This is a genomic window from Mesorhizobium sp. M0011 (assembly GCF_040324155.1).
In the GTDB taxonomy this organism is placed as follows: Bacteria; Pseudomonadota; Alphaproteobacteria; order Rhizobiales; family Rhizobiaceae; genus Mesorhizobium.
The window spans coordinates 1-95133 of sequence record NZ_JAMYVQ010000025.1 but is presented as its reverse complement, the minus strand read 5'-3'; the positions used below and the strand labels follow the sequence as shown (position 1 = coordinate 95133).

Annotated in this window: 88 protein-coding genes, 1 pseudogene and 1 riboswitch; of the genes and pseudogenes, 40 read left to right on the top strand and 49 right to left on the bottom strand. The window is 63.2% G+C overall.

Annotated elements, in window-relative coordinates:
- Window positions 1–374: IS630 family transposase (locus tag NKK51_RS24235; protein WP_352554831.1), on the top strand; the 374-nt coding region annotated here is incomplete at its 5' end.
- A gap of 160 nt (window positions 375–534) precedes the next feature.
- Here the strand turns inward: NKK51_RS24235 and NKK51_RS24230 are convergent.
- Complete coding sequence (locus tag NKK51_RS24230) at window positions 535–2187, bottom strand: acyl-CoA synthetase (protein ID WP_352554830.1); 1653 nt, start codon at window positions 2185–2187, stop codon at window positions 535–537.
- A 191-nt stretch (window positions 2188–2378) separates the two neighbouring features.
- On the opposite strand from NKK51_RS24230, the gene NKK51_RS24225 reads away from it, so the two are divergent.
- The 6 genes from NKK51_RS24225 (at window position 2379) to NKK51_RS24200 (ending at window position 8330) form a co-directional block, all read left to right on the top strand.
- On the top strand, window positions 2379–3344 hold the full coding sequence (locus NKK51_RS24225; RefSeq protein WP_023808751.1) for a sugar-binding transcriptional regulator: 966 nt from the start codon (window positions 2379–2381) through the stop codon (window positions 3342–3344).
- Window positions 3345–3434: 90 nt separating this feature from the next.
- Window positions 3435–5489, top strand: a complete 2055-nt coding sequence (locus NKK51_RS24220) for a bifunctional aldolase/short-chain dehydrogenase (RefSeq protein ID WP_352554829.1) — start codon at window positions 3435–3437, stop codon at window positions 5487–5489.
- A 114-nt stretch (window positions 5490–5603) separates the two neighbouring features.
- Window positions 5604–5864, top strand: a complete 261-nt coding sequence (locus NKK51_RS24215) for a type II toxin-antitoxin system ParD family antitoxin (RefSeq protein WP_502902485.1) — start codon at window positions 5604–5606, stop codon at window positions 5862–5864.
- 458 nt (window positions 5865–6322) lie between these two features.
- The gene (locus NKK51_RS24210; RefSeq protein ID WP_352554827.1) at window positions 6323–7273 is read left to right on the top strand and encodes a hypothetical protein; all 951 of its coding nucleotides are present in this window, start codon (window positions 6323–6325) and stop codon (window positions 7271–7273) included.
- Between the two features lie 85 nt (window positions 7274–7358).
- Window positions 7359–7913, top strand: coding sequence for a hypothetical protein (locus tag NKK51_RS24205; RefSeq protein WP_352554826.1), 555 nt, complete (start codon window positions 7359–7361; stop codon window positions 7911–7913).
- 78 nt (window positions 7914–7991) lie between these two features.
- Entirely contained in the window at window positions 7992–8330 is a 339-nt protein-coding gene (locus tag NKK51_RS24200) for a hypothetical protein (protein ID WP_352554825.1), read from the top strand.
- A 162-nt stretch (window positions 8331–8492) separates the two neighbouring features.
- Here the strand turns inward: NKK51_RS24200 and NKK51_RS24195 are convergent, their stop codons facing one another.
- From NKK51_RS24195 to NKK51_RS24185, 3 genes are all read right to left on the bottom strand, one after another.
- Complete coding sequence (locus NKK51_RS24195; protein ID WP_352554824.1) at window positions 8493–9545, bottom strand: substrate-binding domain-containing protein; 1053 nt, start codon at window positions 9543–9545, stop codon at window positions 8493–8495.
- A 51-nt stretch (window positions 9546–9596) separates the two neighbouring features.
- Window positions 9597–10592, bottom strand: a complete 996-nt coding sequence (locus tag NKK51_RS24190; protein WP_023808756.1) for an ABC transporter permease — start codon at window positions 10590–10592, stop codon at window positions 9597–9599.
- An 82-nt stretch (window positions 10593–10674) separates the two neighbouring features.
- Window positions 10675–12186, bottom strand: a complete 1512-nt coding sequence (locus NKK51_RS24185; RefSeq protein ID WP_352554823.1) for a sugar ABC transporter ATP-binding protein — start codon at window positions 12184–12186, stop codon at window positions 10675–10677.
- A gap of 135 nt (window positions 12187–12321) precedes the next feature.
- Between NKK51_RS24185 and mtnK the strand changes: the two genes are divergently transcribed.
- Together mtnK and mtnA are read left to right on the top strand one after the other, a co-directional pair.
- The gene (gene mtnK / locus NKK51_RS24180; RefSeq protein ID WP_023808758.1) at window positions 12322–13596 is read left to right on the top strand and encodes an S-methyl-5-thioribose kinase; all 1275 of its coding nucleotides are present in this window, start codon (window positions 12322–12324) and stop codon (window positions 13594–13596) included.
- Entirely contained in the window at window positions 13593–14687 is a 1095-nt protein-coding gene (gene mtnA / locus NKK51_RS24175) for an S-methyl-5-thioribose-1-phosphate isomerase (protein ID WP_352554822.1), read from the top strand. Before mtnK ends, mtnA begins: the two co-directional genes overlap by 4 nt.
- Before the next feature lie 8 nt (window positions 14688–14695).
- On the opposite strand, the gene NKK51_RS24170 is transcribed toward mtnA, so the two are convergent.
- A complete protein-coding gene (locus tag NKK51_RS24170) occupies window positions 14696–15235 on the bottom strand; it encodes an Lrp/AsnC family transcriptional regulator (protein WP_023808760.1) in 540 nt (179 codons plus the stop codon).
- Between the two features lie 49 nt (window positions 15236–15284).
- On the opposite strand from NKK51_RS24170, the gene NKK51_RS24165 reads away from it, so the two are divergent.
- The 3 genes from NKK51_RS24165 to fba all read left to right on the top strand — a co-directional run bounded on the left by NKK51_RS24165 (window position 15285) and on the right by fba (window position 18443).
- Window positions 15285–16454: an MFS transporter gene (locus tag NKK51_RS24165; RefSeq protein WP_128302414.1), complete on the top strand. Its 1170-nt coding sequence runs from the start codon at window positions 15285–15287 to the stop codon at window positions 16452–16454.
- Between the two features lie 66 nt (window positions 16455–16520).
- Window positions 16521–16665, top strand: a riboswitch (FMN riboswitch).
- A gap of 77 nt (window positions 16666–16742) precedes the next feature.
- Complete coding sequence (locus NKK51_RS24160; protein ID WP_352554821.1) at window positions 16743–17216, top strand: 6,7-dimethyl-8-ribityllumazine synthase; 474 nt, start codon at window positions 16743–16745, stop codon at window positions 17214–17216.
- Between the two features lie 162 nt (window positions 17217–17378).
- Window positions 17379–18443, top strand: coding sequence for a class II fructose-bisphosphate aldolase (fba, locus tag NKK51_RS24155; RefSeq protein WP_352554820.1), 1065 nt, complete (start codon window positions 17379–17381; stop codon window positions 18441–18443).
- Between the two features lie 60 nt (window positions 18444–18503).
- Here the strand turns inward: fba and NKK51_RS24150 are convergent, their stop codons facing one another.
- From NKK51_RS24150 to ftsZ, 6 genes are all read right to left on the bottom strand, one after another.
- A complete protein-coding gene (locus NKK51_RS24150; protein WP_352554819.1) occupies window positions 18504–19730 on the bottom strand; it encodes a VWA domain-containing protein in 1227 nt (408 codons plus the stop codon).
- Window positions 19723–21972, bottom strand: a complete 2250-nt coding sequence (locus tag NKK51_RS24145) for a DUF5682 family protein (RefSeq protein WP_352554818.1) — start codon at window positions 21970–21972, stop codon at window positions 19723–19725. The genes NKK51_RS24150 and NKK51_RS24145 overlap by 8 nt, the downstream gene beginning before the upstream one ends.
- A 4-nt stretch (window positions 21973–21976) precedes the next feature.
- Window positions 21977–23056 carry an ATP-binding protein gene (locus NKK51_RS24140; protein WP_352554817.1) on the bottom strand — a complete coding sequence of 360 codons (1080 nt, stop codon included), beginning with the start codon at window positions 23054–23056 and terminating at the stop codon, window positions 21977–21979.
- Window positions 23053–24513, bottom strand: a complete 1461-nt coding sequence (locus NKK51_RS24135; protein WP_352554816.1) for a DUF5691 domain-containing protein — start codon at window positions 24511–24513, stop codon at window positions 23053–23055. The genes NKK51_RS24140 and NKK51_RS24135 overlap by 4 nt, the downstream gene beginning before the upstream one ends.
- A complete protein-coding gene (locus tag NKK51_RS24130; RefSeq protein ID WP_352554815.1) occupies window positions 24510–25895 on the bottom strand; it encodes an SWIM zinc finger family protein in 1386 nt (461 codons plus the stop codon). The genes NKK51_RS24135 and NKK51_RS24130 overlap by 4 nt, the downstream gene beginning before the upstream one ends.
- A 219-nt stretch (window positions 25896–26114) precedes the next feature.
- Complete coding sequence (ftsZ, locus tag NKK51_RS24125; RefSeq protein ID WP_023808769.1) at window positions 26115–27149, bottom strand: cell division protein FtsZ; 1035 nt, start codon at window positions 27147–27149, stop codon at window positions 26115–26117.
- 386 nt (window positions 27150–27535) lie between these two features.
- Here ftsZ and NKK51_RS24120 point away from each other — a divergent pair, with 386 nt between their 5' ends.
- The 6 genes from NKK51_RS24120 to fhuB all read left to right on the top strand — a co-directional run bounded on the left by NKK51_RS24120 (window position 27536) and on the right by fhuB (window position 36060).
- On the top strand, window positions 27536–28234 hold the full coding sequence (locus NKK51_RS24120) for a GntR family transcriptional regulator (protein WP_023808770.1): 699 nt from the start codon (window positions 27536–27538) through the stop codon (window positions 28232–28234).
- Between the two features lie 247 nt (window positions 28235–28481).
- On the top strand, window positions 28482–29837 hold the full coding sequence (locus NKK51_RS24115; RefSeq protein ID WP_127268594.1) for a glutamine synthetase family protein: 1356 nt from the start codon (window positions 28482–28484) through the stop codon (window positions 29835–29837).
- 128 nt (window positions 29838–29965) lie between these two features.
- Window positions 29966–30850 (top strand): helix-turn-helix domain-containing protein, encoded by an 885-nt coding sequence (locus NKK51_RS24110; RefSeq protein ID WP_023808772.1) that lies wholly within the window; start codon window positions 29966–29968, stop codon window positions 30848–30850.
- Window positions 30851–30985: 135 nt separating this feature from the next.
- Complete coding sequence (locus NKK51_RS24105; protein WP_352554814.1) at window positions 30986–33163, top strand: TonB-dependent siderophore receptor; 2178 nt, start codon at window positions 30986–30988, stop codon at window positions 33161–33163.
- Between the two features lie 22 nt (window positions 33164–33185).
- Window positions 33186–34061, top strand: a complete 876-nt coding sequence (locus NKK51_RS24100) for an ABC transporter substrate-binding protein (protein WP_352554832.1) — start codon at window positions 33186–33188, stop codon at window positions 34059–34061.
- On the top strand, window positions 34054–36060 hold the full coding sequence (gene fhuB / locus NKK51_RS24095; RefSeq protein WP_352554813.1) for a Fe(3+)-hydroxamate ABC transporter permease FhuB: 2007 nt from the start codon (window positions 34054–34056) through the stop codon (window positions 36058–36060). The genes NKK51_RS24100 and fhuB overlap by 8 nt, the downstream gene beginning before the upstream one ends.
- A gap of 36 nt (window positions 36061–36096) precedes the next feature.
- On the opposite strand, the gene cuyB is transcribed toward fhuB, so the two are convergent.
- The 4 genes from cuyB to NKK51_RS24075 form a co-directional block, all read right to left on the bottom strand.
- Window positions 36097–36894, bottom strand: a complete 798-nt coding sequence (gene cuyB / locus NKK51_RS24090; RefSeq protein WP_352554812.1) for a cysteate racemase — start codon at window positions 36892–36894, stop codon at window positions 36097–36099.
- Window positions 36891–38252, bottom strand: a complete 1362-nt coding sequence (locus tag NKK51_RS24085; protein ID WP_352554811.1) for a dicarboxylate/amino acid:cation symporter — start codon at window positions 38250–38252, stop codon at window positions 36891–36893. Before NKK51_RS24085 ends, cuyB begins: the two co-directional genes overlap by 4 nt.
- Window position 38253: 1 nt before the next feature.
- Entirely contained in the window at window positions 38254–39093 is an 840-nt protein-coding gene (locus tag NKK51_RS24080; protein ID WP_352554810.1) for a substrate-binding periplasmic protein, read from the bottom strand.
- 204 nt (window positions 39094–39297) lie between these two features.
- Window positions 39298–39987: an SDR family NAD(P)-dependent oxidoreductase gene (locus NKK51_RS24075; RefSeq protein WP_352554809.1), complete on the bottom strand. Its 690-nt coding sequence runs from the start codon at window positions 39985–39987 to the stop codon at window positions 39298–39300.
- Between the two features lie 371 nt (window positions 39988–40358).
- Between NKK51_RS24075 and NKK51_RS24070 the strand changes: the two genes are divergently transcribed.
- Window positions 40359–41474: an anhydro-N-acetylmuramic acid kinase gene (locus tag NKK51_RS24070; RefSeq protein ID WP_352554808.1), complete on the top strand. Its 1116-nt coding sequence runs from the start codon at window positions 40359–40361 to the stop codon at window positions 41472–41474.
- Between the two features lie 58 nt (window positions 41475–41532).
- Here the strand turns inward: NKK51_RS24070 and NKK51_RS24065 are convergent, their stop codons facing one another.
- From NKK51_RS24065 to NKK51_RS24055, 3 genes are read right to left on the bottom strand one after another with little or no spacing between them, the layout of a single operon-like run.
- Window positions 41533–41961, bottom strand: coding sequence for a GNAT family N-acetyltransferase (locus NKK51_RS24065; protein ID WP_352554807.1), 429 nt, complete (start codon window positions 41959–41961; stop codon window positions 41533–41535).
- The gene (locus tag NKK51_RS24060; protein WP_352554806.1) at window positions 41958–43349 is read right to left on the bottom strand and encodes a sigma-54-dependent transcriptional regulator; all 1392 of its coding nucleotides are present in this window, start codon (window positions 43347–43349) and stop codon (window positions 41958–41960) included. The genes NKK51_RS24065 and NKK51_RS24060 overlap by 4 nt, the downstream gene beginning before the upstream one ends.
- Entirely contained in the window at window positions 43346–45166 is a 1821-nt protein-coding gene (locus tag NKK51_RS24055) for a sensor histidine kinase (RefSeq protein WP_352554805.1), read from the bottom strand. Before NKK51_RS24055 ends, NKK51_RS24060 begins: the two co-directional genes overlap by 4 nt.
- A 304-nt stretch (window positions 45167–45470) precedes the next feature.
- Between NKK51_RS24055 and NKK51_RS24050 the strand changes: the two genes are divergently transcribed.
- Window positions 45471–46799, top strand: coding sequence for a dicarboxylate/amino acid:cation symporter (locus NKK51_RS24050; protein WP_023808783.1), 1329 nt, complete (start codon window positions 45471–45473; stop codon window positions 46797–46799).
- Between the two features lie 52 nt (window positions 46800–46851).
- On the opposite strand, the gene NKK51_RS24045 is transcribed toward NKK51_RS24050, so the two are convergent.
- The 12 genes from NKK51_RS24045 to NKK51_RS23990 form a co-directional block, all read right to left on the bottom strand.
- The gene (locus NKK51_RS24045) at window positions 46852–47895 is read right to left on the bottom strand and encodes an ROK family protein (RefSeq protein ID WP_352554804.1); all 1044 of its coding nucleotides are present in this window, start codon (window positions 47893–47895) and stop codon (window positions 46852–46854) included.
- Window positions 47892–48614, bottom strand: coding sequence for a ribulose-phosphate 3-epimerase (locus tag NKK51_RS24040; protein WP_352554803.1), 723 nt, complete (start codon window positions 48612–48614; stop codon window positions 47892–47894). The genes NKK51_RS24045 and NKK51_RS24040 overlap by 4 nt, the downstream gene beginning before the upstream one ends.
- Window positions 48611–49444 (bottom strand): alpha/beta fold hydrolase, encoded by an 834-nt coding sequence (locus NKK51_RS24035; RefSeq protein ID WP_352554802.1) that lies wholly within the window; start codon window positions 49442–49444, stop codon window positions 48611–48613. Before NKK51_RS24035 ends, NKK51_RS24040 begins: the two co-directional genes overlap by 4 nt.
- Window positions 49444–50262 carry a sugar phosphate isomerase/epimerase family protein gene (locus NKK51_RS24030; RefSeq protein WP_352554801.1) on the bottom strand — a complete coding sequence of 273 codons (819 nt, stop codon included), beginning with the start codon at window positions 50260–50262 and terminating at the stop codon, window positions 49444–49446. Before NKK51_RS24030 ends, NKK51_RS24035 begins: the two co-directional genes overlap by 1 nt.
- Window positions 50262–51338 (bottom strand): Gfo/Idh/MocA family protein, encoded by a 1077-nt coding sequence (locus NKK51_RS24025; RefSeq protein ID WP_352554800.1) that lies wholly within the window; start codon window positions 51336–51338, stop codon window positions 50262–50264. Before NKK51_RS24025 ends, NKK51_RS24030 begins: the two co-directional genes overlap by 1 nt.
- An 11-nt stretch (window positions 51339–51349) precedes the next feature.
- Window positions 51350–52171, bottom strand: coding sequence for a sugar phosphate isomerase/epimerase family protein (locus tag NKK51_RS24020; RefSeq protein ID WP_352554799.1), 822 nt, complete (start codon window positions 52169–52171; stop codon window positions 51350–51352).
- A 63-nt stretch (window positions 52172–52234) separates the two neighbouring features.
- Window positions 52235–53077 carry a carbohydrate ABC transporter permease gene (locus NKK51_RS24015; protein WP_352554798.1) on the bottom strand — a complete coding sequence of 281 codons (843 nt, stop codon included), beginning with the start codon at window positions 53075–53077 and terminating at the stop codon, window positions 52235–52237.
- Between the two features lie 5 nt (window positions 53078–53082).
- Entirely contained in the window at window positions 53083–53979 is an 897-nt protein-coding gene (locus tag NKK51_RS24010; RefSeq protein ID WP_127291130.1) for a carbohydrate ABC transporter permease, read from the bottom strand.
- Window positions 53980–54116: 137 nt separating this feature from the next.
- Window positions 54117–55364 carry an ABC transporter substrate-binding protein gene (locus NKK51_RS24005; RefSeq protein ID WP_127811094.1) on the bottom strand — a complete coding sequence of 416 codons (1248 nt, stop codon included), beginning with the start codon at window positions 55362–55364 and terminating at the stop codon, window positions 54117–54119.
- A 110-nt stretch (window positions 55365–55474) separates the two neighbouring features.
- Window positions 55475–56620: an ABC transporter ATP-binding protein gene (locus NKK51_RS24000; protein WP_352554797.1), complete on the bottom strand. Its 1146-nt coding sequence runs from the start codon at window positions 56618–56620 to the stop codon at window positions 55475–55477.
- An 87-nt stretch (window positions 56621–56707) separates the two neighbouring features.
- On the bottom strand, window positions 56708–57658 hold the full coding sequence (locus tag NKK51_RS23995) for a PfkB family carbohydrate kinase (RefSeq protein ID WP_352554796.1): 951 nt from the start codon (window positions 57656–57658) through the stop codon (window positions 56708–56710).
- Between the two features lie 3 nt (window positions 57659–57661).
- Window positions 57662–58462 (bottom strand): beta/alpha barrel domain-containing protein, encoded by an 801-nt coding sequence (locus tag NKK51_RS23990; RefSeq protein WP_127255183.1) that lies wholly within the window; start codon window positions 58460–58462, stop codon window positions 57662–57664.
- 163 nt (window positions 58463–58625) lie between these two features.
- Between NKK51_RS23990 and NKK51_RS23985 the strand changes: the two genes are divergently transcribed.
- From NKK51_RS23985 to NKK51_RS23975, 3 genes are all read left to right on the top strand, one after another.
- Window positions 58626–59387, top strand: a complete 762-nt coding sequence (locus NKK51_RS23985; protein ID WP_023808795.1) for a DeoR/GlpR family DNA-binding transcription regulator — start codon at window positions 58626–58628, stop codon at window positions 59385–59387.
- A gap of 269 nt (window positions 59388–59656) precedes the next feature.
- On the top strand, window positions 59657–60805 hold the full coding sequence (locus NKK51_RS23980) for a Gfo/Idh/MocA family protein (protein ID WP_352554795.1): 1149 nt from the start codon (window positions 59657–59659) through the stop codon (window positions 60803–60805).
- 10 nt (window positions 60806–60815) lie between these two features.
- Entirely contained in the window at window positions 60816–61757 is a 942-nt protein-coding gene (locus NKK51_RS23975) for an alpha/beta hydrolase (protein ID WP_128302395.1), read from the top strand.
- Window positions 61758–61767: 10 nt separating this feature from the next.
- On the opposite strand, the gene NKK51_RS23970 is transcribed toward NKK51_RS23975, so the two are convergent.
- Window positions 61768–62802 (bottom strand): LacI family DNA-binding transcriptional regulator, encoded by a 1035-nt coding sequence (locus NKK51_RS23970; protein WP_127291142.1) that lies wholly within the window; start codon window positions 62800–62802, stop codon window positions 61768–61770.
- A gap of 412 nt (window positions 62803–63214) precedes the next feature.
- On the opposite strand from NKK51_RS23970, the gene rsgA reads away from it, so the two are divergent.
- Window positions 63215–64225 carry a ribosome small subunit-dependent GTPase A gene (gene rsgA, locus NKK51_RS23965; protein ID WP_352554794.1) on the top strand — a complete coding sequence of 337 codons (1011 nt, stop codon included), beginning with the start codon at window positions 63215–63217 and terminating at the stop codon, window positions 64223–64225.
- Window positions 64226–64251: 26 nt separating this feature from the next.
- Here rsgA and NKK51_RS23960 read toward each other — a convergent pair whose 3' ends face one another.
- Window positions 64252–64785, bottom strand: coding sequence for a sterol desaturase family protein (locus NKK51_RS23960; RefSeq protein WP_023808800.1), 534 nt, complete (start codon window positions 64783–64785; stop codon window positions 64252–64254).
- A 172-nt stretch (window positions 64786–64957) separates the two neighbouring features.
- On the opposite strand from NKK51_RS23960, the gene NKK51_RS23955 reads away from it, so the two are divergent.
- Window positions 64958–65428 carry an NUDIX hydrolase gene (locus NKK51_RS23955; protein ID WP_352554793.1) on the top strand — a complete coding sequence of 157 codons (471 nt, stop codon included), beginning with the start codon at window positions 64958–64960 and terminating at the stop codon, window positions 65426–65428.
- 10 nt (window positions 65429–65438) lie between these two features.
- Here the strand turns inward: NKK51_RS23955 and pobA are convergent, their stop codons facing one another.
- The 6 genes from pobA to pcaD are packed head-to-tail and all read right to left on the bottom strand — an operon-like array spanning window position 65439 to window position 70251.
- Complete coding sequence (gene pobA, locus NKK51_RS23950) at window positions 65439–66611, bottom strand: 4-hydroxybenzoate 3-monooxygenase (RefSeq protein ID WP_352554792.1); 1173 nt, start codon at window positions 66609–66611, stop codon at window positions 65439–65441.
- Window positions 66611–67663, bottom strand: coding sequence for a 3-carboxy-cis,cis-muconate cycloisomerase (locus NKK51_RS23945; RefSeq protein WP_352554791.1), 1053 nt, complete (start codon window positions 67661–67663; stop codon window positions 66611–66613). The genes pobA and NKK51_RS23945 overlap by 1 nt, the downstream gene beginning before the upstream one ends.
- 19 nt (window positions 67664–67682) lie before the next feature.
- Window positions 67683–68297: a protocatechuate 3,4-dioxygenase subunit alpha gene (gene pcaG, locus NKK51_RS23940; protein ID WP_352554790.1), complete on the bottom strand. Its 615-nt coding sequence runs from the start codon at window positions 68295–68297 to the stop codon at window positions 67683–67685.
- The gene (gene pcaH, locus NKK51_RS23935; RefSeq protein ID WP_352554789.1) at window positions 68297–69052 is read right to left on the bottom strand and encodes a protocatechuate 3,4-dioxygenase subunit beta; all 756 of its coding nucleotides are present in this window, start codon (window positions 69050–69052) and stop codon (window positions 68297–68299) included. Before pcaH ends, pcaG begins: the two co-directional genes overlap by 1 nt.
- Window positions 69042–69449, bottom strand: coding sequence for a 4-carboxymuconolactone decarboxylase (pcaC, locus tag NKK51_RS23930; RefSeq protein WP_352554788.1), 408 nt, complete (start codon window positions 69447–69449; stop codon window positions 69042–69044). Before pcaC ends, pcaH begins: the two co-directional genes overlap by 11 nt.
- A complete protein-coding gene (gene pcaD, locus NKK51_RS23925) occupies window positions 69442–70251 on the bottom strand; it encodes a 3-oxoadipate enol-lactonase (RefSeq protein ID WP_027036130.1) in 810 nt (269 codons plus the stop codon). Before pcaD ends, pcaC begins: the two co-directional genes overlap by 8 nt.
- 93 nt (window positions 70252–70344) lie before the next feature.
- Between pcaD and pcaQ the strand changes: the two genes are divergently transcribed.
- Window positions 70345–71262, top strand: a complete 918-nt coding sequence (gene pcaQ, locus NKK51_RS23920; RefSeq protein WP_352554787.1) for a pca operon transcription factor PcaQ — start codon at window positions 70345–70347, stop codon at window positions 71260–71262.
- 18 nt (window positions 71263–71280) lie between these two features.
- Here the strand turns inward: pcaQ and NKK51_RS23915 are convergent, their stop codons facing one another.
- Window positions 71281–72204 (bottom strand): aldose 1-epimerase, encoded by a 924-nt coding sequence (locus tag NKK51_RS23915; protein ID WP_352554786.1) that lies wholly within the window; start codon window positions 72202–72204, stop codon window positions 71281–71283.
- 85 nt (window positions 72205–72289) lie between these two features.
- Here NKK51_RS23915 and NKK51_RS23910 point away from each other — a divergent pair, with 85 nt between their 5' ends.
- The 8 genes from NKK51_RS23910 to NKK51_RS23875 all read left to right on the top strand — a co-directional run bounded on the left by NKK51_RS23910 (window position 72290) and on the right by NKK51_RS23875 (window position 80525).
- Window positions 72290–73057: a FadR/GntR family transcriptional regulator gene (locus NKK51_RS23910; protein WP_352554785.1), complete on the top strand. Its 768-nt coding sequence runs from the start codon at window positions 72290–72292 to the stop codon at window positions 73055–73057.
- Entirely contained in the window at window positions 73054–74781 is a 1728-nt protein-coding gene (locus NKK51_RS23905; RefSeq protein WP_352554784.1) for an IlvD/Edd family dehydratase, read from the top strand. Before NKK51_RS23910 ends, NKK51_RS23905 begins: the two co-directional genes overlap by 4 nt.
- Window positions 74782–74792: 11 nt before the next feature.
- Window positions 74793–75569, top strand: coding sequence for an SDR family NAD(P)-dependent oxidoreductase (locus NKK51_RS23900; RefSeq protein ID WP_027036135.1), 777 nt, complete (start codon window positions 74793–74795; stop codon window positions 75567–75569).
- 32 nt (window positions 75570–75601) lie between these two features.
- Window positions 75602–76600: an AraD1 family protein gene (gene araD1 / locus NKK51_RS23895; RefSeq protein WP_352554783.1), complete on the top strand. Its 999-nt coding sequence runs from the start codon at window positions 75602–75604 to the stop codon at window positions 76598–76600.
- Window positions 76601–76652: 52 nt separating this feature from the next.
- Window positions 76653–77678: an ABC transporter substrate-binding protein gene (locus tag NKK51_RS23890; RefSeq protein WP_352554782.1), complete on the top strand. Its 1026-nt coding sequence runs from the start codon at window positions 76653–76655 to the stop codon at window positions 77676–77678.
- A gap of 77 nt (window positions 77679–77755) precedes the next feature.
- Entirely contained in the window at window positions 77756–78859 is a 1104-nt protein-coding gene (locus tag NKK51_RS23885) for an ABC transporter ATP-binding protein (RefSeq protein ID WP_352554781.1), read from the top strand.
- Complete coding sequence (locus tag NKK51_RS23880; RefSeq protein WP_352554780.1) at window positions 78856–79728, top strand: ABC transporter permease; 873 nt, start codon at window positions 78856–78858, stop codon at window positions 79726–79728. The genes NKK51_RS23885 and NKK51_RS23880 overlap by 4 nt, the downstream gene beginning before the upstream one ends.
- Window positions 79725–80525: an ABC transporter permease gene (locus tag NKK51_RS23875; RefSeq protein ID WP_063171580.1), complete on the top strand. Its 801-nt coding sequence runs from the start codon at window positions 79725–79727 to the stop codon at window positions 80523–80525. Before NKK51_RS23880 ends, NKK51_RS23875 begins: the two co-directional genes overlap by 4 nt.
- A gap of 91 nt (window positions 80526–80616) precedes the next feature.
- On the opposite strand, the gene NKK51_RS23870 is transcribed toward NKK51_RS23875, so the two are convergent.
- The 6 genes from NKK51_RS23870 to NKK51_RS23845 are packed head-to-tail and all read right to left on the bottom strand — an operon-like array spanning window position 80617 to window position 84970.
- On the bottom strand, window positions 80617–81876 hold the full coding sequence (locus NKK51_RS23870) for an ABC transporter substrate-binding protein (protein WP_352554779.1): 1260 nt from the start codon (window positions 81874–81876) through the stop codon (window positions 80617–80619).
- Window positions 81877–81924: 48 nt separating this feature from the next.
- Window positions 81925–82353 (bottom strand): DUF4440 domain-containing protein, encoded by a 429-nt coding sequence (locus NKK51_RS23865; RefSeq protein WP_023808818.1) that lies wholly within the window; start codon window positions 82351–82353, stop codon window positions 81925–81927.
- A complete protein-coding gene (locus NKK51_RS23860) occupies window positions 82350–83405 on the bottom strand; it encodes an aldo/keto reductase (protein WP_352554778.1) in 1056 nt (351 codons plus the stop codon). The genes NKK51_RS23865 and NKK51_RS23860 overlap by 4 nt, the downstream gene beginning before the upstream one ends.
- Window positions 83402–83755 (bottom strand): TIGR04076 family protein, encoded by a 354-nt coding sequence (locus NKK51_RS23855; RefSeq protein WP_352554777.1) that lies wholly within the window; start codon window positions 83753–83755, stop codon window positions 83402–83404. Before NKK51_RS23855 ends, NKK51_RS23860 begins: the two co-directional genes overlap by 4 nt.
- Window position 83756: 1 nt before the next feature.
- The gene (locus NKK51_RS23850; protein WP_352554776.1) at window positions 83757–84239 is read right to left on the bottom strand and encodes a DUF3830 family protein; all 483 of its coding nucleotides are present in this window, start codon (window positions 84237–84239) and stop codon (window positions 83757–83759) included.
- Window positions 84236–84970, bottom strand: a complete 735-nt coding sequence (locus NKK51_RS23845) for a GntR family transcriptional regulator (RefSeq protein ID WP_352554775.1) — start codon at window positions 84968–84970, stop codon at window positions 84236–84238. Before NKK51_RS23845 ends, NKK51_RS23850 begins: the two co-directional genes overlap by 4 nt.
- A 126-nt stretch (window positions 84971–85096) precedes the next feature.
- Between NKK51_RS23845 and NKK51_RS23840 the strand changes: the two genes are divergently transcribed.
- From NKK51_RS23840 to NKK51_RS23820, 5 genes and pseudogenes are all read left to right on the top strand, one after another.
- A complete protein-coding gene (locus NKK51_RS23840; protein ID WP_352554774.1) occupies window positions 85097–85894 on the top strand; it encodes an ABC transporter ATP-binding protein in 798 nt (265 codons plus the stop codon).
- Entirely contained in the window at window positions 85891–86640 is a 750-nt protein-coding gene (locus NKK51_RS23835) for a branched-chain amino acid ABC transporter ATP-binding protein (protein ID WP_128302371.1), read from the top strand. Before NKK51_RS23840 ends, NKK51_RS23835 begins: the two co-directional genes overlap by 4 nt.
- Window positions 86637–87545 carry a branched-chain amino acid ABC transporter permease gene (locus tag NKK51_RS23830; RefSeq protein ID WP_352554773.1) on the top strand — a complete coding sequence of 303 codons (909 nt, stop codon included), beginning with the start codon at window positions 86637–86639 and terminating at the stop codon, window positions 87543–87545. The genes NKK51_RS23835 and NKK51_RS23830 overlap by 4 nt, the downstream gene beginning before the upstream one ends.
- Window positions 87542–88524 (top strand): annotated as a pseudogene (locus tag NKK51_RS23825) (branched-chain amino acid ABC transporter permease). The gene NKK51_RS23830 and the pseudogene NKK51_RS23825 overlap by 4 nt, the downstream one beginning before the upstream one ends.
- The gene (locus tag NKK51_RS23820; protein ID WP_352554772.1) at window positions 88521–89825 is read left to right on the top strand and encodes an NAD(P)/FAD-dependent oxidoreductase; all 1305 of its coding nucleotides are present in this window, start codon (window positions 88521–88523) and stop codon (window positions 89823–89825) included. Before NKK51_RS23825 ends, NKK51_RS23820 begins: the two are co-directional and overlap by 4 nt.
- Here the strand turns inward: NKK51_RS23820 and NKK51_RS23815 are convergent.
- The 4 genes from NKK51_RS23815 to NKK51_RS23800 are packed head-to-tail and all read right to left on the bottom strand — an operon-like array spanning window position 89822 to window position 94168.
- Window positions 89822–90490: a GntR family transcriptional regulator gene (locus NKK51_RS23815; protein WP_352554771.1), complete on the bottom strand. Its 669-nt coding sequence runs from the start codon at window positions 90488–90490 to the stop codon at window positions 89822–89824. The genes NKK51_RS23820 and NKK51_RS23815 overlap by 4 nt on opposite strands.
- Window positions 90491–90506: 16 nt before the next feature.
- On the bottom strand, window positions 90507–91817 hold the full coding sequence (locus NKK51_RS23810; RefSeq protein WP_352554770.1) for an aspartate aminotransferase family protein: 1311 nt from the start codon (window positions 91815–91817) through the stop codon (window positions 90507–90509).
- Window positions 91818–92876: a phosphotransferase gene (locus NKK51_RS23805; protein ID WP_352554769.1), complete on the bottom strand. Its 1059-nt coding sequence runs from the start codon at window positions 92874–92876 to the stop codon at window positions 91818–91820.
- The gene (locus NKK51_RS23800) at window positions 92873–94168 is read right to left on the bottom strand and encodes an ArgE/DapE family deacylase (RefSeq protein WP_352554768.1); all 1296 of its coding nucleotides are present in this window, start codon (window positions 94166–94168) and stop codon (window positions 92873–92875) included. The genes NKK51_RS23805 and NKK51_RS23800 overlap by 4 nt, the downstream gene beginning before the upstream one ends.
- 168 nt (window positions 94169–94336) lie before the next feature.
- Between NKK51_RS23800 and NKK51_RS23795 the strand changes: the two genes are divergently transcribed.
- Window positions 94337–95062: a GNAT family N-acetyltransferase gene (locus tag NKK51_RS23795; RefSeq protein ID WP_352554767.1), complete on the top strand. Its 726-nt coding sequence runs from the start codon at window positions 94337–94339 to the stop codon at window positions 95060–95062.
- Window positions 95063–95133: the final 71 nt, after the last annotated feature.

Here is a 95133-nt window from a genome sequence, read left to right as displayed (position 1 = left end):
GGCTCGCAGCACCTTGCGTCTTCGACGGACCGATCAACGGCCAATGCTTCCGTGCTTATGTCGAGCAGCAGCTCATCACCGTGCTGAAGCCCGGCGACATCGTCGTCATGGATAATCTGGGAAGTCATAAGTCGGCAGCCATCAGGCAGATGATCAAGGCTGCCGGCGCCAGGCTTTGGTATCTGCCGCCCTACTCTCCAGACCTCAATCCGATCGAGCAGGCCTTCGCCAAGATCAAACACTGGATGCGCCAGGCTCAGAAACGAACCGTCGAGGATACGTGGCGCCACATCGGCCACCTCGTCGAAACAATCGAGGCAGCCGAATGCAAGAACTACTTCGAAAACGCCGGATACGCTTCCGTCAAAACGTGAAAGGCTCTAGGATCCATGCCGCGACGTCTGCTGAAGAGTGTGGCGGATCAAGAAGTTACGCTGGTAAGCGCGCCCTGTCATCCTCGACGTTGGAGCATGGCTGAGAGGTCACGGCATGGATCCTAGGGTTTCCGCGACGTCGCTTCGCGACTGCTCCACCCTAGGATGACGAAGTCAGGTCCTTTGCCATCTCGCGCAACCGGAATTTCTGGATCTTGCCGGTCGAGGTCTTCGGGATTTCGGCGAAGATGACCGCCTTCGGCACCTTGAACCGGGCAAGCAGCGCGCGGCAGTGATCGATGATCTCGGCTTCGGTCGCGACCTTGCCGGGCTTCAGCTCGACATAGGCAACAGGCACCTCGCCCCATTTGTCGTCGGGCCTGGCGACGACGCCGCAAGAGGCAACCGACGGGTGCTTGTAGAGCGCGTCCTCGACCTCGATAGAGGAAATGTTCTCACCACCGGAGATGATGATGTCCTTGGAGCGGTCCTTGAGCTGGATGTAGCCATCGGGGTGCATGACGCCGAGATCGCCGGAATGGAACCAGCCGCCGGCGAAGGCTTCGTCGCTCGCCTTGCGGTTTTTCAGGTAGCCCTTCATGACGATGTTGCCGCGGAACATGACCTCGCCGATGGTCTCACCATCGGCCGGTGTCGTCCGCATCGTCTCGGGGTCCATGACCGTCAGGCCTTCAAGCGCTGCATAGCGCACGCCCTGCCGCGCCTTCCTGGCGCTGCGCTCACCCTTTTCGAGATCGTCCCAGGCGCCATGCCATTCGTTGACCACCGCCGGGCCATAGGTCTCGGTCAGGCCGTAGAGATGGGTGACGGCAAAGCCGGCATCCGCCATGCCGGACAGCACGGCTTCCGGTGGCGGAGCTGCCGCGGTGTTGAAGGTGACCGTTTGCGGGAATTCGCGCTTGTCCTCGTCTCTGGCATTGATCAGCACCGACATGACGACCGGGGCGCCGCAGAGATGGGTGACGCCGCGATCGGCAATCGCATCGTAGATCGGCTTCGGCCGCACCCAGCGCAGGCAGACATGGGTGCCGGCCTGGACTGCGAGCGTCCACGGAAAGCACCAGCCATTGCAGTGGAACATCGGCAGCGTCCAGAGATAGACGGCGTGCTTGGCCATGCCGGCATGAATGGTGTTGGTGTAGGCCATCAGGGCAGCACCGCGATGGTGGTAGACGACGCCCTTCGGATTGCCTGTAGTGCCGGAGGTATAGTTCAGCGAGATTGCGTCCCACTCATCGTCGGGCATCGACCAGGCGAAGTCCGCGTCGCCCCCGGCGATGAAGTCCTCATAGTCGAGCGAACCGATGCGCTCACCCTTCGGATACGGCGCGTCGGCGGCGTATTCGGGATCGTCATAGTCGATGACCAGCGGCTTGACCTTGGCCAGTTCCAGGGCCTGTCTGACGACGCCGGAGAATTCGCGGTCGACGATCAGCACCTTGGTCTCGGCATGATCGAGCTGGAAGGCGACGACCGCGGCATCGAGGCGGGTGTTGAGCGAATGCAGCACCGCCTTGGTCATCGGCACACCGAAATGCGCCTCCAGCATCGGCGGCGTGTTTGACAGCATGACGGTGACGGTGTCGCCCTTGCCGATGCCGCGCCTGTCGAGCGCCGAGGCAAGCTTCAGCGACCGCTGCCAGAAGGTGCGATAGTCGATGCGCTGGCGGCCATGGATGATGGCGATATTGTCGGGATAGGTCTTGGCCGCGCGCTCCAGATAGGTGAGCGGCGTCAACGGCTGATGGTTGGCCGCGTTCTTGTCGAGATCCTGTTCGTAAGGACTGCCCATCCCATGCTCCCCCGCGGTTTTCTTTCAGACGTTCTAATCACAGGCTCGGGCCGCGTCACCACAAACGATGCCACGACAGAGCGCATTCGGCGCAATGATGAACCAGATTCGGCGTAAGCGGGAGCATCGCATACCTCTGCCCAGTTTGACTTTTGTCGAGAGCCGTGAATAATGTCAGCCGAGGAGACGGCATGGCGATCCGACCGGCAGAACAACTCATCCACAAGGCCGCCTGGCTCTACTATGCCCATGGCCTGCGGCAGGACCAGGTGGCGAGCCAGCTTAACATTTCCCGTGCCTCAGTCGCCATGTACCTGCGCAAGGCACGCGAGACCGGCATCGTCAACATCTCGACTTCGACCCAGCTTTTCACCGACGACGTGCTGGCGCGCAAGCTCGAGGATGTGTTGAGCCTCGACGCCGTCTGGATCGCACCGGAGAATGATCATATTGCCGACCCGTCGACGGAAATCGCCGTGCTGGCGGCGAGCGTCTTCCTCGAACTGGTCAAGAAGGGCGACCGCATCGGCGTAGCCTGGGGCCGCACCGTCTATATGATCGCCGACGTCATGTCCTATGCCGATCTGCAGGATGTCACGGTGGTGCAGCTCTGCGGCAATCTCGGCGCGCCCTATTCCTATCGGCCCGACCAATGCACCATGGAAATCGCGCGGCGGCTGAATGCCAAGGGCCTCAACTTCTACGCGCCCCTGGTGCTGTCGACGGAAGAGCTGGCGCGGGCGCTGCGTGCCGAGCCGGTGATCCGGGAACAATTGTCGGGTGTCAGCGAATGCGACCTGGCATTATACTCGGTCGGCGCGGTCGACGCCGACAGCCATCTGGTCAAATGCGGCGCGCTGACGCCCAGTGAAATGGCGGATCTGCGCAGCCAAGGCGCTGCCGGCGTGATTGCCGGGCAGATCATAGACGCCGAGGGCAAGGTGCTCGACTGCAGTTATAACAGGCGGGTGATCTCCGCCGAGCTTGCCTCGCTGCGCGCCATCGCCAGGCGGTTGGTGGTGGTGCAGGAGGACAGCAAGTTCGAACCGCTGCTCGCGGCGATCGCGGGCGGCCTTTGCACGCATCTGGTGGTCGGCGCGCACATGGCGCAGCGGCTCCTGGACCATGCGGCTGCCACCATAGAAAAGGCCTCCTAGAAATCCTCCTCTCCGCTGCCGGCGCATTGTCATCAAAGCGTCGCGGCAATCCTGTTTCACCAACAAAGACAGCAACCGGACGAAGCGAACATGAAGAATTTGTGGAATGACGAAGCAGCCGAAAAACTCGTCGCCGACTACGCGAAAAAGGGTGTCGGTCGCGACCTGGCGCTGCGCGTCTACACGACCCGGCTGCTCGGCGGCGAACCACGGCTGGTCCTGCATGGCGGCGGCAACACTTCCTGCAAGACGACGGCAACCGATCTTGTCGGCGACCAGTGGGACGTGCTGTGCGTCAAGGGCAGCGGCTGGGACATGGGCGTCATCGAGCCGCAGGGCCTGCCGGCGGTCAAGCTCAAGCCGCTGCTCAAGGCGCGCGCGCTGAACAGGCTGGCCGACGAGGACATGGTTGCCCTGCAACGCGTCAACCTCATCGATCCGTCCTCGCCCAACCCGTCGGTCGAGACGCTGCTGCATGCCTTCCTGCCGCACAAATTCGTCGACCACACGCACTCGACCGCCATCCTCGCCATCGTCGACCAGGAGGACTCCAAGCCGCTGGTGAAGACAGTTTTCGGCAGCAAAATGGGTTACGTGCCTTATATCATGCCCGGCTTCGACCTCGCCAAGGCGGCCGCAGACATCTTCGATGCCGACCCTGATGTCGAGGGCCTGATCCTCGACAAGCACGGCATCTTCACCTTCGGGGACGACGCCAAACAGGCCTACGACCGGATGATCCACTATGTGAATGTCGCCGAGGACTTCATTGCCGCAAGCGGCAAGCCGAAGGCGGCAAAGGCAGTCTTGCCGGCAAAGCTCGCGACACCGGCGTCCATTGCGCCGATGCTGCGCGGAGCGGTGGCGGTAGCGCGCGGCGAAGGCCGCTTCGACCGCATGATCTCTGACTTCCGCACTTCGTCGGCAATCGTCGATTTCATCAATTCATCCGAGATTGCCGATTATGCCGGACGCGGGGTGTCGACACCCGATCTGTCGATCCGCATCAAGACCGGCCCAATGGCGCTGCCGGCGCCCGATGCCGACAAGGCCGGCGACTACAAGGCGGTGATCAAGAGCCATGTCGACGCGTTCGCCAACGATTATCGCGCCTATTTCGAAACCAATGATGCGCTCGACGACGTCAAGCGCACCATGCTCGACCAGATGCCGCGGCTGACGCTGGTGCCGGGTCTCGGCATGTTCGGCCACGGCCGCACGCTGAAGGACGCGAAGATCGCCTCGGATGTCGGCGAGATGTGGATCGAGGCGGTGCGCGGCGCCGAGGCGGTCGGCCGTTTCCACCCGCTCTCCAAGGCCGATCTGTTCCCGCTGGAATACTGGTCGCTGGAACAGGCCAAGCTCGCCTCCAACAAGCCGAAGCCACTGACTGGCCAGGTGGTGCTGATCACCGGCGGCGCCGGCGCGATCGGCGCAGCGACAGCCAAATTGTTCGCCGACAATGGCGCCCATGCCGTCGTCGTCGATCTCGACGCCGAAAAGGCAGCCGAGACGGCGAAGAAGGCCGGCAACAATTCGATCGGTGTCGCCGCCGACATCACCGACCCGGCACAGGTGCGCGCCGCCTTCGACAGGGCGGTCGCCGTGTTCGGCGGTGTCGACATCCTGGTTTCCAATGCCGGCGCGGCCTGGGAAGGCCGCATCGGTGAGCTCGATGACGCACTCCTGCGCAAGAGTTTCGAGCTCAATTTCTTCGCCCACCAATCGGTGGCGCAGAATGCCGTGCGCATCATGCTCGAGCAGGGCACAGGCGGCGTGCTTTTGTTCAACACCTCCAAGCAGGCGGTCAATCCGGGTCCGAAGTTCGGCGCCTATGGCGTGCCGAAAGCAGCGACGCTGTTCCTGTCCCGGCAATACGCGCTCGACTATGGCGCGCATGGCATCCGCTCCAACGCCGTCAACGCCGACCGCATCCGCTCGGGGCTTCTGACCGACGCCATGATCGCCAGCCGTTCGGGCGCGCGCGGCGTGTCGGAGAAGGAATACATGTCCGGCAACCTGCTCGGCCAGGAAGTGACGGCGCAAGACGTGGCGCAGGCCTTCCTGCATCACGCGCTGGCCGATCGCACCACCGCCGATGTGACGACGGTCGATGGCGGCAACATCGCGGCGGCGTTGCGGTAGGGAATCTTGTCTTAATCACCCTGCTGCCTCGAGGCAGCGGGGTGAGCCGGAATCCTAACAAATATTGTTAGTTCTTGTTAGATGTGCTACAGGTTTGGAATGAAAACCGAACCGATGCGTACCCTTACCATTTCCCTCACCCCTCGGCAGGTCGCCCGCCTGCAAAGCGCCGTCGAAGGCGGAGGATATGCCTCCAACAGCGAGATTGTTCGTGACGCCCTTCGTCTGTGGGAGCAGCGCGAAGAATTGCGGGCCTTGGAGCTCGAACAATTGAAAAGGGCCTATGCTGAGGGCATGGCCAGCGGCAAGCCGGTGGAAGTCGAACCCGCTGAGTTCATACGCAGCCTGAAGGCAGAACGCCGCGCCCGTGGCTAATATCGGCTCGCACCACGCGCCTCGCAGGATTTGCGAGATATCTGGCACACCATAGCAGTCGACAATGAAAAAGCGGCGTGCTGCAATCGCAGGGATATGTTCGATTGCAAGGTGGTTAAGAGGGCCTGTTGCAAGAATCAGAAAAAAGGAATATATTCCTGTCTTCTGATTTTTGGCGAGACGCATTTGCCGATAACTAAGCGGAGGAGCTAGGCCCGACACCTGTCCGTAGACATTTGACGCTGCTTCAAAATCGCTGAAGCCTCGGCTTAATCCCTGAGAGCGAGGCTTCCACCTCTCCATCATCAGGGCATCAAAATAGACTCGAGCTAGTGTTTTAGAAACTGGTGGATAACTGGCCTGCCTTCTTTGCAACACTTCGCCTCAAGTACTTGCCCCCTAGACTCTTCGACACCCTCACCCTCTTATGAGATGCGGAGTTGAAGGGAGGGCATTCGTTGTTCTTGGAAAAGCATTCTAGATTCTTTCGGCGTTTTGAATTCTCATTTACGGCGAGACATGCGGGGGCGCCGAATCTACCGATTTTTGGCGACGCCAACGACTACAGCGTCTTTGACGCTCTCGGTACCAGAGCCGAAGAGGACAAAGCCTTAGAGGTCCAGCCAAACGGCGACGTCGTCGAACTCATGGAGGTTTCATATGACCCTAGGAGCCAGGCTCTGAATTTGCTTTTCCATCGAGCGTCCCCTGATGCGGCTGAGCCGACCTATCGAAAAAAGGCTCGTCAGAAGGCCGGTAAGAAGGTCACGATCCGGAAGGCTGAGAAGCAGGAGGGCGAAGAACAATCGGTATCTGCCCATCTAGTCATATATGATCTGCCCGTTCGCCCAGGAACTTATCGGGCTGCCTTGGAGGAGATACCAGGCATCAGCATGGCGGTGGTTCGGCGCATCATCGGACAATGCCTCCATGAATATCAGTACGATTTTCAGCGAAAGAAAAAACAGGTCAACACATATAGCGTGTTCAAACCGGTCGGCGTTCCATCAGAAACGCTCACCGGAGCGCTTAAAGGCGGAACGCTCAGTTATGTCACCCTAGTGAGGCCTGCGAAGGCGGATTTCGTAGACGCGGACGGCCTGTTTCGCCCTCAGACCGAAACCATGAGGATTAAAGTCGAAGGGCAGATCAGCAACGGCAATTGGCGAGACTATCTTCCAGCTATGATCCGAAAGGCAAAAGCAGCGGGTTGGACCGATTTTAGCGTTGATCTTGAGTTAGACGACGAACGCCGCCGAACGGTCAAACTTGATAGGCAGGATGAGGCCAAAGAGGTTCTTTTTATTCGGTCTGATGAATTGCACTTCCAAACGGAACTGGATGTTTGCTCCGTCGACATCGTTGACGAAGTCGTTACCAAGGCTTTGAAACTCTTGAAAGAAGGCTAAAGTGCGCGGCGGTGTTCTGACATACCCCCTTAGTTACCTGACTCTGAAGGACGAGAGTGGCAGAAAACTGTTCCGAAGAAATTTGGTGACTGTTCTTGCCCTGGCCATCGTTATCAGCGTGCCTTTCGTAACGCTGGACGCCAACTACTTCGGTGACAAGGGCTTTCTCGATCGCTTTGGAAACTTCTCTGCGGTGTTGACAGGTTTCTATATCGCAGCGCTCGTAGGCGTCGCCAGTTTCGCCTCATCTTTCGGAGAGTTGGACGATGAGATTGAAGTTGGCCGGATTAGCAGGCCAGTTCCAGATCCAGCCGAGGGAGAAGACCCCGAGGAATTTCTGACCCGGCGTCAGTATGTTTGTTCGATGTTCGGCTATCTGGCCTTTGTGTCCCTAGTGCTGTCGGTAGGCGCCATTTTGTTCATCGTCGCAGCTGATCAAATGCAGCCGGTGGTGCAGCACGTGAAAGCATGGCTAGAGCCAAGCACGGCGGACTGCACTCTGGCTGCAATCAGAGGAGCTATTATTATTGGCTTCGACGTGGTGGTGGCGCACATGCTTATCACCACATGCCACGGCCTCTATTACCTGATCGACCGGCTTTATGCCCAAAAGCCAAAAATTTCACAAAAGCGGAAGTAGAGATAGTTCACTGATGAGCGAGCAGATGGACCCAACCCGTTCGTTGTGTGGACGACTTCGCAACGCTATTGATTAGTGATGAGCTACTCCGATGTATCGCTACGGACCCCCTCAATCGAGGCGGCCAACCGCGCAGAGGTGACGGCGCTATTGATCCGCAGCGGATACCGCGTCTATCGATCTGAAGCCGACATAGACGGCGAGGATCTTGTTGTCAGGACGCCAGGCGGCGAGCTGATAGCAGTTCAGCTTAAGGGAAGGCCTCTCGTCGACTGGAAGCGGTATGGGGACAGAGGCATATGGATGCTCTTCCCTTCGCAGAAATACGAGGCCGGCAAAGCCCGAGATTGGTACCTCGTGCCCCATGATCAATTCTTCGCCTGGGTAAAGAATCGTCACGGGCACGCTCCGAAATGAAACGACCTTTGGCACTATCCATCGATGTCGAAGGACATGAGCGAATATCTCATACAGCGGAAGCTGTCGGCGACCATGCAGTAGCCGCCAGCTAAGAGCCGCCTGCAACAAGCTGCTGCAGGCGGCTCCCTAATCGTTTGGAGGTCGGTGACCTGTCCGAAGCTACTTGGCGTTCGGGTTCGGCATCCAGGCCGGCATCGCGACATCGGCATGGGCGAACTGCGGCAGCTTGGCCGACAGGTCTTCCATGTTCTTGATGTCCTTGTCGATGAGGTCCTTCTGGGTGATCAGCGTCGGCGGCACGACGACGTTGTGACCGGGATCTTCACCGGCCAGCAGCTGTGCCAGCGCGCGCACCGAGACCTGGCCGACGACGGCCGGGTTGGTGGCGGCGGTGGCGGCCCAGGCGCTGTCGGGCTCGCGCATTGCTGATATATCGGATGTCGAGATGTCAGCCGAATAGATCTTGATGCCCTTGTTGAGGCCGGCTTCGTCGACAGCGATCTTCACGCCCTTGGCGAATTCGTCATAGGGAGCGAACATCACCTTGATGTCGGGGTGGGCCGACAGCACCGAGCGCGCCTGGTTGGCGACGGAGTTGGCGATCGGATTGTCGAGCGTGCCGAACATCGCGACTTCCTTGATGCCGGCATACTTCTTCTTCACGTCGACCCAGGTCTCGTTGCGGCGGTCGAGCGGCGCGATGCCGGCGACGTAGACATAGCCGGCATTCCAGCTCTCGCCATTGTCCTTGACTGCCTGTTCGAGCGCGAGGCGGGCCAAATCGCGGTCGGACTGTTCGACCTGCGGGATCTTAGGGTTTTCGACATTGACGTCGAAAGCCACAACCTTGATGCCGGCGTCGACCGCACGCTGCGCGGCGTCCTTCATCGATTCCGTCAGGCCGTGCTGGATGATGATGCCCTGCACGCCGAGCGCGATGGCCTGATCGACCATGTCGGACTGAAGGGCGGCATCCTGGCGGCTGTCGAGGACGCGCAGGTCGATGCCGAGCGCCTTCGACTGTGCCTCGACGCCCGAGAGATAGGCCTGGAAGAAGTCACCGGTCGAGAGATAACGCACCAGCGCGATCTTGACGCCGGGCTTGTCGAAAGGCGCCGGCTTGTCCGCGGCAAAAGCCGGGACCTGCATCAGCATGGTTGCGCCGGCCAATCCGAGCGCCACCTTTCCCAGAAGTCTTCTTGTAATGCTCACTTTGTTTTCCTCCACTCTTGTTGAACTCGAAAATCCTGTTCCGGTCGAAAGCTACCTCCTGCCCCTGCCCGAAAGCGCAAAGGTGAAGACAAGGGCGACGACCAGAACCACGCCCTTGACGAAATCCTGCGTGTAGTAAGGCGCGTTCATCATCGTCAGGCCTTGCAGCAAGATGCCGACGAACAGCGCACCGATGGCAGTGCCGAAGGCGTTCGGCTTGGCGGCACCTAGCACCGCGTAGCCGATCAGTGCCGCGGCGACCGCATCGAGTAGCAGATTATTACCCGAGGCGATGTCGCCGCGTCCAAGCCGGGCAGCGAGCAAAATACCGCCGATCGAGGCAAAAACTCCTGAAATAACGTAGGCCCAGATCTTGTATGCCTTGACAGGCGCACCGGCGAGTTCGGCGGCGCGCTCATTGCTGCCTACGGCATACATCATGCGCCCGAAGCGGGTGTATTCGAGAAAGAACCAGATCAGCACGGCGAGCACGAGCAGCACGACTACCGACACCGGAATGAGGTTGGGGATGAAGAAGTCGAAGCGGTGGCGGCCGAGCGCCAGGAAGGCGTCGGAGAATTTGCCGTTGGCGACCGAACCGTCCGGCATGGTCATGCCGGTGGCGATCGAGCGGCCTTCTGTCGGAATGCGCTGCAGGCCGACCAGCAGGAACATCATGCCGAGCGTCGCCAGCAGATCGGGCACGCGCATGTAGACGATCAGCCAGCCATTGATCAGGCCGACAATGGCGCCGATGAGCAGGCAGACGACGACCGCGACAAGGGCGTTCTGCTCCAGCACCACCATGACATAGGCGGCCGCCATCATGGCTGACGTGGCGACCGAGCCGATCGACAGATCAAAGCCGCCGACGACCAGCGTGGCGGTGACGCCGAGCGCCAGCACGCCGGTGATGGCGACCGACTGAAAGATGAAAACGGCACTTTGCGGCGAAACGAAACCGTCGGCGGCGATCGAGAAATAGGCGACGAGCCCGAACAAGAGCACGATGAAGCCGTAGCGGATGGCGTGGTCGCGCAATGTCATTCGGCGCTCCCGCGCGCTGCTGCCGTCTTTACCCAATCCGAACCCATGCTCTCTCCATTCCAATTCCTATCGCCCGCGCTCCTCAGGCGGCACTGTGCAGCGGTCCGCCGGCGACCTCGGCCAACAGACGGTCGAGATCGACATCGGCATTGCGGTGCTCGCCGACGATGGTCTGCTCCGACATCACCAAGATGCGATCGGCGGTCTCCAGCGCCTCATCGAGCTCGGTGACGAACAGCAGCGTGGCGCGGCCGTTTGCACTGGCCCTGAGCTTGGCGGCAATGTCGCGCCGGGCCGAGATATCGACGCCCTGAAACGGCTCATCCAGAATGAACAGTCTTGCCTCCTGCGCCATCCAGCGGGCGACCATCACCTTCTGCTGGTTGCCGCCGGACAGCTCCGACATTTCGTCCTTCTCGGAACGGCAGACGATGCTCAGCTCCTCGATCTGCCGGCGTGCCGTGGTGCGTTCGAGGCGGCGCCTCAGGATGCCGAAGCGCGACATGCGCTTGTGAAACGGCAGGCTGATATTTTCCTGGATGTTGAAGCTTTGGACGATGCCGTTCTCGCCGCGGTCCTTGGCGACGAGGAACACGCCGGCGGCGATCGCCTCGCCGGCTGTTTCAGGCGCATAAGGCCTGCCGTTCAGCGTCATTGTACCGGCGAGCGGCTGGCGCACGCCAAACAGCGTCTCGGCAAGCGCCGTCTTGCCGACGCCGACGAGGCCGGTGATGGCAACGACCTCGCCGTCGCCGAGCGTCAGCGAAATCGGCCGAGCGCCGTGTGCAATGCGCAGACCTTCTATCTTGAGGACGGCCTTGGCCGAATTCCTGACGACGATCTGGTCGAGATGGATCTTGCGGCCGAGCATGGCATTGACCGCGCCCTCATAGTCGAGCGGTTTCTTGTCGAAAATGCCCGAGATGATCCCGTCTCGCATCGAGATGATGCGATCAGCCAACCGCCTGATGTCCGACATGCGATGCGAGATGTAGAGGATCGCCACGCCCTGCTCGCGCAGCCTGTCGATCAGCGCAAACAGCCGATCAGCCTCGGCGCTGGAGAGCGATGAGGTCGGCTCATCGAGGATCAGCACTTTCGGCTGGTGCGCCAGGGCGCGGGCAATCGCCACCATCTGACGATCGGCCAGCGAAAGATCGCTCACCCGCGCCTTCAAATCGATGGTCAGCCCCATGCGCTCGGCAACCGCCTTGGCCTCCCGCCGCACGCGCATTGGATTGAACAGGGTCGGCGCACCGCTGCCGCTCAGTCGGTCGAGGGTCAGGTTGGTGGCGACGTCGAGATCGGCGACGACACCGTCGTTGATATTCTGGTGCACGGTGACGACGCCGGCGCGGATCGCTTCGGCAGGGGTTTTCGGTGCGAAATCCTGGTCGGCGAGCGCCATCGTGCCGCCGCCGCGTTCGTAGACACCGGAGATGATCTTGACGAGGGTGGATTTGCCGGCGCCGTTGGCGCCCATCAGCACGGTGACTTCGCCGGCATGCAATTCGACCGAGACGCCGCCTAGCACCTCGTTATGGCCAAAGGATTTCCTCAGTCCCTCTACGCGGAACACGGCATTACCGACCATGCGTTCCTCCCTGACATGACGCTATGGGCTGCATCGGCAATTGTCAACACGATTGACAATTGCCAGATCGCTTCCTAGCTTGGCCCAGCCGCCATGCGTCCGTTATGTTCGGAGCGCATAAGCGGGAGGATGACGATGACTGAAAAATTGCGGTTCGAAGCACTATCGGTCGAAACCCTGGCTGCACGCCTTGGCGGCAACGAGGCGCTGTGCGCGAAGATCGGCAAGGACACTGGCGCCTGGAAGGTCCGCGAGGTCGGCGACGGTAATCTCAACCTGGTGTTCATCGCCGAGGGCGCCAATGGTGCAGCCGTCGTCAAGCAGGCCCTGCCCTATGTTCGCCTGGTCGGCGACAGCTGGCCGCTGCCGTTGAAGCGCTCCTTCTTCGAATATCACGCGCTGACCAGGCAAGAGGCGCGCGCGCCAGGCTCGGTGCCGGCGATCCATTATTTCGATGAAGGCCAGGCGCTGATCATCATGGAATATCTTGCGCCGCCGCACATCATCCTGCGCCGCGCCCTGATCGACGGCCGCCAGCTGCCGAACATTGCCCGGGACATCGGCCTGTTCATGGCCCGCACGCTGTTTCGCGGCTCCGACCTGCACATGGCCGCCAAGGACCGCAAGGCCGATCTGGCGCTGTTCGCCGACAATGTCGAGCTCTGCGACATCACCGAAAGCCTGGTGTTTTCCGACCCCTATTTCGACGCCAAGATGAACCGGCACACCTCGCCGCAGCTCGACAGCCTGGTCGCCGAACTGCGCGCCGACCGTGACCTGAAGGTCGAGGCGCAGCGGCTGAAGCACATCTTCGCCGCCAATGCCGAAACGCTGCTGCATGGCGATCTGCATTCCGGCTCGATCATGGTCACCGACACCGAAACCCGGATGATCGATCCGGAGTTTGCCTTCTACGGCCCGATGGCCTTCGATGTCGGCATGCTGCTCGCCAATTTCTGGATGTCCTTCTTCTCGCAGCGCGGCCACGAGCAGGAGGGAAAGCGCGACGCCATGCGCGCCTATCTGCTCGGGGTGACGACCGAGACCTGGGCGGTGTTCCGCGCCGAGTTCTCGCATCTATGGCGGACCGAACGCACCGGCATGCTCTACCAGAGGAGCCTGTTCGAGGATCAGGGCGACAGGCTCGGTGCCGAGCAGGCGCTCGACCATGTTCTGCACCAGATGTGGACCGATTTGCTCGGCTTTGCCGGCATCGAGGTGCACAGGCGCATCCTCGGCCTCGCCCACAATGCCGATTTCGAGACCATTGCCGATGAGGATTTGCGCGCCAGTTGTGAGGCAAAGGCGCTGAAATTCGGCCGTCACCTCGCCGTCAACCGGCGCCAGATCCACAGCATCGACGAGGTCAACCAACTGGCCGCGCTGATCGAACAGGAGAGCAGCCTTTGAACGTCGGCGACCGCCACTATCGCACCATCTGGCTGAGCGACGACGGCCGTTCGGTCGAGATCATCGACCAGCGCTGGCTGCCGCATGATTTCCGCATCGAAACGATCGGCACGGTCGACGGCATCGCCACCGCCATCCGCGATATGTGGGTACGCGGCGCGCCGCTGATCGGCGTCACCGCTGCCTACGGCGTCGCCATGCAGATGGCCGACGATCCGTCGGATGCAGCGCTCGACGCCGTGTGGGAGACCCTGCACGAGACGCGGCCCACGGCGATCAATCTGCGCTGGGCGCTGGACGAGATGCGGCGCTTCCTGCGGCCTTTGCCTCCCGAACAACGCGCGGCAGCCGCCTATCGGCGGGCCAGTGAGATCGCCGACGAGGATGTCGGCCTCAACCGCGCCATCGGCGAGAACGGTCTCGCCATCATCAAGGCGATCGCTGCGCGCAAGCAGAAGGGCGAGCCGGTCAACATCCTGACCCACTGCAATGCCGGCTGGCTGGCGACAGTCGATTACGGCACGGCGACCGCGCCGATCTATCTGGCCACGGAGGCCGGCATTCCGGTCCACGTCTATGTCGACGAGACACGGCCGCGCAACCAGGGCGCCCAGCTGACCGCCTGGGAGATGGCCGGCCACGGCGTGCCGCACACGCTGATCGTCGACAATGCCGGCGGCCATCTGATGCAGCGCGGCGAGATCGACATGGTCATCGTCGGCACCGACCGCACCACGGCCGACGGCGATGTCTGCAACAAGATCGGCACCTATCTGAAGGCACTCGCCGCCGCCGACAATGATGTGCCGTTCTATGTCGCGCTGCCGTCGCCGACCATCGACTGGACGGTGCATGACGGACTGGCCGAGATCCCGATCGAGCAGCGCTCGGCCGACGAGGTCTCGCTGGTCTGGGGCAAGACCGCTGCCGGCGAGATTGCCCAGGTGCGCATTTCGCCGGAGACGACGCCTGCGGCCAACCCGGCCTTCGACGTGACGCCGGCGCGGCTGGTCACCGGCCTGATCACCGAGCGCGGCGTTGCCAAGGCATCGCGCGAGGGATTGAAGGCGATGTTCCCCGAGCGGGCGTAGCCACGTCCCTAGTACAGAGGCTCGGCCATATGCTTCGGCGTCGGCCATGTCTCGGTAATGCCCGGCTGCACCGGCCGCTCCAGATAGGTCGATAAAACCACATAGCTGCGCGTCGAGGTGACGCCCGGCGTTTCGTACAGGCGCGCCAGAAGGCCTTCGAGTGCTCTGGTGTCTTCCGTGCGGACCTTCAGCAGCATGCAGGTATCGCCGGCGACGGTATGGATCTCCTCGACCTCGGGATATTGCGAGACCGCCATCAGTTCCGGCGTCTTTCCCCAGCCCCTGGTGTCGATATGGACAAAGGCAAGCAAAGGCTTTTTCACCGCCCGGGGATCGATGATGGCGACCGTGTTGCGGATGGCGCCGCTGCGACGGAGCCGTTTGACCCGCTCATGCGCTGCGGGTGGCGACAAGCCGACGCGATCGCCGAGTTCGGCGTAGCTGATCGTGGCGTCATCGACCAGGACGCCTAATATTCTTCGGTCAATCGCGTCGAGGTCGCGGGCCGTAGCCTTGTTCTGCGGAATACCATCTGTTTCTTCATCCATGGCGAAATTCCTGGTTCTCCACTGAATAGAATACGGCCATTATGCTGATATGTCGAACATTGATCAAGTTGCGCCATTGACTGCCCGAGCCCCGATCCCGGCGCTTGCCTATCTCTTGACGGGCTGCATCGCCGTCATCGGTTCGAACTCGCTAGTGCTGGGTCCGATCGCACCGGCTGTCGCCTCGTCGTTCAGAACCAGCGTGCCTGCCGTGATGATTGCGGCGGCCGCGTTCGGCCTCGGCACCTCGGCCAGCGCCCTGTTCCTGGCCCGCTACATCGACCGGCTCGGCGCACGCCGGATGCTGCAGGGCGCACTGTTGCTGCTGGCACTAGCGCTGGTGGCGAGTGCCGCCGCACCCACGGTGATCATGCTGGTCTCCGCACAGCTGCTGGCCGGCATCGCTGCCGGGATCGCCATGCCCGCGATCTATGCCAGCGCCGCGGCCATCGCCCCACCGGGCAGGGAGAGCGGCACGATCGGCGTCGTGCTGACCGGATGGACGCTCAGCATGGTCGCCGGCGTTTCGCTTTCGGCCGTGCTTGCTGATCTTGTGCATTGGCGCGCCGTTTTCGCAGCGGTCGCGGTGCTTGCGGCCCTTGCATGGATGGGGCTGACAGTGACGTCGCTTAGCGACATCAGGAAGGCCGGACCGGCGCCCGCCCCGCTGGAAGCGCTCGGCATTCCCGGAATCCTGCCGCTGCTGGTCGCATGCGCGGCCTTCATGACTTCGTTCTACGGCGTCTATGGCTATCTCGGCGACCATCTTCATGTCGGGCTCGGACAGCCGGTGAGCGCCAATGGCCTGGCGGCGCTTGCCTACGGCATAGGCTTCGGCACCGCTGCTCTGCTCGACGGCGTCATCGACAGACTGGGTGCGCGGCGCGTCATGCCGTTCGCCTATCTTCTGGTTGCCGTCGTCTACGTCGCGATGGCCACGACGAGCGGCAGTTTCGGGCTGACCTTGACCATGGTGGCGATCTGGGGACTGGCCAATCATTTCGGCCTGAATGTCCTGGTGATGCGCCTGTCGGCGCTCGATCCGTCGCGGCGCGGCACGATCATGGGCCTGAACAGCGCGGTGACTTATCTCGCGGTCTTCGTCGGCACCACCAGCTTCGGGCCGCTCTACTCCAGCTTTGGTTTTGCCACCTGCGCACTGGTCGCGGCATTGCTGATGCTGGTTGCCGCTTCGGCAGCGGCGTGGCGCACGCGGTAATCGAACGGACTTGGTCCAACCTTCTCACGGTTGACAGCAGCGCCCTGCCCTTTCATACAAAGCCGTTAATGTTCTCAGGGCGGGGTGAGAGTCCCCACCGGCGGTAAAGGTTTCGGCCTGAGCCCGCGAGCGCTTTCCGGTTTCGGAAAGGTCAGCAGATCCGGTGTGATTCCGGAGCCGACGGTTAGAGTCCGGATGGAAGAGAACGAAACGGAAGCCGGCCCGCTTTTCGCGGGCTTAATCCGTATCGTGCGTCCTGATTCTGGTTCGAAACGGAAGGATGGACCCATGAATCAGCATTCCCATAAAGACTATGAAACGACTCGCATCGCCGTTATCCGCGCGCGCTGGCATGCCGATATCGTCGACCAGTGCGTACAGGCCTTCGAGGCGGAACTGGCCGGCATCGGAGGCGAGCGCTTCACCGTCGATGTCTTCGACGTGCCGGGAGCCTATGAGATTCCGCTGCATGCCAAGACCCTGGCCGGAACCGGCCGCTATGCCGCGATCCTCGGTACCGCCTTCGTCGTCAATGGCGGCATCTACCGGCATGAGTTCGTCGCCAGCGCGGTGATCGACGGCATGATGAACGTGCAGCTGTCGACCGGTGTACCGGTGCTGTCGGCGGTTCTCACGCCGCTCAACTACCATGACAGCGCCGAGCACCACCGCTTCTTCTTCGAGCACTTCACGGTCAAGGGCAAGGAAGCGGCGAACGCCTGCGTGCAACTCCTGGCGGCGCGGGAGTCGATCGCGGCTTAAGTCACCAAAACGGCCGGATTTCAACCCTGCAACAAGAATTGCGATCGAGAAGAGCTCTGAAGGTTGCGGTTCCGTTGAAATCCCGCCAGAAGCATCAAGGGCCGACCGGCAACCGGCCGGCCCGCGACGTTGCGCTTGAAACCAGATACGGGAGACTATTGGGTGGCTCGCATAACACTGAGACAATTGCTCGACCACGCTGCCGAATACGGCTACGGCGTGCCCGCTTTCAACATGAACAACATGGAACAGGGCCTTGCCATCATGGAGGCCGCCGAGGAGACCAAGTCACCGGTCATCCTGCAGGCAAGCCGCGGCGCCCGCGCCTATGCCAATGACGTGGTGCTGGCCAAGCTGATCGACGCGCTGGTCGAAATCCACCCCGACATTCCGGTCTGCATGCATCTCGACCATGGCAACAACGAAGCCACCTGCGTCACCGCTATCCAGTACGGCTTCACCTCGGTCATGATGGACGGGTCGCTGAAGGAAGACGGCAAGACGCCGGCCGACTACGCCTACAATTCCGGCATCACCAAGCGCGTCGTCGACATGGCGCATTGGGGCGGCGTGTCCGTGGAAGGCGAGATTGGCGTGCTCGGCTCGCTGGAGAGCGGCGGCGGCGAGCAGGAAGACGGCCACGGCGTCGAAGGCGCGATCAGCCACGACCAGCTTTTGACCGATCCCGAACAAGCGGTCGAGTTCGTCAAGGACACCCATGTCGATGCGCTGGCGGTTGCCATGGGCACCAGCCATGGTGCCTACAAATTCTCGCGCGAGCCCGACGGCGCGGTGCTGGCCATGAACGTCATCGAGGAGATCCATCGCCGCCTGCCCAATATGCACCTGGTCATGCACGGCTCGTCCTCTGTACCCGAGGACTTGCAGGAGATCATCAACAAGTATGGCGGCCAGATGAAGCCAACCTGGGGCGTGCCGGTCGAGGAAATCCAGCGCGGCATCAAGCACGGCGTGCGCAAGATCAACATCGACACCGACAACCGCATGGCGCTGACCGGCGCGATCCGCAAGGTGCTGACCGAGAACCCGAGCGAGTTCGATCCGCGCAAATATTTGACACCGGCCATGGCCGCCATGCGCAAGCTCTGCAAGGAGCGCTTCGAACAGTTCGGCACCGCCGGCAACGCGCAGAAGATCAAGCCGCTGCCGGTCGCCGAAATGGCCAAGCGCTATAAGTCGGGCAGCCTCGACCCGAAGTTCGGCTGAGTTCCAGCGATTTATCCCAGAGCTGCCAGAAGCAACCTGGCAGCTCTGGCGACGGCTGTTTTACTCCGGAGTCTCGGCCTCGGCACGAACCAGCTTGATATCTGCGCCAGCCGCCCATGCGCCGATATCTTCCCGACGCAATGCCGCCGCCATCATGTCTGGAAACAGATCCGGCGTGCAGGCAAAGACCGGAATGCCGAGGGCGGCCACCGAGCCTGCCATCTTCGGGTCATAACCCGGCCTGCCCTGGTCGGTCAGCGCCAGGAGCACCACGACGTTGACGCCGGAGCGAACGAGTGCAGCAAGCCGCTGCAGCAATTCCTGCCCGTTGCCGCCCTCATAAAGGTCAGTGATCAGCACCATATGCGACTTGGTCGGCCGTTCGATGCGGTCCGCGCAATAGGCCACGGCCTGGTTGATGTCGGTGCCGCCGCCCAGCTGCACGCCGAACAGGACTTCGACAGGATCGCTAAGCTCCTCGGTCAGATCGACGATTGCCGTGTCGAAGCAGACAAGCTTGGTCCGCACCACCGGCAGGGAGGCCATCACCGCCGCGAATATCGAGGCGTAGATTACCGAGCTTGCCATAGAGCCCGACTGGTCGACGCACAGCACCACCTCATCCAGGTCGACCAGCCTTCGCTGTTTGCGCATGAAGCCGACCAGCTTCTCCGGCACGATGGTCTTGTGCTCGAGCTGGTAATGGCGAAGGTTGGCTGAGATCGTACGCGGCCAGTCGATGTCGCGCTGGCGTGGGCGGTTGGTGCGCTGCGATCGGTCGACCGCGCCGCGTATCGCCTCGGCTGCCTCCTGTTCCAGCCGCTGCATCAGCTTGGCAACGATATCGGCGATGATCGTGCGCGCAATGTCCTTGGTCTTGGCCGGCATGACCGAGCGGAGCGAAATCAGGTCGGCGACGAGATTGACGTCGGCCTCGATCGCTTTGAGGAATTCCGGCTCCATCAGCATCTGCTTCAGGTTGAGCCGTTCGAAGGCATCCTTCTGGACGATCTGGACGACCTGTGCGGGAAAGAACGACCTGATATCGCCCATCCACTGTGCCACCCTTGGCGCCGAGCGGCCGAGGCCGCCGCGCCGCTTGCGCGGATCGGCAGCCGCATCGCCGGCACCATCGCCGTAAAGCGCATCGAGCGCCGCGGAAAGCCGCTTGTCGGTGTCGGACAGCGCTGACGAGGTTTCCTCATCGGCACCGATCGCCATGCGCCAGCGGCGCTCCCGTCCGTCGCCGGCTTGGATTGGCTCGCTGATTTCGGCCTCGTCATCCATTGCCGGCCTCGCTCATCAGCAGGGGTCCAAGCCGTTCCAGGTGCCGGCGCCACGCTTCGCCGCCATCCGGAGTCGGCGTCAGTCCGGCAGGCAGCCGTGCGGTGCGGCCGAGCACCGCTTCGATCAACCGTCGCCGCTCCATCGAGTCCAGATGCGAAAAGACCCGGCGCAGCAACGGCAGATGAGCAATGAAGGCCTCTTCGTCGAGGGATGCGAGCCAGGCATCCACCGCACCGCGCAGGCCCTCGTCGTAGATCAGCCGTTGGCCGGCAGTGCTGAAGAAACCCTCGAAGAACCCTGCAGCCTCGGTGACCGGCGTTCCTGGAGACAGACGTCGTGCGATCAGACCGGTTGCCGCGTCGGCTGACAAATGGCCGGCTTCGTAGAGCAGATGCGCGGCACAGCCTGCCACCAGCGCCGTCGAGCGCGATCCATCGAGCACCGCAGCCAGTCCATTGCGCCAGATGTCCAGCACGTCCTGTTCAGGCTCGACCAGACTGATCGCTTCGTCGGCTTTGCGCATGGCGCCGACCAGCGTCGTGGATGCCTGGGCATCGAGGTCGCGGGCGGCATAGGCAAGTGCGATCCCGCCTTCGACGATCAGCCGCTCCAGGAGGCCGGACAGACGGGCGGTTTCCGTCTTGCGAGCCTCGCCGTAGCGGATGATGTCGGCGAGCGGCGGCACCGATGTCAGGATTTCCAGGCATTCGCTGCTGCGCGCCGCCCGTTCCTCCAATGCCGCGAGACCGGCGATCGACGCTTCCGACAGGTTTGCCGTGATGGCGCCCTGGACCAGTGCGGCCATCGCATCAAGAGACGTCGCCGCGCCGATCATCTGGATCAGCCGGCCATTGGCCGCCTTTTCGATGGTTGGTCCGTAGACCAGGTTCTCGACCAGTCGAACGGCATATTCAGGTTCCCACGACAGCATCCAGCGCTCGCGAAAGGTGCCGCGGCTGCGGCCGCTGTCGGTCAGCTTGCCCCAATGCACGCCAAGCACGGACAGCCGGTGCAGCAAGGTCGATCGAAACAGCCCGCTTTCGCTGCGCAGGTCGACCGACAATTCACGCTCCAGCGCTTCGGGCTTCAGCCGCGCCGCCTTCTGGCTGCGCTGCAGGTCCTCGATCAGCGGCGCCAGCGGCGTGTCCGGCGGAATTTCACCGACATCGGCGCCCAGCAGCAATTCGGCTTCGACCAGCGCCCACAGCAGCGCTTCCCCGTTGAACAGGGCGGCGATCGCGGCGTCACGCAATTCCTCGAAACCGGGCTTTGGCCGTTCACGGATCACAGCCAGCGTGCGGGCCAGCCGTTCGGCTTCGATCAGCGAGGCGGTCGAGACCATGTGCCCCTTGGCCCTCAGGACCGCCGCGATCTTTGCCAGCCACAGGACCGAGGAGTCCCCTTGCCCGCGCGTCTGCCACAGATGCTTGCACCAGCCGGGCGCGACAACGCCGGCGCCATAACCGAAGCCCAGCGCCAGGCGCGGCCCCGTCCACGGCGCCCAGGTCATCATGCTTTTGCGGCGGGCGAGCCCCTTGAGTAGCGCCTGGTCCTCCTTCAGCGGTCGCGTCGCCTGCAGTGCCGGCACATGGAAGGCACCGCAAACGATAGCGATCGGCCCATCGAATTCCTTTCGCGCGGCGGCGATTTCAAGTCGCATATGCGCTTCGCGCTTTGCCTCGAATTCGGCAAGCGGACCTTCGCCTTCGCGCAACGTCGTCATCGCGTCGGCTATTGCCGCGAAGATTGGGCCGGGCTCAGGGTTCTGCTCGATGATATCAGCCCACCAGCTTTCGCCATCTTCATAGCCGGCAGCTTGTGCCAGCGTTCCGATCGGGTCCCGCAGATGCGGCGCCAAGTCAGCCTCAACGCTGGCTTCCGTTCCATCGCTATCGGTTTCCCCCACGGCCTCAATCGGCGCAGTGCGGGCTGAAGACGGCAAATCGATGAAGCGCACTGCCGCATTGTTGGTGACGGCCCAGAGCGTCGCCTGGTACTCCGGCGAGAATTCGGCGAAGGGCCAGAAGCTTGTCGAGGCCGGATCGTCTTCGGGATAGCAGAGCAGCGCCACCGGCGGCTGCATTTCGGGGTGGGCCAGCAACGGCAGCAGGGCCGAGGCGTCGGCTGGCCCTTCGATCAGCACGGCGACCGGTTTCAAATCCTGCAACGCCTGCACCAGGCTGTCGGCGGAGCCGGGCCCGTGGTGGCGTATGCCGAAATAGGAAACGTCGCTATGCGCCATGGCGTCAGATCGCCGCGTTCAGGGCCGCATAGTAGCCAGCATAGTCGGGCCGCTTCTTGAGCACGGTTTCCAGATATTCCTCCAGCACCAGTTTGTCCTGCACCGGATCCTTGACGATCGCGCCGACGAGGCTGGCCGCCAGGCCTTCGGCACCGAGCTTGCCGCTGTCGAACCAGGCCGCCTGGCTGAGCCCTCCAACCATGGTGGCGATCGCTTCGGCCGTGGACAGCGAGCCGGACGGGGTCTTCAACGTCACCTTGCCATCGGCTGTCGCGCCGGAGCGCAACTCGCGAAAGATGGTCAGCACGCGGGCGATCTCCTCGCCGACATTCTTCGGTACCGGCAGGTCGAGACCGCCAGCCATCTCACCGACGCGCTTGGAGACGATCGCCACTTCCTCAGCCATGTCTTCGGGCAAGGGCAGCACGACGACATTGAAGCGGCGCTTCAGCGCCGAGGACAGCTCGTTGACGCCCTTGTCGCGGTTGTTGGCGGTGGCGATGATGTTGAAACCGCGCTGGGCATAGATCGACGTGTTGAGTTCAGGGATCGGCATCATCTTTTCGGACAGCACGGTGATCAGCGTGTCCTGCACGTCCGAGCCCATGCGCGTCAGTTCCTCGAGACGGCAGAGCTTGCCGTCCCGCATGGCGCGGTAGAGCGGCGTCGGCACCAGCGCGTCCTGGCTTGGGCCCTTGGCCAAAAGCTGCGCGTAGTTCCAGCCATAGCGGATCTGGTTCTCGTCCGTACCGGCCGTGCACTGCACGATCAGCGTCGAATCGCCCATAATGGCGGCGGCGAGATGTTCCGACACCCAGGATTTCGCCGTGCCGGGAACGCCGAGCAGCAACAGCGCGCGGTCGGTGGCAAGCGTTGCCACCGCGGTCTCCATCAGCCGGCGGCGGCCGACATATTTGGGCGTTATCACCGTCCCGTCGTCAGCCTTTCCGCCGAGCAGGTAGGTGAGAACCGCCTTTGGCGAAAGGCTCCATCCGGCAGGCCTTTGCCGGTCGTCATTGCGGGCGAGCGCCTGCAACTCGGTGGCGTAGGCCTGCTCGACCGGGAGACGGATGGCTGCGTTCATTTGCTGTTCTCCGGATTGATGGTGTGTTGGTTCAGGCCGGCCAGTGATGCGTTGAGGCGCAGAAGACCGAGCGAAGGCGCCGCCGGAGCCATGCCCGCCGCAACGACATCCCCGATCAATTTTTCCGCCGTCGCCGCGGTGGCGAGAAAGCCTATTGTTTCCAGTAGCTGATCGACGCCTCGCTTGACGGCGTCATCGTTTCCCGCAACGGCAGAATGCAGCGCTGGCAGGGTCTGACCATTTGTTAGGTCAGCCCACTCCAGCCAGCTTGCTTCGATGCCTTCGGCCAGATTGAGCGCGCCAAGATATTGCGTATCTTTCAAGACCAGCCTGACCAGGACACGCTTCCTGCGGCTGTCCAGGCGCGCCATCAGGTGGAGGAGGAAAAGCGCCGGCTTGCCGCCTTCGGCGACGAGCGTATCGGCCATATTCATCACTGCGGCGTCGCTGCCCGACGCGGCGACCATTCGAGCGACAAGGATATCGGCGTTGTTCTCGGCGCCGAATTGCCACGCTCCGATAAAGTCGGATTCGGTGACGCCGAAGCGCGCGGCAAGATCGACCAGGTTACAGGTCTCGAACAGTTCGGCGCGACGTCTTTCCTGCGCCGGCGATTTGAGTTTTGCCGGCGTGTAGGTGGTGCGGCGGCGGATGAAGCCGGATTTGCCTTCAGCGATGAAGGCAGCGAGTTCGGCCGTCGGATCTTCCGGCCCGCCATCGCCTGGCGAGCCGTGCTCTCCCAATCTTGCCAGCAACCGGCCAGCGAGCTCGCGCACCTTGCCGGAACGATCGGCGGAGAGGCTCTTCAGGAACGGCACGTCATCGGCGCCCAGACCGAAGCGCAACAGGTCGACGAGTGCAATCCTGATCTCCGCCGGCTCGCCGGATGCCTTGGTTTCGATCAGCTGCCTAGCCGAAGCCGGTGCGGTGCGGCGCATATCGGCGAGCGCGGTGCGGCGTGCGGCGGGATAGAAGTCATCCCAGTTTTCCACCGTCAGATGCTCCTGGCTTGCAGGTTTTTCGCCGTCCGCGCCTGCCTGCCAGTCGATCCAAGGTGCATAGACGTCCGGACTGCTCTGATCCGACGCGGCTGGCATCCAGTCCATCGGATGCAGCACGAAGCCGCGGCTGGCGACGAGCGTGACCACACGCGACTTGCTTCTTGTGTCGGCGGCATGCTTTAGCGCGGCTCGCAATAGCGGCCGCAGCCGTTCCGGCAGCATCGGCAAGGCGAGTTCGGGCAATTGCGGGCGGCGTTTCAGCGTCTTTGGCGCGGCTGGCCGCAAGGCGATGTCGAGAGCTTGTGCGGCGATCGCCAGCAGCCGGCGTTCGCGCTCGTCGGGGCTGGCACCGCCGGCGATCTCCTTCCACGCGCCCGGAGCCAGGTCGAAGGTGGTCCCGCCGGTGATCCAGCAGTCGCGCATGGCCGCCAGGCCGGTCTGCTCGATCTCGTTCACGACAGGTCAAGCCTACCGAAACCGCTTTGCGCCGCCAGCAGGTCAAGCCGGCTGCCATTCCAAAGTGCTGCCGTTGCCATAAGGTCCAGCCCAAGCAGCGTTGGATTGACGGTGTCGGCAATCGGCAAGGCGATACCATGCGGATCGCCGGCGGCTTGCCACCAGGCGGCGCCCCGATCGTCCAGCAGGATCGCGCCGGGCGGCAGCATGACAGGACAATCGGTGAGCCAAGGGGCTGCGTTCTGGTGAGCAGCATGCGCCGCGAGCGGATCGGCTGTGTGAAAGCCGAAATCGGGCCACTCACCTGTCGGGACGTCGCCCTTGCGGTCCGCCACCAAGGCCCGCAGCGGCTGGCGTGCCGGGTAAAAGACCAGCCTGGCATCGAACCGGTCGCCCGGTGTGAAGGCGTTCGACCGGCGACCGGCCGAGGCCGGAAAATAGTCGAGCAAGAGAGCAAATTGCGGGCTCGCGCTCTTCAGGTCGAGGAGCCAGGTCGAATGGCTGACGAGACCGTCACGGCGCGACTCGATCTTCTCGCCAAGCACCTCCCAGACGCTTTCGACCTGTTTGGCATCGGGATCGGCCAGAACCTGCTCACGGCTTTCGGACGTCGATACGAGCCGCCTCAGTTCGGCGTCTCCTGGTGTCGATCGCCAGGCCTTGACCACCAGCACAAGCTTGCCGAGTTCGCGGAGCGCCGCGTCCGGGCGCTCCTCGCTGCGCAGCCCCATCAGCCGTGACGGAATCTCGTCGATGCGGCCGGCAAGCGCTGTCGCCTTCATGTCGACCAGCCGTGCCGCAATCCGGCGGCAACGATCACTGCTGTTGTCGACAAAACCGGCCAGGCCAAGCCGCAACTGGTCAGCGATCCATTGATCCAGCTCATCCAACGCCGCCGACACCGCGGATTGCGTATCCAGCGTCCGCTTGCGCTGCGCTGCCTCGCGGCGCTCGACCGCAGCGGCGTCCTCGATGTCTGCGCTTTCGTCGTCGCGCGAGGCCTCGCCAATGCTCTTGCCTCCCGCACCGGGCGCTGGCGCCGCCGGCTGCGGCGAGGCCTTCCTGCGGCGGCCGAGCCAATCATTCACCCATTCCGGGGTCGAGCCTGCGGCGGTAAAACTGGCCGGCGTGGTGGCTGCAATCCACATCAGCGCCAAAGTGTGCTTGCAGGGAAATTTCCGCGACGGACAGGTGCATTTGTAGCCATGGTCGCCGGTGTCGACGACCACACGATAGGGATTGGAGCCGGAACCCTGGCATTCCCCCCAGAGGAGCCCCAGTTGATCGCTCTTTTCGAGCCGTGGCCAGTTCGATTGCCTGGTCAACCTAGAAGCGGCGCTCAACGACGCCTGATCGGGCGCGAGCGCTTCGATGGTTTTCAAGTCGAATTCCAAGCCGCGCCTCTCGTCGCTCGAACGATACGGGTAGCCAGTATAGATGGCCGTCTATGACGGATTCTTGTAGCAGCAACCGTACAGAGATCGATACAGCTGAACACAATAGTTGCGCCAGTCAATCTGATCCGTCGGCAATGCAATTGCTATTCAGCGATGTCTCCCCCGAGAAATTATCTCTTGGCGAGGATAAACGCGCGATATGACTTATTGAAGCGTCCGCGCCGGCTGACCGGCGTGGTCGCGTGCGATGCCGGCTTCGGCATCCTCGGCGCCAAAAGCACGGTCGAGGCCCGTCGCCACGACCGAGACCCTGAAGCGGCCTTCCATGCCCTTGTCGAAGATGGCGCCAACGATGATGTCGGCATCCTCGTAGACCTCTTCGCGGATGCGGGTGGCGGCCTCGTCGACCTCGAACAGGGTCATGTCCCTGCCGCCCGATATCGAGACCAGCACGCCCTTGGCGCCTTTCATCGACACTTCGTCGAGCAGCGGGTTGGCGATCGCGGCTTCGGCCGCCTTCATCGCCCGACCCTCGCCGGAGGCCTCACCGGTGCCCATCATGGCGCGGCCCATGTCGCGCATCACCGATTTGACATCGGCGAAGTCGAGATTGATCAGGCCTTCCTTGACGATGAGGTCGGTGATGCAGCTGACGCCGGCATAGAGCACCCGATCGGCAATGACGAACGCATCGGCGAAGGTGGTCTTGGCATCGGCGATCCGAAACAGGTTCTGGTTCGGGATGACGATCACCGTGTCGGCGCTCTCGCGGAGCCGCTCGATGCCCTCTTCGGCCATCTGCATGCGGCGCCGACCTTCAAAGGCGAACGGCTTGGTGACGACACCAACCGTCAGGATGCCGGCCTTGCGTGCCGCCTGGGCGATGATTGGAGCCGCACCGGTTCCCGTGCCGCCGCCCATTCCGGCGGTGACGAAACACATATGCGTACCGGCCAGATGGTCCATGATCTCGTCGAGCGATTCCTCGGCCGCGGCGCGGCCGATCTCGGGAAGCGATCCGGCGCCCAATCCTTCGGTGACGTGGGCGCCAAGCTGGATCAGCCTGGACGCCTTCGACATGGTCAGCGCCTGGGCGTCCGTGTTGGCGGCGATGAATTCAGTACCCTGAAGCTGCTCCGCGATCATGTTGTTGACGGCATTGCCACCGCCGCCACCAACGCCGATCACGGTGATCTTGGGTCTCATCTCGGAGATTTCGGGCTTCTTGAACTCGGCCATGCCTGTGTCTCCTTCGCCAATTGCGCGCGCTTCACGACCCACCCGCAGACTGCCTTGAAACCTTGCAATCGAGCGGCATGATGCGAATCACTCCGTTGCGATGGGTAGCCCAAAAAGCCAGACAGCGGCCAGAGGTGCAAGTGCATGCGAGGTCAAGATTTGTGATGACCGTTTTGCACAGCGTGGCAGAGACGCCATATGCCTGACAATCAAGCCGTCGGCCTTGGTGCGACGCGTCGGCTTGCCGCGCAACGATCGAAGCGTCTATCATGTGCTTGATAAGTCGCTGACTTCGGCGTTCTCGCCGGGCTCGGCCACGCAGAATCCCCAGCGGCGAAACCAGCCGGCCGCACAGATTTCTGAACCGATGAAGCAGCGCCCCGCCAATGGCCGACAAAACACAATTCGGGTTGACCGCCGTCGACACCGTTCCCTTGCATGAAAAAGTCTATCTGGAACTTGTGCGGGCGCTGATGTCCGGCCAGTTCACGCCGGGCCAGAAGCTGACGTCGCGAAAACTCGCAAGGGAACTCGGCACCAGCGACATGCCGGTGCGCAGCGCCTTCATGCGGCTGCAGGCGCTGCGGGCGCTCAGCCCGATGCCGAACGGCAGCGTCGAAGTGCCGGCGATATCGGCCGAGCGGTTTTCGCAATTGACCGCGGTGCGGACTATCCTCGAAGGCTCGGCGACCGAACTGGCGACAAAACGCATCAATGGCAACAATCTGCGCACGATCCGACGCCACGCCACCGACCTGACTTTGGCGGCCCGCAAAGGCGATATCGATGATTACCTGCGCAAGAACCACGACTTCAAATTCTCGATCTATCGCCATTGCGGCAACGAGCAGATGATCTTCCTGATCGAAACCGTATGGATGCAGGTCGGCCCTTTCCTCAGGAACCTTGCCATGGGTTTCGAGGATAACCTCGCCTCCATCCTCGACATCGACTTTCACGAGGAAGTCGTCGCTGCGATCGAGGCCCAGGATGGCGAGCGCGCCCGCGCTGCCATCGTGCGCGACATCGACGAAGGGGCCTCGCACATACTGCAGCAGGCGAGATTTCCGAAGGCGAGAAACTGATGCGCGTCGCGTTTGTGCGGATTCGGGCGACGCCACTTGGCTTTCCGGCCTCTTGCCTCTATGTTGCGATCGCAGATCGCGCAATTGGTTTTGAAATGCCTCCCGACATCCCGGCTAGTGACTTGAAAAAATAAGGAAAAGCGCTTGGCGACAGCCAAGTCTGTTTTCCTAAAACTCACAAGCTATTTTTATCAGGGACAGTGCAGCCGGTCAGGTTGCGGCACCTTCGAAAACCAGAGGTCATAAATTGAGCGATGCAATTGCGGACGTTTTGAACTGGCTTGATAGCAGGACCGACATCCAGAGCCTGAGAGCCGCGGTGTGCGACCTCAACGGCATCATGCGCGGCAAGCGCATTCCCGTCGAGCAGGCAAGAAAGGCGCTGGAAGGCAAGCTGCGCATGCCTTTTTCGCTGATCGGGCTCGATGTCTGGGGCGAGGACATCGAAGGCAACACACTGGTATTCTCGACCGGCGATGCCGACGGACTGTGCCAGTGGACGGGGCGCGGCATTCTGCCGGTGGCCTGGACGGCGCATCCGACGGCGCTTGTCCCCCTCTGGCTCGCCGACGAAAGCGGCGCGCCTTATCTCGGCGACCCGCGACGGGCGCTGGCCCGCATCCTCGATCGCTACAAGGCCTTGGGCCTGACTCCGGTCGCGGCAACGGAACTCGAATTCTACCTCGTCGATCCGCAGTCGCAGCGGCCGGTCGGACCGGTCTCGCCGGTGACCGGACGCCGCCTCGATTCCGACGCGGCGCTGTCGATCGACGAGATTGACGACTTCGAATCCTTCATCCATGACGTCTACGAGGCCTGCCGGACGCAAGGCATTCCCGTCGACACGGCCATCGCCGAGAACGGCGTCGGCCAGTTCGAAATCAATCTGAACCATGTCGCGGACGCCTTGCGGGCGGCTGACGATGCGGTGCTGTTCAAGCGCACCGTGAAGGGCATTGCCCGCAAGCACGGCTTTGCCGCCTGTTTCATGGCCAAGCCCTATGGCGACCGGGCCGGCAACGGCTTTCACGTTCATTTCAGCCTGATTGACGGCGAAGGGCGCAACGTCTTCGATGACGGCACCGACCAGGGTTCTGAGACCATGCGCCATGCGGTCGGCGGCCTGCTTGCGGCAATGGCCGAAAGCACGCTGGTGTTCGCGCCGCACTTCAACTCCTACCGCAGGCTGCGCCCGAGATCCTATGCGCCGACCGCAGTCGCCTGGGGTTATGAGAACCGTATGGTCGCGATCCGCATTCCCGGCGGGCCAACCGGTGCGCGCCGCATCGAGCATCGCGTTTCGGGAGCCGACGCCAATCCCTATCTGGTGCTAGCGGCCATATTGGGCGCCGCACTGACGGGCATTGAAAGACAAATATCGCCAGGCGATCCGATCGGCACCGACGGCCAGGGACTTCCGCCGGCAAAGCTGCCGCCGGACTGGGCGTCGGCGATCGCCGCCTTCGAGAGCGGGACGCATGTGGCGGAGATTTTTCCAGCCATCCTGCGCGACTCCTTCGTTGCCTGCAAACGCCAGGAATTGAACACGTTCGCGCTCAATGTCAGCGATTTCGAGATCGAGACATACCTCGAAAGTGTTTGAGGCCCGATTGCCCCAGCGGCATTGGTTCCGGCCGATTTTCGAGCAGCCGCAAAGCACTTGCGGTGGGGTCGCTAACCGGGCATAAACATGATGGTTTTTATCATGTATTATGGCTGGGATCACAGGACTTGACCTTCGTTGCGCGCATGGAAAGCCGGATTGAGGGCTTTTCAGTCATTGGCGACCTGAAATGGCATGTCTGGGACGGCGTGGTCGCCGACCTCTGGGATGTCTCATGCGGTGACAAGGCCGAAGGCTATTACGTCTCCCCCGACCCCCGGCTGTTCGTCGCGCTCGATGTGGATGGCGATGGCGCTTTCTTCGTCGAAGACGCCAAGGGCGAATTGCGCCGCCACGACCAGGCTTTTTCCATGGCCTACATACCGGCCGGCGTGCCGATCCGCGGCCGGGTCGAGGGGCTGCGGCGGATCCGGCATCTCGACCTGCATTTCGACGCCGCAGTGCTGACGCGCCGCTTCGGCCGCAGCCTTGACCACGAGGCCTTGCGGATGTCGCGCTTCCAGTTTCGCGACGACCGGATCGCCATGCTTGCCGGCCTGATCGCCGCCGAATGCGGCAGCGACCGGCCCCTGCATGATCTCTATGGCGAGGGTCTGCTCAATGCCTTGTTCGCAAGCCTGTTCCAGATCGACCGGCCTGATACCCTTAGGCGGCGGTCGCCGCTGTCGCGCCGCAAGCTGCGCCTCGTCACCGACTACATCGACGCGCATTGCCTGGAAAGGATCCGGCTTGCCGACCTCGCCGCGCTGACCGGCCTGTCCGAAACCGCTATGAGTCACGCCTTCAAGGCGGCGACGGGCGTGCCGCCGCATCGTTGGCAGATGCAGGCGCGGGTCGACAGGGCCAAGGCCATGATGGCGCGTGGCACCGCTTCACTTGGCGACATCGCCGAGGCAACGGGTTTTTTCGACCAGGCGCATCTGACGCGTGTGTTCAAGTCGATTGTCGGCGTGACACCCGGCGCCTGGATGAGGAGCACCAGTCGCCAGTGACATTTCCGCAACATCACACCGCGATGTCCCTCGTTTGGACAAGAATGGACAAACTGCCCAATTCCGTCCAATGACCAGCAGATAAGTTGAGATAAATGATCAGGTATCTCAATATCGACAGGCGGGGACTTCCTGATGAGCAGAACTTACCGGATGAAGGCGCTTCTGGCGGCCAGCGTCGCCGCAGCCGCGATGATCCCGCCAATGGCCGCGTTGGCGCAGTCGGTGCAAACCAGCACCCAGCTTGAACCGGTGGTGGTCGTGGGCGAGGCCGGCGATGGCGCGACCGGACCGGTTAAAGGCGTCGTCGCCAAAAAAAGCAGGACCGGCTCCAAGACGGCGACCGACATCAAGGATATCCCACAATCCGTTTCGGTGGTCGGACGTCAAGAGATCGACGACCAGGGCGCACAGAAAGTCGACGAGGCCTTGCGCTACACGGCCGGGGTGTTCGCACAGCCCTTCGGCCCGGACAGCGACACCAACTGGCTGTTCATCCGCGGTTTCCAAGCCACGGCTGATGGCACCTACATGGATGGGCTGCAACTGTTCAGCTACGCCTTTGGCGGCTTCTACGTCGACAGCTTCGGCCTCGAGCGAGTCGAAGTGCTGAAAGGGCCGGCCTCCGTACTCTATGGCGGCAGCAATCCCGGCGGCCTCGTCAACTATGTCAGCAAGCGACCGGATGGCAGGCAGCGCTATATCGAGACCGGCGTCAACGATGCCGGCAATGTCTATCTGGGCTTCGACATCGGCGACGTCGACGGCAATGGTGTTGTCAGCTACCGGGTAACGGGCAAAGTCGCCGGCGGCGACACCTACAGCGATTTGCAGAATGGCTGGCGCGGCTTCATTTCGCCCAGCATCACCTGGCAGCCCGACGAGCAGACCAAGCTGACGGTACTGGCCAACTACAGCCACATCGACGAGAACCACAATGGCGGCAGCTTCCTGCCTTACATCGGCACTGTAACGGATCGGATTATCGGCGGCGTGACTTACGGTCGAATCGACCCAGATGCCAATTTTACCGAGCCGAGTGTCGATCTCTACAAGCGCGAGCAAGGTTCGATCGGCTACGAGTTCGAGCACACTTTCGACAACCAATGGACGGTGCGTTCCAACATGCGCCTCAGTGCGGCCTCGATTAATGAAGTCAACGTCTACGCCAACGGGTGGGCGAGCGCGACGCAGCTCAATCGCATCAATTTCGGTCACGATACCGACGCCACGACATTCCTGTCGGACCTGCAGATCGAGGGCAAGGTGGAGACAGGCGCTGTGGAACACACGCTGCTGGCCGGCATCGACTACAAATATTACAACATCGACCAGGTGCAATCGTCGGCGCTCTTCGGCACAACCCCTCCCATTGATGCTTTCGACCCAATCTACGGCGCGCCACTGACGCCACGAGTCAGCTACCTCAATCAGGACTTGACCCAGAAGCAGCTCGGCTTCTACGCGCAGGACCAGTTGCGCTTCGGCGACGGCTGGCTGGTGACGCTGAACGGCCGTTACGACCGTGGCTGGCTCGACGCCGACAATCGGCCGACATATTACTCGGCGAGTTCCAGCACGCAGAACCAGACTGTCGGCGACTTCTCCGGTCGCGCGGGCCTCGCCTATGAGTTTGCCAATGGCGTAACCCCCTATGCCAGCATTGCCACCTTCTTCAACCCGCTCATCGGCACCGACGCCAACGGTAATCTGTTCAAGCCGGAAGAGGGCGTGCAGTACGAAGTCGGCGTCAAATATGTGCCGACCTTTGTCGATGGCCTGTTCACCCTGTCGCTTTTTGACCTGACCCGTCAGAATGTACCGTCGAACGTTACTTTCTTCACGCAGTTGCAAACCGGCGAAGTGCGCTCACGCGGTATAGAACTGGAAGGCAAGGTCAACGTCACCGAGGATTTCCGGCTCACCGGCGCTTTCACCGCCTATGACATCGATATCACCAAGGACGCCAACCCGGCGCTGATTGGCAAGACGCCGTTCATCGTGCCAGAGGTGATGGCCTCCGCCTCAGTCGACTATACTTTTCGTGGCGGCTGGTACGACGGCATCTCGATCGGCGGCGGCCTGCGCTACGTCGGCTCCTCATGGGCAGACAACGCAAACAACAACAAGGTTCCAGCTGTCACGCTGGCCGACTTGAAGCTTGGCTACGACAAGGAGACCTGGGGTGTCGATCTGAACATCACCAATCTGTTCGACAAAACCTATGTCTCGAGTTGTCAGACCACCACTGTCGAAGCCTGTTCTTATGGCGAAGGCCGCTCATTCAAGCTGAAGGCGCATACGACTTGGTAGCCATGTGCCGAATCCGCCAGTGATGATCCATCTGCCCAACAGACGGCAGGTGCTTGCGCTGGCGGCCGCGGCATTGCTGCCACCGGTCGCCGCCAGGGCGGCGGCGATGCGCGTTGCCGCGATCGACTGGGGCATGCTGGAGACGTTGCTGGCGCTCGGCATCGAGCCGGTGGCGGCGACCGAACTGATCCAGTTCCGCAAGATCGCGGTCGAGCCGGCGGTTCCTCAATCGGCAACCGATCTCGGGCTGCGCGGCGCGCCCAATTACGAGCTGCTGCGCATCGTCGCGCCTGATCTCATCGTGATCTCCAATTTCTACGAATACCAGCGCCCGATGCTCGAACGCATCGCGCCGGTGTTTGCGCAAACGGTCTACGAGGCCGGCGTGCCACCTTATGCGCTCGCCGAGGCGGCGACACTGGCCCTGGGCGAAAAGCTGGGACGGCAGACCGAGGCGAAGCGCTACGTCGATGAGACGGCGGTCGAGATCACGCAGCTTGGCGCCACCTTGCCCCCCTCCCCCGCGCGGGTCTTCGTCATCAGTCTCGGCGATAGCAGGCATTTTCGAGCCTTTGGCCGCGATTCCATATTCGGCGATGTGCTGACGCGTCTCGGCCTGGTCAATGCATGGACCGACGAGACGAGCTACAGCGCGGCGGCACCCGTCGGACTGGAGGCGCTAGCGCGCGTGCCGGAGGCGTCGATCCTGATCGTTTCGCCACTGCCGGCAGATGTCGGGCGTTCGCTTCCTACAAATGCCTTGTGGGACGCGCTACCCGCTGTCCGCCAGGGGCGTGTTGCTGTGCTGGATCCGGTCAACCATTTCGGTTGCCTGCCATCGGCACGCCGCTTCGCGCGTCTGGCGACGGCCGCCCTTGCCGGGCAGAGCCATGGCTGAGCGCACCATAAGCGATCGCACCGCGACGAGTGCCGCGCTGTCGCCAATCGCCCTGTGGGACCTCCTGGCGGCGCTGGCTGCGCTCCTCTTCGCATGGCGCGTCGGCATGCAATGGCCGGCCGCACCGCCGGGCGACGGCATTGATCTCGACAGCGTCATCCTGGTCTACAGCACGCTGCCGCGCGCCGCCGTGGCGGTGCTGGCCGGCGCGGTGCTCGGCCTGTCCGGCCTGCTGTTGCAGCATGTGCTGCGCAACCCGCTGGCCGAACCGTCGACGCTCGGTATTTCGGCCGGCGCGCAACTGGCGATGACGATCGCCTCGCTTTACGCACCGCTGCTGATGGAGCGGTCGCAGGGCCTGGTCGCCTTCGCCGGTGGCATCGCCGCGGTGCTGCTGGTGCTGGCATTGACCTGGCGGCGCGGGCTGGAACCGGTCTCCGTCGTGCTCGCCGGGATGATGGTGGCGCTGACCGCCAGTTCCGTCAGCGCAGCACTGATCCTCGCCAATGGCGAGTACCTGTTTTCGCTGTTCATCTGGGGCGGCGGATCGCTGGTCCAGCAGGACTGGGAGCCGACCATCGCGCTGACGATCAGGCTGGCGGCCGGTGTGGTTGCCGCATTGATGCTGCTGCGGCCGCTGACCATTCTTGGTCTCGACGATGCCTCGGCACGCGGCCTGGGCGTCGCCCGTCACTCAAGCCGCTTTCTCATCATCGCGCTTGCCGTGTGGATGGCGACGTCGGTCGCGGCAGAGGTTGGCGTCATCGGGTTCGTCGGTCTTGCAGCGCCGGCGCTGGCCACGCTTTCGGGCGCCCGCACACTGCGCCAAAAACTGATCGCCGCGCCGCTGATCGGCGCCGTGCTGCTGTGGCTGACGGACGGGCTGGTACAGCTGGCCGCCGGTTCCGGTGGCGAACGCATTCCGACCGGTGCCGGCACCGCCCTGCTCGGCGGTCCGCTGCTGCTGTGGCTGTTGCCGCGGCTGCGCCTTTTCGAGTGGCCGCATCTCGGTTCGAATGGTACCGCACCGCGCAAGGCCAGCCGGCCCTGGCTCATCATCCTGCTTCTGCTTGCGCTGGCGCTTGTCGCTGCCATCGTGGCGCTTGTCGTCGGGCGTGGCCCGGACGGCTGGTCTATTGCTGGGGGAGACCTGTTAACCGATCTCGCCGCGTGGCGTGCGCCGCGGATCGGCGTGGCGGCCGCCGCCGGCGCCATGCTCGCGGCCGCCGGCGTCGTCATCCAGCGGGTCACCGGCAACCCGCTGGCAAGCCCCGAAGTGCTGGGAGTCGGCACCCGCGCCGGTGCCGGCCAGGCCGCCGTGGTGATGGTCAGCGCCCCGGCCAGTCTCGGCTGGCAGCTCGCCGGCTCAGCCCTGGGCTCACTGGCGGCCTTGGTTGCCATGCTGGCCCTTGCCGCACAAGCAAAGTTCGGTGCCGAGCGGCTGCTGCTTGCCGGTATCGCCATGAGCGCGCTGTGCAGCGCCGCGATCACCGCGTCGATCGCCATGGGCAACGCGCAGTCCTACATTCTGTTGCGCTGGCTGAGCGGCTCGACCGGCCAGGCGTCGGCGCTCGATGCAGGGCTGGCAATCGCCTGTCTGTTGCCGCTGACGTTGCCGCTGTTCCTTGCCGCCCGCTGGCTGGACATCCTGCCGCTCGGGTCCGACAGCGCACGCGGGCTGGGCGTGCCGGTTGCCGGCGGACGGCTGATGCTGATCGTCGTTGCCGCGCTGCTGACCGCGCTGGCCGCCATGGTCGTCGGGCCATTGAGCTTCGTCGGCCTGATCGCGCCGCACCTCGCCAGGTTGGTGGGGTTTTCGCGTGCCCGCGTCCATCTCGCCGGAGCGATGCTTCTGGGCGCCCTGCTGATGATCGTCTCGGACTGGCTATCGCGCATGGCGGCCTTTCCCTACGAACTGCCCGCGGGCCTGTTCGCTTCGCTGCTTGGGGGGCCGTATCTCGTCTACCTGCTTGCCAAGGGCGTGCCGCGCCAGGGCTGACAGGTGCCGAAATGCTATGAGGTTCTATCCATAGGGCTAGGCCAGTGCGGCCAAGCTGGCGCGCATCGATCGGTCATGTTCCGGCAGCCGCGATACGGTCGGCAGGCCGCGGGCTTCCTGGGCGCCGAAGCCCAATCGGTTCAGACAGGCTCGCGCCAAGGCCGCATTGCTGTCGATGACGACCAATCCAGTGATATCGTTGAGGCTGGCGGCCACCACCGACAGTTCGGTGCAGCCGAGCAGGGCTGCATCGGCGCCGGCCGCTTGCGCGATGTCGAGCGCGCGCTCGGTTTCAACCGCCGCATCAGCGATCGAACCCGCCTTGATGAGGCTGATCGCGCTGTCGACGCAGGCCTGAAACTCGGTGTTCGCGGGAAGGCAGAGCTCAAATCCCGCTGCCGACATCCTGTCCTGATAGAAGCCGGAGACCAGCGTGCCTTGGGTGGCGAGAACAGCAACCCGGCCCTGATCCAGGCTGCGACGCGTCTCCGTCACCACAGCATCTCCGATATGGATGATTTCCGCGCGCGAATTCGCCGCCAGTTGGCCGTACCAATGGTGGGCGGTGTTGCACGGCATCGCGATGCGGGCGACGCCGAGCGCATTGAGCGTCGCGACCGCGGCTTTCAAAGGCGCCAGCGGCCCGTCATGGCCGGCAAGGATGGCTTCGGTCCTGTCGGGCAGCTGCGGGACACTGAGGATCACGGCAGGCACATGTTCGTTGTCCCTGAGCGCCTGGGTCATCCGGGTCAGCTTGAAGTAGAAATCAGCCGAAGCAAGCGGCCCGAGACCGCCGATAATGCCGAGCTGGGGACGGATGCTGTCGTCGATCATCTGACGGGCTCGGCTTCGAGCTGGTCCGAGGCGGCGTCAGTCTGCGTCGTCTCCCTGTGGCTGGGAGCGATCATTGCCGTGCTCGCCGCGACGGTGCAAACGCTGGCCAGCGTCATGAACGTGTCCACGGCCGCATCCACCGCGACGAACAGGGCGAACGCCGCCTCGAAGGGAAGCTTCAGGTATCCGCAGACGATGGACATCTGCGACAGGATGAGCAGGCTGCCCATGCCGCCGGTGGTGAGCGCGAGAAGCGCTGAGATGATACCGACGAGCACGAGGTCCGAGACTGCAAGCTGGTGGCCGTAAAGCTGGGCGATGAACAGCGCACCCGAGGTATAGAGCAGTGCCGGGCCTGTCCGCAGCAGTGCCGCCTGTAACGGCACGAGCAGTTCGACGACCACCAGGCTGAACCGCAGGCGCTCGCTCAAAAGGTTGATGACCCAAGGGAGCGAGGCGACCGTAGAGCGTGTGGTGATGGCCACCATGAGAAGGGGCTGGCAGGTCTTGATCGTGGTCCAGTAGCTTCGTCGCGACCGGATGGCGATAATGGCAAAAGCCCCGGCAACGAATATGAGGCAGGAAAGGCCCATCACCAGCAGGTAACCGCCCATCAGTGTGAGCGGCTTGGTTCCAGTCGACGCGGTCTGGTCCGCGATCAGGATGAAGGTTGCAAAGGGCAACCCCCAGATGAACCAGTTGGTGAGCACCGTGCAGGCCCGGTAGACCGCGTTGAGCGCCTGGGTCAGGCTCATGGACGAGGGCTGGGGAATCTTCCCCATCGCGAGCCCGAAAAGCAGGCAGAACAGCAGGACCTGAATGGTCTGGCCCGAGGCCAGGGCATTGAAGACGTTGTTCGGCACCAGGTCGAGCAGGATCGAGTGCCCGCCATTGGGATCCCCATTGGAGGCTGGCGGCTGGAACGGGAAGGCGAGATCGGTGGATACGCTGCCTTGCGAATTGATGAACTCGCCAAGCTCGATGCGCGACTGGGGATTCTCGATCTGGCCCGGCTGCAGGATCAGCGACAAGGTGCCACTCACCAGCACGCTCAGGAACGACACGACCAGCACGGCCATACCCACCTTGCCGAGGTAGCGGACCGATTTCGGGTCCTGGACCATCGCCGTGATGGAGAAGATGACCGACGAGACCAAATAGGGCAGGACGACCATCTTGAGGAAATTCAGGTAGAGCTGTGCGACAGGGCTGATCGCATGGGCAAAATCTGGATAGTAGAGGCCGCACAGGATCCCTGCAGCAATCATCGCGATCGTCGTCACGGGTGATCGCAGTATGCGCCTGGCCATCAGGCGCCAATCGAAAGGCAGGGGTCCGGCTAACTCGGAGATTGCCATGTCAGGCTTTGCTCCCCTGGCGATAGCGGGCGATGATCTCGTCCGTGCTGAGAACCTGCTGACCCCGCGCGAGATCGAGATACAGATCGACAAAGGCTGCGAGATGCGGATTGTCCGGCCGCACGCCGACTGCGATCGTATCGACCTTGTCGGTCAGCGTGATGGAGCGCGCGACGACCGTCATCGACGGATCGTCGACCATCAGCTTCTTGATCTCGAAATCATCGCGATAGGCCATGTCGATCGTCCCGTTCCGGATCGCATCGATGATCAGATCCCAGCTTGCCAAGCGGTGGATTTGCGCATGCGGGAAAGTCGTGGCCGCATAAGTGGCGAATGAAGAGCCCTCGATCACGCCAAGATCGCCTGAGAAATCACGGACGATCCCTTCGGGCGGCTTGCCTTGCGCGATACGCGCCAGGTTGAGGCGGTTGGCGATCAGCCCTTGCCGCAGCATGGCGTAGGGGCGCGAATAGATGATCGACCGGCCGCGCTGAAGCGTCCGGCTGAGCTTGCCAATCGCCAGGTCGGCCTGTCCGGAACTGACCTGTTTCACAATATCGTCGAACGTTGCGGCGGATCGGTCGAACACTGGCTCGACGCCAAGCGCCGCGGCGATGCCGTGGGCCAGTTCCATGTCTATGCCATCGTCCCCCGATCCGTCGGCCGGGAAGAACGGATTGGAAGCGAAGGCCGGCATTGCGATGCGCAATGCATCGCCGCTCGCGATAGGTTGAGGGGCGCTCTCCGCCTGCTGTCCCAGAGTGCTGGCTGCGCGGGCTTGCGAGATCAGCAACCCGCCGCTCCCGGCCGCAAGCAGTGTACGACGTGTAACCGGCATGCGCGTTCTCAATTAACCCGGGAAAGCTGCAACATGCACAACCGGCGTTAAACAAACGTATATATTACCCTATGTCTTTTTATGTATTGGATAAGCAGCTTAGCGCCACAAATATGAGCAACGCCTAATATAAAAAGAATGGCGGAAGGATCGCGATACTTCCCGCCCGCCGATCAGCTGGCCCTTAGGCGATCAGCTGGACTGTCAAAACGTCTCAATCCACGGTCGCAACTCAAGCTCCGAGCTCCAGGCGCTGCGATGCTGGCGATGGGTTGTGAGGTAGGCCTCGGCGATGGCATCCGGCGACAGGCGGCGGTCCGGCCGGTCGGGATCGGCTGCCTGTCCGGGCGGCTCGATCTGGCCGTCGATGATGAAGTGGGCGACATGGATGTTCTTCGGGGCGAGTTCGCGGGCCATGGACTGCGCCAGGCCGCGCAGGCCGAATTTCGGCATGGCAAAGCCGCCCGAGCCGGGAAAGCCCTTCACACTGGCGGTGGCGCCGGTGAACAGGATCGAACCGGATCCCCGGACAAGCAGCCGGCGCGCCGCCTGCTGGCCGACCAGGAAGCCGCCATAGGCGCCGACCAGCAATGCCTGCTTGACCGCTTCCGCATCGAGCTCGGCGATCGGGCCGCGTGTGCGTGCGCTGGCGTTGAACACCACGAGCGCCAGCGGGCCGGCCTTGTCGGCGGTGTCGAACAGCCTGGCGACGGACGCAGCGTCGGCGACATCCGTCTCAACGGCCAGCGCACCGGTCTCATCGACCAGAGCGCCCAGCTTCTCGACGTTGCGGGCGGCCAGAACCACGCGAAAGCCTTCCCGGGTGAGAAGGCGCGCAAGCGAGGCGCTCAGACCAGCGCCCGCGCCTGCAATGACGGCCACATCGGATGTCATGATTTTCTCTCCCTTGCGGATTTCGGCGGAAGCGTTTCGCCAGATCGAGCAAGGTCGCGCCTTCGCGCATGATAGGCAAGAGGTGGCATTGCCGCTGTGTTGAGCCCAAACGACCGCAGAACCGGCGTTGCGCAGTCCAGTGTCGCCCGTGGCGCTACGAGGATAGGTCCGCCTCGGCACCGCGACCCCGCCTCGACAGGGGCAAGGCTTGGACCTTGCTCACCAACCGGATCCATCCGACACGTCATTTCGACAGTGGAATCGTTTTGCTTCGTCAAGCGGTCGGCGGCCTCATTAATGGGGACTGGAGCATGGTCCCGAAAAGTGGGAAACGGTTTTCGGAAAAGATCATGTTCGATAAGGAAACGATTATGGAACCAATCTGGGCCGTCGGCCTGATGACCGGCACGGTGCTGGACGGCAACATCGACGTCGCGCTGATCAAGACCGACGGCGAACGTATCGAGGATTTCGGCACCTACCGGCTGATGCCCTATCCTCCGTCGATCCGCTCCCTGCTGGAAGAGACGCTGACGGAGGCGCGGGCGTGGAATTTCGTCGGGCCGGAGCCGACGATCTTTCGTACCGCGGAGCAAGCCCTGACGCGCGCGCAGTCCGCGGCCGTCAAGGAGTTGGTCGCAGGCTATGGCATGACGATGGCCGATATCGGCATCGTCGGTTTTCACGGCCAGACCGTTTTGCATCGCGCGCCGCAGGTTGGACGGCTGGGCCAGACAAGGCAGCTCGGCGATGGCGAGCTGATGCATGCCATCTTGGGCACCAAGGTCGCATACGATTTCCGCTCGGCCGACATACGCGCCGGCGGGCAAGGCGCGCCGCTGGCCGCGGTCTATCACACCGCGCTGATGCGCAGCGCCGGCGCCAATGGCGAGGTCGCCGTACTCAATCTCGGCGGCGTCGCCAACATCACCTGGTGGGATGGCGCCGACAATGTCGTCGCCTTCGACACCGGACCCGCCAACGCGCCGCTGAACGATTTCATCAAGTCGAAGGGGCTCGGCGAGATGGACCGCGACGGCGCGCTTGGCCGTGCAGGTAAGGTGGACGAGGCCCGGCTGGCCAAGCTGCTGCAGCACCCCTATCTCACCAAGCCCTATCCCAAATCGCTGGACCGTTTCGACTTCGGCGCCGCCATGGCGGACGGGCTGGATGCGGAGGATGGCGCGGCACTGCTCACCGCCTTCACCGCAGCAGCCGTCGGCAAGGCACTCGACCTCTTACCAAGCCGGCCTAAAAAGCTGGTGGTCAGCGGCGGTGGTCGCCATAACCCGACCATGATGGCAATGCTGGCCAGCCGCGCCGGCGTCGAGGTGGTGCTGGCGGAAAGCCTCGGTTGGAGCGGCGATGCGGTCGAGGCGGAGTGTTTTGCCTTCCTCGCGGTTCGCGTGTTGCGCGGCTTGCCGATCAGTTTCCCGAGCACCACCGGCGCGCCGCAGCCGATGCGTGGCGGAAAACTCGCCGGCTAGACTCTTGCTTTGACGCAACTCCGGACGGAAAACCGCTTCACACTTTTCCTGGAATTGCTCAACCGCCAACCAGTTTCTTTTGCAGGAAGATGCGGCTGCGGCCGACAGGGAAATCGGCCAGCGAGCCGAAGGGCCGATAGCCCTGGCGCTGATAGACCTTGGCGGCGTTCGGATTGAAGGTATCGATCCAGGCATTGTTGCAGCCGCGCGCCACCGCTTCCTGTTCGGCCGCGTCCAGCATTGTGCCGGCCATGTGTCGGCCGCGCAGTTGCTCATCCACCCAGAGCCATTGCACATAAAGCCATCCCCAGGCGGTATAGCCAGAGATGCCGGCGACGACCGCGCTATCCTCGCCCCGCACGAACACGGCAAGCGCCTTCCTCTCAGACGCGCCGACATCGCCGTCATTGAACGCCGTCAACCTTTCGCCGAGAAAGGCGAGTTCCTCCGGCGAGGGATTTGCCGTCGTTTCAATGGTAGTGTTCATCGCTTATCCGAGACGGGTTGCGTATCGGTATCGCCGCCGTTGCGAAATTCGGAGGCGGCAATGCCGTAGCGCTTGAGCTTGTCGTAGAAGGTCTTGCGCGGCACGCCCAGAGCATCAATGGCGCCGCGCACGTCGCCGCCATGGTCGCGCAATGCGTCGCGGATGAGCTGTGCTTCGTATTGGCCGACCCGTTCGGGCAATGCTGCCGCAGGCTCCGGCGAATGCGCGGAGACCGCCCTCCTCTCATCTTCCGGACCGAGGCCGAGCGCAACACGGTCGGCAAAATGGGCAAGCTCGCGCACATTGCCTGGCCAGTCATGCGACTGGAGATGATCGCTGACCGCAGCGTTCATCTTCGCGATAGGCCGGCCGAACCGTTCTGCCGCCTTGCCGAGGAAATGCCCAAACAGCATCGGGATATCGCCGCGCCGTTCGCGCAGCGGCGGTATGCGCAGCGTCACCACGTTGAGGCGAAAATACAGATCCTCGCGAAAATCGCCGCGCTGGTCCGACCGCCCGAGATCGACCTTGGTCGCGGCGACGACCCTGAGATCGATGCGCCTGATGTCGTTCGAGCCAAGCGGCGTGAGGCTGCGCGTTTCGAGCACGCGCAGCAGCTTGACCTGGAGCGCCGGCGGCATGGATTCGATCTCGTCGAGAAACAGCGTACCGCCGCTGGAATGCTCGATGCTGCCGATCCGCCGCCGCTGCGCGCCGGTGAACGCGCCCGCCTCATGGCCAAACAACTCGCTCTCGATGACCGTCTCCGGTAGGGCGCCGCAGTTCAGTGCCACGAAGGGTTTTGAGCGCCGCCGCCCCCACCTGTGCAGCAGGTCAGCCACCACTTCCTTGCCGGTTCCCGTTTCTCCCTCGACCAGCACGTCGACATCCATGTCGGCGATCTGGCGCAAGGTCTCGCGCAGCCGCTTGATGGCAGGAGCCTCGCCGATCAGCGGCAGGCCGTCAGTGGCGAGCGCCGCGGCTTCGCGCAGCCGCCGGTTCTCCATCACCAGTCGTCGCTTCTCCGATGCCCGTTTCAGCGCCTCGACAAGGCGGTCGCCGGCAAAGGGTTTTGGGATGAAATCGTAGACACCATCCTTGAGCGCGGCCACTGCGAGGTCGACGTCGCCATGGCCGGTGACCAGGATCACGGGTATGTCCGGGTCGATCGCCTTGATGCGATCGAACAGCTGCAGCCCGTTCATGCCCGGCATGCGGATGTCGCTGACCACCACGCCTTCAAAGGTCCTGTCGACAACGGCAAGCGCTGCCTCGGCGGCGTCGCGCGCGACCACAGTGAAGCCGGCAAGCTCGAGCAATTGCGTTGTGGCGTGAAGGAGGTCCGCATCGTCGTCGACGAGCGCCACCAACCCTGATCCCTCAATCATTCAATTCGCCTCAAGTCGACGGTAAAAGATGCGCCGGTGCCATTGCTGGGATCGAGCCGCAGCGTGCCGCCCAATTCCTGGGCAATCTCCTGCGAGATCACCAGCCCGAGACCAAGCCCCTTCTCCTTGGTGGTCTGGAACGGCATGAACAGATTGCCGGCTGCTTCCGGGCCGAGACCTGGGCCATTGTCGCGCACCGAAATCAGCACCCTGTCGTCGTGCTCGGCGAGTTGGATCTCGATGCGGGGATCAGACTGGTCCTTCATCGCGTCGAGCGCATTCTGCAAAAGGTTGACGAGTATCTGCTCCAGCCGGATGCGGCTGGCCAGGACCACCGGCGAGGCATTGCCGCGCGGCTTGACGATGGTCACGCCGGAATCACGGATGCGGCCCGACAGCAGCGACAGCGCGCCATCAATTGCCTCGCGCACCGGCAGCGGCGAAGCGGCAACCCCGGGTCGACGGGCGAAAGTGCGCAAGGTGCCGGTGATCGCGCCGATGCGCTCGGTCATCGACACGATCGACGTCAGATTGCCGCTGGCCGGTCCGGTTTTGCCGGTTTCGAGAAAGCGGCCCGCATTCTCGGCATAGGTGCGGATAGCGGCGACCGGCTGGTTGATCTCGTGCGCCACGCCGGCGGCGATTTGGCCGAGGATGGAAAGCCGGTTGGCCTGGGCGAGGTCGTCGCGCAGCCGGCGCACCTTGGCTTCGGCATTCTCGCGCTCGGCGATTTCACCGGCAAGTGCGGTGTTGGAGCGGGTCAGCTCGGCCGTTCGCGTGCTGACTCGGCTCTCCAGTTCGGCATTCATACGCGCCAGCGCCTCCTGCCTCAGCCTGCGCGTTCGCCGGCGCCGGGTCAGCACGTAGGCAAGCAAGCCCATCAGCAGAAGCCCAAGCAGCGTGGTCAGGCGCGCCGTGTTGGCGGCCGATGAAAGAGCAGCGTCGGCGGGAGTGAGCAGCCAGAGACGCCAGCCAGGAACAGCACCAGGCAAATCCTGCACCACCTCGACGAACTGGCGCGGTTTTCCCGCGTTGTCGAGCGTCGCCAGGCCGTCACCCGCGCCGCGCCGGATCGGCAGCGGCTCGAAGCCTGCATCGGCCAACTGGAGCTGCTCGTGGGCTGCGGCGGTGTCCTCGGCCGACAGTGGTGCCAGCGCACGGAACCGCCAGTCGGGCTGGCTGGTAGCCAGCACCACGCCGCGTTCATCAGTGATGAACACAAGCAAACCGCTGGAACGCCAATTGGCTTCGACGCCGTCGAGTTCGACCTTCAGCACCGCAACGCCAAGCGGCTTGCCGCCATCGTCGACGCGGCTGGCAAGGTACAGCCCCGGTCTGCCGCTGATTGTGCCGAGGCCATATTGGCTGGCAGCACCCTTGCTCATCGCTTCCTGGAAATAGTGCCGAAAATTGTAATCGATGCCGACAAAGCTCGCCGGTTCGTCGGCATTGCTGGCTGATATGGCGATGCCTGCCGTATCGATGATGTAGATGGCGGATGCCGAGGCATCGCCGGCAATCGACTTGAGCTTGTCGTTGAGGGCCTTTTCTTTCATTTTTCCGGCCCGGCGCAGAGCGCCGCGCACCGCATCGTCTCTGGCCAACACCAGTGGAACCAGGCGCTGCTTTTCGATTTCGCCGGTCAGGGTTCCCGCCGCCAGCGGCAGTGCGGCGAGTGCCGTCTCGCGCAGATTATCGGCCGCCTGGCCGGAGGCGATGCGCCCGGCAATGGCGATCGCGCCGGCCAGAAAGGCAAGAGCGACGACCACGGCAACCCAGCGGCCATCGCGCAGCCGCGCCAGCGCCTCGCGCAGCAATTCACGGCCGGCAAATCCAGGGAATCCGCTATCGGTGTCTGCTTGCGGCGTCTGCCCTCTCCCCTTTGCTCGCGGCTTTCGGCCAGTGTAATGCGAAAATCCGCCCAGGCAAACACTGCCTGTGCGGAAATCCGCACAGGCTTTGCCCGCATGACGTCAGACAAAGGCGGAAATCCCGTGGTTCCGGCCTTTCCGCGAACTGGCACAACGCTTGCAAAACTCCCTGGCAGCGGCGTGCGACCGGAGCGCCGCGATGGGAGAAGTCACGCAGGGCGCTCCGCCCCATCCGGCCAGGGAGAGTTCGATGCACATCGCAGACCAATCAGGCGCGCTTGCCGCGCAGCGCAAGCCTTTCTATGCCCAACTCTACGTGCAGGTGCTCGTCGCGATCACGGTCGGCATCCTGCTCGGCCATTTCTATCCGTCGGTCGGCGAGAGCATGAAGCCGCTCGGCGACGCCTTCATCAAGCTGGTCAAGATGATCATCGCCCCGGTCATTTTCCTGACCGTGACGACGGGCATTGCCGGCATGAGCGACCTGCAGAAGGTCGGACGTGTCGCCGGCAAGGCGATGCTCTATTTTCTCACCTTTTCGACGCTGGCTCTGATCATCGGCCTTGTCGTCGCCAATGTCGTGCAGCCGGGCGCCGGCTTCAACATCGACCCGGCGACGCTCGACGCCTCGACCATCAGCACTTACGCCGCCAAGGCGCACGACCAGTCGGTCACCGGCTTCCTGATGAACATCATCCCGTCGACCATCGTCGGCGCCTTCGCCGATGGCGACATCCTGCAGGTGCTGTTCTTCTCGGTGCTGTTCGGCATCGCGCTGGCGTTGGTCGGCGACAAGGGCACGCCCGTGCTCAATTTCCTGCAGGCGCTGACGACACCGATCTTCAAGCTGGTCAGCGTGCTGATGAAGGCCGCCCCCATCGGTGCCTTCGGCGCCATGGCCTTCACCATCGGCAAATACGGCATCGGCGCGGTCATCAACCTCGCCATGCTGGTCGGCACCTTCTACGTGACGTCGTTCCTGTTCGTGTTCGTCGTGCTTGGCGCGGTCTGCCGCTACAACGGGTTCTCCATCCTGTCGCTGATCCGCTACATCAAGGAAGAGCTGCTTTTGGTGCTGGGCACCTCCTCGTCGGAGGCCGCCCTGCCCTCGCTGATGGAAAAGATGGAGAAGGCCGGCGCCAAGCGCTCGGTCGTCGGCCTGGTCATCCCAACCGGCTATTCCTTCAACCTTGATGGCACCAACATCTACATGACCTTGGCGGCGCTGTTCATCGCACAGGCGACCAACATCCACCTGTCGATGGGTGACCAGATCCTGCTGCTGCTGGTGGCCATGCTTTCCTCCAAGGGTGCCGCCGGCATCACCGGGGCCGGCTTCATCACCCTTGCGGCGACGCTTTCGGTGGTTCCGGCGGTGCCGGTCGCTGGCATGGCGCTGATCCTCGGCGTCGACCGCTTCATGTCTGAATGCCGGGCGTTGACCAACTTCGTCGGCAATGCTGTCGCCACGCTGGTGGTGGCGCGCTGGGAAGGCGAACTCGACGAGGCCAAGCTGGCGAGGGCGCTGGCGGGCACGGCCGACGATAGCCTGCCGGCGGACGTTGTTCCCGCCGAGTAATGACGCGCGGTCAATGCGTAAAAGGCCGGAGGCGTGCTGCCTCTGGCCTTTGTCATGCAGGTCGCAACGTCAGACCGTGCCGGTCTTGCTCAGCGGTGTCCGGAAACGTGCTTGGGCCAACAGGCATGCGGGCTGCCAAAGTGCCGCCGTCGTCGAACAGCACAAGGCTGGCGGCGCCGACGAGCCCGGCATGGCGGCCGAGCTGGGCCTGAACGACCGGCACGTCGCGATAGGCGCGCATGGCCCGTTGCCTGATGGTCGCCTCGATGGTCGGCAGCATCAGGTCGAGCCCATTGGCGATGCCGCCGCCAACGACCAGCACATCGGGCGAATAGAGATGCAGGAGATTGGTGAAGCCAACACCCAGCCAGCGCGCTTCCTCCTCCAGCAAGGCCGAGGCAAGAGCGTCCTGCAGCCGTGCCGCCTCGACGACATGGCGGCCGGTTACCTCCGCGTCCGCTGACAAGCGTCGCAAGGTAGAGCCGTCTCCGGCTGCCGTGGCGGCGCTGGCGCGGCGGCCAAGTGCCGTTCCCGAGGCGATGGCCTCGAAGCAGCCAACGACACCGCATACGCAGCGCTCGCCTTCATTGGTGATGGTCATGTGACCGATCTCGGCGGCAAGGCCACGGCGGCCATGCAGGATGCGGCCGTCGACGACGACACCACCGCCAATGCCGGTGGAAACCGTGACGAAGACCAGCGAGCCCGCACCATGGCCGGCACCGAAACGCCATTCGCCGAGCGCCGCGGCATTGGCGTCGTTCTCCAGCCGCACCGGCAGGCCGAGCCGCCGCTCGAGGATGTCGGCAAGCGGCACGTCCAGCCAGCCGGCGAGTGTCGGCGGGCCGACGGCGATGCCGGCCAGCGGATCGAGCGGTCCCGGCGCACCGACGCCGACGCCGACGATCGAGAGTGCCGGCGCCTCGGCGTGGACTGTCGCCGCCAACGCCTCGATCTGGCCGATCACCACATCGGGACCGGCCTGCGCCTGCGTCGGCACCGCCGCGAATGCCAGGATCTTGCCGTCGCGGTCGACCAGGGCGACACGAAGCTCCGTCCCGCCAAGATCGATCGCAAGGGCGGCTTGTATTGTCATGCCGCGACCTTCAATCCGTGCAGCCAGCCGATGCGGCCGGCGAGGTCCTTGTCACCGAAGGCGAGGGAACCGAGAACCACGGTTTCGGCACCGGCGGCACGCAGCAACGGCACGGTCTCGTGGCGGATGCCGCCGTCTGCGGCCAAAACCACCTGCGCCTCGCGGCCGGCCCTTCTCAGGATGGCGCGGGCAGCGCCCAACCTGTCACAGGCCTTGTCCGACAGGCTCTGGCCCTTGACGCCGATTGCAGTTCCCAGAAGCGTGACGAAAGCGACTTCGGAGACAAAAGGCGTCATCATCTCGACCGGCGTCTCCAGCCTGAGCACGACGCCCGCCTCGGCGCCGAGTTCACGCGCCAGCCGAACGGCGCGCAATCCGGCTTCGCCATTCTCGGCATGGACGCTGATCATGTCGGCGCCGGCTTCGATAAACTGGCGCGTCTGCACCTCGACGATTGCTTCATCGACCATCAGGTGGACATGGATGGGTTTCGCCGTCAGCCCGGCGATGCGGGCGACGAGATCGGGGAAGAACAGGAAGGACGGTGCGAAATGACCGTCCGCCACATCGATATGATGAAGATCGACATAGGGCTCGACGCGCTTCAAGTCGTTTTCGAAATTGGCGAGATTGGCCGACCACAGCGAGAATTCGGCGATCATGCGATCGCGGGGCAATGCGGCGATGGCGGCCGGGCCTGAGAGAGGTTTCGAGATCATGACTGGTCCTGGTTGTTGAAACGATCTTTGAGGAAGCTGCCGATGGCGGCGCGGATCTCGGCGAAGTGGCGATCCTTGTCGGTGGCCTTCGGCGTCACCTCGACAAAGGCCGCGTTGGGGATGGCGTCGGCGAGACTGCGCGCGGTGGCCAGCGGATGGACGAGATCGATGCCGCTGCCAATGACGAGCGTGGGGAGCGCGAGGCCGGCGGCCGCTGCCCGCGTCACGCCAGGTCCATCCTCTGCGATCGGCTGCATCACCTCGGCGAAGACGGGCGCGTCTTCGCGCGCGAAGAAGCCGAGCAGGGAAGCAAGATTGTCCGGCGCTTCGGTTCGAAAGCGTGCGGTCGTCGCGGACGCCGCGAAGATATCTCGCGCCTCCGATAAAGGACGGCTGAGGATGAGCTCCGCCACTTCCACGTAAGGGCGCATGTTTTGCGGTGCCGCGTCGAAAGCCCAGGCAGGGCGAACAAGCACCAAACCCAGGACGCGGTCCGGGTGGCGGGCGGCAAGCTGCAAGGCAATGGCCGCACCCATCGAAATGCCGCCGGCGACGAAACGGTCGAGGCCGGCCGCATCTGCGGCGGCCAGCACATCATCGGCGAACATCGCGATCGAAAACGGGCGCTTGCTACCGGCGCCGGAACCGCCCTGCGCGCGGCATTCGACGGTCAGCCGGCGGTATGACGGGCTGTCGGGATAGTTCTGCGCGACCTGCGCTGCGTCACCGCCGAGGCCATGCTGGAAGACGACGGGAAGTCTGCCCTGCCCCGTGTCAAAGACACGAAGCGCTGCATCGTCGCGGAGCAGGATCGTCGGGGCGGCGCCCATCAGAGGAGCCTTCGCAGAAAGGCGGCGACATCGGGGGCTTCGTCGGCGGACAGCCCGTGGGTGACGAGCGATCCCTCGAAGCCGACTGCCTTCAGCCGCGCGCCGAAATCCGGGAAATCGACGATGCCTTGCCCTGATGGGGCAAAGCGGCCGTCACTATAGCGGTCCTTGGCGTGCGCCATGGCGATGTGGCCGGCGGCCTCGTCGATCGCGGCGGCAACGATGGCGCGCGCCTCGCCGGGCGTGGCGTGGTCGAACAGGTTTGCCGGATCGAGCACGATCTTCAGATGCTTCGATCCCATCTCGGCGATCAGCCGGGTCGCATCCCTGGCCGAGGTGACGATGTTGGCCTGCTCAGGCTCGATGCCGAGATCGACATTGGCACCTTCGGCCAACGCCAGCGCCTTCGCCATCTCGGCGGCCATGTCGGACCAGGCGGCCGGATCGGCATTGTCGGGATGATAGGCCCACTGATCGGCGGCGTTGCGCGAGCCGGTGCAGAGCGTGACCAGCGGGATGTCGAGGGCAGCAGCAGCCTCGATGACGACGGCGAGACGCCGAAGGCCATCGTCGCGCACGGCTTTGTCGGGATGCACCATGTTGTAGGTGCCGGAAAGTGCTGCAAGTGAAACGCCGCTCGATTGCGCTGCGGCACGGATGGAAGAGACGGCATCCGCCGGCACCGCATCCGGCATCGACGGCAGGCCGGCGCAGGCAAGATTGAACTGTGTCGTCTCATAGCCCGCTTGCCGAACGGCCGCGAGCACCGCAGCCGGCTCGGCACCGGGAAAGGTCTTGGCAAAAATGCCGAGACGCATCAGACCGCTCCCGAAACCGAGGCGAGTTCCACCCGCTCGCCTGATACCACCGAACGCGCGATGGCGACCATGGCGCGGATGGAGGCGATGCCGTCCTCGACATTGGCGCCACGCATCGGCGTGCCTTCCAGCACCGTTTCGGCAAGACCTTCCAGCTGGCGGCGGAACAAATGGCCGTCGGCGCCGAGCGGCCGGCGCGATGTCGCGTCCTTCTCATGAAAAATGTCGACCTCGCTGGCGCGGAAATACCAAGGGTTGAATGTCCTGGCGATAACGGAGCCGTTCTCGCCATAGAGCTGAAAACCTTCGTGCCAGTCCATGCGCACGGCAACCGTCAGGTCGAGATGGCCGAGCGCGCCGCTGGCGAACTCGGTCTCGACGAACCAGCAATAGGCGCCGAAACGCTCGTTGAGGCGCGCGCGGACCGCAAGGATTTCGCCACACAGGAAACGCGCCGTGTCGACGAGATGCGAGCCATGCGCCAGCATGAAATATTGCCTGAGATCAGCCTTGGGATTTCCCGCTGGCTTCCTGGCTAGCCTGCTGGTGACGGGCAGCGGCTGCACGGCATCGGTGTTGGTGTAGCGATGGGTGGAATCGCAGTACCAGGCCTTCAGCGCCAGCACTTCGCCGATCTCGTCTCGAACGAAGTCGCGCGCCGCCTCCAGTGCCGGATCGAAGCGCTTCATGTGCCCGACCTGCAGGATCTTGCCCGAGCGCCTGACCGCTTCGGCCAGCGCCTCGCCTTCCTCAACCGAGGTGCCGATCGGCTTTTCACAGAGAACATGCTTGCCGGCGTTGAGCGCCCTGATCGACATCGGCACGTGATAGGCGTCCGATGTGGCGACGATCACCGCTTCCAGCTCAGGATCGGCGAGCATTGCCTCATAGTCGGAATACATCTTCTGCGGCTCGTAGGTCGCGCCCATGCGCGCAAGCAGATCGGGTGCCGCGTCGCAGATGGCGTAGAGGTCGGCATTGCCGGCCTTGGCGCAGGATTCCAGGTGCGCGAACTGCGCGATGGGGCCGCAGCCGAGCACGCCGACCCTGAGGCGTCTGTCCTGTTTCTTGATCATCGTCTCGTTCTTCAGGCGCCGTAGGAGCGCATCGTCTGGCGGTTGGTCTTGACCGCGCCGGCGGGATCGGCGGCGGCCGTTTCGGATTCTTCCTCCAGCACCAGCCAGCCATTGAAGCGCGGTGCGGTGCCGGCGATCTCGATGACCGCAGGCGTGTCGCAGACGCCCTTGCCAAGCATGGCCCAGGTACCGTTGGCATCGACGTCCTTGAGGTGGATGTAGCGGATGCGGTCGCGGTGGGTGCGCAGCGTGTCGGCCATGTCCTTGTGGCCGCGCAGGATATGGCCGGTATCCGGCACCCAACCGACCAGATCGGGATCGAGCAAGGCAAAGATCGTGTCGTAGTCGGCCCGGTCGAACAGCAGCGTGTTGTGGTGCGAGCTTGGATGCACCGCGACCTGGACGCCGGTCTTGCGGCCAAGCTCGCCAGCCTCGTTGTAGACCTCTGCGGCGATGGCGAATTTGTCGTCGCGCGGACCGTCGGAGACCACCGTCGCAGAGCCCATCGACACGAGCGCGCCAGGGAAGGCGGCGGCGAAGTCGATCCAGCGTTTGGCGGTCTCGAGATCGGCGCCGATCTCCTCCTTCAGCGTAAAACCACTGTTCGAGCCAAAGGCGAAGGAAACCAGCGTCAGCCCCGACGCCTTCAGCGCGGCGGCGAACTCCTCCGGCCTGTCGCCATAATGTCCGATCATGGTGTCGGTGATCTCGATGCCGGCATAGCCACCGTCAGAGATCGCCTTCAGCAGATCGTCGGGGCCGCCGGTAAACCGGTCTCCCAGCATTTCCCAGGTGAAGGTCTGGCAGCCGACTTTGAGGTCTTTCACGTTCATCCTTTCATTCCTTGATACCGCTTATTACTTGCTGCCACTCTGCGTCGCCGTCGGATGGACATCCTACTTGACCGAGCCCGCGGTCATGCCGGCGAGGAAGTACCTCTGGGCAACGAGGTAGATGAGCAAAAGCGGTAGCGAGCCGAGCACGCTCATCGCCATCATCTGGTTCCATTCGAAGGCATGCTGCCCCATCAACAGCTGGATGCCGATCGGGACAGTGCGCATGGACGTTGACTTCGTCAGCGTCAGCGCAAAGAGAAATTCGTTCCAGCACAACAGGAAGGTGTAGACCGACGTCGCCACGATTCCAGGCAGTGAAATCGGGACGATCACCCGCCAAAGCGCTGTCCAACTGGTGCCGCCATCGACGGCTACGGCTTCATCGAGATCGCGGGGCAAGGTGTTCAGATACCCCGTCATCAGCAGGATCGCGTAGGGCAGCGTAAACACCAGATAAGTCAGGATCAGTGCGACATAGGTGTCGAAGATGCCGTATGAGACGACGAGCCCGAAGAAGGGGATCAAAAGTGTGATCGGCGGAATCGTCTGCGTGCTGATGATGATTGTGTTGAGGCTGCCCTTGCCGCGGAAGTTGAAGCGGCTGAACCCGTAGGCCGCCAGCAGGGCGATCAGCACCGTCAGCACAGTCACCGCTCCCGCCACGAAATAGCTGTTGAAGAAGAAGCGCAGCTTCACCGGGTCGCCAAGGATGGCTGCATACGCTTCCAGCGTAAACGCCTTTGGCAGGATGGTTGGTGGGAGGGCAAAGATTTCGGTATTCGATTTGAACGAGCTGCTCAGCATCCAGTAGATCGGAAATGCCGCGAAAAAGAGCCCCGCTGCAAGCGCTATATGGAGCGCGACGGTGATCAGCCTGTCTTTCGGCGTTTGCCTTTTCCTCATGATGACTATCGAGCCTTCTGATAGCGAATATAGAACAGCGTCAGGCCGAGAGAGATCAACAAGATGACCACAGCGCTGGCTGAAGCCTGCGACAGGTTGTAGCTCGAAAACGCCAGCTTGTAGGTGTAGGTGCTGAGGACCTCGGTCGAGTAGATCGGGCCACCGCCCGTCGTTATCCAGATTAACGGGAAGACCTGCATGGTCCAGATGAAGTCGAGCAGCGAGATGCTGATGATGATCGGCATTAGCTGCGGAATGGTGATGAAGATCAGCTTCTGGTAGGCTTTCGCCCCGTCGATATCGGCGGCCTCGTAGAAATCCTTGGGAATGCCCTGCAAACCCGCGAGCAGGCTGACCATGAAGAGCGGATAGCCCGCCCAGATATTGGCGAAGGTGACGGCGTGCAGCGCGGTCTCAGGCGAGGAAAACCATTCGACCTTGGAACCGATGATGCCGATTTGCATAAGAATGCTGTTCACGACACCGTTCGGCTCAAGCAGCAGGCGCCAGATCACGGCGATAATCACCGCGGTGAACAGCCAGGGCAGTATGTAGAGCACGCGCAGAATATTGCGCAGCGTCGGATTGATGCGGTCGCTGTTCAGCATGAGCGCGAAGACCATGCCGATGGTCATGTGGAAAATGACACTCATGCATGTGAAGTAGAGCGTGTGCCACAGCGAAGCCCAGAACACGGGGTCGTCGAAGATCGCCTGGTAGTGTTTCAGTCCGGCAAAGGATGGGTCACGACGCAGCACCGCGCTGTTCTGGAACGAGTAGCCAATCACCGTCACCATCGGCAGCAGCATCAGAAGCCCAATTATGAGCAGCGAGGGCGACAGATAGAGGTAGGGTGCGACCGCTCGTTTAAGCTTATGGTGGGAGCGCTTTTGCCGGGTCATGTGCCAACCTTGGGATACGCCTTCAAGAGAAGGTAAGCTTCAAAAACAGGTCCACTCAAATTGCCGATCCGTTGTTGCCGGGTGGCCTGCCCGAAGTCAGGCCACCCGGTCAAAGATAGCAAACGGGAACAGGCCGATCAGAATTTCGCCATCCAGCCCTTCTGAGCGGCGGCTGCGGCTTGTTCCGGAGATTGCTCGCCGGCAAGCATCTTTTGAGCTTGCACGTCGAACTGGGTCATCAGGTCTTCTGCCACCGGCAGGCCCGTGAACTCATTGGCGAGATAACCGGTCTTGAAGATTTCAAAAGCCTTGCCGAAAGCCTTGTCCGAGGTTACGAAATCGGGCTTGGCGTTGACATTGCCCGGGAAGGCGTTTGCAAGCGACACGAGCTTCGCGTTCACCTTTTCACTCATCACATATTGGACGAGTTTCCAGGCCTCTTCCTGATGTTTCGAGGCAGCAGAGATGCCGATGCCCCAGGAGGCATAGGGAAGGCCCCGCTTGCCGGTATAGTTTTCCACGACCGGGACCGGGATCAGGTCGAAGTTCAGCTTGGGATTGCGCTTGCGGATGAGGTTCACATGCGCGAGCGAGTCGATCATCATCCCGACGCGGTTGTTGACGAACTCCTCGACCTTCTCCTGCTCGGTCTTGGTGGCGATGCCGGGCGAGATGGTGCCGGCGTCGTTGAGAGATTTGACGAAGGTGAGCATATCGACCACCGGTTTGCCCTCAAGGTCCGGCTTGCCGTTCGCCATCATCGACTGACCCGAAGCCCAAACCCACGACATCATGTCGTTCTGGACGCCAGATGGCGTTTGCAGCGAGAGGGGCAGCACCCAGCCATACTGGTTCTTGTCGGCGATCGTCATTTTCTTGGCGGCTTCGAGAAACTCCGCACGGGTCGACGGCAGCTTGGTCACGCCTGCCTGGGCAGCAAGGTCCAAATTCACGAAGACCGGATAGACGAAGGAAGCCACGGGAAACATCACCGCCTTGCCGTCCACCTTGATGATGTCCGCGACCTGGCTCTTGTCGAAAGCGCTCGCATCCATCATCGGATTCATGTCGGCGAGTGCGCTCTGCGCATTCAGATTGTTCACCCAGGCACCGTCGAGACCGACGACGTCGCTGAGCGTTCCGGTTGCAGCACCAACCGAGATCTGGTCTCGCGTGGTCGCGTAGGGGCCGCTGACCAGCGTCACTTTGATTCCGGGATTTGCGGCCTCGAAGTCATCCATGATTGCCCTGAGCGAGCCAGCCGGCAATTCGGGCTCCCACCATTGGGTGAATTCCAGCGTCGTATCCGCCATGGCGCCGGTTGCGCCAAGCAACCATGCGGCTGCGGCTATTTTCAGCATCGCGGGTTTTATACGAAACGTCATCTTCTCCTCCTTCTTTATATTCGACCGCACAATGCGGCCGATCGTCTGGTTATTCACAAGTCTTCTTATGCAGGTGCCTCACCCTCACCCGCGGGTCTTATCGCTGATATTCAGATTGCCAGATGCGTCTCGGGATCGAAGAAATGGAGCTTGGTATCATCCAGGGCCAAGCTGATTTCCGAGCCGGAGCGGACTGTGCTGACCGGTTCGAATTTCGCCACCGCATTCGACGCCAGGCCGAAATCCTGCACCGCGTCGGGGTCGCCGGAGTCCACCCGGACCGCGTCGATGTTGAGATGGACGATTTGTTCGGATCCAAGTTCTTCGATCGAGGTCACCTTTGCCGGTATCGTCTGATACTTGCGGCCGGATTCGAGGCTGCTGTCATAGAGATCCTCCGGTCGTATCCCGAACACGACCTTGCGCCCCGCATACGATCTCAAGCCCGGCCTGCGCACGAAGGCTGCATCCTGCAGCCGGATGGTTAAGGCACCGGACATCAGTTCGTCGCCTGTCAGGGTCGCCTCGAAAAGGTTCATCGAAGGAGACCCGATGAAGCCGGCAACGAAGGCGTTCACCGGCGATTCATAGAGCCTCCTGGGTGTATCGACCTGCTGCAACACGCCGCCTTTCAACACCGCGACCCTGTCGCCCATCGTCATAGCTTCGGTTTGGTCGTGGGTCACATATATGGTGGTTACGCCGAGCTGCTTTTGCAGACGGGTAATTTCGGCGCGCATTTGAACACGCAATTTCGCGTCCAGATTGGAAAGGGGTTCGTCCATGAGAAAGGCTGCCGGCTCGCGCACCATGGCGCGGCCCATGGCAACCCTTTGACGCTGTCCGCCTGAAAGGTTCGCGGGTTTGCTGTCCAGCAGAGACGTCAGTTGAAGGGTTTTGGCGATCTCGTCCACGCGCTTTTTGCGCTCGGCCTTCGGCTTGCCTGCCAGCCGCATCGAAAAGCCGATGTTTTCGAACACCGTCATATGCGGGTAGAGGGCGTAGCTCTGGAAGACCATCGCGATGTCCCGGTCCTTGGGCGGCATGTCGACGACGTCGACACCGGCGATCCGAAGGCTGCCGCTGGTGACGTCCTCCAACCCCGCGATCATCCGCAGCGCGGTGGATTTGCCACAGCCGGACGGCCCGACGAGAATCAAGAACTCACCGTCCTTGACCGACAGGTTCAATTGGTCGATTGCGTGAAAATTGTTCCCGTATGTCTTGCAGATATTTTCAAGAACGACTTCTGCCATATTCCTCCCTCCACAAGTCTAAGCCACTGATTTTTATAATTGTCCTCGGCTTACGTTCACCTGCGAATTTTTCCTCGGATAGTTCGGCTATGTTCCGGTATCAAGCCGCGCATATTTCAGTTCGACTGCCGACGGCGCGTTCGTCGATGCCAGGAGTTCCGTGACCTGGGCGTCGGTCGGAAGCGCCTCGCGCCCGCCACGCCCCGTTATCGAAAGGGCCGCCGCCGCGGCCGCGAACGCGACCCGGCCTGCGGTATCGGCCCCGCGCGTCAATGCAAGGGCATAGGCGCCATGAAAGCAGTCACCGGCGCCGGTCGAGTCGACGACGGCAACCCGGTGCGGAGGCAGGTGCCAGAGCCCTGTCTCGTTGCGTCCGCGATAGAAGACGCCCCTGCCGCCATCCGTCAGGACCACGGCGGACCGCGACGGCAACCACAACGCATCGAGTATCTCGGCCGGCGACCGGCGGCCCGTGGCGGTCCGCGCAAAGCCGAGTGGAAGAATGAGATGGTCGCAGAGCCCGATCAGTCTCTCGGTGGCCGGGCCGTGGCTCCATTCGACATCGCCGAGGATCGCAAGGCCGAGATCGCGAGCCCGAGCCACGACATCCAGCGACCCGATCCCGTAACTGTCGACGATCAGGACGGTCGCGCGGCTGAGAACCTCGTCCGGAAAATCGGGCGCGGTGCCCAGCATCGCTTCGTCGTCATACGCGATGAATCGCTCGCCATCCGAACCGACGGTGATCCGCGAGCGCACCGGGCGCGCGTGCGGGTGGCGCGGCGCGAACGCGGTTTCAACGCCGCTCGCAACGAGATCGCACAACACGGCGTCGTCGGCGGCACTGCCCAGCCATCCGACGAACCCGGCGCTTCCGCCGAGCCGCGCGACGGCGGCAAGTGCCGTCGCGACATTTCCTCCGAAAGCTCGGGCACTTTGCAGAACCTTCCCCTTGCCCGCCGACAACGGCTGATCGACATAGACGATGTCGTCGATCGCAATAGCTCCGAAGCCGAGGATTGAAGGGACGGTAGGCATCGTTCAGGCACCCGCCTTCGCCAAGGCGTCTTGGGCCGAAAGGCCGTCATGGATGACGCCCCGAAAGGCGATCGCTGCCTTTTCCGGATCGCCGTGCCCCCAGAGATTGCGACCCACCACGGCACCGCGCGCGCCGGCACGGATGGCGTCCGCCGTCTGCTGAAGGGCGCCGAGCAGCGTGTCGGTCTTCGGTCCGCCGGCGATCACAACCGGCACCGGGCAGGTCCGAACGGTCTCTCGAAAAGACTCGAAATCGCCCGTGTAACCGATCTTGATCACGTCGACGCCGGACTCGTAGCCGATGCGTGCCGCATAGGCGATCTCGTCGGGGGTGAAGACGATTTTTGCCCCGTCGGTGAAATCGCGAGGATAGATATGCGCCACCACCGGCATGCCGTAACGGGCCGCCGCATTCACCGAATCGGTCAGCCAGCGTATGTATTTGCCCTCGGTCGCGCCGCGCACCGGAATGGCCACGGCCAACGCATCGGCGCCAGCGCGCACCGCATCCTCGGGCGTTGCAATCAGTTCGCTGATGCGATCGTCCGGGGTGAAGCAGCCGGCCTGGATCACCAGGCAAGCCTTGCCCGCGTATTGCGGCCACAGATGGCGCGCGGTGCCAGGCTGGATGCTGACGTAGTCGGGTTTGCCTACCATGACGCGAGCAAGCGCGCCCGGCAGGTCGGCAAGACCTCCTTTGCGCACGTCGCCATAGCCGACAAAGTGGTCGACCGCGCCGCCAAAAAGATTCCCTGACGGATGCGAGAAGAGGCGCGCCAGGCGCACCTTGGTTCCGAGGCTCATGAGTCCAAAACTCTCCAATCGATTGATTTCAAAATCCCTGCACCCAGTGTTTGCGAAAGAAAAGGCAAATGCAATCTTTCGAAAGCTTTCGAATTCGCATATTTTTGGTAGAGTGAACCGAGGCCAGGGGGATTGCTTGGCGGATGGAGGCAAGGACAGGGCAATGTTATCAGAGCAGAGACGCCAATCGATCCTGGGTGAAGTGCAACGCAGCGGACAGGTTCGCATCAAGGACCTGTCAGACGATTTTGGCGTGTCGGAAGTCACCGTGCGCTCCGACCTCGAGATACTGGATCGCAAGGGACTGCTGACCAAGACCCGCGGAGGCGCGGTGACCCGGACCACGGATTCGACCACGGCCGCGTTCGCCCGGCGGATGCAAACGAACCTCGATGCAAAGAAACGCATCGCCCGGGCAGCGGTAGAACTGTTCGAGGACAACCAATCGGTCATCTTCGACGGCGGCTCGACATTGATGCAGGTTGCCATGCTGTTACCGCCGCTCAGCAATGTCGTGGTCGCGGCCACGGCGATGAATATCGTGCAGCATCTGATGCATCGGCCCGGGCTCGACGTTCACATGATCGGCGGCCGGGTCTATCCAGACACGGTGAGCACACTGATCACCGATGCCGACACGGCTCTCGGCGGCTTGGTAGCGCATCAGGTCTTTGTTGGAGCGCATGCGATTGACTCGTCACTGGATGTGGTCGACGTGAACGAAGACATGGCGCGAACGAAGCGAAACCTCGTGCGCATGGCCCGGCGCGTTGTCCTCCTTGCGGATTCGAGCAAATGGGGCGTCAGCGGGACCTCAAAGGCCTTTTCGCTGTCGAGCGTCGATGTCGTGATCACGGACGATGGCCTGTCCGGCGCGATACGCAGCCAGCTTGATAGGACCGGGGCCAAGGTGATCTATGCCTGACTCCATCGCGGTCCCTGGCCACGACGGAAATACCCAATGCGCGCATGACCCACGGGATTCGCATCGGCGGTCGGCCGTTTTTTCATGTCGGTCATTTTCTCCCTCCCAGGGCTGGCAGCCTCCCGATATCGCGCCAGAATTTTCGCATGTTGGATAAAAATTTTACGCGCGTCAATATTTAAAATGTTGTATAGCCCTTTGCGAAAGCGATCCGCCTAACTGCTGGGCGGATCCGGCAGGTCATGAGCGCATTGGGAGGTAGGATCGAAATGCACGGGACATCAACGACCAAACTCGGGATCGCCGTCATCGGATGCGGTAACATCTCGATGACTTACCTGCGCAACGCCGGGCTTTTTGGCGGGATCGAATTGCGCGCCTGTGCCGACATTTCGGCCGACATGGCAGCAGTGCGAGCGAAGGAATATGGTATCCAGGCACTCGGCGTCGATGCGCTGCTGGCCGACCCGGAGATCGATCTTGTCCTCAACTTGACCATTCCGGCGGCGCATTTCGATATTTCGTTTGCCGCGCTTTCGGCCGGCAAGCACGTCTTCACCGAAAAGCCGCTCGCCACCTCGGCCGCCGATGGACAGCGCCTGGTCAATGAGGCGCGGTCGCGCGGCCTGCTGCTCGGCTCGGCGCCCGACACGTTCCTCGGTGCTGCCGGGCGCCGTGCGCGCCGGTTGATGGACCAGGGCGCCATTGGCCGTCCGGTCACCGGCACCGCCTTCATGATGGGCCGCGGCATGGAGCACTGGCACCCCAACCCGCAATTCTACTACCAGCCAGGCGGTGGCCCGGTGTTCGACATGGGTCCGTACTATCTGACCATGCTGGTCAATCTGCTCGGCCCGGTCGAGCGCGTCATGGCAATGGCGACACGCGGCCAGGAAGAAAGGCTGATCGCCGCCGAAGGGCCATTCAAGAACACCACATTCAAGGTCGGCACGCCGACCAATGTGCTGTCGCTGCTCGAGTTCCGCTCTGGCGCGACCGTCACCTTCGGCGCCTCGTGGGACGTCTTTCGCCACTCCAACCATCCGATCGAACTGCACGGCACGGAGGGCTCGCTGCGCCTGCCCGACCCCGACACGTTCGGCGGCACGGTGTCGCTGTCGGAACGCGGCACCGACTGGCAGGATTTCGCCAGCGAGGGCGAGCTCTACGGCGCCCGCAACTGGCCTTACGCGGCACCCGATCGCGCCAATTACCGCATGCTCGGCGTCGCCGATCTGGTGCGCTCGCTTCAAACCGGCAACACCCCACGGGCCTCCGGCAGCCTTGCGCTGCATGTACTGGAGGTCATGGAGGCTATCCTGCGCTCCGGTGAAACACAGGGATCAGTCGCCATCGCGGGCGATGTCGTGCAGCCGGCCCTGCTGACCGAGGAAGAGGCGAGCAGCCTGCTGACCTGAGGGTATGATCATGACGCTCGATCCGGATGCGCTGCGCGTCCTCGAAATTGGTCGTGCAGCCGGCGGCGAGCCATTCGAGACCGGCAGCGTGGCGGCAGCGCGAACTGCCTACAACGCCTCGTTCCCGGCGCTACAGGGTGAGCACGAGCCGGTCGCTGCGACCCAAGAACGGCAGATCGACGGGCCGAATGGGCCTATTGCGCTCCGCATCCATCGCGGCATCGGCGCACCGCAAAGCGGGGCGCCGGCGCTGCTCTATTTGCATGGCGGCGGCTGGGTCATCGGCAACCTCGATTCGCATGACGAGATCTGTCGCCTGATGGCCAATCTCGGCAACGCCGTCATTGTCTGTCCTGACTATCGCCTGGCGCCGGACCATAAATTTCCCGCCGGGCTCGAGGATTGTCTGGCAACTCTTCGTTTCCTGGCCGAGAACGCCGCCGATCTCGGCATCGACATCAGACGCATCGGTGTGGCCGGCGACAGTGCCGGCGGCAACCTCGCCGCTGTGCTGGCGCTGCTCGCCCGCGATGGGCTGGCGCCAGCCCTTGCCGCGCAGATCCTGATCTACCCCAACACCGACGCGCGGCAGAAGGCCGACAGCTACCGGCGTTTCGGCGACGGCTTCGGGCTGACAGCGACCACCATGGCCTGGTTCCGCGACCATTATGTACGAACGCCCGACGAAATGCTGGACTGGCGCGTCTCGCCCTTGCTGGCGCCCGATCTTGCCGGCGTCGCGCCGGCATTCGTCGCGCTGGCCGGCTGCGATATCCTCGCCGACGAAGGAGCAGCCTATGCGGCGCGCCTGCAAGCCTCGGGCGTGCCTGTGACCCTGCGGCAGTGGCCGGGCCAGATCCATGGCTTCGTCTCGATGGGGCGCCATATTCCCGCTGCCCGGCAAGCGGTGGCCGAGGCGGTGGCGGCCTGGCGCCAGTTCGAGAAAAGCTGACGCCGGTCGCTCAGGCTGACTGACGCATCACCAGGGTGGCGCCGAGCTTGACGGTGCGCGCCATGCCCTGCTTCGGCGGATCGGCCTCGTCCAGCAAGGCCAGCAGGATCTCGACGCTGCGCCCGGCCATAGCGGCGAAATCCTGCGCCATGGTGGTCAGCGCCGGGCAGGTGTAGCGGCTCAGCGGATGATCGTCATGCGCAGCAACGCGCAGATCGCAATCGGGCCTGCGGCCGACCTTCAGGCCGCGCGAGAACGCGGCCGCCATCACACCAAAGGCGAGACGATCATTGGCGCACAGGATGGTGCGGCCGGGCAAGGTGCCGGCCTCCAGTATTTTTTCCGTCTGCTCGTAGCCGATGCGTTCGAAATCCCAGGTGTAATCGCGGGTGCCTTCGATGACGACCGGCTTGAACCCGGCGGTCTCCATCGCGACGATGTAGCTTTCCTGGCGTTCGCCGGAGTTGTGGTTGACGTGTGGGATGTCGAGATAGACCGGCGGCTCACCCGAACGGCAGAGATAGTCGACGATGGTCGAGACGCTCTGCCGGTTGTCGTTGCCGACGAACGGCGTATCGCCCTCGATATAGGTGTCGAAATAGACAATCGGAATGTCCTGCCCGAGCTTGTCGAAGACGCCGCGGTCGGAAGCCAGACCCAGTGGGGCGATGATCGCGCCGGCGACCTTCAGGGACAGCAGCGTCCTGACCGACTCCGCCTCCAGCTTCGGCGAACCATGCGAGGAGATGACGATCGGCCAGTAGCCTTCGTCGCGGCAGCGAAATTCGATGCGGCTGACCATCTCGGCGTAGAACGGATCGGTGATCGTCGGCACGACGATGCCGATGTTGCGGGTGCGCTTGCGGTTGAGATTGCGGGCGAAAAGGTTGGGCTGATAGTCCGAGGAGCGCAGGGCAGCTTCGATGCGCGCCCGCGTCGCCGGCTTCACGCTCGCCGGATCGTCGAAATATTTGGACAGCGTCGGCCGGGACACGCCGCATGCCTGGGCGAAGTCGTCCATCGTGCGGTGTGTCTTCTCCGCCATCGATATATTCCTGATCCCCTGCCATGATCGGCCCCGCCACCAGTCATGCGGCCGTTGACCGGATGCGACAATGCTCGACAGAACTTATTCAGTCAATTTTCACGGTTACCAATAGAGCGCAAAAAAATTGCATGCGTCAAATTATTTGTTAACGTTTAAAGCTGACGTGGCTCGCCGCCGTTTTCCCGCCAAACGCTTTCGGACAGCGCTGTTTCGTCGACTTGATCGTCAGTTCGACGATCGAGGGATAGGCTGCAGAAGCTTGCCGCTCGCTCTCGGCTACGGGCCTGCTTGCCAAATGTCGCCATGCCGCCCATACACGGCTTGGGCAATCGCCTCGCCCGTTCGCCACCTGCCAGGGATACTGTCCGATGTCTGCGACGCCGTGGTCAAAGCCGTGACGGATTCTTCCATGCCATCTCTCGCCAGCCTGGGCTGGACGGATTTTTTCGCTGATCAGCTCGAGCCCGACGACGCCGATCTCGTGCCGACGCGGATCGCCACCGTTCACCGCGATCGCCTGACCGGCCTGTCGCAGGCAGGGCCGGTCGATCTGACGCTGCCGGCGCAGGCGAACACCGGTGACTATGCGGTCGGCGACTGGGTGCTGGTCGATGGGCATGAACACCTTGTCCAGCGCCGCCTGTCCCGCAAGACGGTGTTGGAACGCCGCACCCAGGGCGGCAGGGTGCCGCAGCTTGCCGCGGCCAATGTCGACACGCTGTTCATCGTCACCTCGTGCAATGCCGACTTCAATCCCGCCAGGCTCGAGCGCTACCTGGCGCTGGCCAATGAAGCCGGAACGACGCCGGTGATCCTGCTGACCAAGGCCGATACCGCTGAAGACGCCGAGACCTATGAAAGGCAGGCTGCCGCGCTGCAGCGTGGATTGCCGGTCGTGATGCTGAACCCCCGCACATCGGATGCGGCAACCGTCCTGGCTGCCTGGTGCGGTGTCGGCCAGACGGTGGCGCTGATCGGCTCCTCCGGCGTCGGCAAATCGACGCTGGTCAACACGCTGGCCGGATCGGCGCAGCAATCGCCGCAACAGACCGGAGGCATTCGCGAGCACGATTCCAAGGGACGCCACACCACCACGTCGCGATCGCTGCACGCCATTGCCGGCGGCGGCTGGGTGATCGATACGCCGGGCATGCGGACTTTGCAGGTCAGCGACGTCGCCTCCGGCATCGACACGCTGTTTGCCGAAATCACCGAGCTCGCGCCGCTCTGCAAGTTCCGCGACTGCACGCATGTGCATGAGCCGGGCTGCGCTGTGCAGGCTGCCTTAAAGGCCGGGACGCTCGATCCGGAGCGCCTTGCCCGCTGGCGAAAACTGTCCGACGAGAACCAGAACAACACGCCGGTTCAGAGCGGCCCCCGCGGAGCCAAGTCTCCCGGCGGTCGCGGGAAGAGGCGTTGAACGGTTGGGGTTGGTCTGGCCTCGGACTAGAGCCGCGCCGTCCCGAAAACCCGATCCCAGAATATCGACGTCACGCCGAAATTGGCGTTTTCGTCGACATGATGATGCACGGCGTGTCGGCGCTTGAGCGTGTAGAGATAGCTCGGATGGGCGGGGTGCCAGTGATGGATCATGTGGTGGATGCTGATGTACCAGAGGTACCCCAGCATCAGCCCGCAGCTTACCGCGCTCGCGGTTGCGAAGTCCGAGACCACCCAAACGGGCACAAACGCGATCAGCGCATGCACCCCGAGGCTGAGCCAGGTCGGGGTGCCCACCGAACTGCGCTCCTCGACATGGTGACGATCATGCAGGTCCTTGATGTAGGGAATATGGTGAAGAACGAACCTGTGCAGCACATACTCGATCAGCGTCCAGAGGCCTAGACAGGCGAGGACCGTGCCGATCCAGCCTGGTGCACTCTCTTCGCCGGCCTCGAGCAGCCCGGCCACTGCCAGCACGGCGATTACCAGCGGATACACGACGAAGTCGCTATAGTAGCCAATAAGACCGAGTTGCATCGTCACCTAGCCTTCGAGCCGCCAAATAAGCGATGGTATCAGATTGCCGGACTCGCGGGTGAGGTGCAATGCAGACGTGCCTGACATAGCGTCGCAATCCCCTGGTGCAAGGTTCGCGTCAACGATTCAAGGACCATCGGCAGGCTGCCGGCTTCGCAACGGACGTACAAAAATGGCAAAATGCAGTGCGGGATTGCTGATCTATCGCCGCAGCGACGGCGATCTCAGGGTGTTGCTGGTTCACCCGGGCGGCCCCTTCTGGGCGAAGAAGGACGATGGTGCGTGGTCGATACCGAAGGGTCTTGTCGACGAGAACGAGGATGAGTTGACGGCAGCGCAACGCGAGGCCGAGGAAGAACTCGGCGTCAGGGTCGACGGCACCTTCGCGCGGCTTGGCGACTACAGGCAACCGGGCGGCAAGATCGTCTCGGCCTGGTCTGTCGAGGCGACCATCGACATCGACGTGGCCGCCATCAAGAGCAACAGCTTCACCATGGAATGGCCGCCAAGATCAGGATCCCTGAAGGAGTTCCCGGAGGTCGACAGAGCGGGCTGGTTCACCTTGCCCGAGGCCGAGGTGAAAATCCTCAAGGGGCAGCGCCCGATGCTTTTGGATTTTGCCAGGCAGCAAGGCGCTGGATGATCCGCAGCCCTCAATAGGGCAGGCCGACATAGTTCTCGGCGAGCGCGGTCGATGCGGCGCGCGAGTGCACGAGGTAGTCGAGTTCGGCCTCCTGGATGCGTTGGCCGAAATCGCCGGTGTCGGGAAAACGGTGCAGCACCATCGTCATCCACCAGGAAAAGCGCACCGCCTTCCAGACCCGTGCCAGCGCCTTGCCGGAATAGGCGTCGATGCCATCATGTGACTTCTCGACGTAGAAGTCGCGCAAACCTGCGAAGAGATAGCGCACGTCGCTGGCGGCGAGATTGAGGCCTTTCGCCCCGGTCGGCGGTACGATATGGGCGGCGTCGCCAACCAGGAACATCCTGCCGAAACGCAGCGGCTCGGCAACGAAGGAGCGCAGCGGCGCGATCGATTTCTCGAAGGATGGGCCGGTGACGACATTTGCCGCCGTCTGCTCGGGCAAGCGGCGGCGCAACTCGTCCCAGAAGCGCTCATCCGACCACGCCTCCACGCGATCGTCCTGCGGGCACTGCACATAGTAGCGGCTGCGATGCGTCGAGCGCATCGAGCACAGCGCAAAACCCCGCTCGTGATTGGCGTAGACCAGTTCGTGATCGGCTGGCGGCACCTCGGCCAGCACGCCGAGCCAGCCGAACGGATACCGCCGCTCGAAGATTTTTAGCGCACGCTCGGGCACCGATTTGCGGCTGACGCCATGATAGCCGTCGCAGCCGGCAACGAAGTCGCAGTCGATGCGATGCGTGACGCCGTCCTTGTCATAGGTGGCGAAAGGCGCGGTGCCGTCGAAATCGTGCAGAGCGACATTTGCCGCCTCGTAGATCGTGGTCAGCCCTGCCGCGTCGCGCTTGTCCATCAAATCGTGCGTCACCTCGGTCTGGCCATAGACGGTGACATGCCTGCCGCCGGTCAGCGCCTCGAGGTCGATGCGATGCAAGCGTCCGTCGAAGGCGAGCGAGATGCCAGTGTGCGGCAGCCCTTCGGCATGCAGCCTTGCCGCCGCGCCGGCCTGTTCCAGCAATTCGACGGTGCCCTGTTCGAGCACCCCTGCCCGCACGCGGCCAAGCACGTGCTCGCGGCTCGCACGTTCCAGAATGACCGTCTCTACGCCGATGCCGGCCAGCAGTTGCCCAAGCAGCAGCCCGGACGGCCCGGACCCGATGACGACGATTTGCGTGCGCATCAGTGGCCGAGACTTTCGACCTGTGCGGCCAGTTCGGCGGCAAGGCGCAGCGACGCGGCCGTTGCGACGACCATCTGCGGCAGCAATAGCCACTCCAGCGTCCAGGCAGCACCCGACCGCTCCTGCTCATGCACGAGCGCCTGATGCATGCCGGCAAGCTGCGTGGCGTTGAAGCGGGCAAGCGCCACCAGCGCTTCGGCCTTCACCGGGTTCTTCTTGTGCGGCATGGCCGACGAGCCGCCGCCACCGGAAAGCTCGATCTCGGTTCCATCTTGCGCCAGCAGCGCGATGTCCTGGCCGAATTTGCCGAGGCTGCCTGATACCAATGACATCAGGCCGGCAAAGTCGGCGAGCGCGTCACGCTGGCTGTGCCACTGCGGTGCGTCGCCAAGACCAAGCCTGGCGGCAAGTGCCGCGCGCACCGCCGGCCCCTTGTCATCAAGCTTTTCCAGCGTGCCGGCGGCACCGCCGAATTGCACCACCAGCAGACGCCTGGACTGCTCGGATAGCCTCTCCTGATGCCGTTGCAGCGGCGCCCGCCACGCCGTGACGCGATCGGCCACTTTGATCGGAAGCGCCTTCTGCATGCGCGTCATCCCGGTCAGCGCCCTGCCGCCAAAACGCTCTTTGAGCGAAGCGAGGCGTATGACGGTTTCAGTCAACAGCAGATCGAGATGCTCGACGACGGATTTCAGCCGAAGCATCAGGCCGGTATCGATCACATCCTGGCTGGTCGCACCGAAATGCACTTTCCGGCCATGCGGTTCGCCGACCGCAGCCCTGATCTGGCGCACCAGCTCCGGCACCATGACGCCGTCCTTGGCGACCCCGGCTCGCAGCAGAGCCGTGTCCGGCCGGAAGGTGCCAAGCGCCGCCACGATCGCCGCCGCCGCCTCTCTGGTGATGATCCCGTTTTCGGCCTCGGCTTGCGCCAGCGCCCGTTCGAAGGCCAGCATCGCGTCGATTTCCGCCTCGACGGAAAAATGCCTCGCAGCCTCGTCGTCGCCGAGAAGGGCAGAGAGCAGCGGATGGTCGAAGGGCGATACCGTCATGTCCTGCTCCTCCTCATCGTCAGCTATCGAAGAAGACCGTTTCCTTCTCCCCCTGGAGATGGACGTCGAAGACGTAGGTGTCGCCCTGGCGCTCGGCGATCAGCGTCGGCACGCGAACGCGATGCTCGATGCGTGCCAGGATTGGATCTTCAGCATTGGCCTTTTCCTCATCGGAAAAATACAGCCGTGTGTGCAGGCCGAGATTGATGCCGCGGGCGACGATCCAGAGCGTGATATGCGGCGCCATCAGGCTTCCACCCCTGAACGGAACGCGACCTGGTTTGATCGTCTCGAACGCGCACAGGCCGGTTTCCATGTCGGTCGCGCAACGGCCCCAGCCGAAAAAGTTCGGATCGGCGGTGCCGCGCAATTCGGCTGGCGAATTGTAGAGCCCGTCGGCATCCGCCTGCCAGATCTCGATCAGCGCGTCCTTGAGCGGCGTACCGGTGCCGTCGAGCACCCGCATGCGCAAGCCGATCCGCTCGCCTTTGGTCTTGTCGTTGACCATGGTCGCGCCGAGGTCGGTCGGGTAGACCCCACCGATGCCGCAGAAATTGGGCGTCAGCCCGATATGGACGTAGGGTCCCGCGGTCTGCGAGGGGCTCTCCCTGAGCCGGTCGAGCGACTGGGCCATCAATTGCCCTCCAGCCTGTTTTCGAACAGCGACGCGCGGCGCCCGCGCAGCACGATGTCGAACTTGTAGGCGAGCGCGTCGAAGGGGATCGTCGCCTGCATGTCGAGCGTGGCAATCAGCGTTTCGATGGCCGCCTTGTCGGGGATGCCGCGCACGATCGGGCATTGCCAGATCAGCGGGTCGCCCTCGAAATACATCTGCGTGATCAGCCGCTGCGCGAAGCCGTGGCCGAAGACAGAGAAATGGATGTGCGAAGGCCGCCAGTCGTTCGGCCCGTTCGGCCAGGGATAGGGACCGGGCTTGACGGTGCGAAAGGCATAGAAGCCATCCTCGCCTGATATAGCGCGGCCGCAGCCGCCGAAATTCGGGTCAAGCGGCGCCAGATAGCCGTCCCTCTTGTGGCGATAGCGGCCGCCGGCATTGGCCTGCCAGAATTCGAGCAGCGCGCCGGGTACGCCGACGCCGCGTTCGTCGAGCACCCGGCCATAGACGATGATGCGCTCGCCGAGCGCGCTCTCGCCGGGCCTGGCGAAATTGTGGATCAGGTCGGCGTCGAGTTCGCCGAGCATGGCGTGACCGAAGACCGGGCCTGCAATCTCCGACAGCGTGTTGTCGAACGACAGCGGCGCCTTCTGCGGCGAGCGCAGCACGGAGGTCTTGTAATTCGGCGTCAGAACAGGCGGATGCCAGGTCCGGTCGCGCTGGAAGAAGGCGCCGGTCTCGGACCTCCGGTTCGAGCCGGACTTAGCGGGCATTCTGGCTTCCGTCCATTTCCGAAAACACGTCCTTGGCTATTCTGAAGGCACGGTTGGCGGCCGGCACGCCGGCATAGATGGCGACATGCAGGAACGTCTCGCAGATATCGTCGCGCGAGGCACCGGTGTTGACGGTGGCGCGCACATGCATGGCAACCTCCTCATCATGGCCGAGTGCGGCCAGCAGCGCCAGCGTGACGATCGAACGCTCACGCTTGGTGAAGCCCGGCCGCGCCCACACCGTTCCCCAGGCCGCCTCGGTGATCAGCTCCTGGAAAGGCTGGTCGAAATCGGTGGCGGCGATTTCAGCCCGGTCGACATGGCGATCGCCGAGCACCGAGCGCCGCACCGCGAGGCCGGTGCGATATCTGGCTGCGTTGCCGGGGACCTCATCCATGGGTTTCTGCTCCAGGGGTAAGCGATGCGATAAAACCGCGGATCAGGGCGGTGAGCGCTTCAGGCTGTTCGACGCAAGGAATGTGCCCGGCGTCGCGAATGATTTCGAAGCGCGCGCCGGGTATCAGGTCGGCCAGCGAGCGGACAAGATCGGGAGGCGTCGAGCCATCCTGGTCACCGGCAACGCAGAGCGTCGGCACCGCGATGTGGCGTGCAGCATCGGTGAAATCCGCGTCGCGAACGGCCGCGCAAGTGCCGATGTAACCGGCGAGCGCTTGCCTCGTCATCATGTTCCAATAGCCGTCGAGCTCGGCCACACGCGCCGCGTGGAAGGCGGGGGTGAACCACACTTTGAGCACGCCATCGGCAATCGCCTGGATGCCCTTGCTTTCGACCGCCGCTATGCGTGTGTTCCAGCTGTCCGTCGTGCCGATCTTGTGCGCCGTGTCGCAAAGGATCAGGCCTTCGACGATTTCAGGTCGCCTGGCATAGAGCCCCTGCGCGATCATGCCGCCGACCGACAGGCCGCACAGCACGACCTTGCTCAACCCGAAATGATCGATGAGGCCTGAGAGATCATCGACATGATCATCGATCGACCTGATGTCGCCGATATCGGACAGCCCGTGACCCCGTTTGTCGTAGACCAGCAGCGGCATTTCACCATCGAGCGCCAAGACAATTTCGTCCCAGATCCGGAAGTCGGTACCGAGTGAATTGATGAAGATGATGGGGCGAGCATTGCCGGCCGCCTTGATGTGGCGATGGTGCAGCGTGATGCCGCCGATGGTGAGGAATGGCACGATTTCGGTCCTCCGCCTCCACATTGCACAAGGCGTTTGGTTCAGTAAAATGATATTTTGCGCCGTTTCATTAACTCAGGGGTTATCAAATCCATGTCCGAGAGCCGCATCCGGTTCCGTCACCTGCAGGCATTCCTGGAAGTTGCGCGACAAGGAAGCGTGGCGCGGGCGGCTGACTTGCTGCATGTCAGCCCGCCGGCGGTGACCAAGACATTGCGCGAGTTGGAAGAGGCGCTGGGTGTTGCGGTGGTGGAGCGCGACGGCCGCGGCATCCGACTGACGCGCATCGGCGAGATCTTCCTTCGCCATGCCGGCACGGCGATCACGGCACTCAAGCAAGGCGTCGATTCCGTCCGCCAGGACGGAGCGGTCAACCGGCACCCGATCCGTATCGGCGCGCTGCCGACGGTGTCGGCGCGGGTGATGCCGCTGGCCATGAGCCTGTTCCTCAAGGAAGGCACGGGGGCTGCAATCAAGATCGTCACCGGCGAGAATGCGGTGCTGCTCGAGCAGTTGCGCAACGGCACGCTCGATCTCGTCGTTGGACGGCTGGCGGCGCCGGAAAACGTGACCGGCTTCTTCTTCGAGCACCTCTATTCCGAACCGGTGCTGTTCGTGGTGCGAGCAGGACATCCGCTGCTCGATCCGGGACAGGATGTGTTCGCACGGCTCGACGAATTCCCGATGCTGATGCCGACGCGGGAATCGGTCATTCGCCCCTTTGTCGACCGCCTGTTCATCACCAACGGCATGACCGCGCCGGCAACCGAGATCGAAACCGTCTCGGACTCCTTCGGCCGCGCCTTCCTGCGGCAGAGCAATGCCGTCTGGATCATTTCGGCCGGCGTCGTCGCCAACGAGCTCGGCAGCGGCGCCTTCGTCGCCTTGCCGGTCAACACCGAGGAGACCAAGGGACCGGTCGGCTTGACAATGCGGACCGACATGGCGCCCTCACCGGCCTTCTCGATCCTGCTGCAAACCGTCCGCGAAGCGGCAAGGCAAAGCAGTTGATGCGGCTCAGACTGGCGATCAGATCTCCTGCGAAGGCATGAAGCGAACGTTTGCGGATCGCATCTGCCCGGGTGCCAATACGATGCAGCCAGTGTTGCCCACGTCGCTGCGATTGAAGGCATCGGTGATGTTGCTGACCGGTTCGGCGCAGAAGAACGGCTCACCGGGCGGCGTGTAGAGGACGAGGAAATTGAGCCGCGCCTCGGCCTCGATGTCCAGTTGCCGCCCATGCTCCGGCCAGGAGATCCGGGCGCGGCGCTCCCATCCGGTGAAGACCGTGTCGAAGTCCGCCTCCGACACGTCGAAGCCCGTGGTCGGGTTGGAGCCAGCAGGCGGCAGGACGTGCCGGGTGGGCAGGATTTCCGCATCGGTCTCCCACATACCGGACACCCGCGCCTGGACATGTGTCCACGGTGTCGACGGGAAATAGGGATGCAGCCCGAAGCCTGCCGGCATCGGCGTGTCCGACAGGTTGCGCAGCAAGATGGCAATGACCAGCGCGCCATCGACCAGCGAGATCGCTTGCCTTGCTTCATAGCTCCACGGCCAGGAATCGGCGGCATGGCGGTAGGATAGGACGGTGGTGCTGGCCTCGTGACGCATAACTGTCCATGGCCGACGCCAGCCATGGCCGTGCTCATGATGAGGATCGTCGGAGCTGGTCGGCAGTTCGACGGTGCGGCCCGCGAATTCGAAGCGCCCGCCCCTTATGCGGTTGGAATAGGGAACCAGCGGGAAGCAGGCCATGGCGCCAGCATCGCGGCGGTCGATCGCCGCCTGATCCGCAGGGCGCAGCCAATCCACGACGGATCCGTTTTGCCGCCAGCGAAACGACGCCACGGCGCCGCCGGCGGCAGGGGAAATTTCAACTATCGCAATGCCATCGCTGATCGAGATCAGCTCTTGGTGCTGCTCGGCAACGGCAGCGGAATTCTTTGTCATCGGCACTCCCCCATCCCTTGACTCCAATCGCAATGCCGATAAGACATATCATATGAATAGTATGAAGAATAAGAAATCTTTCAGCATGGCGCGCACGTCGAGGGTTGCGGTGGCGGTCTCCAGCGGCTCCACCGCTCTGCATGCGACGGTCGTCGAGCAGATCGGATTGCGCATCGTGCAAGGCGATTTCCTGCCCGGCGAGGCGCTGCCCAATGCCGACGATTCCAGCGAGATGCTGGGGGTCAGCCGCACGGTGCTGCGCGAGGCGATCAAGGTTCTGGCCGGCAAGGGGCTGGTCGAATCGCGGCCGAAGACCGGCACAAGGGTGCGTCCCCGTGCCGACTGGAATTTCCTCGATCCGGACGTCCTGTCATGGCGCTACGCCGGCGGCGTCAGCGCCGATGATGTCCGGGCGCTGTTTGAGCTGCGCCGGGCCATCGAACCGATGTCGGCCGCACTTGCCGCGCAACGCGCCACGCCGGCGCAGATTGCCGAGATCAATGCCGCGCTGGCCGAAATGGAAGCGGTCGTCGACGACGGCGATCGTTTCGCCAAGCCCGACCTTTTGTTCCACCAGACCATCCTGCGCATGACCGGCAATGAGCTGATCGGCTCGCTGGCGGCACTGGTCGAAACCGCATTGGTGATGAGCTTTCGCCTCTCCAACGACAATCCGGACGGGCAGCGCCATTCTTTGCCGCTGCATCGGGAAGTGGCCGAAAAGATTGCATCCGGCGACGCGGCCGGCGCGCAAAAAGCGCTGCTGGTGCTCATCGACAATGCCGAGGAAGACGTGCGCCGCAGCGTCGAGAACCGCAACAAGCGCCGCCAGAATCGGGAACAGACATCGTGACCGAGACGAAACGCAAACTTCGGTCCGAGGCCTGGTTCGGCGGCGAAGGCAAGAACGCCTTCATGCACCGCAGCTGGATGAAGAACCAGGGCATCCCCGCCGACGCTTTCGACGGCCGCCCGGTGATCGGTATCTGCAACACCTGGTCGGAACTGACCCCATGCAATGCCCATCTGCGGGCGCTGGCCGATCACGTCAAACGCGGCGTCTATGAAGCCGGCGGCCTGCCGCTCGAATTCCCGGTGATGTCGCTGGGCGAGAGCAACATGCGTCCCACCGCCATGCTGTTTCGCAATCTGGTCAGCATGGATGTCGAAGAGTCCATCCGCGGCAATCCGATCGATGGCGTCATCCTGCTGGTCGGTTGCGACAAGACCACACCGGCGCTGCTGATGGGTGCCGCGTCGTGCAACCTGCCGACCATCGCCGTTTCCGGCGGGCCGATGCTCAACGGCAAGTTCCGCGGACAGGATATCGGCTCGGGCACCCATGTCTGGAAATTCGCCGAGGAAGTTAAGGCCGGCCGCATGCCGGTCGCCGACTTTCTCGCCGCCGAGCAGGGCCAGAGCCGATCTGCGGGCAGCTGCATGACAATGGGCACGGCCTCGACCATGGCCAGCATGGTCGAGGCGCTCGGCATCGGCATGCCGGACAACGCCGCGATCCCGGCAGTGGATTCGCGCCGTGGCGTGCTCGCCCAGATGGCCGGACGCCAGATCGTCGATCTGGTCCGCAGGGACGTGACGATCGCGCAGATCCTTACCAGGCAAGCGTTCGAGAACGCCATTCGCGTCAACGGCGCGATCGGTGGCTCGACCAATGCGGTGCTGCATCTGATCGCCATCGCCAATCGGGTCGGTGTCGATCTCAGCCTCGACGACTGGGACCGCCTTGGCCGAGACGTTCCAACCATTGTCGATTTGATGCCGTCGGGCCGGTTCCTGATGGAAGATTTCTACTACGCCGGGGGGCTAGCTGCGGTCATGGCGTCGCTTGATGAAGTGGGGCTTCTTCATCGCGACGCCATGACCGTCAGCGCCAAGACCATCGGTGAACTGATCGACGGCGCGCCCAACTACAACAGCGAGGTGATCCGGCGGCTGAGCCAGCCGCTGACCAAGGAAGGCGGCATCTCGATCCTGCGCGGCAACCTGGCGCCCGACGGCGCGGTCATCAAGCCGTCGGCGGCAACGCCCGCGCTGATGCAGCATCGCGGCAAGGCGGTGGTGTTCGAAAACATCGAGCATTACTACGCCCGCATCGACGATCCGGAGCTGGACATCGACGCCTCCTCGGTGATGGTGCTGAAGAACTGCGGGCCGCGCGGTTATCCCGGAATGGCCGAGGTCGGCAACATGCCGCTGCCGGCGAAACTGCTGAAGCAAGGCGTCTCCGACATGGTGCGCATTTCGGACGCGCGCATGAGCGGCACCGCCTACGGCACCGTGGTTCTGCATGTGGCACCCGAAGCAGCCGCAGGCGGCGCGCTGGCGCTGGTGCGCGACGGCGATCTTATCGAGCTCGATGTCGCCGGCCGCCGGCTGGAGCTGTTGGTATCGGATGAGGAGCTCGCAATCCGCCGGCGTGACTGGAAGCCGCCGGCACCGCCGGAAGGCGGCTATCAGAGCCTTTATGTCGAGCGCGTGCTGCAGGCCGACAAGGGCTGCGATTTCGACTTTCTCGTCGGCCGGCGCGATGCCGGCATTCCTCGGCATTCGCACTAGAGAGGCGCGCGATGACGGATGAAATCGGCTACGCGATCTATCCAAGCCTCAAGGGCCGCAGCGTCTTCATAACCGGCGGCGGCAGTGGCATCGGCGAAAGCCTGGTGCGCCATTTCTGCGCGCAAGGCAGCCGCGTCGCCTTCGTCGACATGGCCGAAGAACCATCCCAACGCCTGGTCGACGCGATCGCGGCCGAGGGACATGCCGCGCCGCTGTTCATTCCTTGCGACCTGCGCAACGTCGAAGAGTTGCAGGCGGCAACCGTTCAGGCGATGCGGCACAACGGCCCTATCCAGGCGCTGTGCAACAATGCCGGCAATGACGACCGCCACCAGACCAAGGACGTGACGGTTGCCTATTGGGACGACCGCATGGCGGTCAATTTGCGCCACCAGTTCTTCGCGGCCCAGGCGGTGCGTCCGCAGATGAGCGCGCTGGGCGGCGGCTCGATCATCAATTTCGGCTCCATCACCTGGATGGTCGGCGATCCGGATTGCCCAGCCTATGTCACCGCGAAAGCGGCTGTTTACGGCATGACCCGGGCGCTGGCCCGCGAACTCGGCCCCGAACGCATTCGCGTCAACTGCATGGTGCCGGGATGGGTGATGACAGAGCGCCAGATGCGGCTGTGGCTGAACCCGGCTGGCGAACGCCAGATCGCGGAGCGGCAGTGCCTGCCCGACCGGCTGCAACCCTCCGATATCGCACGCATGGCGCTGTTCCTCGCAGCCGACGACAGCCGCATGTGCACAAGCCAGCAATTCATCGTCGATGCGGGCTGGGTGTGACCCGTACGGTTTCAAAGGAAGAAGGTTAGTTCATGCGTCTTGTTCAGTTCAGAATGGCCGACGGCAGCAGACGGGTCGGCCGCGTCTCCGACGACGGCAATCACCTGCACCCGCTCGACAAGACCAGCTCCGTGCTGGAACTCGCCGAGGCGGCAATCGCCCAAGGCGCCTCCATCGCAGCGCTGGTCGAGAAGCGGACGAGCACCGCGACGATCGACTACGACCAGTTGTTGCGCGACGGCCGCGTGCTCGCTCCGGTCGACCATCCGGAACCGGCGCGCTTCGTGGTCACCGGGACCGGCCTGACCCACACCGGAAGTGCCGCCGCGCGCAACCAGATGCATGTCCTGACCCATGGCGACGGTGCCGACGAATCCGATTCCTTGAAAATCTTCCGCATGGGGCTGGAGGGCGGCAAGCCTGGCGCCGGCAAGATCGGCATCCAGCCGGAGTGGTTCTTCAAGGGTGTCGGCACCTGTGTTGTGCCGCCCGGCGCGCCGCTGCCGATGCCGGCATTCGCGAAAGCCGGTGCAGAGGAAGCCGAGATCGTGGGGCTTTATGTCAACGCGCCTGACGGCCGCCCCTATCGCATCGGCTATGCGCTCGGCAACGAATATTCCGACCACGTGACGGAGAGCGAGAACTACCTTTATCTCGCCCATTCCAAGCTTCGCTCCTGCTCGATCGGTCCGGAACTGCTGATCGGCGACCTGCCCGACGAAGTGCGCGGCCATTCGCGCATCCTGCGCGACGGCACTGTCATCTGGGAGCAGGAGTTCCTGTCGGGCGAAGCGCACATGTCGCACTCGATCGCCAATCTCGAACACTTCCATTTCCGCTACCCGATGCACCGCAGGGCGGGCGACCTGCATGCCTATTTCTTCGGCGCGGCGGTGATGAGCTACGCCTCCGGCGTCAAGACGGCTTCCGGCGACGAGTATGAAATCCAGGCACAGACATTCGGCAAGCCACTGCGCAACCGGATGGTGTCGGTGCCGGACGAGGGACTGGTCGCTGTTACCCAGCTGTGACGGCGCAGGCCCGAAAATTACGGTCCACCAGAACGACAATGGGAGATTAAAAATGGGACTGAAGAAAGCGTTTTTAAGACTAGCGACAATCGGGCTCGGCATCGGCCTGATGACATCGGCCGCACTCGCCGCGAACCTGCGGGTACTGGCCTGGGACGGCTACGCCGATGCCGACTGGGTCAAGGACTTCACCGCCGCGACCGGCATCGGCGTCGATGTCGTCTTCATCGGCAGCGACGACGAGATCTGGGCCAAGATCAAGGGCAGCGAAGGCCAGGACTTCGACGTCTTCGCCGTCAACACCGCCCAGTTGCAGCGCTACATCAAGGCCGACCTGGTGTCGCCGATCGACGTCACGAAGCTCGCCAACCAGAAAGAAGTGCTGCCGCGCTTCCGCGACCTGACGGCGGTCAGCGGCGTCACCAAGGACGGCAAGGTCTACGGCATTCCGTTCTGCTTCGACTCCATCGGCCTGATCTACGACACCGACAAGGTCAAGCCGGCGCCGACCTCGATGTCGGTTCTGTGGGACCCGGCCTACAAGGGCAAGGTGCTGGCTTATGACAATGGCGAGCACAATTTCTCGTTCACCGCACTGACGCTCGGCTACAAGGATCCGTTCAACCTCAACGAAGAGGAGATGGCGGCGGTCAAGGCCAAGCTGGTCGAACTCAAGCGCAACGTGCTGAGCTTCTACACCACCGCCGACGAGGCGCAGCAGATCTACCAGAACAATGACGTGGCCCTGATCTGGGCCAATTACGGCCAGCAGCAGGTCAAGGCGCTGCAGAAGATCGGCGCCCATGTCGCCTACGTCAATCCAAGCGAGGGCGCGCTCGCCTGGCTCGACAACTGGGTCATTTCCAAGGGTGTCCGTGACAATGCGGCAGCCGAGAAATGGATCGACTTCATGCTGAGCAAGAAGGTCGGCGGCGAGCTTTCCGAGCGCACCGGCTTCGGCAACACAGTGACGGAAACCGGCAGCGCCGGCGGCAACGACAAGCTGGTCTGGCTCAACAATGTCGAGGACCCGCTCAAGCGGTCGGACATGTGGAACGAGGTCAAGGCGACGCCCTGATTTTTCCGTACACTATCCTTCGAAGGACCCGGCGGTCCGGAGGTTCCGGACCGCCGAAGCGTATGCGAGAGTATTTCATGAACCAGAACACCGACCTCTTGACGCTGCGGTCCGTCTCGAAATCCTACGGCACGGTCCCCGTGCTGCACGACATCGACCTGTCGATCCGGGACGGTGAGTTCCTCACCGTTCTTGGACCATCCGGCTCCGGCAAGACCACGGTGCTGCGGCTGATCGGCGGGCTGGAACCGCTGACGTCGGGCGAGATCCGCCTGGATGGGCAAGACATCAGCCGCATGCCGATCAACCGGCGTCCGTTCAACACCGTGTTCCAGGACTATGCGCTGTTCCCGCACCTGACCGTTTCGGGCAATGTCGGCTACGGGCTTTCGGTTCGACATATCCAGCGCAAGGAAATCGCGCGCCGTGTCGCGGAAGCGCTGGACCTGGTCCAACTCGGCCGTTTCGCCGACCGCTTTCCCGCGCAGCTCTCCGGCGGCCAGCGCCAGCGCGTCGCGCTTGCCCGTGCGCTGATCTGCCAGCCACGCCTGATCCTGCTCGATGAGCCGCTGGCGGCGCTCGACCTCGAACTGCGCCGGCAGATGCAGGTGTTCCTGAAGTCCATCCAGCGCGAGATCAAGACCACCTTCCTGTTCGTCACCCACGACCAGGAAGAAGCCATCGGTATGGCCGACCGGATCTGTGTCATGGAGGCCGGCCATATCCGCCAGCTCGGCACGCCGCACGACCTTTACTACAGACCGAATTGCGAATTCGCCGCGCGTTTCTTCGGCGAGAACAATCTGGTGGCCGGAAAACTCGGACCGGTCCAGGGCGAGTTGCGATCGATCGAGACGACGCTCGGCCGCCTGGTTTGCTCGATCAGCGACCAGCCGCACTTGAAGGCCGCAGCGGATGGCGCCAGCGCCTATGCTGCATTCAGGCCAGAGGCCTTGCACCTTGCAGATGCAAAGGACACCGACAACCGTTTTTCCGGCACGATCTCCGATCTGGCTTTTGGTGGCTCGTCGACCGTCGCCACCATCATGGTCGGCGCCGACAATGCCGCGCAACGCTTGCGGCTACGCGTCCCGAGCCGCGTCGACGGCAGCGCGCTCAAATCCGGCGAGGCTGTATCGCTTTCTTTTGCGCCGCATGAAGGCCATCTGGTGCTGGCATGAGCGAAGCCGGATCGACACAGCATGCGGAAAGACGGCTGTCGCTGCTGGTGACAGTGCTGGCGTTTGCCTTGCCGGTGGTCTTCGTGCTGGTGCCGCTGGCGATCTTCCTCGGCTACAGCTTTTTCAGCGTCGACCAGGGCACGATCGTCTACGGCTTGTCACTGGGCAACTATGTCAGGTTCTTCACCGATCCGATCTTTCTCCCGGTGTTCTGGAACACCATCGTTCTGTGCGTCTCGGTGGCCATCATCTGCATCCTGCTTGCCTATCCCGCCGCTTATTTCCTGACGACGCTGAAAGGCCGCTGGCGCTATGCCTTGCTGATGCTGCTGCTGGTGCCGCTGCTGATGAGCTACGTCATCAAGATCTATGCGATCAGAAGCATCCTCGGCCTGAACGGCTTCCTCAACAAGGCGCTGGTGGCGCTTGGTGTCCTGCAGGAGCCGTCGACGCTTTTCGTGTTCAACATGAACGCCATCCTGCTGACGCTGACACTACTTTTGATTCCCTTCGCCATCCTGCCGATCTTCCTGTCGCTGGAGCGGATTCCGCAGGTGCTGCTGCGCGCTTCGGACGATCTGGGGGCCAGCGGCTTGCAGACCTTCCTGCGCATCACCTTGCCGCTCAGCCTGCCCGGCGTCGCCTCGGCCGCGAGCTTCGTCTTCGTGCTGGCGATCGGCGATTTCCTGACGCCGCAAATGGTCGGCGGCATCAGCGGCTTCACCTTCGGCCGCATCCTCTACAGCCAGTTCGGCACGGCCTACAACTGGCCGTTCGGCGCAGCGTTGTCGGTGGCGCTGGCAATCGTGGTGATCGCGGCAATCCTTGTCGGTGAACGCTTCGGGCGCAACCGGGGGATGTCGGTATGAGCGCCCTGCCCCGACTGTCGACGATCTTCCTGGCCGCGATCACGACACTGGTTGCGGTGCTGCTCTACAGCCCGCTGTTCGTGCCGATCGTGTCGTCGTTCTTCACCATTTCGCATGGCTCTGTCGACTGGTCGTCGCCGACGCTTGCGACCTATGTGGCACTGGCTGAAAACCACGACATATTGGCCGCTCTGCGCACGACGCTGATCGTCGGCGTCTGCACCGTCATCCTGTCGGTGGTCAGCGGAACGCTGCTGGCGCTCTATTATCATGGGCGCCGTTCCGGACGCTCGCTGCTGCAGTTCATCATCTTCCTGCCGTTCCTGATGCCGCCGATCATCAGCGGCCTGGCGCTGCTGATCTTCTTTCGCGAAATCGGCCTCGAACGCTCGCTGCTGACGGTCGTCATCGGGCATACGGTTTTCGTGCTGGCGATCGTCTACCGCACGGTGCTGATGCGGCTGCAGTCGATGAGCCGCACGCTGGTCGAAGCGTCCTACGATCTCGGTGCCACGGGCTGGCAAACGTTCTGGCGCATTATCCTGCCGAACCTGTCGAGCGCCATGGTCGGCGGCGCCATCCTGGCCTTCGCGCTGTCGTTCGACGAGACGATGATCACCATCCTGGTCACAGGTACGCAGAGCACGCTGCCGGTCAGGCTGTGGGCAATGATGCGGCTTGGCTTCTCACCTGACATCAATGCGCTGGTAGCGCTGATCCTGATGTTCACCGTGCTGCTCTGCGTGCTCGCCGCCCGCTTTCTCATCCCTAGGCAAGTTGCGACCGAACGGACTTGAGTGCCGGGCAAGAACGCAGCAATGAAGCAGCCATAGTATTGGTCCGGCATCGATGCTGACACAATCGATGCAGGACCAAACGGAATGGTGCTTACTGAAGTTTCGCCTGCAGGGCGTTGACGTCGTCGGTGGTCATTTCGCCGTCGGTGGCCACCTTGCCGTCGACGATCTTCCACAGCCGGAACGGGCCTGTGATGTCGCCATATTTATCGAAGGCGACCGGACCGATGACGCCTTCGTAGCGGATCGGCTTGCCGTCCTTGATCAGGCCGAGCGCCTTGGCGAACTCTTCCTTGCCGGCAAAGATCGGCGTGCCGGCCGGATCGACCGCCTTGTACATCGCGTCCTTGATCTTGGCCGGATCCTCGGAGCCGGCAATGGCGATGGCGAGACCAACAATCGCGCCGGCGTCATAGGAACGGTCGGCTGCCGGATTGGTCGGTTCGATGCCGGAGAATTCCTTGTAGTTCTTGGTGAAATACTCCGTCGAGGCGGTCGGGCTGGTGCCGGACGAGGTGCCGTAGGCTTCCTTCAGATAATCGGCGCCGACGGATTCGATGAAATCAGGGCTGTTCATGCCGTCATTGAGCAGGAATTTCTGCACGCCGCCCTGCGAGATCCAGGTACGGGCGACCGTTGCACCGTCGACCGGCGTGCTGACGAGATAGAGCCCGTCCGGTTCGCCCGCCATCGCCGCCGTGACTTCGGAGGCATAGCTCGACTGCTTCTCGTTGTAGGGCGTGTCGGAGACGATGGTGCCGCCGAGCGCTTTATAGGCACGCGAGAATTCGGCCACCATGTTGACGCCGAAATCGTTGTTGACGTGGATGATCGACAGCTTCTTGAAACCCTTGTCGACGGCGTATTTGGCGGCGGCGACGCCCTGCAGCGCATCCGAGGTGATGGTGCGGAAGAAGATACCGTTGGTCTTGCCGTCGCGGCCGAGCGCGGTCAGCGTCGGCGAGGACGAAGCCGGCGAGACCTGGACGATCTTGGCTGGCGCGGTGACGGAGGTCAGGATCGGGATCGACACCGAGGAGATGATGCCGCCGATGATGACCGGCACCTTCTTGACCTGAACCAGCTGGGTGGCGGCATCGACCGCGATGTTGCCCTGGCTCTGGCTGTCGCGCGTGTCGGTGACGAGATCGCAGCCGCGCACACCGCCGGCTCCGTTGATGTCGCGGAAGGCCATCTCGACCGACTTGGCGCCGGCCTGGCCATATTCGCCGGCCGGTCCGGTCAGCTCCATGACGAGGCCGACGGTGATCTTGCAATCGGCTGCCTGCGCGGCACCCACCATCGTGACGAGGGCGAGCGCGGTGGTGAGTTGGAGTATCGTCTTTGTCATTGTTGTTCCCCTTTCGTTACTCGACTGTATTTGAATTCTGGAGCCTGTTCAGCGTTCCGGCACCTGCAGCCAGGTCTCATGCAGATGTCGCCATTCGACGCCGTTGGGCGCCGATGAACTGGTGGTGAAGACGGCGCTCGACTGGCGGCGGCTGTGCTTGCCTGCGCGCAGCTGCGCTTCGACATAAAGGACGACGATGGTATCGGCGTCCTGCCAGCCGGGCCGGATGTCCTCGATCGAAATGGCAAAACCGTCGTCGCAAGAGGCGCGGCTTGAGCGGACATGGTCGACGACCGCTTCGCGATCGAGGACCTGCCCGTCCGGCGCCACCATGCTGAGGTCTTTACCCATGGCGCGTTCGAAGCGGCCGAAGTCCACCGTGTTGGCGCGCGCGGCGACGAACCAGTCGACGAAGAAGCGGTGCAGGTCGATGATTTCGGCGCTGGCGCGTGAAAACAGGGAGGGTTCGCCGCTCATTTCTTCCCCGCATTGAGGTTGTAGTGCATGATCGAACCGTGGCGTCCGTGGCGGTCGCGCTCCAGCGTGTAGACGTCGCCCTCCAGGCCCGTGCCTTGCGCGATGACGGCCGCAATCCGCGCCCGGTCCTCGGCGTCAAGCGCCACGTCCATGATTTTCGCATTGGCAATGGCGTGCGCCTGGTTGCGGGCACCGACGATGACAGCCGCCACTTGCGGCTGTTCCAGCACCCAGGCGCTGGCGATGGTGGCAATGTCGACGCCGTGGCGGTCGCCAACGGCTTTCAGTGCCTGAAGCAGGTGCTGGAACAGATCCCAGCCGCCGAAATCATCGATGATCAGCTTGTATTTGACCAGCGAGCGGTTTTCGAGCGGCGTGGCGGGTTCGGCCGCACCGAGCCATTTGTCGCTGAGGAAGCCGCCGGCAACCGAGCCGTAACAGAGGAAGCCGACGCCGTTCTGTTTTGCGAGTGCCGCCAGGCTGTTGCCCGGCCGCTGGTCGAGCACGGAATACTGCAGCTGTTGACTGACAAGCGGGATGCCGGCGGCGAGGATTTCGGTGAGCCGCGGCGTATCGAAATTGGTGGTGCCGAGATTGCGCACCTTGCCTTCCAGCCGAAGCTCGTTGAGCCAGCCCATCGCATCGACATAGCGCGGCTGGTCATAATCCCACCAATGGAACTGCACGAGATCGAGCCGCTCGGTCTTCAGCCGCCGCAGCGACTGGTCGACGATGCCCCTGATGTAGTCGCGGCTGATGCTGGCCAGCCGTTCGAGGTCGGGCACCAGCTTGGTGTGCACCTTCATCCGGGCGGCGACGTCGAGGCCGCGCTCGCTGGCCAGCCGCAGGCGCGCGGCACCGATGAGTTCCTCGACGCCGGTGTAGATGTCGGCGCAATCATAGGTCCAGATGCCGGCATCGAAAGTGGCGATCAGATCGGCCACCGCTTGGCTGCGGTCGATGGCGCCGTGGCCACCAGCCAGCTGCCAGCCGCCGCGAATGACGCGCGAGATGGTGTAGCCGGGGCCGAGTTCGAAGGTCTTGGCACTCATCTCTGGTCATCCTCCTTCGGCAGCGGCACGGCCGTCGTCTCGGCGTGGCTGAACCGTCGCTTGGCCACCCTGACAATCCGCAGCCGGCTGGCGCAATTGGGATCGGGACAAGCGATCTCGGCGTCCGAGGTCATCCAGTCGTTCCTGTCGGTAGGGCGCTGCTTGGCCGCCAGCAGCGGCAAGACGGCGGCGAGCGAATAGATCGAAAACCCCTGCCCTGCCGGCATCGACAGCATCTCGCCCTTGAGCTCGAAATAGTCACCGGCCCTGGCGCCGCAATAGATCGGCTTGCCCTCCGGGATGACCACCTCGACGCGAAGATCGAACAGCTCGAAACTGTCGTCGGCCATGTCAAGCCTCCACCAGACTGAAGGTGACATCGCAGGCGCCGTTGCGCCGGATGCCGCCGCAAGCGGCGGCGAACTGATCGCGCTCCCCGGCACGCACCTGCGCCACCACGCTGCCGGCCAGCCAGCCGATCGGGAACAGGAGCCGCGCACCCTGGCCGTAATAGAGGCCGATGTCGAAGATCGCATTGGGATTGCCGCCCCACATGCGTGGCGGCACATAGGACAGCACGATGTCGCCCGGCTGCGGGTTCAGCGTTGCGTTCTCGGCCGGCAGCGGTTTTGCATAGGCCTGGCCCTTGAGGTCGGCTGGTGGAACCGGACAGGAAATCTCCGGCCCCGTCCACATCGCGTGGATGCCCGGAACAACGCGTGGCGTGCCGAGATAGGCCAAGAGGAAGGCAGCGTTTTCCGGTGCCTTCTCGGGCAGCAACAATGCGGTGACGGAAAGCTGCGAGCGCGGCTCGGTGATCCTGATGGCGGTCATGTCTGGTCTTTCGCGGCGGCGGCCTGCAGCTTGCTGCGCAGGAAGGTGAAGGGGCGGCTGATGTCGGCGACCAGTGATTCACGCGCGGCCTGCGCATCCTGCGTGGACAGCGCCGTGACGATGCGGCGGTGATACTGGGCGGTGTCGACCTCGCCGGCTTCCGAGAAGGCGTAGATGGCGACACGAATGCAGGGGCCTGATTGCAGCCACAGGCTTTCGATCATCGGGATCAGCACGGCCGAGCCGCAGGAGCGGTAGATCTCGAAGTGAAAGCTCTGGTTGAGCGTCACTTCGCGATCGACGTCCTTCTTGTGTTTCAGCGCCCGCATCTCGTCCCATTCGCCGAGAATGGTTTCGATGGTGGCGATCTGGCGCGGACCCATGCGGGCGGCCGCCAGCGCGATCGCCTCGCCCTCGATCAGGATGCGGGCACGCAAGAGATCATCGAGGCGTTCCAATGTGATCGGCGGCACACGCACCGAACGGTTGGGCAGCGCCTCCAGCGCCTTTTCCGTGATCAGCCGGCCGAGCGCCTCGCGCACCGGCATGGTCGAAGTGATCAGCGCATCGGCCAGGCCACGGATGGTCAACACCTGGCTCGGCTCGAACAGGCCGCCGATCAAGGCACGGCGCAGTTCGGAGTAGACGCGGTCCTGCACCGTTTCGCGGCCGACCGGCGCAAGTTGGGCCGCGATCGCCTCGTTGTTCTTTTCGATGGCAGCCTTTTGCATGGAATTCCGTTCTTGGCCGGTTTTCGGCTTGCGGATGAAATTAAAGCCGAATAGCGTGATCAAAGCAAGTGTGATCACAAATCATAATCAGAAGGCGGCAACGATCGTCTTCGGCCAGAGGGTTTGATGAGCGAGGCAACCAAACGGCAAGGGGAAACCCGCGCGCCGGTTCTGACGGCAAGAAATGTCGTCAGGCGGTTCGGCGGCCTTGTCGCGGTCAACGATGTCTCGTTTGAAGTCAAAGCGGGAGAAATCCTCGGCCTGATCGGCCCCAACGGCGCCGGCAAGACGACGATGTTCGACCTGCTTGCCGGAAGCATCCTGCCGACCAGCGGTGAAATCCTTCTCAACGGTACGCCAGTCTCGGGCGAAGCCGCACATCTGCGCATCGGACGCGGTCTCGGCCGCACCTTCCAGATACCGCGCCCGCTGCCCAATCTGACGCTGATCGAAAACATCATGCTGGCGGCACAGGGTCAGGCCGGCGAAAAGCTGCTCGCCAATTTCGTGACGCCACGGCGCGTCGCCGCGCAGGAAAGAGCCGCCAGGACAAAGGCGCTCGAACTGCTGGAACTGGTCACCCTCACCCGCCTCGCACATGAGCCGGCGCGCGTGCTTTCCGGCGGCCAGCGCAAGCTCCTCGAACTCGCCCGCGTCATGATGGCCGACCCGGCGATCATCCTGCTCGACGAACCGGCCGCCGGAGTCAACGCGACGCTGCTCGAAGTCATCATCGAACGCATCCGCGACATCAATGCGCGCGGCATCACCTTCCTGCTAATCGAGCACAATATCGACATGGTGACGCGGCTTTGCCATCGCGTCCTCGTCATGGCGAGCGGCCAGCTGCTCAGCGAAGGCACGGCAGAGGAAGTCGCCCGCGACCCACGTGTCATCGAGGCCTATCTCGGAGGCGCGGCATGAGCGAGATCGTCCTCGATGTCCGCGACCTCGAGGCCGGCTACGAGCCCGGCGTGCCGATCGTGCGCGGCGCCTCGATCATCGTCGCCAAGGGTGAGATCGTCGTCGTGCTGGGCCCCAACGGCGCCGGCAAGTCGAGCTTCATCAAGGCAATCGCCGGCCTCGTCCCGATCACCGGCGGCACGGTGTTTCTGGACGGCAAGGACATCACGGCCGCGCCTGCCCACACCATGGTTCGGCTCGGGCTTGCCTTCGTGCCGCAGACCGAAAACATCTTTCCGCTGATGTCGGTCGAGGACAATCTCAAAGTCGCCTGCGGCATCCTCGAACGGCGCGAGATCCCTGGCCGCATTGAGGAGATGTATTCGGCCTTCCCCGATCTCGTGCGCCAGCGTCGCACCGCCGCCGGCAATTTGTCGGGCGGGCAGCGGCAGATGCTGGCCGTCGCGCGCGCGCTGATCGTCCACCCCAAAGTGCTGGTTCTGGACGAGCCGTCGGCCGGCCTGTCGCCGAAATTCGTCTCGATGGTGTTCGAGATGCTGGCCGGCATCCGCAAGTCCGGCGTCACCATCCTTTTGGTCGAGCAGAATGCCAAGGCGGCACTCGCCATCGGCGACCGCGCCTATGTGCTGGTCGAAGGCAAGGACCGGCACGAGGGCATCGCCTCCGAACTATGGAACGATCCGGTGGTCGCCGAACTCTATCTTGGCCAGCGCCCCCGTAAGGCCGACACGGGAGGTGCGGCATGAGCCTGCAATTTGTCGTCGACGGATTGCTGACGGGTTCGATGATCGGCCTCGGCGCCATCGGCGTGACGCTCACCTATTCGATCCTGCGCTTCTCGAACTTCGCCCATGGCGACTTCATGGCCTGGGGCACCTATGCGACGCTGGCCGTCGTCAGCGCCATCGGCGCGACATTCGGCAAGGTGGCGCCGATCACACCGCTGTCCTTCGGCTGGCCGCTCATTGTTGCGCTTGTCGTCGGCATGGCCTTCACCGCCCTGTTGGCGCTGCTGCTCGACAAGGTGCTGTTCGCGCGGCTGCGTTCACAAGGCCAGGCAATCATCGTGGTGATGGCGAGCTTCGGCGCCTCGATGGCGCTGAGAAGCCTGCTTGAATTCACCTTCAGCTCGCGGCCGACCTATTTCAGCCGGGCGATCCAGATCGCCATGCCGGTCGGCTTCGGCATCCGCATCACGCCCGACCAGATCGCCTTGCTGCTGCTGACCGCGGTGCTGGTGCTCGGCGTGCATCTGTTGATGACACGCACGCAGACCGGCCGCTCGATGCAGGCCCTGAGCCAGAACGCGGCACTGGCCCGCATCGTCGGCATCGATGTCGCCAGCGTGGTGCGCGTCACCTGGGTCATCGGCGGGGCGCTGGCCTGCGTGGCCGGCGTGATGATCGGCATCCTGGTGCAGATCCGCCCGTTCATGGGTTTCGACATGCTGCTGCCGATGTTCGCTGCCGCCATTCTCGGCGGCATCGGCAGCATTCCTGGCGCGGTGCTCGGTGGCTTGATCATCGGGTTCGCCGAAGCCGGTGCAGTACAGCTGATCGGAGCCGAGTGGCGCGCCGCCGTCTCCTTCATCATCCTGATGGCGGTGCTGTTCGTGCGGCCTATCGGCCTGTTTGGTGTGAGGGAACGCTGATGGACCTGCTCGGCTACGGCGCCTTCTTCCTGACCACCGCGCTGATCTTTTCGCTGGTCACGCTGGGGCTCAATCTGCAATGGGGGCTGACCGGCCTGTTCAATGTCGGCCTCGCCGGCTTCGTCGGATCGGCGCCTATACATCGGCGCTGCTGACCACACCGGACGATGCCGCGCGGCTCGGCGGCTTCGGTCTGCCGATCCTTGTCGGCTGGCTCGGCGCCATGGTCGTGGGCGGCATAGCCGCGGCCCTTACCGGCATGGCGACGCTGCGGCTGCGATCCGACTATCTGGCTATCACAACGTTCGGCGTCGCCGTCGTCGTACAACTGGTCGCGCTCAACGCGCAGAAGCTGACCGGCGGACCGTTCGGCATCGGCTTCATCCCGCGCCCCTTCGGCAGCCTCGCCGAAACGCCGCTGCTATTCAATCTGTCCAATCTTGCCGTCGTCTCGGCCGTCACACTGATTGCCTATCTCGCCTTGGAGCACCTGTCGCGCAGCCCTTGGGGACGCGTGCTGAAGGCGCTGCGCGAGGACGAGCGGGCCGCGATTTCACTCGGCAAGAGCGCGCGTTTCTACCGCGTCCAGGCCTTTGCCGTCGGCGGCGCGATCATGGGGCTGGCCGGCGCGCTGCAGGCGCATTTCACCGGCTTCATCGCGCCGGACAATTATTTGCCGATCCTGACCTTCCAGGTCTGGGTGATGCTGATCGTCGGCGGCTCGGGCAGCAATCTCGGCGCCGTCATCGGCAGCATCCTGGTCTGGGCGATATGGGCCGGATCGGGCACACTGACCAGCATCCTGTTCCCGCCGGAACAGCAGGCGCGCGCCGCCGCGCTGCAGATCGCCGCCATCGGCGTCATGCTCTGCGTCATCCTGCTGATCCGGCCGAACGGCCTTTTCGGCGACAGGCCGCGACGGTCCCGCTTCAGCAGGCGGGCAAAGATCGCTGCGGGCAAGAGCAGTTCCAGCCCATGAATGCCGTGATCCGGCAGGAGGCACGAGGCGCGTCGCTGTGGCATGCCGTCAGCCGCAACCGCCGCAATCGGCCGGCGCTGCAGAGCGGGCTCGATGTCGACCTGGCCATCGTCGGCGGCGGCTTTTCCGGCATTTCAACCGCGCTGCACGCCGCGGGGAAAGGACTTTCCGTCGCCGTTCTCGAAGCCGAATTCATCGCCTGGGGCGCGACCGGCAGGAATGCCGGCTTCGTCGTGCCGAACTTCGCCAAGATGGACCCGGCCGACATACTGGCCCACCTCGGACCTTCGCGCGGCGAAAGGCTGATCGATTTCGCCGCCGGCAGTGCCGATCTGGTGTTCCGCCTGATCCGGCAGCACGGCATCGACTGCGACGCGGTGCAGAGCGGATGGATCCAGCCGGCGCATTCGCTTGCCGCCTTCGAGAAGGTCAAGTCACGTGCCGGGCAATGGGCGCAACGTGGCCGGCCGGCAGTCACATTGGATCGGCAGGATGTCGAGGCGCTGACGGGCCTGCCAGGCTATGCCGGCGGCTGGATGGATCGTTCTGGCGGCGTGCTCAATCCGGTTGAGTACGCGCGCGGGCTCGCCGATGCGGCGGAGAAAGCCGGCGCGAATATCTTCGAGCTGACGCGCGTCACCTCGGTTGATCGCATAGCCGATGGCTGGGTGCTGAAAACGCCGGCGGGATCGGTACGCGCCGCAAAGGTGTTGATCGCCACCAACGCCTATGGCTGGTCCCTCAATCCGTCATTGCAGCGAACCTATTTCCCGCTCAAGGTTTTCCAGATCGCCACGGCGCCGCTGCCGCCCGAAATCCGCGCGCGCCTCTTGCCCGGTGGGCAAGGTGTCGGCGACACCAGGCGCAATCTCTTCACCTTCCGCTTCGACGCCGACAACCGGCTGATCAGCGGCGGCATGCACATCCTTGGCACCGGTGCCGACACGCGCGTACCGCAGACGATCTGGCGAAGGCTTGGCCGACATCTCAATCTGCCCGACCTGCCGCCACTCGCCTATAGCTGGTCGGGAATGGCCGCGGTCGAACCGGATTTCCTGCCGCACCTAATCGACCTCGGCCCAGGCCTGATCGCCGGGCGCGCCTGCAACGGCCGCGGCATCGCCATGACCACGGCGATGGGCAAGGTTCTGGCGGACTGGGCCTCTGGAACCGAGGCCCGCGACCTGTCGCTGCCCTTTGCGCCGCCGGCGCCAATCCCGTTCCATGCCTTGCTGCGGCACGCGCCCAACATGCTGCTCGGCTGGAGCATGCTGCGCGATCGGCTGGACAGGACGAGCTAGGCCGACAGTAGCTTGGCAGCGTCAAGGTTTGCCGACAGCACGGCGGCCGCCATCGCGATGTCCTCTTCTATGAAGACCCGCACAGTGGGGCCGCTGCGTTGCTCCAGTGCGGCGACGATCTTGCGATGCGCGTCGTTGGAGTGCGGGATGTAGCGATCGGCCTGCATCAGCAGCTTGAGATAGGGTCCAACCCGCCCCCAGAGGTCGCGGATCATGTTCAACAGGATCGGCGCGCCGGCCTGCTGGTAGATGGCAAAGTGGAACGCTTCGTTCAGCGTCAGATAGGCCCGAGCGTCACCGGCCTCGATGGCACGCTGCATGCCGGCGAGCGTGGCCTGGATGTCAGCGAGCGCGCTCTCCGTCATCCTGGTCGCTGCCATCTCGCCCGCCAGTCCCTCGACGGCGATGCGGATGCGCGTCAGCTCCTCGAAGGCAGGCGCGGACAGCAACGGCACGATGACCGAGCGGTTGTTCTGCATCTCGAGCAGCCGCTCGGCGACAAGCCTCTGCAGCGCCTCGCGGATCGGTGTCGTCGAGATGCCGAAGGTCTCGGCGAGCTTGCGGATGACCAGCGTCTGCCCGGGGCTGAAGCCACCGGAAATCAATTCCTGCTTGAGCGAGCCATAGGCGCGGTCATTCAGGGTTTGATGTTCGAGCTTCAGCATGCGCGGCCCGCCCCGATCACCAGTTCGACAGGGCGCGATCGAGCGTCTCGGCCAGTTGCTCGGCATTGTCCCTGGCAAAGGGCAGTGGTGGCCTGATCTTCAGCACATTGCCGCGCGGGCCGCAGGACGAGATCAGCACGCCGTCCTCGCGCATGGTTTCGACGACCGCCGATGTCTTGGTGGCGGCCAGCGCCTCGTCACCGTCCGCCGTCAGCTCGACGCCGAAATAGAGGCCGTTGTGCCTGATATCGGCGACCGCGCCATGCCGGCTATGCAGGGCGCGCAGCAGTTCACTCGTATAGGCGCCGACGTTGCGTGCATTCTCGATCAAACCTTCGCCCTCGATCACCTCAAGCACGGCGAGGCCGACGGCGGCCGCGACGGGATTACCGCCGAAAGTGTTGAAATAACCGGTGTTCGAGCCGAACGAGGCGACAAGCTGCGGCCGCACCAGCACCGCACCCATCGGATGCCCGTCGCCGATCGGCTTGCCCATCGTGACGATGTCCGGCTCGATGCCATAATTGGCGAAGCCCCACATGCCCTGGCCGAGCCGGCCGAAGCCAGACTGGACCTCATCGGCAATGACGATGCCGCCGGCCTTTTTTACATTGTCGGCCGCCTCGCGCATTACCGCCGCATCCGGAAAGAAGATGCCGTCGCTGGAAAAGGCCGAGTCGAGGAGCAGCGCCGCCGGCCGGACATTTCTTGCGCCCATGTCCTCAATGGCTGCTGCGACATTTTTCGCAAAATCATTCGCGGCCCGGCCATGGTCGCGGAACGTGTCCGGCGCTGTCACGGTGCGGTGCTGCGCGGGCACGCCCTTTGCCCCGACCGCCGCCGGCGACAGCTGCGCCGTTGCGATCGTGGCGCCGTGATAGGCGAAGTCGGTGATGATCACCCCGGTGCCGCCGCTGGAATGCTGGGCGATGCGGATGGCGAGGTCGTTGGCCTCGCTGCCGGTACAGGTGAACATGGCGTGACCGAGATGGGCCGGGACGGTGCCGAGGAGTTTTTCCGCGTAATCGAGGATGATTTCGCTGAGATAGCGTGTGTGGGTGTTGAGCGTGGCGGCCTGCCCCGACAGCGCCTCGACGACACGCGGATGGCAGTGGCCGACCGAGGCGACGTTGTTGTAGGCGTCGAGGAACTTGCGGCCCTGCGCATCGTAGAGCCACACACCGCTGCCGCGCACAAGATGGATGGGATTGCGGTAGAAGGCGCGGTAGGTCGGCCCAAGCAGCCTGGCGCGGCGTTCGAGCAGCGCGCGCTCCGATGCAGCCGCGTCGGCATTTGAAGGATATGGCGAGGACTGGGACACGAGCATCTACTCCGGATTGGAATGGTCGAGAAAATAGCGGCGGGCATCGGTGGACGACAGACCATCAAGCTTTTCAAGCGAAGCCCAGACCTCGGTGGCGAGGCGCAGCACGTAGTCGCGTTTGGCCGGGAATCGCTCGGCCTGCCAACTGGCGATGTTGACGATGAGCGCAAGGCGGGCACGGATCAGATTGAAGAGAATGCTGATCTCTTCCTCCTCGAGCGGCTGCACGGACTGATAGCCGGCGACAAAGCGCGCGGCCGGCGCCAGCGGATGGCCTTGTGCCGGCCAGCGATAGACGGCGCCGATGGCGAGGTCGCAGATCAGCGGCGAATGGATCATGTCGCCGAAATCGAGGATGCCGCTGACGATCTCCGGCCGCGAGGCGTCCATCACCACATTGTAGGAGTTCATGTCGTTGTGGACGATCTGGGCGCGCAGTTTCGGGATGACCGGCGCCGCGTGCTGCTCGAAGGAGTCGATCGCACGCTCGACCATCGCCCGCCGGCCGGGATCGGTGATATGCGTCATCATCGGCCGCGTCTCGGCCACCTTGCGGATATCCCAAAGCAGGTCACTGCCGGCGGCCGGATGGAAGAAGCCGCGCAACCCCCGGCCAAGGCGGGCGAGGAAGACGCCGAGATTGCGATCTTGCGCCTCTGAAGTCGGCGAGCGCGACAGCAGCTGACCGGGCAGATAAGTCACCAGCCGGACGATGCGCGGTGCCGATCCACCAACACTGGCCGTAAATTGCGCTTCGCCCTCAAGGCTTTTGCGCACCGAGGGAACCGGCAAGGTGGGGTCGACTGCAAGGATGTGGTCGAGCGCCTTGTTCTGAAAATCGGTGAAGCCGGCCTCTTCCGCCGGATGGGAGATCTTTAGAACGAACTCACGCTCGCCGTCGGCCTGGATGTGGAAATTGTGGTCGCGTTCGCTAGGCAGCGGACGCGCGGTGCCGGTCAGCCCGTAGTGCCGGCGCAGGATGGCAAGCGCGTCGGTCGTCGAGACATGGGGCGCGTCCTCGGCGAGCGTTTCGCCGAAAGCATCGGGGACGGCTGCATTCATGGCTTGGCCTCGATAGGTTCGAGGCCGCACCAGTCGGCGATGAACAGCGCGATCGTCTGGGTGACCTTGCGCACCGAGTCGAGATCGACGGCCTCGTCATAGCCATGCGGCATGCGGCAGATCGGGCCGTAGACGATCGCCGGCGTGTCAGCATAGAGGCCGAAGAAGCGCGCATCAGTGGTCGCCGAGGTGACGTGCTCCGTCAGCGGCTCGCCCCACACGGCGGTGTGGCTGCGGCGCAGCACGGCTTCCATCTCGTCGGCGCCTTCCAGCACATAGCCCTCGGCCATGAAGCCGTTGTAGGTCATCATCGGTGGGCGATTGGCCAGGAACGGATCGGCACGCGCCGCTTCGGCGATACAGGCCTCAAGCTCGGCCCTGGCGTCCTCGAGCTTCTGGCCGGGATAGGTAGCGACCCGCATCTCGAAGACACATCGCGCCGGAACGCTCGATGTCCATTCGCCGCCTTCGATCTTGCCGAGATTGAAGCGGATCGGGTGCGGGTGATCGTGAAAATGCCTGTCGTCGACCTTGCGCGCGTTCCAGACGATTTCGAGCTGCTTCAGCGCCTGGATGATGACGAACGCCTTTTCGATGGCATTGGCCCCGGCCGAGAATGCACCCGACGCATGCTGCGGATCGCCGTCGACCTCGACCCGGAACCAGATCGGCCCGACCTGCGCCCGCATCAGTCTCGGCTCCAGCGGTTCGGGAATGAAAGCGGCGTCGGCGCGGTAGCCACGCTGCAGGCAGGCGAGCGCGCCATTGCCGGTGCATTCTTCCTCGACCACCGACTGGAGATACACGTTCGCGGCAGGCTGATAGCCAAGGCTGCGCAATGCGGCCAGCGCATAGAGGCAGGCGGACAGGCCGGCCTTCATGTCGCCGGCGCCGCGGCCATGCATCCAGCCGTCCTGGACCACCGGATCGTAGGGATCGCGCACCCAGCGGTCGAGCGGTCCGGTCGGCACGACATCGATATGGCCGTTGAGGATCAGCGAGCGGCCGGTCGCGTTTCGCGGCGTATGCGTGGCAACGACATTGAAGGCGTCGTCATAAGAAACTGCCACGGGTGAAAAACCCGGCAGGTCGCGAATCGCATCGACATCGACGCGCCACATGTCGACGGCATAGCCGTCAGCCTCAAAGGCAGCCGCCATGAACGATTGTGCGGCATGTTCCTCACCACGCTGCGAAGGAAAATGCACGAGGTCTTGCAGAAACGCTACCTGCCGCGCGAAGCCGCCATCGACCGCGCTGAGAATGGCCTCGTCCGCAATCCGCTCAGGCATTATGTTTCACTTTCATCTGAATGGTGTATCATATCTCATATGCCATTTCTGTGAAATGCAAGAGGCATACGCGCCAAACTTTCAGTCCAGGACTTGCCGTTCAATGCTGCCATGGTCTGGGGAGTTGGCATCGGATGCAGCAAGCCGATACTGCTATCTCTGGAAGACATGACGAGGAATGCGTTGATCACCGAAGACACGATGCCGGCCGAAATCACCGATCTCGCCATTGGCTACCATCGCCTGCCGGCGGGCAAGCTTGCCAATGCGGTGACGTGGATGGAGGCGCGCTCGCCGCAGCCCGATCTCGCGCACCCCTTGGCCATGACACGGATCACGCCCCCCGACTGCGCTTCCTACCGGGCGATTTTCCTAGAGATCGGCGCGCCCTGGCTTTGGGACCGTGTTTCCGAAATGTCCGATGCCGAAATCACCGAGCATTTCGCCGACCCGCGCCAGCATCTCTACTACGGCCATGACGAGACCGGCGCGCATCTCGGTATGGTCGAATTCTTCGTCGCCGACAGCAGCGAGATCGAGATCACCTATTTTGGCCTGTTCCCGTCCCTGACCGGCAGGGGTTTCGGCAAACGGCTGATGGCCGGGGCACTGGACCTCGCATGGCGTTTCAACCCGAGCCGCATCTGGCTGCATACAAGCAGCTTCGATCATCACAGTGTCATCGGGTTCTACAGTGCCTGCGGGTTCGTCCCCTTCGCGACCGGATTTGAGATCATCGACGATCCCCGGATCAAGGGAACCTTGCCGCGCGATGCCGCACCGCAGATTCCGCTGATCGAAACGGAGTGGAGCAATGGCAAGGGAGCCGCGCTTTCCCGGAAAAGCGGCAGGTTGCACGGACCTAGAGCGTTTCATATTTTGACGGAAGCGTAGCCTGCGTTTTCGAAGTAGTTCTTGCATTCGGCTGCCTCGATGGTTTCGACGAGGTGGCCGATGTGGCGCCA

Excerpts from the sequence above, each read along its gene's own strand:
- NKK51_RS24230 (WP_352554830.1), bottom strand. The coding sequence starts at position 2,187 with ATGGGCAGTCCTTACGAACAGGATCTCGACAAGAACGCGGCCAACCAT.
- NKK51_RS24225 (WP_023808751.1), top strand. The coding sequence starts at position 2,379 with ATGGCGATCCGACCGGCAGAACAACTCATCCACAAGGCCGCCTGGCTC.
- NKK51_RS24220 (WP_352554829.1), top strand. The coding sequence starts at position 3,435 with ATGAAGAATTTGTGGAATGACGAAGCAGCCGAAAAACTCGTCGCCGAC.
- NKK51_RS24215 (WP_502902485.1), top strand. The coding sequence starts at position 5,604 with ATGCGTACCCTTACCATTTCCCTCACCCCTCGGCAGGTCGCCCGCCTG.
- NKK51_RS24200 (WP_352554825.1), top strand. The coding sequence starts at position 7,992 with ATGAGCTACTCCGATGTATCGCTACGGACCCCCTCAATCGAGGCGGCC.
- NKK51_RS24190 (WP_023808756.1), bottom strand. The coding sequence starts at position 10,592 with ATGACATTGCGCGACCACGCCATCCGCTACGGCTTCATCGTGCTCTTG.
- NKK51_RS24185 (WP_352554823.1), bottom strand. The coding sequence starts at position 12,186 with ATGGTCGGTAATGCCGTGTTCCGCGTAGAGGGACTGAGGAAATCCTTT.
- mtnK (WP_023808758.1), top strand. The coding sequence starts at position 12,322 with ATGACTGAAAAATTGCGGTTCGAAGCACTATCGGTCGAAACCCTGGCT.
- NKK51_RS24170 (WP_023808760.1), bottom strand. The coding sequence starts at position 15,235 with ATGGATGAAGAAACAGATGGTATTCCGCAGAACAAGGCTACGGCCCGC.
- NKK51_RS24165 (WP_128302414.1), top strand. The coding sequence starts at position 15,285 with ATGTCGAACATTGATCAAGTTGCGCCATTGACTGCCCGAGCCCCGATC.
- NKK51_RS24160 (WP_352554821.1), top strand. The coding sequence starts at position 16,743 with ATGAATCAGCATTCCCATAAAGACTATGAAACGACTCGCATCGCCGTT.
- NKK51_RS24150 (WP_352554819.1), bottom strand. The coding sequence starts at position 19,730 with ATGGATGACGAGGCCGAAATCAGCGAGCCAATCCAAGCCGGCGACGGA.
- NKK51_RS24145 (WP_352554818.1), bottom strand. The coding sequence starts at position 21,972 with ATGGCGCATAGCGACGTTTCCTATTTCGGCATACGCCACCACGGGCCC.
- NKK51_RS24140 (WP_352554817.1), bottom strand. The coding sequence starts at position 23,056 with ATGAACGCAGCCATCCGTCTCCCGGTCGAGCAGGCCTACGCCACCGAG.
- ftsZ (WP_023808769.1), bottom strand. The coding sequence starts at position 27,149 with ATGGCCGAGTTCAAGAAGCCCGAAATCTCCGAGATGAGACCCAAGATC.
- NKK51_RS24120 (WP_023808770.1), top strand. The coding sequence starts at position 27,536 with ATGGCCGACAAAACACAATTCGGGTTGACCGCCGTCGACACCGTTCCC.
- NKK51_RS24105 (WP_352554814.1), top strand. The coding sequence starts at position 30,986 with ATGAGCAGAACTTACCGGATGAAGGCGCTTCTGGCGGCCAGCGTCGCC.
- NKK51_RS24100 (WP_352554832.1), top strand. The coding sequence starts at position 33,186 with ATGATCCATCTGCCCAACAGACGGCAGGTGCTTGCGCTGGCGGCCGCG.
- fhuB (WP_352554813.1), top strand. The coding sequence starts at position 34,054 with ATGGCTGAGCGCACCATAAGCGATCGCACCGCGACGAGTGCCGCGCTG.
- cuyB (WP_352554812.1), bottom strand. The coding sequence starts at position 36,894 with ATGATCGACGACAGCATCCGTCCCCAGCTCGGCATTATCGGCGGTCTC.
- NKK51_RS24085 (WP_352554811.1), bottom strand. The coding sequence starts at position 38,252 with ATGGCAATCTCCGAGTTAGCCGGACCCCTGCCTTTCGATTGGCGCCTG.
- NKK51_RS24080 (WP_352554810.1), bottom strand. The coding sequence starts at position 39,093 with ATGCCGGTTACACGTCGTACACTGCTTGCGGCCGGGAGCGGCGGGTTG.
- NKK51_RS24075 (WP_352554809.1), bottom strand. The coding sequence starts at position 39,987 with ATGACATCCGATGTGGCCGTCATTGCAGGCGCGGGCGCTGGTCTGAGC.
- NKK51_RS24070 (WP_352554808.1), top strand. The coding sequence starts at position 40,359 with ATGGAACCAATCTGGGCCGTCGGCCTGATGACCGGCACGGTGCTGGAC.
- NKK51_RS24065 (WP_352554807.1), bottom strand. The coding sequence starts at position 41,961 with ATGAACACTACCATTGAAACGACGGCAAATCCCTCGCCGGAGGAACTC.
- NKK51_RS24060 (WP_352554806.1), bottom strand. The coding sequence starts at position 43,349 with ATGATTGAGGGATCAGGGTTGGTGGCGCTCGTCGACGACGATGCGGAC.
- NKK51_RS24050 (WP_023808783.1), top strand. The coding sequence starts at position 45,471 with ATGCACATCGCAGACCAATCAGGCGCGCTTGCCGCGCAGCGCAAGCCT.
- NKK51_RS24045 (WP_352554804.1), bottom strand. The coding sequence starts at position 47,895 with ATGACAATACAAGCCGCCCTTGCGATCGATCTTGGCGGGACGGAGCTT.
- NKK51_RS24040 (WP_352554803.1), bottom strand. The coding sequence starts at position 48,614 with ATGATCTCGAAACCTCTCTCAGGCCCGGCCGCCATCGCCGCATTGCCC.
- NKK51_RS24035 (WP_352554802.1), bottom strand. The coding sequence starts at position 49,444 with ATGGGCGCCGCCCCGACGATCCTGCTCCGCGACGATGCAGCGCTTCGT.
- NKK51_RS24030 (WP_352554801.1), bottom strand. The coding sequence starts at position 50,262 with ATGCGTCTCGGCATTTTTGCCAAGACCTTTCCCGGTGCCGAGCCGGCT.
- NKK51_RS24025 (WP_352554800.1), bottom strand. The coding sequence starts at position 51,338 with ATGATCAAGAAACAGGACAGACGCCTCAGGGTCGGCGTGCTCGGCTGC.
- NKK51_RS24020 (WP_352554799.1), bottom strand. The coding sequence starts at position 52,171 with ATGAACGTGAAAGACCTCAAAGTCGGCTGCCAGACCTTCACCTGGGAA.
- NKK51_RS24015 (WP_352554798.1), bottom strand. The coding sequence starts at position 53,077 with ATGAGGAAAAGGCAAACGCCGAAAGACAGGCTGATCACCGTCGCGCTC.
- NKK51_RS24010 (WP_127291130.1), bottom strand. The coding sequence starts at position 53,979 with ATGACCCGGCAAAAGCGCTCCCACCATAAGCTTAAACGAGCGGTCGCA.
- NKK51_RS24005 (WP_127811094.1), bottom strand. The coding sequence starts at position 55,364 with ATGACGTTTCGTATAAAACCCGCGATGCTGAAAATAGCCGCAGCCGCA.
- NKK51_RS24000 (WP_352554797.1), bottom strand. The coding sequence starts at position 56,620 with ATGGCAGAAGTCGTTCTTGAAAATATCTGCAAGACATACGGGAACAAT.
- NKK51_RS23995 (WP_352554796.1), bottom strand. The coding sequence starts at position 57,658 with ATGCCTACCGTCCCTTCAATCCTCGGCTTCGGAGCTATTGCGATCGAC.
- NKK51_RS23990 (WP_127255183.1), bottom strand. The coding sequence starts at position 58,462 with ATGAGCCTCGGAACCAAGGTGCGCCTGGCGCGCCTCTTCTCGCATCCG.
- NKK51_RS23985 (WP_023808795.1), top strand. The coding sequence starts at position 58,626 with ATGTTATCAGAGCAGAGACGCCAATCGATCCTGGGTGAAGTGCAACGC.
- NKK51_RS23980 (WP_352554795.1), top strand. The coding sequence starts at position 59,657 with ATGCACGGGACATCAACGACCAAACTCGGGATCGCCGTCATCGGATGC.
- NKK51_RS23975 (WP_128302395.1), top strand. The coding sequence starts at position 60,816 with ATGACGCTCGATCCGGATGCGCTGCGCGTCCTCGAAATTGGTCGTGCA.
- NKK51_RS23970 (WP_127291142.1), bottom strand. The coding sequence starts at position 62,802 with ATGGCGGAGAAGACACACCGCACGATGGACGACTTCGCCCAGGCATGC.
- rsgA (WP_352554794.1), top strand. The coding sequence starts at position 63,215 with ATGCCATCTCTCGCCAGCCTGGGCTGGACGGATTTTTTCGCTGATCAG.
- NKK51_RS23960 (WP_023808800.1), bottom strand. The coding sequence starts at position 64,785 with ATGCAACTCGGTCTTATTGGCTACTATAGCGACTTCGTCGTGTATCCG.
- NKK51_RS23955 (WP_352554793.1), top strand. The coding sequence starts at position 64,958 with ATGGCAAAATGCAGTGCGGGATTGCTGATCTATCGCCGCAGCGACGGC.
- pobA (WP_352554792.1), bottom strand. The coding sequence starts at position 66,611 with ATGCGCACGCAAATCGTCGTCATCGGGTCCGGGCCGTCCGGGCTGCTG.
- NKK51_RS23945 (WP_352554791.1), bottom strand. The coding sequence starts at position 67,663 with ATGACGGTATCGCCCTTCGACCATCCGCTGCTCTCTGCCCTTCTCGGC.
- pcaG (WP_352554790.1), bottom strand. The coding sequence starts at position 68,297 with ATGGCCCAGTCGCTCGACCGGCTCAGGGAGAGCCCCTCGCAGACCGCG.
- pcaH (WP_352554789.1), bottom strand. The coding sequence starts at position 69,052 with ATGCCCGCTAAGTCCGGCTCGAACCGGAGGTCCGAGACCGGCGCCTTC.
- pcaC (WP_352554788.1), bottom strand. The coding sequence starts at position 69,449 with ATGGATGAGGTCCCCGGCAACGCAGCCAGATATCGCACCGGCCTCGCG.
- pcaQ (WP_352554787.1), top strand. The coding sequence starts at position 70,345 with ATGTCCGAGAGCCGCATCCGGTTCCGTCACCTGCAGGCATTCCTGGAA.
- NKK51_RS23915 (WP_352554786.1), bottom strand. The coding sequence starts at position 72,204 with ATGACAAAGAATTCCGCTGCCGTTGCCGAGCAGCACCAAGAGCTGATC.
- NKK51_RS23910 (WP_352554785.1), top strand. The coding sequence starts at position 72,290 with ATGGCGCGCACGTCGAGGGTTGCGGTGGCGGTCTCCAGCGGCTCCACC.
- NKK51_RS23900 (WP_027036135.1), top strand. The coding sequence starts at position 74,793 with ATGACGGATGAAATCGGCTACGCGATCTATCCAAGCCTCAAGGGCCGC.
- araD1 (WP_352554783.1), top strand. The coding sequence starts at position 75,602 with ATGCGTCTTGTTCAGTTCAGAATGGCCGACGGCAGCAGACGGGTCGGC.
- NKK51_RS23890 (WP_352554782.1), top strand. The coding sequence starts at position 76,653 with ATGGGACTGAAGAAAGCGTTTTTAAGACTAGCGACAATCGGGCTCGGC.
- NKK51_RS23885 (WP_352554781.1), top strand. The coding sequence starts at position 77,756 with ATGAACCAGAACACCGACCTCTTGACGCTGCGGTCCGTCTCGAAATCC.
- NKK51_RS23880 (WP_352554780.1), top strand. The coding sequence starts at position 78,856 with ATGAGCGAAGCCGGATCGACACAGCATGCGGAAAGACGGCTGTCGCTG.
- NKK51_RS23875 (WP_063171580.1), top strand. The coding sequence starts at position 79,725 with ATGAGCGCCCTGCCCCGACTGTCGACGATCTTCCTGGCCGCGATCACG.
- NKK51_RS23870 (WP_352554779.1), bottom strand. The coding sequence starts at position 81,876 with ATGACAAAGACGATACTCCAACTCACCACCGCGCTCGCCCTCGTCACG.
- NKK51_RS23865 (WP_023808818.1), bottom strand. The coding sequence starts at position 82,353 with ATGAGCGGCGAACCCTCCCTGTTTTCACGCGCCAGCGCCGAAATCATC.
- NKK51_RS23860 (WP_352554778.1), bottom strand. The coding sequence starts at position 83,405 with ATGAGTGCCAAGACCTTCGAACTCGGCCCCGGCTACACCATCTCGCGC.
- NKK51_RS23855 (WP_352554777.1), bottom strand. The coding sequence starts at position 83,755 with ATGGCCGACGACAGTTTCGAGCTGTTCGATCTTCGCGTCGAGGTGGTC.
- NKK51_RS23850 (WP_352554776.1), bottom strand. The coding sequence starts at position 84,239 with ATGACCGCCATCAGGATCACCGAGCCGCGCTCGCAGCTTTCCGTCACC.
- NKK51_RS23845 (WP_352554775.1), bottom strand. The coding sequence starts at position 84,970 with ATGCAAAAGGCTGCCATCGAAAAGAACAACGAGGCGATCGCGGCCCAA.
- NKK51_RS23840 (WP_352554774.1), top strand. The coding sequence starts at position 85,097 with ATGAGCGAGGCAACCAAACGGCAAGGGGAAACCCGCGCGCCGGTTCTG.
- NKK51_RS23835 (WP_128302371.1), top strand. The coding sequence starts at position 85,891 with ATGAGCGAGATCGTCCTCGATGTCCGCGACCTCGAGGCCGGCTACGAG.
- NKK51_RS23830 (WP_352554773.1), top strand. The coding sequence starts at position 86,637 with ATGAGCCTGCAATTTGTCGTCGACGGATTGCTGACGGGTTCGATGATC.
- NKK51_RS23820 (WP_352554772.1), top strand. The coding sequence starts at position 88,521 with ATGAATGCCGTGATCCGGCAGGAGGCACGAGGCGCGTCGCTGTGGCAT.
- NKK51_RS23815 (WP_352554771.1), bottom strand. The coding sequence starts at position 90,490 with ATGCTGAAGCTCGAACATCAAACCCTGAATGACCGCGCCTATGGCTCG.
- NKK51_RS23810 (WP_352554770.1), bottom strand. The coding sequence starts at position 91,817 with ATGCTCGTGTCCCAGTCCTCGCCATATCCTTCAAATGCCGACGCGGCT.
- NKK51_RS23805 (WP_352554769.1), bottom strand. The coding sequence starts at position 92,876 with ATGAATGCAGCCGTCCCCGATGCTTTCGGCGAAACGCTCGCCGAGGAC.
- NKK51_RS23800 (WP_352554768.1), bottom strand. The coding sequence starts at position 94,168 with ATGCCTGAGCGGATTGCGGACGAGGCCATTCTCAGCGCGGTCGATGGC.
- NKK51_RS23795 (WP_352554767.1), top strand. The coding sequence starts at position 94,337 with ATGACGAGGAATGCGTTGATCACCGAAGACACGATGCCGGCCGAAATC.